Origin of the sequence: Microtetraspora malaysiensis, assembly GCF_001528665.1 — a bacterium.
In the GTDB taxonomy this organism is placed as follows: Bacteria; Actinomycetota; Actinomycetes; order Streptosporangiales; family Streptosporangiaceae; genus Microtetraspora_A; species Microtetraspora_A malaysiensis.
The window spans coordinates 1-93,176 of the sequence record NZ_BBYJ01000033.1; the positions used below are offsets into that span (position 1 = coordinate 1).

Annotated in this window: 83 protein-coding genes, 2 tRNA genes and 3 pseudogenes; 40 read left to right on the forward strand and 48 right to left on the reverse strand. The window is 68.2% G+C overall.

Annotation, left to right across the window (positions count from 1 at the left end):
- The 3 genes from AWQ71_RS43460 to AWQ71_RS34030 form a co-directional block, all read right to left on the reverse strand.
- The coding region (locus AWQ71_RS43460; RefSeq protein WP_218002075.1) for a hypothetical protein at window positions 1-274 on the reverse strand (274 nt) is incomplete at its 3' end.
- A 721-nt stretch (window positions 275-995) separates the two neighbouring features.
- Window positions 996-1,685, reverse strand: a complete 690-nt coding sequence (locus AWQ71_RS34025) for a hypothetical protein (RefSeq protein WP_067141498.1) — start codon at window positions 1,683-1,685, stop codon at window positions 996-998.
- Between the two features lie 179 nt (window positions 1,686-1,864).
- Entirely contained in the window at window positions 1,865-2,437 is a 573-nt protein-coding gene (locus AWQ71_RS34030; RefSeq protein ID WP_067141501.1) for a TetR/AcrR family transcriptional regulator, read from the reverse strand.
- Window positions 2,438-2,539: 102 nt separating this feature from the next.
- On the opposite strand from AWQ71_RS34030, the gene AWQ71_RS34035 reads away from it, so the two are divergent.
- Window positions 2,540-3,244: an alpha/beta fold hydrolase gene (locus tag AWQ71_RS34035; protein ID WP_067141503.1), complete on the forward strand. Its 705-nt coding sequence runs from the start codon at window positions 2,540-2,542 to the stop codon at window positions 3,242-3,244.
- On the opposite strand, the gene AWQ71_RS34040 is transcribed toward AWQ71_RS34035, so the two are convergent.
- Together AWQ71_RS34040 and AWQ71_RS34045 are read right to left on the reverse strand one after the other, a co-directional pair.
- Complete coding sequence (locus tag AWQ71_RS34040) at window positions 3,241-3,792, reverse strand: hypothetical protein (RefSeq protein WP_084259600.1); 552 nt, start codon at window positions 3,790-3,792, stop codon at window positions 3,241-3,243. The genes AWQ71_RS34035 and AWQ71_RS34040 overlap by 4 nt on opposite strands.
- Window positions 3,793-3,794: 2 nt before the next feature.
- Window positions 3,795-4,184, reverse strand: coding sequence for a response regulator transcription factor (locus AWQ71_RS34045; RefSeq protein ID WP_245656588.1), 390 nt, complete (start codon window positions 4,182-4,184; stop codon window positions 3,795-3,797).
- Window positions 4,185-4,316: 132 nt separating this feature from the next.
- On the opposite strand from AWQ71_RS34045, the gene AWQ71_RS34050 reads away from it, so the two are divergent.
- From AWQ71_RS34050 to AWQ71_RS34060, 3 genes are all read left to right on the forward strand, one after another.
- Window positions 4,317-4,388 (forward strand) — tRNA-Arg (locus AWQ71_RS34050).
- A 361-nt stretch (window positions 4,389-4,749) separates the two neighbouring features.
- On the forward strand, window positions 4,750-5,568 hold the full coding sequence (locus AWQ71_RS34055; protein WP_067141506.1) for a helix-turn-helix transcriptional regulator: 819 nt from the start codon (window positions 4,750-4,752) through the stop codon (window positions 5,566-5,568).
- Window positions 5,568-8,300, forward strand: coding sequence for an AAA family ATPase (locus tag AWQ71_RS34060; protein WP_067141509.1), 2,733 nt, complete (start codon window positions 5,568-5,570; stop codon window positions 8,298-8,300). The genes AWQ71_RS34055 and AWQ71_RS34060 overlap by 1 nt, the downstream gene beginning before the upstream one ends.
- Here the strand turns inward: AWQ71_RS34060 and AWQ71_RS34065 are convergent.
- The 4 genes from AWQ71_RS34065 to AWQ71_RS34080 all read right to left on the reverse strand — a co-directional run bounded on the left by AWQ71_RS34065 (window position 8,260) and on the right by AWQ71_RS34080 (window position 11,616).
- Window positions 8,260-8,919 (reverse strand): isochorismatase family protein, encoded by a 660-nt coding sequence (locus AWQ71_RS34065; RefSeq protein WP_067141512.1) that lies wholly within the window; start codon window positions 8,917-8,919, stop codon window positions 8,260-8,262. The two genes, AWQ71_RS34060 and AWQ71_RS34065, sit on opposite strands and share 41 nt — an antisense overlap.
- A 136-nt stretch (window positions 8,920-9,055) precedes the next feature.
- Window positions 9,056-9,916, reverse strand: coding sequence for a nuclear transport factor 2 family protein (locus AWQ71_RS34070; protein ID WP_067141515.1), 861 nt, complete (start codon window positions 9,914-9,916; stop codon window positions 9,056-9,058).
- 21 nt (window positions 9,917-9,937) lie between these two features.
- Window positions 9,938-10,579, reverse strand: coding sequence for an NADPH-dependent F420 reductase (locus AWQ71_RS34075; protein ID WP_067141518.1), 642 nt, complete (start codon window positions 10,577-10,579; stop codon window positions 9,938-9,940).
- On the reverse strand, window positions 10,576-11,616 hold the full coding sequence (locus tag AWQ71_RS34080) for an LLM class flavin-dependent oxidoreductase (protein ID WP_067141521.1): 1,041 nt from the start codon (window positions 11,614-11,616) through the stop codon (window positions 10,576-10,578). Before AWQ71_RS34080 ends, AWQ71_RS34075 begins: the two co-directional genes overlap by 4 nt.
- A 77-nt stretch (window positions 11,617-11,693) precedes the next feature.
- Here AWQ71_RS34080 and AWQ71_RS34085 point away from each other — a divergent pair, with 77 nt between their 5' ends.
- Window positions 11,694-12,170: a MarR family winged helix-turn-helix transcriptional regulator gene (locus AWQ71_RS34085; protein ID WP_067141525.1), complete on the forward strand. Its 477-nt coding sequence runs from the start codon at window positions 11,694-11,696 to the stop codon at window positions 12,168-12,170.
- A gap of 91 nt (window positions 12,171-12,261) precedes the next feature.
- Here the strand turns inward: AWQ71_RS34085 and AWQ71_RS34090 are convergent, their stop codons facing one another.
- On the reverse strand, window positions 12,262-13,314 hold the full coding sequence (locus tag AWQ71_RS34090; RefSeq protein ID WP_067141528.1) for a hypothetical protein: 1,053 nt from the start codon (window positions 13,312-13,314) through the stop codon (window positions 12,262-12,264).
- Window positions 13,315-13,423: 109 nt separating this feature from the next.
- Complete coding sequence (locus tag AWQ71_RS34095) at window positions 13,424-13,948, reverse strand: MauE/DoxX family redox-associated membrane protein (protein WP_067141531.1); 525 nt, start codon at window positions 13,946-13,948, stop codon at window positions 13,424-13,426.
- 53 nt (window positions 13,949-14,001) lie between these two features.
- Between AWQ71_RS34095 and AWQ71_RS34100 the strand changes: the two genes are divergently transcribed.
- The 5 genes from AWQ71_RS34100 to AWQ71_RS34120 all read left to right on the forward strand — a co-directional run bounded on the left by AWQ71_RS34100 (window position 14,002) and on the right by AWQ71_RS34120 (window position 19,888).
- Complete coding sequence (locus tag AWQ71_RS34100) at window positions 14,002-16,722, forward strand: AfsR/SARP family transcriptional regulator (protein ID WP_067141534.1); 2,721 nt, start codon at window positions 14,002-14,004, stop codon at window positions 16,720-16,722.
- Between the two features lie 95 nt (window positions 16,723-16,817).
- Window positions 16,818-17,003, forward strand: coding sequence for a hypothetical protein (locus AWQ71_RS34105; RefSeq protein ID WP_067141537.1), 186 nt, complete (start codon window positions 16,818-16,820; stop codon window positions 17,001-17,003).
- A 61-nt stretch (window positions 17,004-17,064) separates the two neighbouring features.
- The gene (locus AWQ71_RS34110) at window positions 17,065-17,619 is read left to right on the forward strand and encodes a TlpA family protein disulfide reductase (protein ID WP_067141540.1); all 555 of its coding nucleotides are present in this window, start codon (window positions 17,065-17,067) and stop codon (window positions 17,617-17,619) included.
- A complete protein-coding gene (locus AWQ71_RS34115) occupies window positions 17,616-19,454 on the forward strand; it encodes an ABC transporter ATP-binding protein (protein ID WP_067141543.1) in 1,839 nt (612 codons plus the stop codon). Before AWQ71_RS34110 ends, AWQ71_RS34115 begins: the two co-directional genes overlap by 4 nt.
- Window positions 19,451-19,888, forward strand: a complete 438-nt coding sequence (locus AWQ71_RS34120; RefSeq protein WP_067141546.1) for a S26 family signal peptidase — start codon at window positions 19,451-19,453, stop codon at window positions 19,886-19,888. Before AWQ71_RS34115 ends, AWQ71_RS34120 begins: the two co-directional genes overlap by 4 nt.
- A gap of 75 nt (window positions 19,889-19,963) precedes the next feature.
- Here AWQ71_RS34120 and AWQ71_RS34125 read toward each other — a convergent pair whose 3' ends face one another.
- On the reverse strand, window positions 19,964-21,475 hold the full coding sequence (locus tag AWQ71_RS34125; RefSeq protein ID WP_169806696.1) for an alpha/beta hydrolase: 1,512 nt from the start codon (window positions 21,473-21,475) through the stop codon (window positions 19,964-19,966).
- 301 nt (window positions 21,476-21,776) lie between these two features.
- Between AWQ71_RS34125 and AWQ71_RS34130 the strand changes: the two genes are divergently transcribed.
- Window positions 21,777-22,595, forward strand: a complete 819-nt coding sequence (locus tag AWQ71_RS34130; protein WP_218002077.1) for an endo alpha-1,4 polygalactosaminidase — start codon at window positions 21,777-21,779, stop codon at window positions 22,593-22,595.
- A gap of 142 nt (window positions 22,596-22,737) precedes the next feature.
- Here the strand turns inward: AWQ71_RS34130 and AWQ71_RS34135 are convergent, their stop codons facing one another.
- The 5 genes from AWQ71_RS34135 to AWQ71_RS34155 all read right to left on the reverse strand — a co-directional run bounded on the left by AWQ71_RS34135 (window position 22,738) and on the right by AWQ71_RS34155 (window position 28,436).
- Window positions 22,738-24,543, reverse strand: a complete 1,806-nt coding sequence (locus AWQ71_RS34135) for a CotH kinase family protein (RefSeq protein WP_067141556.1) — start codon at window positions 24,541-24,543, stop codon at window positions 22,738-22,740.
- A 6-nt stretch (window positions 24,544-24,549) separates the two neighbouring features.
- Window positions 24,550-25,227, reverse strand: a complete 678-nt coding sequence (locus tag AWQ71_RS34140) for a DUF4956 domain-containing protein (protein ID WP_067141559.1) — start codon at window positions 25,225-25,227, stop codon at window positions 24,550-24,552.
- Between the two features lie 6 nt (window positions 25,228-25,233).
- Window positions 25,234-26,121 carry a polyphosphate polymerase domain-containing protein gene (locus AWQ71_RS34145; RefSeq protein ID WP_067141562.1) on the reverse strand — a complete coding sequence of 296 codons (888 nt, stop codon included), beginning with the start codon at window positions 26,119-26,121 and terminating at the stop codon, window positions 25,234-25,236.
- 114 nt (window positions 26,122-26,235) lie between these two features.
- Window positions 26,236-27,729, reverse strand: a complete 1,494-nt coding sequence (locus AWQ71_RS34150; protein WP_218002078.1) for a HAMP domain-containing sensor histidine kinase — start codon at window positions 27,727-27,729, stop codon at window positions 26,236-26,238.
- Between the two features lie 5 nt (window positions 27,730-27,734).
- The gene (locus tag AWQ71_RS34155) at window positions 27,735-28,436 is read right to left on the reverse strand and encodes a response regulator transcription factor (RefSeq protein ID WP_067141569.1); all 702 of its coding nucleotides are present in this window, start codon (window positions 28,434-28,436) and stop codon (window positions 27,735-27,737) included.
- Between the two features lie 214 nt (window positions 28,437-28,650).
- On the opposite strand from AWQ71_RS34155, the gene AWQ71_RS34160 reads away from it, so the two are divergent.
- Window positions 28,651-29,298, forward strand: a complete 648-nt coding sequence (locus AWQ71_RS34160) for a hypothetical protein (RefSeq protein ID WP_157570743.1) — start codon at window positions 28,651-28,653, stop codon at window positions 29,296-29,298.
- Window positions 29,299-29,416: 118 nt separating this feature from the next.
- The gene (locus AWQ71_RS34165) at window positions 29,417-29,773 is read left to right on the forward strand and encodes a nucleotide pyrophosphohydrolase (protein WP_084259604.1); all 357 of its coding nucleotides are present in this window, start codon (window positions 29,417-29,419) and stop codon (window positions 29,771-29,773) included.
- 4 nt (window positions 29,774-29,777) lie between these two features.
- Here the strand turns inward: AWQ71_RS34165 and AWQ71_RS34170 are convergent, their stop codons facing one another.
- Complete coding sequence (locus AWQ71_RS34170) at window positions 29,778-30,551, reverse strand: class I SAM-dependent methyltransferase (RefSeq protein WP_067141577.1); 774 nt, start codon at window positions 30,549-30,551, stop codon at window positions 29,778-29,780.
- Window positions 30,552-30,621: 70 nt separating this feature from the next.
- Between AWQ71_RS34170 and AWQ71_RS34175 the strand changes: the two genes are divergently transcribed.
- Window positions 30,622-31,191, forward strand: a complete 570-nt coding sequence (locus AWQ71_RS34175) for a CGNR zinc finger domain-containing protein (RefSeq protein ID WP_067141580.1) — start codon at window positions 30,622-30,624, stop codon at window positions 31,189-31,191.
- 71 nt (window positions 31,192-31,262) lie between these two features.
- Here the strand turns inward: AWQ71_RS34175 and AWQ71_RS34180 are convergent, their stop codons facing one another.
- On the reverse strand, window positions 31,263-31,910 hold the full coding sequence (locus AWQ71_RS34180) for a TetR/AcrR family transcriptional regulator (protein ID WP_084259617.1): 648 nt from the start codon (window positions 31,908-31,910) through the stop codon (window positions 31,263-31,265).
- Window positions 31,911-31,987: 77 nt separating this feature from the next.
- Here AWQ71_RS34180 and AWQ71_RS34185 point away from each other — a divergent pair, with 77 nt between their 5' ends.
- Window positions 31,988-33,049: an ATP-binding cassette domain-containing protein gene (locus tag AWQ71_RS34185; RefSeq protein WP_067141584.1), complete on the forward strand. Its 1,062-nt coding sequence runs from the start codon at window positions 31,988-31,990 to the stop codon at window positions 33,047-33,049.
- A complete protein-coding gene (locus tag AWQ71_RS34190) occupies window positions 33,046-33,873 on the forward strand; it encodes an ABC transporter permease (protein WP_084259606.1) in 828 nt (275 codons plus the stop codon). The genes AWQ71_RS34185 and AWQ71_RS34190 overlap by 4 nt, the downstream gene beginning before the upstream one ends.
- On the opposite strand, the gene AWQ71_RS34195 is transcribed toward AWQ71_RS34190, so the two are convergent.
- Complete coding sequence (locus tag AWQ71_RS34195; RefSeq protein WP_084259607.1) at window positions 33,852-34,304, reverse strand: ribosomal maturation YjgA family protein; 453 nt, start codon at window positions 34,302-34,304, stop codon at window positions 33,852-33,854. The two genes, AWQ71_RS34190 and AWQ71_RS34195, sit on opposite strands and share 22 nt — an antisense overlap.
- A gap of 67 nt (window positions 34,305-34,371) precedes the next feature.
- Complete coding sequence (locus AWQ71_RS34200; protein WP_245658755.1) at window positions 34,372-34,821, reverse strand: SRPBCC family protein; 450 nt, start codon at window positions 34,819-34,821, stop codon at window positions 34,372-34,374.
- A gap of 166 nt (window positions 34,822-34,987) precedes the next feature.
- Between AWQ71_RS34200 and AWQ71_RS44075 the strand changes: the two are divergent.
- Window positions 34,988-35,356: pseudogene (locus AWQ71_RS44075) on the forward strand (trehalase-like domain-containing protein); the annotation flags it as partial.
- Between the two features lie 83 nt (window positions 35,357-35,439).
- Window positions 35,440-36,510 carry a glycoside hydrolase family 15 protein gene (locus tag AWQ71_RS34205; protein WP_218002079.1) on the forward strand — a complete coding sequence of 357 codons (1,071 nt, stop codon included), beginning with the start codon at window positions 35,440-35,442 and terminating at the stop codon, window positions 36,508-36,510.
- A 20-nt stretch (window positions 36,511-36,530) separates the two neighbouring features.
- Here AWQ71_RS34205 and AWQ71_RS34210 read toward each other — a convergent pair whose 3' ends face one another.
- Together AWQ71_RS34210 and AWQ71_RS34215 are read right to left on the reverse strand one after the other, a co-directional pair.
- Window positions 36,531-37,241, reverse strand: coding sequence for a maleylpyruvate isomerase family mycothiol-dependent enzyme (locus AWQ71_RS34210; RefSeq protein WP_067141586.1), 711 nt, complete (start codon window positions 37,239-37,241; stop codon window positions 36,531-36,533).
- 151 nt (window positions 37,242-37,392) lie between these two features.
- The gene (locus AWQ71_RS34215) at window positions 37,393-37,860 is read right to left on the reverse strand and encodes an SPW repeat protein (protein WP_067141705.1); all 468 of its coding nucleotides are present in this window, start codon (window positions 37,858-37,860) and stop codon (window positions 37,393-37,395) included.
- Window positions 37,861-38,036: 176 nt separating this feature from the next.
- On the opposite strand from AWQ71_RS34215, the gene AWQ71_RS34220 reads away from it, so the two are divergent.
- Both AWQ71_RS34220 and AWQ71_RS44080 read left to right on the forward strand, forming a co-directional pair.
- Window positions 38,037-38,492, forward strand: coding sequence for an ROK family protein (locus AWQ71_RS34220; RefSeq protein WP_067141588.1), 456 nt, complete (start codon window positions 38,037-38,039; stop codon window positions 38,490-38,492).
- 95 nt (window positions 38,493-38,587) lie between these two features.
- Window positions 38,588-39,109: pseudogene (locus tag AWQ71_RS44080) on the forward strand (ATP-binding protein); the annotation flags it as partial.
- Window positions 39,110-39,192: 83 nt separating this feature from the next.
- Here the strand turns inward: AWQ71_RS44080 and AWQ71_RS44085 are convergent.
- Complete coding sequence (locus AWQ71_RS44085; RefSeq protein ID WP_245658757.1) at window positions 39,193-39,735, reverse strand: shikimate kinase; 543 nt, start codon at window positions 39,733-39,735, stop codon at window positions 39,193-39,195.
- Window positions 39,736-39,842: 107 nt separating this feature from the next.
- Between AWQ71_RS44085 and AWQ71_RS34230 the strand changes: the two genes are divergently transcribed.
- Window positions 39,843-40,241: a ChaB family protein gene (locus tag AWQ71_RS34230; RefSeq protein ID WP_067141589.1), complete on the forward strand. Its 399-nt coding sequence runs from the start codon at window positions 39,843-39,845 to the stop codon at window positions 40,239-40,241.
- Between the two features lie 86 nt (window positions 40,242-40,327).
- Here the strand turns inward: AWQ71_RS34230 and AWQ71_RS34235 are convergent, their stop codons facing one another.
- Window positions 40,328-40,615 carry a hypothetical protein gene (locus AWQ71_RS34235; RefSeq protein ID WP_157570745.1) on the reverse strand — a complete coding sequence of 96 codons (288 nt, stop codon included), beginning with the start codon at window positions 40,613-40,615 and terminating at the stop codon, window positions 40,328-40,330.
- A gap of 146 nt (window positions 40,616-40,761) precedes the next feature.
- On the opposite strand from AWQ71_RS34235, the gene AWQ71_RS34240 reads away from it, so the two are divergent.
- The 5 genes from AWQ71_RS34240 to AWQ71_RS34260 all read left to right on the forward strand — a co-directional run bounded on the left by AWQ71_RS34240 (window position 40,762) and on the right by AWQ71_RS34260 (window position 43,840).
- Entirely contained in the window at window positions 40,762-41,826 is a 1,065-nt protein-coding gene (locus tag AWQ71_RS34240) for a glycosyltransferase family 9 protein (protein ID WP_067141591.1), read from the forward strand.
- A 112-nt stretch (window positions 41,827-41,938) separates the two neighbouring features.
- Window positions 41,939-42,184, forward strand: a complete 246-nt coding sequence (locus tag AWQ71_RS34245; RefSeq protein ID WP_067141592.1) for a BON domain-containing protein — start codon at window positions 41,939-41,941, stop codon at window positions 42,182-42,184.
- Window positions 42,181-42,933, forward strand: a complete 753-nt coding sequence (locus tag AWQ71_RS34250; protein WP_084259609.1) for a metallophosphoesterase family protein — start codon at window positions 42,181-42,183, stop codon at window positions 42,931-42,933. The genes AWQ71_RS34245 and AWQ71_RS34250 overlap by 4 nt, the downstream gene beginning before the upstream one ends.
- A 122-nt stretch (window positions 42,934-43,055) precedes the next feature.
- Complete coding sequence (locus AWQ71_RS34255; protein WP_067141598.1) at window positions 43,056-43,652, forward strand: nucleotidyltransferase family protein; 597 nt, start codon at window positions 43,056-43,058, stop codon at window positions 43,650-43,652.
- Window positions 43,653-43,766: 114 nt separating this feature from the next.
- Window positions 43,767-43,840 (forward strand) — tRNA-Lys (locus AWQ71_RS34260).
- A 308-nt stretch (window positions 43,841-44,148) separates the two neighbouring features.
- On the opposite strand, the gene AWQ71_RS42210 is transcribed toward AWQ71_RS34260, so the two are convergent.
- The 6 genes from AWQ71_RS42210 to AWQ71_RS40950 form a co-directional block, all read right to left on the reverse strand.
- The gene (locus tag AWQ71_RS42210) at window positions 44,149-44,577 is read right to left on the reverse strand and encodes a hypothetical protein (protein ID WP_157570746.1); all 429 of its coding nucleotides are present in this window, start codon (window positions 44,575-44,577) and stop codon (window positions 44,149-44,151) included.
- 430 nt (window positions 44,578-45,007) lie between these two features.
- Window positions 45,008-46,525: a tyrosine-type recombinase/integrase gene (locus AWQ71_RS34270; RefSeq protein WP_067141604.1), complete on the reverse strand. Its 1,518-nt coding sequence runs from the start codon at window positions 46,523-46,525 to the stop codon at window positions 45,008-45,010.
- A complete protein-coding gene (locus AWQ71_RS34275; RefSeq protein ID WP_067141607.1) occupies window positions 46,512-46,748 on the reverse strand; it encodes a helix-turn-helix domain-containing protein in 237 nt (78 codons plus the stop codon). Before AWQ71_RS34275 ends, AWQ71_RS34270 begins: the two co-directional genes overlap by 14 nt.
- 172 nt (window positions 46,749-46,920) lie before the next feature.
- A complete protein-coding gene (locus tag AWQ71_RS34280) occupies window positions 46,921-47,787 on the reverse strand; it encodes a TRM11 family SAM-dependent methyltransferase (RefSeq protein ID WP_067141610.1) in 867 nt (288 codons plus the stop codon).
- Window positions 47,784-48,581: a hypothetical protein gene (locus tag AWQ71_RS42885; protein ID WP_067141613.1), complete on the reverse strand. Its 798-nt coding sequence runs from the start codon at window positions 48,579-48,581 to the stop codon at window positions 47,784-47,786. The genes AWQ71_RS34280 and AWQ71_RS42885 overlap by 4 nt, the downstream gene beginning before the upstream one ends.
- Before the next feature lie 113 nt (window positions 48,582-48,694).
- Window positions 48,695-50,377: a serine/threonine-protein kinase gene (locus AWQ71_RS40950; RefSeq protein WP_084259619.1), complete on the reverse strand. Its 1,683-nt coding sequence runs from the start codon at window positions 50,375-50,377 to the stop codon at window positions 48,695-48,697.
- 495 nt (window positions 50,378-50,872) lie between these two features.
- Between AWQ71_RS40950 and AWQ71_RS34290 the strand changes: the two genes are divergently transcribed.
- The 5 genes from AWQ71_RS34290 (at window position 50,873) to AWQ71_RS34310 (ending at window position 56,471) form a co-directional block, all read left to right on the forward strand.
- Entirely contained in the window at window positions 50,873-51,676 is an 804-nt protein-coding gene (locus tag AWQ71_RS34290; protein ID WP_084259611.1) for a sigma-70 RNA polymerase sigma factor region 4 domain-containing protein, read from the forward strand.
- A gap of 172 nt (window positions 51,677-51,848) precedes the next feature.
- Window positions 51,849-52,214: a pilin gene (locus AWQ71_RS34295; RefSeq protein WP_245658759.1), complete on the forward strand. Its 366-nt coding sequence runs from the start codon at window positions 51,849-51,851 to the stop codon at window positions 52,212-52,214.
- Between the two features lie 197 nt (window positions 52,215-52,411).
- Window positions 52,412-53,785, forward strand: a complete 1,374-nt coding sequence (locus AWQ71_RS34300; protein WP_067141618.1) for a TrbL/VirB6 family protein — start codon at window positions 52,412-52,414, stop codon at window positions 53,783-53,785.
- A complete protein-coding gene (locus AWQ71_RS34305) occupies window positions 53,782-54,723 on the forward strand; it encodes a PrgI family protein (RefSeq protein ID WP_067141622.1) in 942 nt (313 codons plus the stop codon). The genes AWQ71_RS34300 and AWQ71_RS34305 overlap by 4 nt, the downstream gene beginning before the upstream one ends.
- Window positions 54,720-56,471, forward strand: coding sequence for a VirB4 family type IV secretion system protein (locus AWQ71_RS34310; protein WP_218002081.1), 1,752 nt, complete (start codon window positions 54,720-54,722; stop codon window positions 56,469-56,471). The genes AWQ71_RS34305 and AWQ71_RS34310 overlap by 4 nt, the downstream gene beginning before the upstream one ends.
- Window positions 56,472-56,481: 10 nt before the next feature.
- On the opposite strand, the gene AWQ71_RS34315 is transcribed toward AWQ71_RS34310, so the two are convergent.
- On the reverse strand, window positions 56,482-56,994 hold the full coding sequence (locus AWQ71_RS34315) for an NUDIX hydrolase (RefSeq protein WP_067141625.1): 513 nt from the start codon (window positions 56,992-56,994) through the stop codon (window positions 56,482-56,484).
- Between the two features lie 39 nt (window positions 56,995-57,033).
- Here AWQ71_RS34315 and AWQ71_RS34320 point away from each other — a divergent pair, with 39 nt between their 5' ends.
- The 3 genes from AWQ71_RS34320 to AWQ71_RS34330 are packed head-to-tail and all read left to right on the forward strand — an operon-like array spanning window position 57,034 to window position 61,180.
- On the forward strand, window positions 57,034-59,445 hold the full coding sequence (locus AWQ71_RS34320; protein ID WP_067141628.1) for a type IV secretory system conjugative DNA transfer family protein: 2,412 nt from the start codon (window positions 57,034-57,036) through the stop codon (window positions 59,443-59,445).
- Window positions 59,442-60,305 (forward strand): replication-relaxation family protein, encoded by an 864-nt coding sequence (locus AWQ71_RS34325; RefSeq protein WP_067141632.1) that lies wholly within the window; start codon window positions 59,442-59,444, stop codon window positions 60,303-60,305. Before AWQ71_RS34320 ends, AWQ71_RS34325 begins: the two co-directional genes overlap by 4 nt.
- On the forward strand, window positions 60,293-61,180 hold the full coding sequence (locus AWQ71_RS34330; RefSeq protein WP_157570748.1) for a C40 family peptidase: 888 nt from the start codon (window positions 60,293-60,295) through the stop codon (window positions 61,178-61,180). The genes AWQ71_RS34325 and AWQ71_RS34330 overlap by 13 nt, the downstream gene beginning before the upstream one ends.
- Before the next feature lie 181 nt (window positions 61,181-61,361).
- Here AWQ71_RS34330 and AWQ71_RS42215 read toward each other — a convergent pair whose 3' ends face one another.
- The 5 genes from AWQ71_RS42215 to AWQ71_RS34350 all read right to left on the reverse strand — a co-directional run bounded on the left by AWQ71_RS42215 (window position 61,362) and on the right by AWQ71_RS34350 (window position 69,910).
- Complete coding sequence (locus tag AWQ71_RS42215) at window positions 61,362-62,129, reverse strand: hypothetical protein (protein WP_157570749.1); 768 nt, start codon at window positions 62,127-62,129, stop codon at window positions 61,362-61,364.
- 131 nt (window positions 62,130-62,260) lie between these two features.
- On the reverse strand, window positions 62,261-67,381 hold the full coding sequence (locus AWQ71_RS34335; RefSeq protein ID WP_157570750.1) for a LamG-like jellyroll fold domain-containing protein: 5,121 nt from the start codon (window positions 67,379-67,381) through the stop codon (window positions 62,261-62,263).
- Window positions 67,382-67,901: 520 nt separating this feature from the next.
- Window positions 67,902-68,249, reverse strand: coding sequence for a hypothetical protein (locus AWQ71_RS34340; RefSeq protein ID WP_067141638.1), 348 nt, complete (start codon window positions 68,247-68,249; stop codon window positions 67,902-67,904).
- Entirely contained in the window at window positions 68,246-68,638 is a 393-nt protein-coding gene (locus AWQ71_RS34345) for a hypothetical protein (RefSeq protein WP_067141641.1), read from the reverse strand. Before AWQ71_RS34345 ends, AWQ71_RS34340 begins: the two co-directional genes overlap by 4 nt.
- A gap of 60 nt (window positions 68,639-68,698) precedes the next feature.
- Complete coding sequence (locus AWQ71_RS34350; RefSeq protein WP_157570751.1) at window positions 68,699-69,910, reverse strand: MarR family transcriptional regulator; 1,212 nt, start codon at window positions 69,908-69,910, stop codon at window positions 68,699-68,701.
- A 355-nt stretch (window positions 69,911-70,265) separates the two neighbouring features.
- On the opposite strand from AWQ71_RS34350, the gene AWQ71_RS34355 reads away from it, so the two are divergent.
- Window positions 70,266-70,838 carry a hypothetical protein gene (locus AWQ71_RS34355; protein WP_067141647.1) on the forward strand — a complete coding sequence of 191 codons (573 nt, stop codon included), beginning with the start codon at window positions 70,266-70,268 and terminating at the stop codon, window positions 70,836-70,838.
- A gap of 906 nt (window positions 70,839-71,744) precedes the next feature.
- Window positions 71,745-72,593: a DUF5655 domain-containing protein gene (locus AWQ71_RS34360; RefSeq protein ID WP_218002082.1), complete on the forward strand. Its 849-nt coding sequence runs from the start codon at window positions 71,745-71,747 to the stop codon at window positions 72,591-72,593.
- A gap of 13 nt (window positions 72,594-72,606) precedes the next feature.
- Here AWQ71_RS34360 and AWQ71_RS34365 read toward each other — a convergent pair whose 3' ends face one another.
- A complete protein-coding gene (locus AWQ71_RS34365) occupies window positions 72,607-72,966 on the reverse strand; it encodes a hypothetical protein (RefSeq protein ID WP_067141653.1) in 360 nt (119 codons plus the stop codon).
- A gap of 98 nt (window positions 72,967-73,064) precedes the next feature.
- Here AWQ71_RS34365 and AWQ71_RS34370 point away from each other — a divergent pair, with 98 nt between their 5' ends.
- Window positions 73,065-73,436 carry a hypothetical protein gene (locus AWQ71_RS34370; RefSeq protein WP_067141656.1) on the forward strand — a complete coding sequence of 124 codons (372 nt, stop codon included), beginning with the start codon at window positions 73,065-73,067 and terminating at the stop codon, window positions 73,434-73,436.
- 90 nt (window positions 73,437-73,526) lie between these two features.
- Here the strand turns inward: AWQ71_RS34370 and AWQ71_RS34375 are convergent, their stop codons facing one another.
- The gene (locus tag AWQ71_RS34375) at window positions 73,527-74,021 is read right to left on the reverse strand and encodes an ATP-binding protein (protein ID WP_084259613.1); all 495 of its coding nucleotides are present in this window, start codon (window positions 74,019-74,021) and stop codon (window positions 73,527-73,529) included.
- 261 nt (window positions 74,022-74,282) lie between these two features.
- Here AWQ71_RS34375 and AWQ71_RS34380 point away from each other — a divergent pair, with 261 nt between their 5' ends.
- The gene (locus AWQ71_RS34380; RefSeq protein WP_067141659.1) at window positions 74,283-74,618 is read left to right on the forward strand and encodes a hypothetical protein; all 336 of its coding nucleotides are present in this window, start codon (window positions 74,283-74,285) and stop codon (window positions 74,616-74,618) included.
- Window positions 74,619-74,622: 4 nt separating this feature from the next.
- Here the strand turns inward: AWQ71_RS34380 and AWQ71_RS42890 are convergent, their stop codons facing one another.
- The 8 genes from AWQ71_RS42890 to AWQ71_RS34425 all read right to left on the reverse strand — a co-directional run bounded on the left by AWQ71_RS42890 (window position 74,623) and on the right by AWQ71_RS34425 (window position 87,774).
- The gene (locus AWQ71_RS42890; protein ID WP_067141662.1) at window positions 74,623-75,573 is read right to left on the reverse strand and encodes an AfsR/SARP family transcriptional regulator; all 951 of its coding nucleotides are present in this window, start codon (window positions 75,571-75,573) and stop codon (window positions 74,623-74,625) included.
- Between the two features lie 858 nt (window positions 75,574-76,431).
- Window positions 76,432-77,646 carry a hypothetical protein gene (locus tag AWQ71_RS34395; protein ID WP_157570752.1) on the reverse strand — a complete coding sequence of 405 codons (1,215 nt, stop codon included), beginning with the start codon at window positions 77,644-77,646 and terminating at the stop codon, window positions 76,432-76,434.
- Entirely contained in the window at window positions 77,643-77,927 is a 285-nt protein-coding gene (locus AWQ71_RS34400; RefSeq protein ID WP_067141671.1) for a hypothetical protein, read from the reverse strand. The genes AWQ71_RS34395 and AWQ71_RS34400 overlap by 4 nt, the downstream gene beginning before the upstream one ends.
- Window positions 77,927-80,578, reverse strand: coding sequence for an SUMF1/EgtB/PvdO family nonheme iron enzyme (locus AWQ71_RS34405; RefSeq protein ID WP_067141674.1), 2,652 nt, complete (start codon window positions 80,576-80,578; stop codon window positions 77,927-77,929). Before AWQ71_RS34405 ends, AWQ71_RS34400 begins: the two co-directional genes overlap by 1 nt.
- Window positions 80,575-81,324: a class I SAM-dependent methyltransferase gene (locus AWQ71_RS34410; RefSeq protein WP_067141678.1), complete on the reverse strand. Its 750-nt coding sequence runs from the start codon at window positions 81,322-81,324 to the stop codon at window positions 80,575-80,577. Before AWQ71_RS34410 ends, AWQ71_RS34405 begins: the two co-directional genes overlap by 4 nt.
- A gap of 392 nt (window positions 81,325-81,716) precedes the next feature.
- Window positions 81,717-82,823 (reverse strand): AAA family ATPase, encoded by a 1,107-nt coding sequence (locus AWQ71_RS34415; protein WP_084259615.1) that lies wholly within the window; start codon window positions 82,821-82,823, stop codon window positions 81,717-81,719.
- Window positions 82,817-84,670, reverse strand: coding sequence for a DUF1998 domain-containing protein (gene drmB / locus AWQ71_RS34420; protein WP_067141681.1), 1,854 nt, complete (start codon window positions 84,668-84,670; stop codon window positions 82,817-82,819). Before drmB ends, AWQ71_RS34415 begins: the two co-directional genes overlap by 7 nt.
- Window positions 84,667-87,774 carry a helicase-related protein gene (locus tag AWQ71_RS34425; RefSeq protein WP_067141684.1) on the reverse strand — a complete coding sequence of 1,036 codons (3,108 nt, stop codon included), beginning with the start codon at window positions 87,772-87,774 and terminating at the stop codon, window positions 84,667-84,669. The genes drmB and AWQ71_RS34425 overlap by 4 nt, the downstream gene beginning before the upstream one ends.
- A gap of 114 nt (window positions 87,775-87,888) precedes the next feature.
- Here AWQ71_RS34425 and AWQ71_RS34430 point away from each other — a divergent pair, with 114 nt between their 5' ends.
- The gene (locus AWQ71_RS34430; RefSeq protein ID WP_169806697.1) at window positions 87,889-89,352 is read left to right on the forward strand and encodes a sigma-70 family RNA polymerase sigma factor; all 1,464 of its coding nucleotides are present in this window, start codon (window positions 87,889-87,891) and stop codon (window positions 89,350-89,352) included.
- 84 nt (window positions 89,353-89,436) lie between these two features.
- Here AWQ71_RS34430 and AWQ71_RS40960 read toward each other — a convergent pair whose 3' ends face one another.
- Window positions 89,437-92,442, reverse strand: coding sequence for an AAA domain-containing protein (locus AWQ71_RS40960; RefSeq protein WP_245658761.1), 3,006 nt, complete (start codon window positions 92,440-92,442; stop codon window positions 89,437-89,439).
- A 295-nt stretch (window positions 92,443-92,737) separates the two neighbouring features.
- On the opposite strand from AWQ71_RS40960, the pseudogene AWQ71_RS34440 reads away from it, so the two are divergent.
- Window positions 92,738-93,176: pseudogene (locus AWQ71_RS34440) on the forward strand (transposase); the annotation flags it as partial.

Here is a 93,176-nt window from a genome sequence, read left to right on the forward strand (position 1 = left end):
GTTCTACCGAAGCCGCGCCCGGACCCAGGTAGCCGAAGAAAGGAGGCGCCGTTTTTGTCGAGGTCGCGCTATTCGCCGTTGAATTGCTTCCTTTCGCCGCATCGGGGAGAAAGTCGTCAATCGTAAATATGGCGGCACTACGGGGCGTTTCGCCCGTTTGGGCTGACCCGGGGGTTGTGGCGCGCTCCCACCAGTCGGCATCACAAGGACGGGACTCGTCGCGACCCGGTAGTTCATCAGGAAAGAACCCGGCGGGCTCGAACAGCTGAGTCATGCCCACCCCCGATCGCGATTAGAACGCCTGTATGAATAATGCCAAAGGCGGCGGCGCTAATCAAGTCGAATTCGCAAAGAATTTCGAGGCGAATATCGATATCAAATTTCAGGAAATATCGGACGCTCATATCGCGAGGGCTGTGGCGATGCCCGATCTCACCCGGGATCACGCGAGTACCCGCGCAGGTGGAAGGCCGGCCCCTCGCCGCCGTCCCTCGCGGCCGTCCCTCAACGGCCCCTATGGCGGATCTGCGCAGGCGCGCGGCCGGTTCCCGGCGCAGGCGCACAGCCGAGTTCCCGGCGGCGCACGGTGGGACCGACGTCCGGTTCGGTGCCGCGGCAGGTGTCCGACCGTTGAGGCCCCGCGAGCTCTCAAAGGGGAGCAGGCCAGGGGGAGGCCGGCGCGGGACCCGCCCCTACGTAGCTATCAGCGGAAACTCTGACAACCCTCCCGTGCGCAACCCCGCCTGTCGTTGTCGCGCGCCTGGGTTGTGAATCCGCCGGCGGTCGCGGCGTCCCGGACGAAGCCGTCGGGAAACCCGTCGGGAACTTCGTCGGCTCGGGTCGGTGAGGCGTCACGGTGCGGGTCGGCGACGGTCCCCGTTATCTGGATTCGGTGTCGACGCTTCTGAGCGTGTTCCCTCGAAACGGGGCACGGCCGGTCTCCGGGAACGTTTCCCGGAGACCGGCCGCGTCTCACGTGGCCGCCACGGGGCCGGTCACGACGGCGACTCCAACGGCGTCGGGACGCCCGGGGATCCGGCTCCCTCGTGCCCGGTCGGCCACTGCGGACGGCTGAGGTTCACGAGCAGGGCGGCGGGCGCATTGTTCTCCTTGCCGGGGCTGATCACCCAGACCGTGTCGCCGGAGGCGATGTCCGCCAGCCCCCTGCGGTCGGCGCAGACGCGGGTCGAGTCGTTGATCGTGTACGTACGGGCGTAGCCGTCGGTGCTCTGGACGGAGACGGAGTTCTGGCTGATCGAGGTCACCGTCCCGGTCTGGGTGGTGACGGTCTGGTAGCCGCCGCCGCGCTTCGGGACGACCAGCTCGCCGTGGACGGCGCCGAACGGACCTTCCATCCCGTGCCCGGGAGGCCCGGTGGGCACGGGAGGCCCGGTGGGCCCGGTCGGAGATGGGGTCGGCTGGGCGAGGACGGCGGCCGGGCCGAGCGCGTCGGCCGGGCCGGGAACCGGATATCCGCGGGAGGCGCCCTGGGCGGCCGCGTCGCCGTACGAGGGCCGGGTGGGGGCGCTCGCCTGCGCCCCCTGATGGTCGCAGCCCGTACCGGCTGCGCCCGTACCGGCTGCGACCATCAGGGTGGTGGCTCCGAGGAGCAGTCCGCGGCGGATCAGGCGCCGCGGCGGCGTCTCGCGCGGGAGCCGGGCTGGGGTGAACTCGCGATCGACCATCGGGATTTCGGGGCGGGCGTTCCCCAGCCGGTGCGGGGCGGGGAAGATCGCCCCTCCCTCCTCTCGGGAGCGTGCTGCGCTCAGGGTGTCCTTCCGCCGCGCTCGCTCCGTCCGGCGACGCGATCTGCGCGGCACGGACCGGCCGCGGGCACGGTCAGGCGCCCTCGGCCCGCGATCTGTCACCCGCGGTGGGCGCCTGGCACCGCCGCTACCCCGCCCAGCACGGCCCTGACGGCCTCGCCGGTAAAGCTCTTGTCCAGCGGCAGCCCGCGGAACGCCACGCGCAGCCAGACGGCTCCGGCCAGCAGGTCCACGATCAGCATCGGATCGATGTCCTCGGCGATCTCGCCGCGCGCGCGGGCGCGCTCGAAGATGGGCGCCTCCCGGGCGTACCGGTCGGCGAAGAAGGCACGGGTCGCCTCGGCCAGCTCGGGGTTGCCCACGGCGGCGCCGAGTGCGGCGACCGCGACGTCGCACGCGGGGGGAGCGGTGAGGAGCCGCGCCATCTCCTCGGTCAGGGCCCGGAGGTCGCCGCCCAGCGAACCGGTGTCGGGCGACTCGAGGTCGAGCGCCCGCCCCTCGATCAGCGCGGAGCCGAGGAGGGCCGCCTTCGACGGCCACCACCGGTAGATGGTGGTCTTGTTGACCCCCGACCGCTCGGCCACGCCCTCGACGGTCAGGCCCTCGTACCCCTTCTCGGCGAGCAGCTCCAGGGTGGCGTTGAGGATGTCGTCCTTCTTACGCGGTGCCATGTCCGTCACCCTACCGCGATCGCAACGCACCGTTGCGTTGTGGTTGGATAAAAACGCTACGCGACGTTGCGTTGCGTTCCTCGCGTTGAAGGAGGTCGTGTCATGGCGGATCTGCCCGTCGTCCTCGTCCATGGGACCCGAGTCTCCGGCTCGATGTGGTCGCCGGTGCGGTCGCTGCTGCGGAGCCCGTCGGCCGCGCCCGACCTGCCGGGCCACGGTTCCCGGCGCGGACAGCCGTTCGATCTGGACGCGGCCTGCGACGCGGTCGCGGAGTGCATCGCCGGGCTCGGCGGGCGGGCGCTCGTCGGCGGGCTGTCGCTCGGCGGCTACGTCGGCATCGCCACCGCCGCCCGCCATCCGTCAATGGTGGCCGGGCTGGTCGCCATGGGGTGTACGGCCCGGCCCGCCGGCGCCTTGGTCCACGCCTACCGGCTCGCCGGGCGGCTGGCCGTCGCGAACGCGGCGCGGGCCGACCGGGTCAGCGCGTACGTGATCCGCCGGTCGCTGCCGGGATCAGCGGGGGAGGCGATGCTCGCCGGCGGCCTGTCCTGCGAGGTCGTCCCGTCGGTGGTCGCCGCCGTGGCGTCCGAGGACCCGGTGGCGTCGCTGGCGGGATATCCGGGGCGGGTGTGGCTGGTCAACGGGGCGCGCGACCACTTTCGCGCGGACGAGCGCGCCTTCCTGCGGGCCTGCCGGAACGGCAGCCTCATCACGATCTCAGGACGCGGCCACCTGGGCGTGCTGGCCGCTCCCGACCGGCTGGCCGTGTTCCTCGACCGCGCGGCCGCCGAGGTGGCGGCCGGTTAGACCGCCGTCCATTCGTGGCGCTGGAGGAACGACCGGTCTCCCGTGGCGTACTCCAGCATCGCGCGGCGCACCTCGGCGAGGTCGGCGGTCACGGTGGCGCGGATCTCCCCGTTCTCCTTGAACTCCAGCTCGTAGCCGGGGGACACCTGCATGAAGTGCTCCCCGAAGCAGACGAGCGCGACGAACGGGTTCTGCGGCGAGAGCGTCTCCAGCACGTCGGAGATCAGCTTCAGGTCCGGGTCTCCGACGATCATCCCGTCGCCGGTGTGCATCTGCATCTGGGGATACACGCCGCGCGGCTCAAGGTTGTGCACGAGATCGCGCTGGGGGTCATAGCAGACGAGGCCATGCTCCCGGGCCAGTGCGAACACGGCGTTCGAGATTTCGTCCACGCGCTCCAGGGGGATGTCGTCGATCCGCTCCCCGGGGAAGAGCGCGGCGAACGCGTCGGCGAAGCCGTCGCCGGGCTCCGGTGGGCCGTCGAGAAAACGTTCCCGGGCCTGGTCACGTGAAATAGGTTCAGATTCGCGCCATACCGCCAGCTTCATGGCTATGACGATAGGGCGCCGTCGGCGAGGTCGCGGACCACGTCGATCAGCTCGGCCGGGTCGAACGGTTTGGTCAGGTAGGCGTCCACACCGATGCCGAGCCCCCGCCGCTTGTCGTCCTCCTGCGCGCGGGCCGTGATGAGCACGACCTTGATGTGGCTGGTGCTCTGATCGGTGCGCAGCCGGGTGGCGGTCTCCCACCCGTCCAGGCGCGGCATCATCACGTCCAGGGTGATGATGTCCGGATCGACCTCGTGGACGCGGTCGAGGCAGTCCTGCCCGTCGTACGCCGTCTCGACCTCGAACCCCTCCAGGGTGAGGTTGACCGCGATGAGCTGCCTGATGACCTCGTCGTCGTCCACCACGAGTACACGGCCCAGAACGTCGTTCACGGGCGCAAAGCTAACCCCTCGCCGGGGGTCCACGCGTGGCTTTCACCGGATCGTCGCGGGATCGTCGCAAAGACGGCCCAGAACGATGTGCGCGAGGAGTCCATGGGAACTGGTAGCCTTATCTCTCGTTGAGCCCCCTTAGCTCAGGGGATAGAGCACCGGCCTCCGGAGCCGGGAGCGCAAGTTCGAATCTTGCAGGGGGCACTCACAATCTAGCTAGTCGAAACGCCTCGTGGCCTGCGGAAACGCAGGCCATTCGCGTATCCGGGGTATGCCACAGGATGTCACCGATGGCAACCGGATGCCCATGATCACGTACGAGGAGCGTACGGATCTTGAGATCACTCCAGCAGCCTGATCGGAGTGGTCCATCGCGGCGACATCCTGATGCCAACCTGAGCGGGACAGCATGACCGCGAGGCCGAGCGGGAGAGCCGCCCCCATCTCACCGTCCGGCGATCTCGTCATCTCGATGCTTGTACCCGACCAGATGAGTCCGCTGGAAGGCGCTGGGTACCCATGCCAGGGGCTGGCAGTGCCCGCGATCGGGCGTGACAATCGCGGTATGGGTGATCAGCTGGGGGAGTTCCTGAGGGCTCACCGTGCCGCGCTGGATCCCGGCGAGAGCGACGTGCCGTCCCACGGCCTACGCCGGGTGCCGGGTTTGCGCAGGGACGAGGTGGCCCAACTGGCGGGCATCAGCGTGAACTACTACACACGGCTTGAACAAGGTGAGAGTCACCAGATGTCCGACTCCGTATTGCACGCGCTGGGCAACGCGCTGCGGCTGAGCGTGGACGAGCGGGCGCACCTGGTCCGGCTCGCGAGGCCCGCCCAGGCGGAGCAGATCCGCCGGCCGTACGGGCCGGAGCGGGTGCGGACGTCGGTGCTGACGCTGGTGGACAGCACCGCCGACCAAGCGGCGATCATCGTCGGCCGGTACTTCGACCTGCTCGGCGCGAACCGGCTCGGCTATGCCCTCTACGGGCTCAATCCCGGCCAGTACGTCAACCTGGCCAAGATGCTCTTCCTCGACCCGGCCATGCTCGACCTGTTCCCGCACTGGCACGAGGAGGCCGCAAGGACCGCCGCCTACCTGCGGATGGCGACCGGTGACATGCCCGACGACCCGGCGCTGTCCGACCTCATCGGGGAGCTCAGCATCAAGAGCCCGGAGTTCGCCCGGCTGTGGGCCGCGCAGTCGGTGGCCGAGTGCACGCATTCGACGCGCCACTACCGCCACCCCCTGGTCGGCCCGCTGGAGCTCAACGAGGAGAGCCTGCGGTTCGCCGACGATCCCGGGCAGCGCGTCATCTTCCTGGGCGCGACACCGGGCTCGGATTCTGCGCAGCGCCTGCGCCTGCTGGACTCCCTCGTTCCCTGATGATCGGCCGCGCCGCTGACGTGCGGCACGTGATCGAATTTTTCGGCGGCGAGTACGGCCGGAGCCTGCACGTGGTCGGCGAGGCGGGGGTCGGCAAGACCGCCCTGCTCGACGCGGTGGCGGGCATGCTCGCGGCGGAAGGGACGCGGGTGCTGCGTGCCGACGGCGTGGAGTTCGAGGCCGGCGTCACCTATGCGGGGCTGCACCAGATCCTGACGCCGGTGCTGGACCAGGCCGAACACCTCCCGCCCAGGCTCCGCGAGGCACTCCAGGTCGCGCTCGGCTCAGACACCGGCCCCGTGCCTGACCGATTGCTCCTGGTCAACGCCACGCTGGCGCTCCTACGACACATGGCGGGCGGTAAGCCGCTGCTGCTGGTCGTGGACGACCTGCCCTGGCTCGACCTGGCCAGCGCCGCGGTGCTGGGGTTCGTGGCGCGACGGCTGGCGGGGACGGGGATCGGGTTCCTCGGGGCATCCAGGAGCGGGGTGAGCAGCCTGTTCGATCATGGCGGGCTGGCGGAGATGGAGCTGTCGCCGCTGGACGATTCCTCGGCTCACGAGCTGCTGTCCGAGCGTTTCCCCGCGCTCGCGGGCCGGGTGCGGGCTCGGGTGGTCGCCGAGTCCGGTGGCATTCCGCTGGCGCTGCTGGAACTGCCTGCCGAGCTGAGCGGGGCGCAGCGGGCGGCGGCGGAGGGGCTGCCTGCCGTACTGCCGTTGGGGGAGCGGTTGCGGTCGCTGTTCGCGGCACGCGTCACCGTCCTGCCCGAGGCCACGCGCGGGCTCCTGCTGCTCGCGGCCCTGGACGGCACCGGCGACCTCGGTATCCTGCGCGCGGCGGCCAGGGCGGGGGAGGGGCTGGCCGCTCTCGCCCCGGCCGAGCGGGAGCGCCTGGTGCGGGTGGACGCCGCCACGCCGCGCCTGACCTTCCGCCACCCCCTGATCCGGTCGGCCGTGGTCACGGACTCCACCCTCGCCGAACGCAGAGTCGCCCACCTCGCGCTGGCTGAGGCCCTGGCGGGACGGCCGGAACGCCAGGTGTGGCACCTGGCCGAAGCCGCGATCGAGCCCGACGAGCAGGTCGCCCGGCAACTGCAGGACACCGGGCACGCGGCGCTGCGCCGGGGTGATGCGGTCGGCGCGGTCACCGCGCTGACCCGGGCGGCCGACCTGAGCCCCGCCTCCGGGGATCGCTGCCGCAGGCTGGCGGAGGCGGCCTACATCGGCGCGGAGTCGACCGGCGACCTGGCCAATGCCACCGAACTGCTGCGCAGGGCCCGCGGCGCGGACCCCGGTGGGAGCGGCGCACTGTACGCGGCAGCGGCGGCCGTATACGTGCTGGTCGACGCCGAGGCCGACCTGGTGACCGCGCACCGGCTGCTGACCGGCGCGATCGAGGCCTCGGGCCCCGTCTACGACACGGGCGACCCAGCGCTCGTCGACGCCCTGCACACCCTCCAGCTGGTCTGCTGGTGGAGCGGCCGCGAAGAGCTGTGGGCCCCATTCGTGGACACGGTGCGGAAGCTGAAACCCGCTCCGCCGCCGATCCTGGCCCTGGCCGCCCGAACGTTCCCCGATCCCGCGCGTACCGCCGCCGACGGGCTCGACGCGCTGGAGGCCGCGCGCCACGTGCTCGGCCGTACGGCGGATCCGACCGTGCTGGTGCGGGGCGCGACGGCGACCGTCTACCTCGACCGGGTCGGCGAGCTGACCGGTCGCCTGGCGGACCTGGCCACCGACGCCGAAGGCCCCGCGCGGCGGCGGGTCGGCGCGCTGATGCACCTGTGCATGGAGAAGTTCCTGACCGGTGAGTGGGAGGAAGCCCGGCGGCTGGCGGCCGACGGGGTGGCGCTGTGCGAGGACGGCTACCCGTTCTTCGCCTGGTACTTCCACTACAACCAGGTCCTGCTGCACGCCGTGCACGGCGAGAGCGAGGCCGGTGACGCGCTGGCCGAACGGATGCTGCGCTGGGCCGCCCGCCGCGGCGTCGGCGCGGCGGCCGCCTTCGCCCACCAGGCGCGGACGCTGGTGAGCCTGGGCGCGGGCGACTACGAGGCGGCCTACCGCCACGCGAGCGCGCTCACCCCGCCGGGCACGCTGGCGCCCTACGTCGCGCACGCGCTGTGGGGCGCCTTCGACCTGGTCGAGGCCGCCGTGCGCACCGGCAGGGACGGCGAGGCCGCCGCGCATGTGAGGGTGCTGCGCGAGCTCGGCATCGCCCGGCTGTCCGGCCGGTACGCGATGCTGGTCGCCGCCGCGGCCGGCCTCGCCGCCCCCGCTGACGAGGAGGCGATCACGCTGCTGCGCCAGGCACTGGCCGTCCCCGGCGCGGACCGCTGGGCTTTCGAGCACGCCCGCGTACGGCTGGCCCTCGGCGAGCGGCTGCGCCGTACCGGGGACAAGGCGCAGGCACGCGAGACGCTCACGGCCGCGGTGGACGCCTTCACCGGGCTCGGCGCCAGGCCGTGGACCGAGCGCGCCCGCAGGGAACTGCGGGCGGCCGGACCCGGCGGCACGGACTCGCTGCTGACGCCGCAGGAGCTGGAGATCGCCCAGCTGGCCGCCTCCGGGCTCACCAACAAGCAGATCGGCGAACGCCTCCACCTGTCGCACCGCACTGTCAGCTCCCACCTGTACCAGATCTATCCCAAGCTCGGGATCACCACCCGCGCCGCCCTGCGCGACGCCCTGACTAGGACAGGAAGTCGGGCGCCTTCACCAGGCCCGCATTGACCTGGTCGAAGACGAAGTCCATGTACATCGCCGAGGCGCCGCCGCGCCGGGACAGGATCGCGGTGGTCGCCGCCCGCTCCGGCGAGGTGTAGTCCGGGGCCCACTCGGCGACCACGGCCACCCAGTTGATCGGCTTGGCGCCCGCCATCACCAGGCGGGTCTTGGCCAGCTCGTGCGCCTCCGGCGTGACGCCCGCCGAGCAGTCGGGCACGAAGTACACCTCGTAGCCGTCCTTGAGCGCGCCGAGCACGGTCTGAGCCAGGCACACGTCGGTGGACAGGCCCGCCATCACCAGCTTGCGCCGGCCGGTGGCCTCGACCGCCGCCCGCACGCCCGGGTGCGACCAGGCTGCGGTGGTCACCCGGTCGATCGGTGCGACGTCGGGGAAGACGGCGCTGATCTCCTTGAAGATCGGATCTACCAGCGGGCCGCCGGAGGCCCCGACCGTCGTGAGCACGGTCGGCACGTTAAGCGCCTTGGCAGACTCCGCCAGCCCCGCCACGTTGTTGATCAGGTCGTTGTGCGAGAGCGGGGTGGTCATCAGCGCGACCCCCGGCTGGTGGTCGATCAGGACGACGACGCAGTTGTCGGTGGTGAGCTCGTTCGGGTTCTCAGACACGGTTCCTCCACTGGTCGGCGTGGGCGGCGGCTCCGCCCTACATCCACTGTGGTGAGCGGGGACCCGTGCCACATCGGTCAAGTGACGGTTGTTCGCGTCAGCGCGAATGCCCCGTCATTTGACTGGGTTCCGCTGTTCACCGTTCGACGGTCGCCCCAAGCAGCGCGGTCTGCGCCGAGTCGTCGATCAGCGAACCGTCCCAGACGGTGGTGAGGCGGCTGATGCGTGACTCGCCGTCGAGTTCGAGCGCGACCACCCCGCCGGGTACGGCGGCGCCCGTGTTCCGCCACTCGTAGGCGCCGCCCTGCCCACTGCCGACCACATGCCGTACCGAGGTGCCGAGCCCGTAGGGCAGCAGGTCCCGCGCCCGGTCCAGGAACCCGCCGATGGCCTGGCGGCCGACCATGGCGGTGTGCAGTGTCAGATCCTCGAACCTGGCATCGTCGGTGAACAGGGCCGCCGCCGCTGCGGCATCACCGGTGGAGAGGGCGCCGGCCAGGGTGTCCGCCACCTGCCGCAGTACGGCGGGCGCGCGCTCACCGATCCGGCTCTCCCCGAACTCGGCGGGGTACTGGTCCGGGGGCACCCGCATCTGACTGGTGGCCGCGGTTCCGAAATGCCTGCCGTCCCAGTAGTCCACCTGGCGCTCGATCTTCCCGTCGCGGAGGTCCAGCGGCGCGATGACGCGCAGTTCGTGCCCGAACAACTGGGCCGAGTTGACGAAGAGGACCACGGCACCGCTCGTGTCACCGATGATCTTCACCGGGTACGTCGCGACGGGCGGCCGCCACGTTGCCATCAGGCCCCCCAAGGCCGCTGCGAGCGCCTGATGGCTCGTCCACTGGCCGCCGAACGTGGCGTCGGTGTAGGTCAGCCTGTCACGCGCGAAGTGGGACATGAACCCGGCGGCGGACGCGGCCGCCTTCTGCTCGAACAGGGAGAGCACCAGCTCGGTCAGCTCGGGAGTGGCATGGCCGGCATCGACGGGGTGAGACATCCTGCCTCCTTTGAATTGTTCTCAGCGTTGAGAGAAGCTCTTCAGCCTGGCCCGGACCTCCGCGGCGTCGACGTCGGCCCCGAACAGGGCCGTCCCCGGCTGGAACCGCACGCCCTCGGCGAGCGGCCCGGCCACGACCGGGTCGAAGCCGAGCGCGTCGACCAGCGCGGCGACGGCGTCGAGACCGGCCGGGTCGTCGCCGGCGATCGCGATGGCCTTGCGTCCCGGGCTGCCCGCGGGCCGGGCCTCGTCCTCCAGGTCGTGGTAACCCAGATGGTTGAAGGCCTTCACGACGCGGGACCCAGCCAGGAAAGCCTGCACGATCTCGCTGGAGGACGTCGCCGGGTCGGTGAGGTCGTCGCGGACGCCGTCCACCTCCCACCAGTAGTTCATCGCGTCGACCACGAGCTTGCCGCGCAGCTCCGCCGCGGGCACCGTGCGGTACCTGCCGAGCGGCAGCGCCAGGATGACGAGATCGGCGCGCGCCGCGGCGTCGGCCGCCGTGGTCGCGACCGCGCCGGGAGTGAGCACGCCGACGGTGAGCGCGATCTTCGCCGGATCACCCGACCCGGCGATGAGCACCTTGTAACCCGCGGCCAGCGCGAGCCTGGCCAGCACGGTGCCGACCTTGCCCGCGCCGAGCACGCCGATGGTCTCGTTCATCGGTCACTTCTTCCGAGCAGGTCGCGGACCATCGGGATGACGGCCTTGCCGTACAGTTCGACGGCCCGCAGGCGGGCGCTCGCCGGTTGTGAGCCCGCGGTGTAGATGAGGTCGAAGCGGCCGACGCCGAGGGTGCCGACCGCGTCGGCGATCTTGCGGGCGACGGTCTCCGGCGAGCCGATGTAGAGAGAGCCGTGCTCCACCTCGGCGTCGTACTCCTCGCGGCGGATCGGCTGCCAGCCGCGCAGCGCGCCGATCCGGTCGCGCAGCACCCGATAGCGCGGCCAGAACAGCTCCCTGGCCTCCTCGTCTGTGTCGGCCACGAATCCGGGCGAGTGCATGCCGACCGGGTGCGCGGTGGTGCCGAACTGCTCGGCGGCACGCCGGTACAGCTCGAGGTAGGGGGCGAACCGCTTGGCCGGGCCGCCGATGATGGCCAGCATGAGTGGCAGGCCGTACGTGGCGGTGCGGACGACCGACTGCGGCGAGCCGCCGACGCCGACCCAGGTGGGCAGGCTGCCCGAGGCGGTCTTCGGGAAGACGTCGGCGTCCTCGAGTGCGGGCCGCAGCCTGCCCTTCCAGGTGAGGGGCCGCTCGTCCCGCAGCTTGGCGAACAGGTCGAGCTTCTCCTCGAACAGCTCGTCGTAGTCGGCCAGGTCGTAGCCGAACAGCGGGAACGACTCGGTGAACGAGCCGCGGCCGAGGATGATCTCGGCGCGGCCGTTGGAGAGCGCGTCGACGGTGGCGAAGCGCTGGAACACCCGGACCGGGTCGTCCGAGCTCAGCACGGTGACGCCCGAGGACAGGCGGATCCGCTCGGTGCGCGTGGCGATGCCGGCCAGCACGGTCTCGGGGGTGGAGATCGCGAACTCCGGGCGGTGGTGCTCGCCCAGCGCGATGACGTCGACGCCGAGCTCGTCGGCCAGCACCGCCTCCTTCACCACCTGCCGGATCGCCTCGGGGTGGGTCATCAGCTCGCCGTGGTCGTCCTCCGGCAGGTCGCCGAAGGTGTCCAGGCCGAACACGAGATCAGACATGACAGGCCTCCTTCGCTCAATGTGATTGACACGTCAATTATGTATGATGTGATTGACATGTCAACTAGGAGGCGGGGATGACGCGGAAGCGCAGCCTGCCCACGGCGGACGAGCTGCGGGTATGGCGGGACTACATCGAGACGGCCGAGGCGCTCAGGGCGGTGATCTCGGCGCGGCTGCAGAGCGACTCCGCGCTCTCGCCGGGCGACTACGCGGTGCTGTTGGCGTTGAGCGAGGCGCAGGGCCACCGGATGCGGTCCTCGGACCTGGCGGTACACATCAACTGGGAGCGCAGCCGCCTGTCGCACCACCTGGGGCGGATGGAGCGGCGCGGGCTGATCGGGCGGGAGGACTGCGTCACCGACAGCCGAGGGGCGGAGGTCGTCCTGGCCGCCGCTGGGGCCGAGGCGTTCCAGGCGGCGACGGTGCCGCATCTGCGGGCCGTACGGGAGCTGTTCGTCGACGCGCTGACGCCCGAGCAGCTCGGTGCGGCCGGGGAGGTGGCCACGGCGCTCCGCGCGCACGCCGGGCGCGAGGACCACGCGTCCCGCTGATCAACCCGTCCTCATCGATGACGGATCAGGCGTCCGCTCGTGGAGTCGGGGCGGTGCGTGAGGTTGCCGCCGAGAATGGTCGTGAAATCGTCTACGAGAACGGGTGTTGGTATCGGCGGTCTCTCACCTGGTCATAGATGGCGCGTAACCACGGCTGACGAACCTCCGGCAGGCGCGCCAATGTACTGAGGAACACCTTCCAATCGGGCCGGAACGGCCTCCACGGCAACAGTGGCGGCGGATCGTCGCGGCGGACACTGTCAGGCATCCCATTCGCCGCTGGAACAAGTCGCCGATCGTCGTGGAAGGCCATGTACATCCACACGTCAGCAGCCAGCGGCACCGCCCCCCGTGCACTGGTCGGCCACACCTCATCAGTCTGCGGATGCCGCGGTACCAGGGCTAGGTCCGTGACCGTGGCGGGCAGGCCCGGACCGGCCAAGACAAGGTCCCGTGTCGGTGGTCCCGGCGGGAGAAAGGTGTCGATCGCCCTGCGAAACACCTCGGCGACCGGTCCGTCGGGGACGGCCACTCGCTTGCCGCCCGACGCCGCCAGCAGGTGGGCCAGCGCCACCGCGACCGCCGCGGTCCACACCGGGCTCCACCATCCGGGCTGCTCGATAGGTGGCGTGCCCGGATGTCCCTCCCGTAGCGCCTCCCAGCCGACCACCCGACGAGCGGGGCCCTCGACGCTGACTGGGCGCACGGCGCGCGGGTCCAGCCACACCACCTGCCAGAGCGTGCAGTCGTCAATGCGGGTCGCAACCGCCTGCCCGCACTCCTCGCACGCCAGGTTCGGACCGTCTCGCCCGTCCAGCCCCAAACAGTAACCGTCGCACCGCTCAGGTATCAGAACGGTTCCGCGAACATCGCCGGGCGCAACCCCTACCGTTCCGGGCGGCCCGTACGACAGGGAGTAGACCGGCGCGTATACGCCGCGGGCCTCCGCTTCGTCCGCCCCCACCTCCTCCCATCGCCGCCTCGGCGGTCCGAAAGGTTCTGGGTTCACCGCGTACGTCCCAGGCTCCAGGAGCGCAGGCAGCAGTTCATGGCCGTAATGCTGACCGGCGTGGACGGGGAGCGCGACCCGTGACACCCGCGCCGTCAGCACGACACCGCATCCCGCGCACGCGAACACGACCATCCGCCCTCCAACACCTCGACGACTGGATCATGCTGGCCCAAATTCGGCCTTGGAGGAACCGCTCGTCACCGATTGGCTGAGATACGCCCGCACGGTGATCACATTCTGATCAGGTAGTACTCAGCAGCGAGACGAGATCGTCCCACCGGGTCAGCAGCAGCCCGAGCAGGGCTCCGAAGATGGCGACGATCACCGTGAAGACCGGGTCGAAGGAGCCGCTCACCGCGGACGCCGCCAGGCCGAGCAGGGCCGCCGCGGCGAGGATCAGGTTGCGGACCACGTGCGCCACGCTCAGGGGCGTTTCCGAGGCGCCGAAACAGCGGCAGGGGACGGCGGCGCCCCGCCGGATCACCATGACCACGGCGACGGTGAGGCCGCCGAGGAGCAGGGCCGCGAGCGTGAAGGCCGCCGTCCCCGCCTGGCGCAAGGGAATCGCCGCCAGTACGACCACGCCCGCCTCTGCCAGGACGGCCACCACCGCTGCCGGGGTGACCAGCGCGCCTCCAACGACCGCCATCGACCTGACGGACTCGACGAACCGGATCCAGGCTCCGCGACTGGCGACCTTGCTCGCCAGCGCGAGCGCGAACACCGTGAATAAGAGCAGCCGGCTCGCCACCTCGACGTATTGCATATCGCAACTTAGTCATAGCCGGACGAATCCGACAAGCACTACCCTCCACGATCATGCTAATACGGCTGATCGGGCCAGTTGAGGTCGAGCGTTCCGGAGAGTTTCGGCCGGTACGGCCGCCGCAAGTCGCGCTGGTGCTGGCCGCTCTGGCCTGGGACGTCGGCAGGGTCGTGCCGGTCGAATCGATCTTCTACCGGGTCTGGGGAAAGGAAATCTCCTCCGGCGCGCGAGGCTCACTGCACACCGTCATCACCCGCCTCAGGCGCGAGGTTCTCGCGGACGAGGGCGCCGTCATCCGCCGCCTCGGTGGCTACCTGCTGGACGTGGAGGAGTCGGCGGTGGACGTGGTGCGCTTCCGCACGCTCACCGAACAGGCGATGACGGCGCCGGACCCGGCTCCGCTGCTCGATGAGGCCCTGGGGCTGTGGCGCGGCGACCCCCTGACGGGAGTGTCCGGCGAGTGGGCCGAACGCGTCCGCCACCGCCTGCGTGACGAACGCAAGGAGGCGATGCTGGGCTGGGCCCGGTCGGTGACCGGACGGGACGCCGTGACCGCGGTGGCCGGCCTGTCATCGCTGGTCGAGGAGTATCCCCTGGACGAGCTGGTGGCGGCGGCGCTCATCGAGGCGCTGCACTCGTCGGGGCGTAGCGCCGAGGCGCTGGCACACTTCGCCCGCGTGCGCCGCACGCTCGCCGAAGAACTGGGCGTCGAGCCCGGCGCCGCGCTCCAGCGTCTTCATCGGTCGCTCCTGCGGTCCGGCGAGGTGGGCGAGCGCTCCAGCCGGGTGCCGGCGCAGTTGCCCGTCGGCCTGCGGCACTTCGTCGGGCGGGCGGCGGAACTGGGGCGGCTGACCGAGGCCTGCGAGCAGCCGGCGACCGCGGCGGTCTGCGCGATCTCCGGCCCACCGGGGGTGGGCAAGTCGTCCTTGGCGCTGCACTGGGCCCACCTGCATCGCGGCCGCTTCCCCGGTGGCCAGCTGTACGCGGACCTCGGGACGGTCTATCCGGAGGCCGTCATCCACCGCTTCCTCGGCGCGCTCGGCGTCAAGGAATCGGAGATGCCCTCGGACGTCGACGCGCAGATCGGGCTCTACCGCAGCATGCTGGCCGATCGCCGGGTTCTCGTCGTCCTCGACGACGCTCGCGACTCCGCCCAGGTGCGCCCGCTCCTGGCCGCAGGCCCCGGCTCGGCGACACTGATCACCAGCCGGTCGGAGCTGCCCGGCCTCGCGGTCGCCGAGGGCGCTCTTCTGGTGCGCCTGGACGACTTACCCGGTGAGGACGCCCATCACCTCCTGGTGGCGCGGCTTGGCGAAGCACGGCTGGCGGCCGAGCCCGAAGCCGCCGCGCAGATCATCGAGCAGTGCGAACGGCTGCCGCTGGCGTTGGCGATCGTCGCGGCGCGACTCGCGCAGCGCACCGACCTGCCGCTGGCCGAGGTCGCCGCCGACCTCGCCCGAGTCGGCGCGGACCTGGAGCCGTTCGCCCACAGCGACCCGGCCATCGACCTGCGCAGGGTGTTCGGGCGCTCGTACCAGGATCTGTCCGCGCCCGCGCAGCGCCTGTTCCGGCTCATGAGCCTGCACCCGGGGCCGAATCTGCCACTGCCCGCCGCAGCCGGCCTGGCCGCGCTGCCCGCGGACCAGACGCGGCGGCTCACCGCGGAGCTCGACCGCGCCAACCTGGTCACCATCCGCACGCCCGGCCGCCTGAGCCTGCACAACCTGCTACGGGCCTACGCCTCAGAACAGGCCCGCGCCACCGACCCTCACAGGGAACGGCGGGCCGCAGCGACCCGGCTGCTCGACTACTACGTGCACTCGGCGTGCGCCGCCAGCGCGCTGTGCTACCCGCACCGCGAGGACCTGGAGCTGGAGCCGCCGGCGCCCGGCGTCGTCGTCGAACGATTCGGCGGGCCCACGGACGCCCTGCGCTGGTTCGCCGAGGAGTCCGTGGCGCTGCCCGCGCTGCAATCGGCGGCGGCCGAGTCCGGGCACGACCGGCACGTGTGGCGGCTGGCGTGGGCGTACGCGGAGTTCATGCAGCGCCGCGGCCCATGGGCGATGATGCCGCACGTCCAGGCGGCGGCGCTGGAGGCGGCAGGACGGCTCGGTGACGACCTGGCCGCTGCCCGATGCCACAACAGCATCGCCCGCGTTCACAGCAGACTCGGCCGCCACCACGAGGCGCTCGAACACTTCGGCCACGCGCTCGACCTGCACGAGAACCTGGCGGAACCCGGCCTGGAGGCCCACGTCCACCTGGGCATGAGCGTTTCGGTGAGCAGGCTGCGCCCCGGCGAGGAACTGGGTCACGCGCTGCGCGCGCTGGAGCTGTTCCGGCAGGCAGGCGACGCGGTCGGCGAGGCGCGGGCGCTGAACAACGCCGGCTGGTCGCGTACCCGGCTGGGCGAGTACGACGAGGCACTGGACGACTGCCGCCGGGCCCAGCGCATTCTGGCCGAGCTCGGATTCGCCCACGGCGAGGGCCACGCCTGGGACAGCGTCGCCTACGTGCTGCATCTCAAGGGCGATTACGCGGGGGCGGTGGCCGCCTTCGAGAGGGCGGCGGACCTGCTGCGCGGCCACGACGACCCGCAGGCGGCCGCCGAGACGCTGGTCCGCATGGGCGAGAGCCACCTGCTCGCGGGCGAGGACGCGAGCGCGCTCGACGCCTGGAGGCGGGCGGCCGAATCGTACGACGCCGTCGGCGACGCCCTCGGCGACACGCAGGCGGAGAAGGTACGCGAGCGCATCGCGGCGCACCACCGTTAGGCCGTTGAGAATCCGCTGAGAAATCGATCAGCCTCCGGGTGCAGGCTTCTGCCGCACCAGGCGGGTGAACGGCCCGCTGTACCGAAGGAGGTTCGATGCGAGTCGTGACCAGAGTGGCCGACCGGCTCCTGGCGATGATCGCGCCGCACACTGTGGCCAGAGCGACGGACTGCGGCTACGAGTGCTGCAGTTTCCCGGCATTCACCGCGAAGTACTGCTGCTACTACCCCGGCGGTAAGAAGTCCTGCGGCAGCTGCGCCAAGTACATCTACTGCAGTTGATCGACCAGTGCCCGGCCGCGGCTCAGCCGTGGCCGGGCACGCCCTTCCCCGGAGGTGTCCCATGGAGCCCTATCTGATCGCCATCGTGATCCTGGTCGGGATCGTGTCTCTGCTGAGCCTGCTGCTGTGCCTGGCCGTCATCCGGCGGCTGCGCGAGCACACGAAGCTCATCGACGCCCTCTACGAAGTCGTCGGCAACGGTCTGCCCAGCGCGCACGCCGGGCCCTCGCTCGGCGACGTCGTCGGCGAATTCGACGCCACGACCGTGGACGGAGACCGCGTCGCGCGAGACCTGCTGCCCGACGGAACGGTGGTCGCCTTCCTCTCACCCGAATGCCGAGGCTGCCGGGAACAGCTGCCCGAACTCGCCGCCTGGGCGGCCGGCCAGGACCGGGCCCGCGTGCTGGCGGTGGTCGACGGCCACGCGGCCGACCCCGCTCACCTGGTCACGACGCTGGCGCCGGTGGCGCGGGTGGTCATCGCGGACGCGTCGAACCCGGTGGCCAGAGCCTTCGGCGTGGAGTCGTACCCGACCTTCTTCGAGGTGGCCGCGGGCGGCAGGCTGCTCGCGATGGAGGCCAAGATCTCCCGGCTGCCGGCCGGAACAGCCGCATGAGCGAACCGGGCTGGCAAGCGCCCGCTCCGCGCGCTCTGGCAGGATGCGCGGCGCGGGCCGCCGGACTGGCCTGGCGGGCCGCGGCGGTCCACCTGCTCGGGTATCTGGCGGTCACGCTCGTGGGCTCCGCCGTACCGGTCGCGCTGGCCTGGCTGACGAAGGCCGTACTCGACGGGGTGTCCGCCGGGCAGGTCGGCGCCTTGCCCGGCCTGGCGGTGACGATCGCCGCGGTCACCACGGCCGCCGCCGCGGCCACACACGCCGGGGACTACCTGCGCGCCGAAGTGGACCGCCGGGCGGCGATGCGTGCCAAGGACGAGCTGTTCGCGGCGGTCTCCCGGTTCACGGGACTGGCCCCGTTCGAGAACCCGGCCTTCCTCGACCGGCTGCGCCTGGCCGGGCAGAGCGCGGGCAACCCCGGCAGGCTGGTCGACACCACGCTCACCACCGTGCGGAGTGTGGTGACCGTCGTCGGATTCGTGGCCTCGCTGGCGCTCGTCAACGCCGCTTTCACCGTTCTGGTCGTGCTGTCGGCGATCCCCGCGTTGCTCATCGAGCTGCGAACATCGCGGCAGCGGGCCGCCATGATGTGGCGGATCGGACCGGCCGAGCGCAAGGAGCTGTTCTACGCGAGCCTGATGTCCACCGCGAACGCCGCCAAGGAGATCCGCCTGTTCGACCTCAGCGCCTTTCTGCGCCTGCGGATGCTGGCCGAGTTGCGGACCGCGAACACCGCCCGCCGAAAGCTGGATCGCCGGGAGTTCTTCGTCCAGGCGAGCCTCGCGGGCGCCTCGGCGATCGTGGCCGGCGCGGGATTGATCTGGGCGGTCCTCGCGGCGGGCCAGGGCCGGCTCAGCGTCGGCGACGTCTCGATGCTCGTCGCGGCCGTCGCCGGTGTGCAGGCCGCGCTGAACGTCACGGTGTCGGCCGGGGTCATGGCCTACGAACACCTGCTGGGCTTCCATCACCACGTCACGATCGTGCGGGCGGAGCCCGATCCGCCCACGACCGGCCGCCGGGCGCTGCCGTCCCTGCGCCGGGGCATCGAGCTGCGCGACGTCTGGTTTCGCTACGGCGAGGAGGATCCGTGGGTGTTGCGCGGCGTCGACCTGTTCATCCCTCACGGGCAGACGCTCGCGCTGATCGGCCGCAACGGCGCGGGCAAGAGCACGCTGGTGAAACTGCTCTGCCGCTTCTACGACCCGACTCGGGGGGCGGTCCTGTGGGACGGCGTCGACCTCCGCGATGTGCCACCTGAGGCCCTGCGCGCCCGGATCGGCGCCGTCTTCCAGGACTTCGTGACCTATGAGATGACCGCGGCGGAGAACATCGCGGTGGGCGACCTCTCGGCCGGCGAGGACCCCTCCAGGATCGAGCGGGCTGCGCGGGAGGCCGGTGTCCACGACGCCGTCGCCGCCCTGCCGTCCGGGTATCGCACGCTTCTGAGCCGGGTGTTCGACCCGGAGGAGGAGGGCTCGACGGCGCTGCTGTCCGGCGGGCAATGGCAGCGGGTGGCGCTCGCCAGGGCGTTCCTCCGCAGTGACCGCGACCTGATGATCCTCGACGAGCCAAGCTCGGGCCTGGATCCGGACGCCGAGTACGAGGTGCACAGCAGCCTCGCGCGGCTGCGCTCCACCCGCACCAGCGTGCTCGTCTCCCACCGCCTCGGCACGGTCCGCGACGCCGACCGGATCGTGGTGCTGGCCGACGGCGCCGTGATCGAGGAAGGCACACACGACTCGCTGATGGCCGATGGAGGCACGTACGCGCACCTGTTCCTCCGCCAAGCCTCCGGTTACCGCGAGGACGCCGAGCACACGGGCGCCTCCCGATGACGGCCGGGCTCATCGTGCTGATCGTCCTCGTCCTCGTCGTCGCCATCGCCGTGCTGTGGCTGCGCCGGCGCTACCTGGTGGTGACCGTCGACGGAGAGAGCATGACGCCGGCCTACCAGCCGGGCGAGCGCGTGCTCGTCCAGCGGGCGGCGCCCGGTTCGCTGGTCGCCGGCCAGGTCGTCGTGCTCTCCGGACGCCCCGACCCCGAGACGGGCGTGGGCGCCCGCTGGATCATCAAGCGGGTCGCGGCCCTGCCGGGCGACGCGATCCCGCGCGACACCGTGCCCGCGCTGCGGACCGCGCCGGGAACACGGGTGCCGGCCGGCCACCTGGTCGTGCTCGGCGACAACCCGGATCGCTCGCACGACTCACGTCACACCGGCTACCTGACAACCGACCGCCTGCGCGGTGTGGTGCTCCGCAAGATCGGCTGATGCTCGCCGCCGCCGTCGCGACCGCCGTGTCGATCGCCGAGAGTGACGGCGTGGGGGTGACGGAGACGCCGGCGATCAGGTGGCGGGACAGGACGTTCCCTTGGCGGGGACCTTGCCGGTCACCACGTAGTCCTCGACGATGCCGCTGACGCAGGGGCCACCGGCCGGGTACGCGCCGTGCAGGTCACCTCCGTAGGTGACCAGCACGCCGTTGGTGAGCTGCCTGCTCAGGCTCGCCGCCTCTTTGGCCGGTGCGGCCGTGTCCTTCTCCGAGCTGATCACCAGGATCGGGGCCGGGCCGGTGTGCCCGACCGTGCGCCCTTCGGGGTCGACGGGCACCGGCCACTGCGCGCAGGTGGGGATCAGGAAGGCGGTCATCGGGCTGAGCTGACCGAAGATCGGGGAGATGCGGGTCAACTCGGCCTCGACCCGGGGCAGGTCCCGTACGGCGGGCCGGTCGCGGTCACGGCAGTAGACCGCGCTGCTGTACGGGGCCGAGCCGAAGACCCCGAAGAGCGGGTAGGTGCCGTCCTGGCGTCCGGTGATCGCGTCGGCCAGCTTCAGCAGGGGATCGCCATCACCCTTGATCGCCTGGGCGAGCCTGGCCTCCAATTCCTGCCAGTACGGCTCTCCGCCAACCACGGCCTGCAGTGCGGCGATCGCCAGACTGGCGCCGACAGGACGGTCGCCACCCTTGAGCGGCTTGCTCTTGAGCCGCTCGACCAGTCCCTCGATGGCGCCGTTGACCTCCTTGGCGTCCTTGCCGAGGTCGCAGCCCTTCTTGACGCACCAGGCCAGGAATCTCTCGTAGCCGAGCTGGGAGGTGCGGGTGAGCTGCTTCACCACCTCGACCACCGACTGCCGGGGGTTCAGCCCGGCGTCCAGAACCATCCGGCCGACCCGCTGGGGATGCAACGTGGCGTAGACGCCGCCAAGGACGCTGCCGAGGGACATGCCGTAGTAGTTGAGCTTGTTCTCGCCCAGCGCCGCGCGCAGCCGGTCCATGTCCCTGGCCGTGTCGCCCATGCCCGCGTGCGGCAGGATCCCGCCGCCTTCCTTCTCGCAGGTGCGGATGAAGTCGGCGGTCGCCCGCAGGAACGCCTTGCGGTCGGCCGGGTTCCGGACGCCCGGGTTGACGGTGAACAGGCGGTCGGCTACGGCACCCGAGGCGCAGGTCAGCGGGGAGGTGCCGCCCGAGCCGCGTGGGTCGAAGCTCACCAGATCGTAGTGTTCGCGCAGGGCCGCGTAATTCTGGTGGCCCGCCGCCAGTTTGATGACGCCGTTGCCGCCGCCGCCGAAATTCATCACCAGCGAGCCGGTCCGGGTGCCGGTGGCCTTCGCTCTGATCACCGCGACGTCGACGGTCCTGGCTCTCGAGTTGCCGTAGTCGAGCGGCACGGTCAGCTTGCCGCAGTCCAGGCCCGCGGTGGGCACGGGCAGTCCGGTACACGCCTCCCAGGAGATCGCGGGTGCTACGGCGGCCGTACCGGCGGTCGTGCCCGCGACGGCGGCGGTGGCCGGCAGGAGTCCCAGCGCGGCCACCACCGACAGCACCAGGGACGACCTGGGTGACTGGAGAATCAACATAACCGCCTTCGGAGTCGAGGGACTTCTCCGTCGACCCTCCCAGCGGTTCCTCCGCGAATCTTCCTCAATCAGGGCAAAACCATCGAACCAAAGTCGACGTGAGGGCGATACCAAAGGTTGAAGACCACGGGCAACGTACAGGCTTGTGTCCAACTTTCTCGTTGGCGCTCGTTGGCCGTGGACCATGAGGGAGATCTCCTGAGAAGGGGCACATCGTGCTCCGGGATTCTCGCCTTCATCCAGCGGGCCGATCTTCCCGATGGCGCCCCCTCACGGCGACCCGCAGAGCTATAGTCCCGTCGTGATCATCAAACCCCCTCGGATCATGGCCCTCGCCCTGGCCGCGATCGGCGTCGTCGGCCTCCAGACCTCCGCGCACGCCGCCTCCGCCTCCGCCTCCGCCGCGTCCGGCGACTGGTGGCGCCCCAAGGCCGGGGTGACCTGGCAGTGGCAGCTCTCCGGCAAGATCGACACTTCGGTGCAGGCCGACGTGTACGACGTCGACCTGTTCGACACGCCCGCCTCGACGGTGTCCACCCTGCACGGCATGGGCCGCAAGGTCGTCTGCTACATCGACATCGGGGCGGCCGAGCAGGGGCGTCCCGATTTCAAGGACTTCCCGAAGTCGATCCTCGGGAACCAGGTCGACGGCTGGCCGCAGGAGCGGTGGGTCGACATCCGGCAGATCGACGTACTCAAGCGCATCTGGTCGGCCCGGCTCGACCAGTGCAAGGCGAAGGGTTTCGACGGCGTCGAGGCCGACCTGGTGGACGCCTACCAGCAGGACTCCGGCTTCCCGGTCACCGCCAAGCATCAGCTCGCCTTCAACCGCATGCTCGCCCAGGTCGCGCACCAGCACGGCCTCGCGATCGGGTTGAAGAACGACCTCGACCAGATCCCGCAGTTGGTCGGCGACTTCGACTTCGCGGTGAACGAGCAGTGCGCCCAGTACCGCGAGTGCTCCTCGCTGACCCCGTTCATCAAGGCGGGCAAGCCCGTCTTCCACGCCGAGTACTCCCTGGCACTCAGCAAGTTCTGCCCGGAATCGAAGCGACTCGGCCTGAGCTCGATCAAGAAGACCCTCGACCTCACCGCCAAACGCGAAACCTGCCCCGTCTGACCCCTGACCGGGCGTCAGCGGTGACCGACGACGAACGTGTCCCGGCGCTCACCGTTTCCATCGCCGCATCGCCCGCACCGCTCGACCGCCGGATGGAGATCCGGCGGTCTCGGCCTGCGGCCGACGGTTGCGGTCGTCGCCGTCAGGCGCCGCTGATCGCCTTGTCGGAGCGGAGGGTCTCGGTGCGGGTCTGGAGCATCGTACGCAGGGACGCGGCCTCCGACTCGATCTTGGCGGTGTCGGCGCCGGCGTTGAGCTTGTAGGAGCTCACGATGCCGTCGAGGAGCGTGGTGGCGGTTCCGCCAGCGAGGAGTTTCCGGTAGAGGGTGCGGTATTGCTCCTCGTAGACCGCCTTGAAGGCGGCCGTCTTCAGGAATCGCTCCTTCAGCGCGTGTCCCATGCGGGGACCACCGGCCCCGTCGGGACCGCCGGGGCCGACACCGTTACGGCCGCCCCCACCCGGGCCACCCGGACCGGCTTGGTCGGCGTTCGCCGGGGGTTGGAAGCCCTCGGGCAGTTGGAAGTCCTCAGGTGGTCGGAAGCCGTCGGGCGGTTGGAATCCCTGCGGCGGTTGTCCCTGCTGCCGGCCCTGTCCGCCTGGTTGCTGCGCGCCGGGGCGCATGCCGCCACCACCGAACCCCATCCCCACCGTGTCGTTCACGCCCGTGGTGGCGTCGCCGCCGAAAGCCAGGTTGAGGTCCCAGGAGATCACGCGGAACTTCTTCGTGCCCAGGTCGTACCACATGTAGTAGTTGCGGCCCGGGCCGCTCATGTCGTCGAAGTTCAGCATGATGTTCTGCAGCGCCAGGTAGCGGCCGAACGATTCGACGTCCAGCCGCTCGGCCAGCCCGGAGGCGAACTCTTCGTCGGAGGACCCTTCCACCCACTTGACCAGGTCGATGAGCGGCTGGAGGTCACGCTCGCCGCGCTTGTTGATCTGCTTGAAGTCGGTGGTGTACTCCGTCTGGTCCTCACCCTTGTAGGCGAAGGTGCTGCTGGCCAGCGACTTGTACAGCACGCCGTCGCCCAGGGCCTCGGCGTACCCCTCGTCGAGGTACTCCACGAGGAGGCGCGGCGTGGACGCGCGGCCGTTGACCGTGAAGGAACTGTAGGCGGATCGCTGCGTGGGCTCGTCCGCAGCGCCGACCAGCGCGATGGCCAGTGCCTCGTTGAGCAGCGTCGCCGACTGCATGGCCGCGGGTCGTACGGCCACCTGGCTGTGGCCCTGGTAGCGACGCCCCTCCACGAACTCGTCGAAGCGGATCAGCCACGGCAGGTTCTCCGGCTCCTCTGCTTTCAGCGTGGCGCCGAACATGCCGCCTCCGGGACGCTGCCCGGTCGTCTGGCCGTCCGGCGTCGTCCCGCCTGCCCGGCTCGGGCTCACAGACGGAGACGGAGACGAGGACGGGGACGGAGACGGGGACGGCTGCCCCGCCTGCGCGCCCGGCGCCGGTTCGTTCGCGGGCGGCTGGAAACCGTCCGGGAACGTGGCGCCGTCCGGGAGCTTCACGCCGTCCGGGAGCCTGCCGCCGCCGGGGACGCCGCGGCGGTCCGTGCGCGACTTGTCCTTCCAGGTCAGCCCCGACAGCGTGGAGTTGCCCTTGAGCCGGATGCCGACGCTGGGGATCGTGGTCCCGTCGATGGTCACGTCCGCCTCGACGTACTTCTTCTCCCCGTCCGTGAAGTACTCGCTCAGCATGTCCCGGTACGCCTCGTCCCTGAAGGTGAGCTTCACCTCGTGCGGGACCGAGGTGTCGAACAGCTCTTTGGTCCCGGTCAGGTTCTGCGTCACGGTCGTAGCCGAGGCGGTCCGTACGGTGGTCACGTATGGGCGGATCGTCCCGCTGCCGAAGACGCCCGCGCAGATCGCGAGGAAGGCCGCGCAGGTGGCGACCAGCTTCCAGTTGTGCCGGAGCCTGACGGGGATCCGGTGCTTGAGATGCGCCATGGTGGCCTACAGGTCGGTCTGGTCGTATCCGGTCAGCACGGTGACCGACTGGCCGTGGTTGCGCTCGCGCAGGGCGGCGATCACGTCGGCGGGTTCGCTGCCCTTCTTGATCTTGATCGTGTACATCAGCTCCGTCAGCGCGCCCGCCCTGATCGACTCCATGCTGACCAGCTCGAACTCGTCGGTGTGCCGGATCAGCACGTCCTGGATGGCGGGGGTGTAGTCCTCGTCGGAGGGCACCTGCACCTTGACGACCTGGCGCCGGACGTTCAGTGCGAACCAGTTGAACCGGTGCATGACCATGATGATCAGCGAGATCGCCACCGCCGCCACGACGCCCAGCAGGTAGAAGCGAGTGCCGACGGCCATGCCGATGCCCATGACCAGGAAGATGAACCCGACGTCGCGGGTCTCCTTGATCGCGTTGCGGAAGCGCACCACCGACAGTGCGCCGACCAGGGCGAAGGCGCGGGCGATGTTCGAGCCGACCACCAGCATGATCAGCGAGATCAGCATGCCGAGGATGACCAGTGTCTGCACGTACGACTGGCTGTAGGAGACGTTGCGGTGCGTCGCCCGGTAGACCCAGCCGATCATCGCGCTGAGCACGAACGACAACGCCATGGCGATCGCGATGTCGGCCACGCTGAACGTGCCGGACAGGTCCTGGAAGGTGAAGTCCATGGGGGGTCAGGCCTCCGAGAGAACGGTCGATCGGTCAAGGTCGTGGTCGGGAACGTGGAAGATCGAGCGCGGCGCCAGCCCGTAGGCCTCCACGCTCTGGCAGTACTTGGAGACCCGCACCACCTGCAGGTTGCGCCTGGCGGTCAGGTCCGTGAGCCAGTACGGCACCCGCTCGTTGGCCTTGACCTCCACGATGGTCTTGCCGGCGGGGATGATGAGCCGGTTCTCGGTGTCCGCGCCGAGGTGGAAGTCCCGGTCGCGGCCGCGGATCCGCTGGTCGAAGGTGACGCGCAGGCCCACGTCGGCGTCCCTGCCGACGTACGCGTGGCGCTGGTAGCCCGTCATCGCGGTCGGCCGCAGGTCGAGCCGGAGGATCAGGTCCAGTACCTCTTCGAGGAACGCCCGCTGCGAGGGTTCGTGCTCGACCATCTCGCGCCGGTCGCACAACTGCAGCGCGTCCCGATACGGCAGGCGAACCCGGCGTTTCTGGGTGACGCGGTTGATTCGCTGCTTGATCTCCACGAACACCGGCGTGTCCGCGCCCACGGTGAAGCGGTCGCCGTAGTGCCGCACTCGCAGCTTCCTGCGGAACTTCAGCCCCTCGATCTTCTCCCAGTAGAACCGCAGATGTCTGGTGTCGTAGTAGACGCTCCAGATGCCGTAGCCGGTGTCGCCGCTGTGGCTGTCGCGGTCGAGCCTCCCCTCGATCTCCTGTCGCAGTTCGGCCGCCGCCGCCGTGTCGACGAGGTACTTGATCTCGTACCTGTTGAAGGCGTGCAGCCTGCTCGGGGCGCGCAGCCGGTGGCCCGCGTCGTCGTCCCCGTCGCCGGCGGATCTCGCCTGTTCACCGCTCTGAGCTGCGGGGACGGCACGCTTGCGGAATCTTTGCAGCATGTGCCTCCTTCCGGGTCAGAGCACATCTGACAGGACAAAGCTGGGAATAATGTGTGAACGACATCGAAACGGAGAGTGAACGGCACCGCCTCCCGGCCGTCCCCCGAGGGGCTCTCAGCAGTCCGCGTCCCGGGGCACATGCAGCGGCAGCAGGACGCGGAAGGCGGTTCCGTGCCCGGCGGAGCTGGTCACCTCGATCCGGCCGCCGTGCGCCTCGACGAGCGCCGCGGCGATGGCCAGACCCAGGCCGGTGCCGCCCTGGTGGCGCGAGCGGCTCGTGTCGGTCCGGTAGAACCGGTCGAACACGTACGGCAGGTGCTCGGGGGCGATGCCCGGCCCGTCGTCGCGCACCTCGATCAGCGCCGCCTCGGCGTGGGCGGCGGGACCGGGACCGGCGCACACGGCGCCGTCAGGGGGAGGCCCGGCGGCGGCCCGGCGGCCGACCTCGACCCGCACCGGCGTGTCGCTCGTCGTGTGCGTGACGGCGTTGCCGACGAGATTGGTGATGATCTGGTGCAGGCGGCGTTCGTCGCCGAGTACGAAGACCGGGTCGTCGCAGACGGCCAGGTGGATCGGTCGCTCGCGGTCGCGCGCCTGGGCGGCGTGGACGACGTCTCCCGCCAGCACGTGCAGGTCCACCGCGGTCTGGTCCAGAGAGGGCTCCTGGTCGAGACGGGCGAGCAGCAGCATGTCCTCCACCAGCACGCTCATGCGGGCCGCCTCGCCCTCGATGCGGCGGATGACACGCTCCGCGGCGGGGTCGCGCGGCGCGTGCCCGTGGTGATACAGCTCGGCGAACCCGCGGATGGAGGTGAGCGGGGTGCGCAACTCGTGCGAGGCGTCCGCGACGAAGTGGCGCAGCCGCCGCTCGGAGCGCTCGCGCTCGCGCAGCGCGCGGGCCAGGCGCTCCAGCATGACGTTGAGCGCCCCGCCCAGCCGCCCGATCTCGGTGCGGGGATCGGCGTCGCCGACCCTGCGGTCGATCTCCCCGGCCGCGATCGCCTGTGCCGTGCCCTCCATGCGAGTGAGCGGGCGCAGCCCCAGCCGCACCACCACGAGCGCGACCGCGCCGAGCAGCGACAGCACGAGCGCGCCCGCCGCCACCTCGATGACCAGCAGCTGGTGCACCGTGGACGCGTTGGACTCCAGCGACATCGACACCGCCATCCGCTCGGCGTACGGCGTGCGCACCACCAGGACGCGCCATCCGCCCGACCCGGTCGTGCCGGGCACGGTGATCGGGCCGCCCGGCACCCTGGTGATCGCCTCGGTGGGGATCGCGGGGCGTTCGGGAGATCCGCTCGGCACCTCCCGGAGCAGGGTTCCCGACGAGTCGTAGAAGGCGACCTGGAAGCGCGTCGGCAGCTCCATGTCCACGGCCAGCGCGGGTGTCATGGGTGGTCCGGCGTCCGCCAGGCTTGGGGGCGGGCCGGTCGGCGGGCGCTTGCCGAAAGAGGTGGCGATCTCGGCGAGCTGGGAGTCCACCCGTGACAGCAGCGACCGGTCCAGCAGCAGCACGCCGGCCGCGGCGAAGACCGTGAGACCCGCCGCGCACAGGCCGAGCAGGGCCGCCAGCAGCCGGTGCCGCAACGGCCACGGACGTCCCACCGCTCTCATGACGGGCCCGACAGGCGGTAGCCCACGCCGCGCAGGGTGTGGATCAGGGGCGGTCGGTCCACGTCGATCTTGCGCCGCAGGTAGCTGATGTAGGACTCGACGATCCTGCTGTCGCCGTCGAACGTGTACTCCCACACCCGGTCGAGGATCTGCGCCTTGCTGACCACGCGTTCGGCGTTGATCATCAGGTAGCGCAGCAGGCTGAACTCGGTCGGGGACAGGTGGATCGCCCGTCCGGCGCGGCGTACGGTGTGGGTCTCCGCGTCCAGCTCCAGGTCCGCGTACCGCAGCACCCCGTCGTCGGCCCGTTCCTCGGGCGGCCGGATGCGACGCAGGATGGCGCGGATCCGCAGGACGACCTCGTCGAGGCTGAACGGCTTCGTGACGTAGTCGTCTCCGCCCGCGGTCAGACCGGCGATCCGGTCGGCCACCGCGTCCTTGGCGGTCAGGAAGAGCACGAGCGGGCTGTCGGCGCTGTCGCGCAGCCTGCGGGCGATCGCATACCCGTCGAGGTCGGGCAGCATCACGTCGAGCACGACGAGGTCGGGCCGCTCCCGCGCCACCGCGTCGAGCGCTCGCCGCCCGTTCGACGCGGTCCGTACGGCGAAGCCGTTGAGCTGGAGCGCCTCCGACAGGAACTCGCGGATGTTCGGCTCGTCGTCGACGACCAACACCTTCGGGGGGACAGCTTCGTTCATGGCCTCGTTCTACGTGTGCCATGTGAGAGCGGACTGAGAGACCGCAGGCCGCTCGTCACTCCATTCTTTACTGCGTCTCTTGCCGTTGATTTGCCGGATTTGTCTGGCTGCTGTCCGGGTGGCGATCAAGGGCTCTGAACCGACGTGGCCGCCTCGTCGTATTTCAGGTTGCGGGATGGCCGTGCCATCTCGCCCAGAGATTCGGAGTCGACGCATGCCCTTCCCCCGACCACGCCGTGGAACACGCGGCGGCCGCCTCTCCCGGCGGCTCGCCGTGACGCTCGCGCTCGTCGCGTCCGCGGCCACGATGGCCGCCTGCTCCGGAACGTCGGCGTCCGGCGAGGGGCGCACGATCACCTATCACGCCGACTATCCGGCCTACGACTCGGCGAACAACCTCTTCCAGAAGGCCGACGTCGTGATCGAGGCCACGGTGAGCGCCGCGCCGGCCCGTGTCCAGGAGCTCAAGCCGGACACGACGAGCGACGATCCCAAGCTCAACCCGGCGGCCGGAGCGCCGGCGGAGCAGACGGCCGAGGCCGACCCGGTGGTGATCTCCGTCTACCGGGCCGAGGTGAAGAAGGTGTACAAGGGGGCCGTCCAGCCCGGCCAGACGATCGAGATCCAGCAGTTGGGCGGGCAGCTCGACGGCATCACCTACCAGGAGGCGGAGGCGCACCCCCTCAAGCAGGAGACGGGCTACGTCCTCTTCCTTCAGACGTATCCGGACGCTCCCGCCGCACTGCTCAACCCGGTCCAGGGGCAGTACCCCCTCGACGCGGCGGGCAAGCCGTCCAATCTGCCCGAGAACCCGGTCGCGCTCACGGCCGACGACCTGAAGCGGATCAGCGGCGCGAACTGATCGCCTTCCCCGGTTTCCCCGGTGCCCGGGACCGCCGTCCCGGGCACCGTTCCCTGTCTACGTCGTTGCGATCCGCGGGTGAATCCCGGGCCCCCGGGCCGGAGTAGGGTCGCGAGACGTGACGAACGAGCTGGAGCGACTGGCGGTACGGCTGCGCGAGTTCGCCCGCGCCCGTGACTGGGAGCAGTTTCACACCCCGAAGAACCTCGCGATGGCGCTCGCGGGCGAGGTGGGCGAGCTGGTGGCGGAGTTCCAGTGGCTGACGCCGGCCGAGTCCGCGGACCTGGATCCGCGGACCCTCGCCCGGGTGCGCTCGGAGCTCGGCGACGTGACCGCCTACCTCGTCCGCCTGGCCGACGTCATCGGCGTCGACCTGGTGGAGGCGGCGCACACCAAGTTGGACGAGAGTGACCGCCGCTACGATCCCGAGCTCTATCGGGGTTCGGCCAGGAAGGCTCCTCCGGCGGCCCCGTGACGGCTCACGACCGTACGGCGCACAGGAGGCGGTCGTTCCCGCGCTGCCAAAGCGTGCCGATCTCGCCGAAGCCCGCGTCGCGGAGGGCGTTCACGTGCTGGGACAGGAGGCCGGACTCCGACCCCTCGTGCGCGGCGGCCGCCGCGCTGCGACGCCGTGCCTCGCCCGCCTCGGCGAGCGCCGGGTCGGCGAGTACGGCGTCCCACCACTGGCGCCAGTCTTCCGGGCGTTCGTCGCCGAAGACCCGGCGCTCCTCGTTCTGGTGGACGGCGCGTTCGAGCCTGGCCAGGGTCGGGGTCGTCTCGTCGGAGTCGAGGTGATCGCCGTTGAGGAGGAGCGCGCCCGGCCGCAGGACGCCCGCCAGCTCCGCGTACATCGCCCTGAGGTGCTCCTCGGGCAGCCAGTGCAGCGCGGTGGTGCTGACGGCGGCGTCGGCCGGGCGGTCGAGGCCGAGCCGCTCGCTCCAGCCGGGGGTGCGCAGGTCGGCGGAGACGAAGCGCAGCCCGGTGGTCTGGCCGTACCCCGCCTCGGCCAGCGACAGCAGCAGGGAGTCGGTGTCCACCGCGACGACCGTGGCCCACGGAAGCCGGCGCAGCAGGCGGGCCGACAACGAGCCGGGGCCGCAGCCGAGGTCGATCACGAGGGGATCGGGCCGTCCCACCCCCGCCTCGACCGCGTCGATCAGCGCCTTGAACCGGTCCTCACGGCCGGGGAGGTATCCCTCCTGCTGGCGGTCCCACCGGTCGATCCACTTCCGCGCGGTGTCGTACGTGAGCATGAACCCTCCTTGTGACCGTCACATATGCTTTTGCCAGTCACAAACTAGAACAGAAGGCGTAACTGGTCAAGTGAACTTCAACAGTCACACCGATGCCGTGGTGGCGGTCGCCGTCGCCCTCGTCAACACGCTGACCGCCGGGGAGTCGCGCGGCCGGCCGTACGCGCCGCCTTCGGGCGAGGAGCGCACCGCCGCCGTCAGCGGGGCCGTCGCCCCCGGCGCCTCCCGGTCGTACGAGGTGAGCGCGGAGCAGGCGGACGAGCTGGCCGGTGTCGCGGAGGCGCTGCGGACGGTCTTCGAGTCGGTGGCGGCCGGCGACATCGACGCGGCGGCGCACCACACCAACCGGCTCCTGGCCGAGACCGACGCGCGGCCGCACCTCGACCGGCACGACGGGGAGCCGTGGCATGTCCACTTCCACGGGCGCGGCGGCACGCTCGCCGGTGACTGGGCGGCGAGCTGCGCGACCGGCCTCGCCGTCGTGCTGGGTAGCGAGCTGTACGACCGGCTGGGTGTGTGCACCGCGCCGCACTGCGACCGCGTCTACGTGGACACCTCGCGCAACGGCACCCGTCGCTTCTGCTCCACGCCCTGCCAGAACCGGGTCAAGACCGCCGCCTTCCGCGCCCGGCAGGCGTGACGGCGCCACGGGCGGATCAGGGCCGGATCAGGGGCGGATCAGGGCCGGATCAGGGGCGGATCAGGGCCGGATCAGGGGCGGATGGCCAGGCCGTTCTCGAACGTGCGGATGACGGTCGAGGTGACGCCGTGGCGGGGGAGCAGGCCCCTCTCCGCCGCCTCCCAGCCCGTGTAGGTGATCGCGTACAGCATCTCCTGGATCCACTCGGCGCTTACCTGAGGGTCGAAGACGCCCTCGGCCTGGCCGCGCTCGATGAGGCTGAGCGCGGTCGGCACCGACGCGTCCGGCTCGAAGCAGGCGCTGTTCTCCTCCAGCACGCGCGGATCGCCGAACAGGAACGCCAGTCGGTCGCCGACGTCCACCATGGCGGTGATCAGGCGGCGCATCGCCTCGCGCGGCGGCCCCTGGTCGACGGCCGCCGCCGCGATCGACTGCTCAACCACTCGGAACGAGTCGACGATGGTCGCGTTGAGCAGGTCATGGCGGTCGGGGAAGTAGCGGTGCAGCGTGCTCCGGCCCACCTGCGCCGCCTCCGCGATGTCCGCCAGCGTGGCGCCGCGGTCGCGGGCGAGCGCCGAGGCGGCGGCGGCGAGGATGGCGCGCCGGGTGCGCCCCCGCACGCCGGTTTCCGGCACCTCCGGTTTCCGCTCTCCGGGCTCGCCCGCCTCGGGTGTGCCTGAGACGGGTGTGCGGGAGGGGGGCTGCCGGGTCGCGCTCACGGCCAAAGGCTAACAGCGTCACCACAACGAGACTGTCGCGCTTGTTTTTGGGACATCGATGTCCCATAATGAGGCGCATGGATTCCTTTGCAGTCGTCGCGGAAGGCGTGCGTAAACGCTTCGGCGCCACGCAGGCCCTCGACGGGTTCGACCTGACCGTCCCTGAGGCGACGGTGTGCGGCCTGCTCGGGCCGAACGGCGCGGGCAAGACCACGGCGGTGCGCGTCCTGACCACGTTGCTCCGCGCCGACGCCGGGCGGGCGCTGGTCGCGGGCTTCGACGTGGCCGACCGGCCCGCCGAGGTGCGCTACCGGATCGGTCTGGCCGGGCAGAACCCCGCCGTCGACGAGATCCTCACCGGCCGGGAGAACCTGGAGATGTGGGGCCGCCTCTACCACCTGGACCGGGCCACTGCCCGCCGTCGCGCGGGGGAGCTCCTCGACCGGTTCGGCCTCGCCGGCGACGCGGACAAGCGGGTCAAGCACTACTCCGGCGGCATGCGGCGCCGGCTCGACCTGGCCGCGGCCTTCGTCCTCGCCCCGCGCGTGTTGTTCCTGGACGAGCCCACCACCGGGCTCGACCCGCGCAACCGCAACGAGGTATGGCAGGCGGTCCGCGACCTGGCCGCTTCGGGCAGCACCGTGCTGATGACGACCCAGTACCTGTTCGAGGCCGACCAGCTCGCCCACCAGATCGCGGTCATCGACTCCGGACGGGTGATCGCGGACGGCTCGCCGGACGAACTCAAGTCGATGATCGGCGGTGACCAGATCGACCTGGTCGTCCGCGATGCCGCCGACCTCGCCGAGGCCGCCCGGGTCCTGGCCGCCGCGGCGGGCGCCGAACCGGTCGCCGACCCCGACGCCCGCCGCCTGATCGCCCCCGTACGCGACCGGATCGGGGCGCTGACCGAGGTGGTGGGCGAGCTGGGCGAGCGCGGCGTCGCGGTCGAGGACGTCGCCCTGCGCCGGCCGACCCTGGACGAGGTGTTCCTCAGTCTCACCGGCGGGAAGCCCGCGCCCGGCGCAGGCAAGCAGGGAGCCGGGAAGCAGGGAGCCAGGGAGCAGGCAGCCGGAAAGCAGGGAGCGGGAAAGCAGGCGGACGGGGAGCAGGCGGACGGGAAGCGGGTGGCCGCGTGACGACCGCCATCGCCCCCGTGATCCCCCGCTCCCGCGTGCAGCGGCTGTACTGGACGTTCGCGGACGGGTGTGTGATCGCCCGCGGCAACCTCGTCCACCTGGCGCGGAACCCGGCCGCGATCCTCAACCTGCTGCTGTATCCGATCGTGATGGTGCTGCTGTTCGGCTTCGTCTTCGGCAGCGCCATGAACGTCGCCGGGGGCGGCGACTACCGCGAGTTCCTGATGCCCGGGATGTTCGGGCAGACGATGACGCTCGGCGTGATGACCACGATGATCATCGTCACCAACGACGCGGCGCGAGGGGTCACCGACCGGTTCCGCTCGATGCCGATCTCCCGGACGGGGGTGGTGCTCGGCCGCGCCGTCGCCGACATGGTCAACTCGGTGCTCGAACTGGCCGTGCTGCTCCTGTGCGGCCTCGCGGTCGGCTGGAGCTGGCACCGGGGCCTCGCGAACGCGCTGACCGCCCTCGGGCTGCTGCTGCTCCTGCGCTTCGCGCTCATCTGGGTCGGCATCTATCTCGGGCTCATCCTCACCCCGGAGTCGGCGGGCGCGGCATGGATGCCGCTCATGCCGCTCACCATGCTGGCCAACACGTTCGTCTCCCCGGAGCTGATGCCCGGCTGGATGGGGGCGCTATCGGAGTGGAACCCGCTGTCGGCGACCGTCGCCGCCTGCCGCGAGCTGTTCGGCAACCCCGGCTGGGGCGGCGACTCCTGGGCCGCCGCGCACGCGCTGCCGCTCGCGGTCGCCTGGCCGGTGGCGCTCACGCTGGTCTTCCTGCCGCTGTCCGCCCGGCGCTACCGGCGGCTCGCCCGCTGAGCCTCGGCCGCCCGACCCCGCCGCGTACGGCCGGCCAGGGTGTGGAGCAGCCAGCCCGCCCCGGCTCCGGCGGCGTACCAGAACAGGTCGGTCGGGTTGAAGGTCGTGCCGAGGACCAGGCGGGCGAGCACGCTGCGCGCCGCGAGCTCCTCGGGTATGCCGGTGAGCTGGAAGAACTCCACCGCCCAGCTCGCGGCGAGCGCCACGGACGCGGCGACCGCGGGGCGGGTCCTTGGGGCGGCCACCAGGACCAGGGCGTACAGCAGGAGCGTGTAGAGCGCGTCCCCGCCGTACTTGGCGACCGGCCCGTCCGCCACGGCCCGGATCCCGAGCCCGGCGGCGACGGTGAGCAGGGCGGCCAGCAGCGCGACCGTCCGGCCGCTCGTGAGGGCGCTCGCCCGGGAACGCTCGTGGGTCTCTGACGGGTTCATCAACGGCACCTCGGCGGCTTCCTGTGGTGGGCCGCTCCAGCGTCCCAGACGCCGCCGGGTGCCGAAGTCACTCTCCGTCCTGGCTCAGCTCGGCCAGGCGCCGCAGCGAGTGGCGCAGCACGGCCGCGCTGATCGGCTTGGCCGCCAGCCAGCCGAGCCGTCCGGCCAGGCCGAGGGGGAGGTCGAGCTCCTCCCGCCACACGATCGTGCTGCCGCCCCCGGCGCGCGGCAGCACGTGGAAGGCGCCGGTTCCCCGGACGAGCCACCCGGTGTGCCGCACCTCGACCGTGTGCGGAGGGTTCCACCGGGTGATCTCCATGGTGTCCAGGAAGCCGAGCGGCCCGACCCCGGTGAACGCGGCCAGGCCGCTGCCGGTGCTGTGGCCGTCCCCCGCGGTGACCAGCGCGCGGGTCAGGAACATCCACTCCTCGTGCCTCGGCCAGTCGGTCAGCACGGCGAACACCCGCTCCGGGCTCGCGTCGGAATGGGCGGTCACGGTGAGCTGAGACTTGTCCACGGTCTCCTTCTGCCCGCTTCCGCGCGGCGCGCGCACCGGACGGCGGCGACTCAGCGAGAGGGGCGAGCGGCCGGGTCCTTCCGCCTTGGTCCACAGTGGAGGGAGGGCGGGCACCCCGAGTGCACCCGGAGGGATCATGACGACGACTCCGATCGCCGACTACGCCATGTTGTCCGACCGGCATTCCGCGGCGCTGGTGGCCAGGGACGGCACGATCGAGTGGCTGTGCATGCCGCGTTTCGACAGTCCCTCGGTGTTCGCCGCGATGCTCGACGACGACGCGGGGTCGTGGTCGATCCGACCGACCGCGCCGTACAGGGTCTCGCGGCACTACATGGACGCCACACTGGTGCTGCAGACGATCTTCGAGACCGGGACCGGCGCGGTGGTTCTCACCGACGCGATGGCGACCGGGGCGGACCCGGACCCGCACCGGCTGGGCGCCGCCGCCCCGCACACGCTGCTCCGCTCCGTCATGTGCGTGCGCGGCTCGGCCGAGGTGGAGATCCGCTACCGGCCGCGACCGGAGTATGGCCTGGTCACGCCGCTGCTGTCCCGGATGGGCGGCGGGATCAGGGCGCGCGGCGGGGCCTCAGCTACCAGCCGACGGGCGCGATCGTGGCGGCGCCCACCACGTCGCTGCCGGAGGAGGCCGGCGGGATGCGCAACTGGGACTACCGGTATGCCTGGGTACGCGACGCGAGCTTCACCATGGACGCGCTGTGGGTCGCCGCCTGCCCGGACGAGGCCGGGGAGTTCTTCTCGTTCATGACGACGGCCGCCGCGACGTACGAGCCGGGGCGGGCGTTGCAGATCATGTTCGGCGTGGGCGGCGAGCACGACCTCACCGAGCGCGAGCTGCCGCACCTGCGCGGCTGGCGGGACAGCCGGCCGGTCCGCACGGGCAACGGCGCCTGGCGCCAGGCCCAGATCGACGTGTACGGCGCGCTGCTCGGCGCGGCCGGGCGGCTGGCCGACCAGCTCACCTGGATCGACCCGGACGAGCGGGGCTTCCTGGCCGCGCTGGCCGACGCGGCGGCCTGCCAGTGGAGCCGCCCCGACCACGGCATCTGGGAGATCCGCGGCGATCCCCGACACTACGTGTACTCGAAGGTCATGTGCTGGGTCGCGCTGGACCGGGCGATCGAGCTCGCCGACCGGCTGGACGCCGCCGAGCGTGTGCCACGCTGGCGCCAGGCCAGGGACGAGATCCGCCGGGCCGTGCTCCGCGACGGATGGAGCACGGAGGCGGGCGCCTTCACCCAGGCGTTCCACTCGGCCGACCTGGACGCGTCCGTGCTGATGATGCCGATCGTCGGCTTCCTGTCCGCCGACGACCCGCGGATGCTGGCGACCATCGACGCGATCGCCAAGCGGCTCACCGGGGAGAACGGCCTCGTCTACCGGTACCGTGCCGACGACGGCCTGGAGGGCGGGGAGGGCACGTTCGTGCTCTGCACGTTCTGGCTGGCGCAGGCACTCGCGCTGGCCGGCCGGGTCGGGCAGGCGCGCGAGGTGTTCGAGAGCGCCGTTTCCCTCGCCAACGACGTCGGCCTGCTGGCCGAGGAGATCGACCCGGTCACCGGCGAGCAGCTGGGCAACTTCCCGCAGGCGTTCAGCCACATCGGCCTCGTCAACGCCGCCTGGGCGATCGACGGCGCGCTGTCCGAGGGCCAGATCCTCTGCTGAGCCGCCGGGCCGTCCGCGTACTACGCGAGGCAGCGCAGAGCGGAGACGATCTCGGGGTCCAGCGGATGCCCGGCGGGTAGCCGGCCGACCGTCGCGTCGACGAACTCCGCGTACGGCAGGCGCGCGGCGGCCTCGCCCACCCGGACGTCCACGTGGCCGTCGGAGAGCTCGGCCCGCGCCCCGGACCCCTGCTCGTCGAGCACGAAGAGCCCGAACCGGACCCGCCACAGCGTGCGCGCCCCGGCCTCCTCGTCGGAGACCGGGGCGCCCACGTCGTCGCCGTGTGTGGCGTACTCGGAGTCGTAGTGGAAGGTCTGCAGGCCCACGGGGTACGGCCCCGCGCCCGTGGTCAGCGTCGCGTCGCGGCCGAGCGCCCGCATCCGCTCGCGCGTCTCGGCGTTCTTACCGCGCCACTCCGCCAGCACGTCCGCGACCGGCCGGTCACGACGCTGCTCCACAGTCCACTCGTTGAAGCCGTTGTAGCCCCCGCCGACGCCTTCGCGTTCCAGCATCGCGAAGAGCCCGTCGAGGTCCCCGTCCAGGCAGGCGTGGTTGTACAGCTCCTCCCCGGCGAGATGGCCGAGGACGTCCCGTACGGACCAGCCCGCGCACCGGGACGGTCTGCGCCATCCCTCGTCGTCGAGCGAAGAGAAGAAGCGGTCCAGCCGGGCGGCCTCGGCGTCGAAGATGTCGAACGGGTCGAGATCCCGCAGCGGGTCGGTGGTGGTCATGCGACACGACCTACCCGCCGGCCCGCCGGATCTCACCGCTGTCCCGGCGCCGGGGCGCTCCCCGTGCCCGCGTTTCCCGGCCGGTGGTCGTCGGACGACCGATGGGTTTTCCGGGCGGGCAGTACGGGCGAGCGCCCGCGGGCCTCATCCGTCAGCGGGTGTGGGTGGTCTCGCTGCCGAACCGCGGCGGCGTGCGCCGCTTGGCGGCGGTCATGCCGGTCGACATGTTCGCGAGCCCCAGCAGCAGGATGATCGCACCCACCACGACGTTGCTGATGATGATTCCGAGAGTGTTGTTCGGGCCGCTGATCACCCACGGAGCGATGATCGTCCACACCCCGATGACAGGGGCGACCCAGGCCAGGCCATAGGTCCGGCCGTAGGCCGAGCTGTAGCCCAGCGCCAGGAGCGCGACCAGGATCCCCGTGATCAGGTTGTTGACCGTGATGTTGGGGTGGGTCCTGAAGCCGACGATCCACGGCGACACCGCCAGGTATATCCCGGCGAGCAGCGTGAGCCCGTCCGTCAGCTGGGCCGTGGGATTCGCGGCCGCTTCCTCGTACCGGGCGCGCATCTGCATGATGTCAGGATGCTGCCCGATGTCCGTGCTGTGCGACATGTGCGACATGTTGCGCACCCCCTCCGGGGATGAGACGAACACCTTCCATTCTATGTCCGCTACTTCCCCTCAATTCGGGTTTATGCATTTACGTCCGAGTGAGGTTGGCGAGCGCCCGCACCCCGCCGCCCTGTACCCGCCGCCCCGGAGTCTCTGATTCCGGGGACGCCGAGCCGGTGCCCGAAGCGCTTCTCGCCGACGCCATCGGCCTCGACGTCACGCTGGAGAACGGGGTCAGGGCGCCGACCGTGGCCGAGCACTGGTTCGGGGAGGGCGTCGGCGCGTCGCCGTTCGTGCGGACGGGCCGGGCCGTCGGGCTCGCCCTGGCCTCCGTCGTCCAACCTGGTCGGCCCTGGATCGTGGTGGCCGGGGAGGAGGCGGTCGTCTGCGACTTGCTGGAGCACCAGGTCAGGGAGGCGCTGGCCGCCCGGGCGTACGGCGGGGCATACGGAGGGGCGTCCCGGTGCCGGCTCGTCCTGCGTCCGCTGCGGCCGGAGGGTTGGGAGCGCGGCGCCGCCGTCGTGGCCCTGCGCGGGCTGTTCCCCGACGGCCGTGTCGACGGTCGCTGGAACGGCCGACGGCCGTCGTTTCCTTTCGTTCGTCAATTAATTCGGTCGTGGTGTTTCAGCTAAATTCAGGCGGCGACGCCGTCATCGAGAGGCGGTGGTCCGGTGTTCGCCGCGTCGGCGGTCGGCGTTCTCGACGCTCCGATCAGCGGAAACAGCCGATGTGCCCGATCCGGCGCGGCATTCCCGGCCTTTCGTGTGGTGATCCACCCGCGGCGATCACGTGGTTGTCGATTCACGGCGCGGGGAGGCCGCCGTATCGTGATTGTGGGAGCGCTCCCGCAACTAAGGAGGCGCAAGTGGTTCTTCCCTTCGCGAAGGAGCCGCCGGAGGCGTCGACGCGCGCGGCGGAGTGCCTGCTGCCCGCGACGGGCGCCGGCGTGGCCGCCGCCCGCGCGCTCGTCCGCCGAGAGCTCCCCTCGTGGGGCGCGGAGGCGCTGGTCGACGACTGCGTGCTCGTCGTCGGCGAGCTGGCCGCCAACGTCGTACGGCACGGCGGGGCCGCGTTCACCCTCCGCCTGGCCGGCGACGGCGCCGGGATCCGCGGCGAGATCTTCGATCCGGGGGAGGGCGTGCCCCGGGCCCGGCTTTCCGGTCCCGGCGCGACCGACGGCCGGGGGCTGCTCATCGTCGGCGCGCTCACCGACGAGTGGGGCGTACGGCCGGGCCGCTATGGCAAGACGGTGTGGTTCGTCGTCGGCGGCGCCCGACGGGGCGCGGGCCATCCGGACTACCCGGACTACTCGGGCCGTTCGGACTACCCGGACTACTCGGACTGTCCGGCTCGGCCGGATCGCTTCGCGTTCGCGAACCGGGCCAGCGCCCGCGCCGCGATCTCCTCCGGCGCCTGCCGCGAGCTGTCCGCGGTCAGGTCGGCCACCTCGCTGAAGTAGGCCAGCCGCCGTTCCCGCTGCTCGGCCAGCATCTCCGCCGTATCGGGGGCGAAACGCGGCCGGTGCGTCCCCGAGAGCGTCCGCTCCGCGAGGACCGCGGGCGGAGCGTCCAGGAACACCACGAAGGCCCGGCCCAGCGCCCGTCTCGACGCCGGGTCCTCGACGGCGCTCGCCGCCGCCGCGATCACCACGAACGGGTCCCCGGCGAGCGCCTCCCGCAGCAGGGACGCCTCACGGGCGTGCAGCTCCGCCGCCCCGAGATCGGTCGCGATGTCCGCCGCCGTCGTGCCGTACCGCTCCAGCAGCTCCTCGTCGTTGTCGCGCAGCGGCCGGTCGAGCGCGTCGGCCATCAGCCGGGCGACCGTGGTCTTCCCGGCTCCCATGAGGCCGGTCACGACGATCGGGATGTCCGTCACGGGGATCCTCCCTCCGCCTCGCGGCCGATGTTTGGGAGCCGTCGGGTGGATAGGGCTGATTCGTAGGAAGGCGATCCGCGAGAGTCCGAGAAAGGGGAGCCGCACGCATGCCAGGCCGCGAGGAACTCCCGTCCACCCTGGAGCGCTCGCCCAAGGAGGCGCAGAAGACGTGGATCAAGGCCCATGACTCCGCCGTCGAGACGTACGGCGAGGGGGAGCGGGCGCACCGGACCGCGTACTCCGCGCTGAAGCACTCCTTCGAGAAGGTGGGTGACCACTGGGAGAAGAAGGAGAAGCGGGGGCCGTCGGACGCGCAGGCGCGCAAGAGCACGCCCAAGCGTGGCAAGACCGCCGAGGGAGTGAACGCCTCCGCTTCCAAGCACCACCTCTACGAGACCGCCGCCCGCCTGGAGGTCAGGGGCCGGTCCAAGATGTCCAAGGATGAGCTGGTCGGCGCGATCCAGAAGGCCAACCGCCGCGCGACCGCGAGGGCGCGGGGACGCTGAACGTGCCGGCCGGGGCACGCGGGAGCCCGAACGGAGCACTCCGCCCGGGCTCCCACCCGGCCGTGCCCGACCCCGGGCACAGCCGGTCACCCTCTCGACCGCGGGCCCACGCCGAGCCGGCGCTGGCGGCGCAGGGCGAAGAAGATGTCGGCGATCACGATGGCGGCGACGACGCCCGCCGCGGCGAGCACCCACCACACCCGGGTCAGCGCGCCGGTGAGGGCGACGCCGAAGCACACCGCCAGGAGGAGAGCGCCGAGCAGGATGTGGATGACGTCACGTGGCGTCGCGGGCACGCGGGCGATCCCCTTCTCGGACTCCTGTTCGGGCGTGATGCGGGGTTCCTGCGGATAGCTACGGGGTTCCTCGGACATGCGGCCCACCTACCCTCGGATCCGGTCGACTATCGCGTCGTTGTAGCGGGTTTGCCGGCACGCGCTCCGGGTAGCCGCGCCCAGGTGTCCCAGCCTCTACCGGTAACAAGCGCGGCCGGCGTCGGGTCCCGCGATCGCGTGGCGCCATGAGGAACCTCCTCGTCGAAGGCGTCGAACAGATCGCCGTGCTCCGGGCCAACGCTCTCGGTGACTTCCTGCTCGCGCTGCCCGCCCTGGAGGCGGTGAAGCGGGCCTATCCGGCGGCGCGGCTGACGCTGCTCGCCCGCGAGTGGCATGCCCGCTTCCTGCGCGGCCGACCGGGACCGGTGGACGACGTCGTCGCGCTGCCGCCGATCCGCGGTGTTTCCGCGCCGTCCGACCAGGCCAGTACGGAAACACCGCGGATCGGCCGCCTCTACGACGCGCTGCGCGGTCGCTTCGACCTCGCGCTCCAGATGCACGGCGGAGGCCGCAACTCCAATCCGTTCCTGCGGCGGCTCGGCGCCCGCGTTACCGCGGGGCTGCGTACGCCGGACGCCGCGCCGCTCGACCGCTGGGTGCCGTACGTCCCCTACCAGCACGAGACGCTGCGCTATCTGGAGGTGGCCCGGCTGGTCGGCGCGCACAGCGGCTGCTCCCTGGAGCCCCGGGTGGTGGTCACCCGGGCCGACTGGGCCGAGCTGAGCAGAGTGGTCGGCTCGCTGCCGCGCGGCGTGGTCGCCGTCCATCCCGGCGCGAACGACGCGCGCCGCCGATGGCCTCCCGAGCGCTTCGCCGCCGTGGCCGACCGGCTCGGCCGTCCCGTCGTCGTGACCGGCACCGAGCCGGAACGCGAGATCGTGGAGCGGGTCGTGCGCGCGATGCGCGGCCCCGCCGTGCCCGTGGTCGGCGAGTTGTCGATCGGCGGACTCGCCGCGCTCTACGCCGCCTGCGACCTGCTGATCGCCAACGACACGGGGCCGCGGCACCTGGCCGCCGCCACCGGCACGCCCACCGTCGGCGTCTTCCTGTGCGTGAACCTCGTCAACGCGGGGCCGCTCTCCCGCAGCCACCACCGGCCGCTGATCTCGTGGACCACCGCCTGCCCCGTCTGCGGCGCCGACGGGACCGACCCGTACGGCGAGCCGTGCGAGCACCGCGTGTCGTGGGTGGGCGACGTGACCGTGGAGGAGGCGGTGGGACAGGCCCGGGACCTGCTGGGATGGCGCTGACATGACGGCGCCGAGATGACGGAGGGGGCCGACCTCGGCCGGCCGCGCGACGACCCGTTTTATCCCTGATTGGGCGGGCAGGCGCTGGAGAGGCTGATCTGAGGGGGAGTCCATGGACGCGCCGCACTATGTCGCGGCCCGGGTGCAGCGGGCGCTGGCGGAGGACGAGCGGACCGTCGAGCTGGGGATCAGGGTCGACGTGCGAGGAGACAAGATCTTTCTCCGGGGCCGGGTCAGCGCGCCGGAGCGCCGTCTCCTGATCGAGGACGTCGCCCGTGAAGCCGCTCCGGGCCTTTCCGTGCACAACGAGATCACGCTGGTGGAGGTCCGTGAGCCGGGAGAGGAGGAGCTTCTGTGACACAGACGAGAGTCGCTGCCGTGGCGGACATTCACATGGGGGAGGACCTGCGCGGGCGCTTGCGGCCCAAGCTCCACGGCATCGAGGATCGGGCCGACGTCCTCCTGGTGGGTGGTGATCTGACCAGGCACGGGACCGTCGCCGAGGGCCGGGTGGTCGCCGACGAACTGCGCGACCTGCCGATCCCCGTGATCGCCGTGCTCGGCAACCACGACTACCACTCGGACTCGGAGCAGGCGATCACCGCGATCCTGCGGGACGCCGGAGTGATCGTGCTCGACGACGAGGCGACGATTCTCTCGATGAACGGCGCGACGCTGGGCGTGGTAGGCGGCAAGGGGTTCGGCGGCGGGTTCGCCGGCAAGTGCGCGAGCGAGTTCGGCGAGCCGGAGACCAAGGCGTTCGTCCGGCACACCCGGCACATCGCCGACCGCTGGCGGAACGCGCTGAGCGGCCTGGACAGCGACCACCGGGTCGTGCTGAGCCACTACTCGCCCGTCAAAGACACCCTCATGGGCGAGCCCACGGAGATCTATCCGTTCCTCGGGAGTTACCTGCTCGCGGAGGCGGCCGACGAGGAGGGCGCCGATCTGATCATCCACGGTCACGCGCACCTCGGCACGGAGAAGGGGCTCACCCCCGGCGGCATCCAGGTGCGCAACGTCGCCGTGCCGGTGATCGGCATGGCGTACGCGGTCTACCGCCTCAACGCGCATGACACCGCGCCGCCGTCGGGGCCGGACCGGTGACCGCGGCCGTCAAATCCGACATACTTTGTAAAGGGGGCGCAGAGGGGCGTTCCTTGCGGTTTGCCATCGAAGCCGCCTACCCCGGATTGTTTGCGTCGAATTCGGAGGGGCAGACGAGCCAAGTGGGCAGTCACACGCACGCCGTCACCGACGCCATCCTGGACACCCTCAAGCGCGCGGGCGCGGGCCTGCGCGACGCGGGGGTGCGCTTCGCTCTGGCCGGTGGCTGCGCCGGCTACGCGCGAGGGGCCGCTCCCTCGCTGCACGACGTCGACTTCGCGCTCGTCGAGGAGGACGTCGGGCTCGCGCTCAAGACCCTGGAGGATCTCGGGTTCCGCACGGTCAAGCCGCCGGAGGACTGGCTCGTCAAGGCGTACGACGAGAGCGGCGTTCTGGTGGACCTCATCTTCTCGCTGGCCAACCGGCCGGTCACCGACGAGATGATCGCCCGCGCCGATCTGATCAATGTCGCCGCGCTCAACCTGAAGGTCCTGGAGGCGACCGACCTCGTCATCTCGTGGATCATGCCGATGTCGGAGCACAGTTGCGACTACGGGGCGATGCTCCCCATGGTCCGGGCGATGCGCGAGCAGGTCGACTGGAGCAGGGTGGCCGCCGTCGCCGCGCCCTCGCCGTACGCCTCGACCTTCGTGACGCTGCTCGAACGGTTGGGCGTCATCGCCCCGGTCACGCCCTCGGCGGGGGTGACCTGGCCCTGACCGCCTCCCTTGATCGACGCCGCGTACGCGACGAGAGCCGGGCTTTCGGGGCGCGTGCGCCTTCACGCGCATGGACGAAGTACCTCAAATCTTCGCTACTCTTATGGGTGTCAGGCGCCGCTAGCTCAGTTGGTTAGAGCAGCTGACTCTTAATCAGCGGGTCCGGGGTTCGAGTCCCTGGCGGCGCACTTGCAAGAAGCCCAGGTCGGTATCAATGACCTGGGCTTTCTTCATTTGGGAACCATCCTGACGACGGCCCGTGCCTCGCTGTGATCATGATGGTTGCTCGATGGCTGCTCGTCTGTCGTGATCTTGTTTCCGTCATGATCCATACGCCATTCGCGGGTTCCCTGTTAGGGCCACGTATCGCCCGAGGACGTTTGTCCGGGGCAGGGCAGGTGCAGGACGGGGGCATCGGCGGCCGTGTCCGGTGGCGGGCGTGGTGGCCCCGCCCGCGACAGAGCAATGATGATCCACATTCGAGTGGGACAAAGGATCAATGTTTGGATGGTGTGGAGGCTTTCTCTGTCCACTCGTTCAGGCCTGCGGCAAGGGCCTCTTCGATCCTTCCCTTCCCGGCGGCCTCTGCAAGGTCGGCAAGGCAGTAGCAGCTGCTCAGATTCGCAGCGAGGATGCAGATGCAGATGCCCATGATGCGGAGCGCGTGGGCAGACGACTCCACGATTTCCTCGCCCGGGATCGGGATCTTCTTGGCGTGCTCTCGAAGGATGTCGACGAGGGCACGCCCGGCCCGATCTGTGGGCGACTGGCCGACGAGAATGTCGGCTACGAATTCGTGTGCATGATCCTTCGCATCGAGGAGACGGCGCGCTGCTTGTGCTAACGGGAGACAGCCTGAGTTCTGGCTGGACTCCACCTGGCCCCAGAGGTTCTCACCGAGCACGGCGACCCCCTGCTTGGCCACTACCGCCGCCCAGCCGTCCGTGCATGTAGCTGCGACGGTTGCGATGACGGTCTCTTCGGCGGTGCTGAACGGCGGCGCAGCGGCATGACTGGTAGATCTTCGACTCCTACGTCCGCCATACGAGGGCGCGCGGCCCCGATGGTCGCCGCAGGGAGATCTTCTACGACGCCTGCAAGGCCTTCCGGTGCGCGTCTCCGTGGAACCGCAGATCTTGGCCATGAAACGACCATCCGATAGTCCTGGTAATCCGGATACTGTCCAGATGGTCATGCTTCTTGGACGAAGGGGTGGGAGGAGAAACCCTTGCGTATTTCGACTCATACGCGTGTCCCGTGAGAAAGCCGAATCAGGCTGAACCGTTGTTCCTTGCGGGAATTGGGAAGATCCTCGTCGTCATACGAAGGGGCTCAGGCTGCTGACGTTCGCCGCGTCACCGGCGGAGGGGAATCAAGGCTGCCGCGTCTTCGGCGGCCTGGCGGGCGAGGTCGGGGAGGACCGAGGTGTAGGTGTCGGCGGCGATGGTGATGGAGGACAGGCCGAGGGTCTCCTGAACGACCTTGAGGTCGTGCCCGGCGGCGAGGATGAGGGTCGCGGCCCCGTGGCGCAGGTCGTGCAGCCGTACGGGTGGTAGGTCGGCCTGGTGGGCGAGTCGCTCGAACTGGTCGGTCACGTGGGCAGGGTGGAGCGTCGCGCCGTTGCCCTGGGTGAACACGAAGTCGTTCTCCACCCAGTCGCCTCCCAGCGCAAGACGCTTCCGCCGCTGCTCTTTCCGGTGGGCGCGGAGGACCTTGATGGTCTCGCTGTCGAGGGCGACGTGGCGTTCGCCTGCTTCCGATTTCGGCTGTCCTTGATCCGTGGCCCAACCGAGCTGAGTGATCTGCCAGCGCACGGTGACGATCCCGGCTTTGAGGTCGACGTCGCTCCACCGGAGTCCGCATGCTTCACCGCGTCGCAGCCCTCTGAGGGCGATCAGGTGATAGAGGGCGTATAGGTCGTGGGTGCGGGCGGCGGAGAGGAAAGCTCCCGTCTGCTCCGGCGTCCACACCATGACGGCCGAGGGACGGGGCGTGGAGATGTAGACGTCGAGCGGACGCTTGCCGTACGGCCGCTGATGCTCGGTGGCGAACCGTTGCACGTAGTCGGCGCGCCAGGCTCGTACACGCTCGGGTGTCCAGATCAGTGCCTTTGGCCGCTTTCCGGACGGGAGTTCCACGAGGGCGGCGACGTTGATGTCGATGAGCCGCTGCTTGATCGCGGCGTTGAGCGCGGCCCGCAGCGTGGCGCGGATCCGCTGTTTGGAGGCTGCTCCCACCGGTCGGCGTCCCTTGACCAAGGCTCGGGTGGCCGTGTCGCCGGTCCTTCGGGCCTGTTCGATGGTGTCGTTGAGCTCGTCGATGGCGTCGAAGACGCTTGCCACATCGGAGACCTGGAGGCGATCAAGACGGATCCTGCCGATGTGGGGAAGGTAGTAGAGCCGGATGTGGCTCTGGTAGCTGCGGTAGGTGTTCTTCCGGAGTCCGATCCGGCTGGTCAGCCATTCGTCCAGCCAGTCGCCCACGGTGAGACGCCGGGTGAGGTCGCGGCCGCTGCGGACCTGGCGGCGAAGCCCGTCGGCATCCGGTAGCTGATGCGTCTCCTTCAGGCTGGTCAGGATGGCTTCGGTGATCTGGTTCAGGGTGTGGATGTCGTCAGGGTCGGCGAGAGCCAGGAGTTTCCGGGCGTGATCCATCTCTTGTTGGGCCGTGCCTTGGCTGTCGAAGCCGCCGCGTCGTAGCGGACTACGTCGCTTTCCGTCCAGGTTCAGTGGTAGCTCCAGCTGGTAGTGCCAGGTCCCATGGATGGCGCTCCAGGCTCCGCCGGTGCGGCGGAGCTTGGAGCACTTCTGGCCCAGTCGTCGGCCGGATTCGTCGCGGCAGCCGCACTGCTTGTAGGTCTTACCGGTCGCCATCGGTGCCCGCCTTCTTGTCCGATCCGTCGGTCTGCTGGAGGCCGAGCAGGGCGAGCAGGTCGGCGGTGGGCACCAGGTAGGTCTTGCCGATGCGGATGATCCGGCAGGGAAACTGGCCGGTCTTGGCCAGTTGATAGGTCTTGGTGCGTCCCAGTCCGAGGGCTCGCCCGGCGGTGACCAGGTCGATCACAGCCGGGAGCTTGGCCAGCTCCGTCAGGGACATCCCGTGCCTCATGCCGACACCCGAAAGTCGGTGGCGCGGGCGGACCCTGCCGGGGTGGTTGATCGACGCTCGGCTCCATGCCGGTGGTCAAGTGAAATCCGCTGGACCACCAGGGAAAATCCGCTGGCGCGGGCGGCGGGGTTCCCCCTGATCGGCGCGCTGAGAGCGGTGGTCATCGCGCATCACCATCCGTCGCGGTGTCGCCGGTCGGGGTGGTGAAGATGAGCAGGTCCTCGTGGGCGATGGCGTGGACGGGGATACCGCGGGCCTGGGCCCGGCGTGCCTCCTGGAGCTGGAAGAACGACGCACGAGACACGATCCGGTCATCGCGAACCCCGCACAGCAGGGCCGCGATCCGGTCGATCAGAATGAGCCCGGCGTGCTCGGCGATGTCGAGCACTTGGCCGGGCAGGTCGATCAACTCGCCTCGTACGCGGATCGGCCGGATAGTGATCGCCACGATCCCGCCGGGACGCAGTAGATGCCGGCAGCCGGTGAGGATCTCACCGAACCCCTCCATCAGTCTGACCAGATCACGGTGGGCGAGATTGCCCGGGTCGTGGCTGTAGCGGTGGTTCCACTTCTTGATCCCCGGCTCGCCGGAGTCCCGGGTGGAGCGGATATGCCCGTGGGTGGAGGAGCCGTACGGGGGTGAGGTCAGCACCAGCGCCACACGGCCCGCGCTGCCTCCGAGAAGGACCCGGATACGGCGCGAGTCTCCGACGATCACGCGGCTGGTGCCGGTCGCACCCTGGCGGTGGGCGTGCAGCAGGTTCGCGACGGCGAGGTTCGCCCAGCGGGCCTCGTACTCCACGCCTACCGCCTCCCGCCCGAGGTGGATGGCCTCCACGAGGGTGGTCCCGATGCCGCACATGGGGTCGAGGACCAGGTCGCCGGGCTGGGTGTAGGTAGCGATGACCTGGGACGCGATCGCGGGCAGCATCTTTGCCGGGTGGTCCATCGACGCCGGCAGGTAGCGGCCCATCCGCTGAGCGCGAGAGGTCAGGTTGCCCGTGGCCCACACCGAGGGCATCGTCATCGCGCGCCTCCCTTGTTTTCGATCTTCGTGAACAGCAGGACGTCGGCGTGTACGCCGACCGTCACGGGGGGTGCGGGTGCGCGGACGTCGTAGAGGTGGCCGAGGCCTTCGGGGGTGGCCTGGACGACCAGCTCGCCCTCGCGTACGGGAACCCGCAGCGCGATGACGTGCTGGGTGTAGGCGAACCCGGCGGCGCGGGCGGCTCGGATCAGAACAGGCGCCTGATCGCGCAGCCGTTCGCCCTCTCGGCGGGGAGCGGTGACGATGGCGAGGTGCCCGCCGTCGCCGAGGACCTGCCATGCGCCCCGCATCACGGCGGGCCGTTCGTCCGCGGAATCTCCGCTACTTGGACAGGCGGGGCACTGCTGTACGGAGTGGCATGGCGGTGCGTAGATGACCAACCGGGCTGTTCCAGCCTGCTTGGCCAGTGCGGCGTCCATCTGCTGAGGCGACCATGGCCGCAGGTATATGTCGGCCAGCTCTTTGGCAGAAAAGATCTCTTGAAGCTGGGCGCGGATGGCCTGGGCGTGCGCGACCTTGGGTACAAGGGCGATCGCTTTCCTCGCCTGCAGTACGGCGCAGGCGAGCGTGGCCGCGTTGATCGGGTGTGTCTCAACGATCAGCTCGCCGGGCTCGGTGCATGTGGAGATGAGGTGGCGGGCGAGCTCGATGCCGACCAGCGTGTTACGGCGCGGACACCTGACGGTGGCCTGTTCGTGTTCGGGCTGCTCGTCGGCGCAGAGCCAGACCGACAGCGGCAGGAGCTGCCGACCAGAGGTGGACGGTTTCGTCATTGCGTGGTGACCCGAGGCGGTCACCGATCCCCAGCTACACCAGGGAATACCTCATGCCGCTCACCAGATCGGACAACCGATCAGCAGGTTTTGCATTCCGACAGGTTAGTAGATCATGGTTGCATTGGGGTAAGTGTCGCCACCTGACTACCAGAAGGAAGAACCTTGAGCAGGGCGTTGCGTAGTTCGTTGATGTTAGCGTCAGGTGCGCTGATGACTAGTGCGTTGCCCCTAGGGATACCGAGAGTGCGTGCGGTTTCCCGAGATACCAGCGCATCGATTGAGCCGAGGCTTATTGGAGCAGAAGCTCCTATGCGCAAATTGCGCCCACTCCCTGCTACCGTTTCACCAGGAGCAATCCCGGTCTTACCGCTAAAGGTAAAAGAAACTAGGAGCTCGCCATTCGCGAGATTTTCCCATAGCGCGTCAGACTTTGCGGTCGTCCTGGGTGTGTAAGAGCGAAATGTGGACGGATCGACGCCAAGTGTCTGCGTCTGCGTGCCATCCAGTTCGACGCTGGCAGCATCTACTACTTCTAAATTCAAAACCCCTCTAAGGTGCTCTATCTTCGTAATGGATTTCCGGGGAATAGCAGAAGGTGCTATGGCGAATAGATGTGGTGTCTTTAGTGTTTTGAGTGGAGTAACGCTCATCGGGCTTTTTGGCGAGTCTGGCTGCTTGTTCGGAGTTGCTCCAGTATCCCCGCTTTGGGGAGGTGATGCATAAAGGCTTTGTATGGTATCGCTAATTCGCTCTTTGTTTACTATGACGAAAGCGGCGACGAGGATTGCAGCGATCAATCCTATGCTCAGGAGAAGATTCCGAGGTGATCTGCTTCGGTCGCGATGGTCACTGGAAGACGTGTGCGTGCCAAATGCTGAGGGCTCAGTTTCACCGCTGAGTGTTCGGTCCTCCGATTCCCCCCCAGCTTCCTCTTCAAGAGGAAGCTCATTGGTTTGCCCGATAGATGGATCAGCGAGATTGGCCAAGGTATTGAGAACCTGCTTGGCGGATGGGCGGTCCTCGGGATTCTTGGCGAACGCTGATGTTACGAGAGACCGAAGAGGTTCGCCTAGCTGTTCTGGCGTTCCGAGATTGGGGGTGCCGGTCAAAATTCGATTTATGATTGCGGGAATGCTGTTGCCGCTGAATGCGGGACGTCCCGTTGCGGCGAATACCATAGTTGCGGCCCAAGCGAACATGTCGACGGCGGTGCCAAGAGGGGCATCGGAGAACTGCTCGGGAGCCATGTAGGCAGGAGTCCCAATTGCGTGGCTTGTTATTGGGGCCGATGCATCTAGTGCTCTAGCGACCCCAAAATCGATCACCCTTGCACCGTCTGCACCAAGAAGGACATTGGATGGCTTGAAGTCGCGATGCACAATTCCAGCGCCATGGATAGCCGCAAGTGCAATTGCGGTGTTTATGGCTAGCCGCTCCAGGTCGGCCCCATTTCGAGGCCCGTTCCGAGATACGTCCTCATGCAACGAGGTCCCTGTGACGTACTCACTTACGATATAAGGGCGATCTCCAACGTTCTCTATTCCGATCTCAATGACTGCCGCAGTGCAAAAACGGGCGACGCGCTTTGCTGCCGCAGCCTCCCTCATGAATCTGTCGCGCGTCGGGACGTCGGTCGCGAACCGGGCATGTAGCAACTTAACTGCAACTTGCTGCCCGTCTCCTCCTTTAGCTAGATAGACGGTGCCCTGGCCGCCCTCGCCGAGTCGTCCCGTGAGGACGTAGTCGCCCAGAGTGGAGGGATCACCGGGCCTGAGTGGGCTGACCTCCGACATCACAGCTCTCCATCTACTGAGGTGGTACCCGAGGATATTCGGGATGTTTCTTGCATTGGCAACTTGTGGACAATATGCCCCGCTATGGTCGTCTATGTCATATTTCGGTGTAATTTTGGCAAAATGGGCGGATTGGCAATTGTCCTAATATGCCCTTTTTAGGGCATTTTGTCGACATCTGCACTTTTCTCCGATTTGAGCGCTCGGGCTCCGTTGTGATCTAAGTCGCCTCGAGACTTTACCTACTCGTTGATCATCCATTCGGAGGGAGGTATCTCTGCAGGTCAATGCAAGTTTTGGGATACCGGTCCGATTTCCTTCGATTTGGGTGATCGGAAGTTGTTCTCGCAGGTCAGCGCGATTCGGTACACATCCGGGACAGCCTTCGGATGCCGCCCTCGAAGCGCTGGTCCCAAACTGGCTCCGAATTCTTCCCAAACCAGATGAGTGGCTGGACGTGTCCTGATCCATTCGGGCACGTCAACGGGGGTTCACATGCCACGAATCTCGTACGACCGGCCAGAAGCGCACCCGGCCACCGCGCGGACGATCACCTGGGACCCGAGCCTGCTCGACACCGTCGAGCGGACTCTCCGGCAGCTCTGCGAGGGCCCCGCTCCGCTCGCCATCGACGGCAAGGCAATCGGGAACGGTCTGCCCGCCCGGCTCATCCCGCTCACCGAACTCCGCGCGATCCTGCTACACCCCTCGGCCGACCGCACCACCCGCGATGCGGCCTGGCGTGAGCTCATTACCCAGGCCAGGACGTACGGCGATGCCTGGACGATCGGCTGTGTCGGGGTGGCCCTGCCTGGCCTGCGGCACGTGATTTCCACCCTGTCCCGCGCAACCTCGGCAACCGACAGGGCGGACATCACCGCCGAGGTCGTCATCGGCTTCGTCCACGCCCTCGACGACATCGACCTGGACCGGCCCCGCATCATGCTCCGGCTGTGCCGTATCGCGCGAAAGGCGGGGCAGCGAGCGCGCCGGGCCGACGTGGTTCCGGTCTCGCCGGACACGATCCTGCGGCCGATGTCGGCACCGCCCAGTGGCCACCCCGATCTGCTGCTCGCTGACGCCGTTGAGCAGGGGATCATCACGAGGTTCGAGGCCCAGCTGATCGGAACCACCCGCCTCGAAGACGTGAACCTGACCGACGTCGCGGAGGCGCTCGGCCTCGGCTATGACGCGCTGCGCAAGCGCAGGAGCCGCGCCGAAGCCCGCCTGCGGGACGCGATCCTCGACGGCCGGGTCAGCACCAAGATTCACGACTCGATGTCCGATCCGGCCTTCTGACCGGCGTATTTCCCGAGTGTCAGAGGTCCGCACCGGCCGGCGAAGGCCAGGCGGTCCACCGGTCCCCAGCCGCACCCGCCACCCGCATCCCGCGAAGGAGGAAACCCGGCGGCCCCACCGGTCGAGTGCGGACCTCTGGCACCAGCACCCAGCTGTCATCGAGGAGGCTCTCATGCCCACGCCATCGCGCTCGGGACACCGCCGGATGGGCATCACCTGGACCCGCTGCTGGACCTTCGCGCTGATCGCTGTCGCCATCGTGCTCTGCACGTCGCCGGCCTGGGCCGCGGATCTGCTCGCCGCCCCGTCCTCGCTGAACCAGGTGATCGACAACCTGCGCAACGTCATCATCGGCCTGCTCGTCGGGCTGGCCACGCTGTTCCTGACCATCGGGGGCGTCCGCTACATGCTGGCCGGAGGCGACCCCGGTGAGGTCGAGGCCGCCAAGAAGACGCTCCGTTACGCCGCCTTCGGGTACGGCATCGCCGTCCTGGCGCCGCTTCTGGTCAACATCCTCAAAGGGATCGTGGGGGCGTAGCGATGCTTCGTCGTCGTTCCCCTACTGCCCGACGCGGAGATCCGCGGCTCGCGCTCAGCGTCGGCGTCCTCCTGGCGGTGCTCACGGCCGGCCTGCTGGTTCTTGCGACTTCGCCGGTCGCCGCCGCAGCTCCTCGTCCCACACCATCACCGCAGGTCGGTCGGACAACGCCGTCCACAGGCTGTGGGTGGCTGGACATGGGCTGCAAGGTGAACGAGGCGGTCAACGGCTGGTTCACCAGCCTGGTGCGGGACGCGGTCAACCCGGCGTTCCGGCTGGTCGGGCAGAGCCTGCTGTCGTCTCCTCCGCCGTCGATGCTCGCCCGCGTCCAGGAGCTGGCCGGTCACGTCGCCCTGGTCGCGAACGCCCTGCTGGTGCTGTTCGTGCTCGCGGGCGGGCTGATCGTCATGTCGTACGGCAGCGTGCAGACCTCTACCACGGTCAAAGAGGTTGCCCCTCGCCTGGTGGTCGCGGCCATCCTCATCAACGGCTCGCTACTTGTCTGCGAGCAGGCGATCGAGCTGGTCAACGCGTTAGTGGAGGGCCTGCTCGGTGACGGCGTGAACCCGCAGCGCGCCGGCGATCTGCTGGCGGGCAAGGTCCTCGCCCTGGTCACCAACTCGACGGGCGCGGTGATCTATCTCGTCCTCATGGCCGGTACGGCGGTGCTGATGGGCACGATCCTCGCGTTCATCGCCGTCATCCGGATCACCCTGCTGCTGTTCCTGATGATTGCCGCGCCGCTCGCGCTGCTGTTCCACGCGCTGCCGCAGACCGAAGGCATCGCCCGGCTGTGGTGGCGCTGCTTCTTCGGGGTGCTGGCGATCCAGATCCTGCAAGCGCTGGTGCTCATCTTGGCGTTCAAAGTGCAGCTCACCCAGCCCGAGGCCCACTCCCACGAGGCCGTTCTCACCAGCGGCGACTCGCCGGTCGCGCAGGCCGCCGACGTGCTGATCCTGATCGGCCTGCTGTACGTGCTGATCCGGATCCCCGGCTGGGTGGCCCGCACCATCTGGCAGCAGGCACAGCCCCGCCTGGTGATGCGCCTGGCCCGTACGTTCCTTCTCTACAAGACACTCGGCGTCGTCGGTGGCCTGTTCCGCGGCTCCCGGAGTGCAGGGGCCGCCGCACGGCTGGGGTCGGCTCAAAAGGCCACTACAAGTGTGAGCCACATGGGTGGGCGAACCAGGCATGGGCTCGCGCTGGCCACCGGTCCAAGTCCCAGCGGTGCAGGGGGAACGACGCAACCCACCTCCGCCTCCGGCGCGGCTCCGGCCAACCGCAGTCCGGCCTCAACTGCTTCGCCCTCGGGTCAGCAACTCGCATTGCCGATCCCGCTCCCCGCGAACCGGGGCAAACAGGGGACACAGCTCGCCCTGCCGTTCCCGGTCCAGCGCGTACCGCGGCCGCAGGCCCCACCCATACCGCGCCCACGGCCCACGACCTGGGTCCGGCCCAAGCCGCCATGGGTGCAGGACCGGCTGCCCGGTATGCCAACCCGCCGCCCACGCCCGGTCCAGCTCCGGCTTCGTCTGGACCCTCCACCCGACCGCAAGGGAGGTAGGCGATGACCGATAGCGAACCCCTGATCGCGCGGATACCCGCAGATGTGGACCGGCCCGACAAGGTCGTCTCCGGGCTCACCGCACGGCAGCTCCTGATCCTGACCCTCACCGGCGGAATCGCCGCCGTCATCTACTGGACGGCAGGGAAGCTTCTGCCGATCGTCGTACTCGCCGCCATGCTGCTGCCTCTCGTTGCGGTCGGTATCGCGGTCGCGCTCGGCCGCCGCGACGGGCTCACCCTGGACCGGTACGGCCTTGCCGCGCTCCTCCATTGGCGTTCGGCCAAGGAACTGGTCGCCGCCCCCGAGGGAGTGCCCGTGCCGCCGCGCTGGTGCCGCGTGCGTGGACGCCTGCCCGAGCCGTTGAAGCTTCCCGTTCGTGCCGTCCGCACCGACGGAGTTCTGGAGCTGACCGATGGCGGCATCGCCGTACTGGTCGAGGCGTCCACGCTCTCCTTCCACCTGCGTACGGCGGACGAGCAGGCGGCGCTGGTCGGAGCGTTCGGGCGATGGCTCAACAGCCTCGACGCCCCAGTGCAGATCCTCGTCCGCGCCCGCCGCATCGACCTTGGCGGCCAGATCGACGCCGTCGAACGGCACGCTGCGACGTTGCCGCATCCGGCATTGGAGGAGGCCGCGCGCGAACACGCCGCCTTCCTGGCACAGCTCAACGCCTCACGCGACCTGCTGACGCGGCAGGTGCTCATCGTCATCCGCGACAACTCGCCCACGACGGGGCGACGCAGAGCCGTACGGGACGCGGGGGCGGCCGTGGTGCTCCGCCGGGCCGCTGAGGCCGGAAGATCCCTGGCAGCGCTCGGCCTCACCGCACACGTGCTCGACGCCGAAGCCGCACACCAAGCGCTGGCCGAATGCCTCGACCCCGGCGGCGACCTCGTCAGCGAAACCTTCGCGGAGCCCATCACCGGCAGGGAGGAACGATGAAACTTCGGCACGGCACATTCACCCACCCGGGCGCGCTGCGGATCGGTGCCCGCAGCCTCGGCCTGCCTCACGGGGTTACCGCGTCATTCGCCGTGACCGGGTACCCGCGCGAGGTCGGGGCAGGGTGGCTGGAGCCGCTGGTGACCTACCCCGGACGGCTGGACGTCTCGCTGCACATCGAGCCGATCCCGAAGGCGGTGGCCGCGATGCGGCTGCGCCGTCAGCTCGCCCGCCTGGAATCCACCAGCCGTGCCGACGCCGAACACGGCCGTCTGCAGGACTTCGAAGCCGAAGCCGCCGCCGACGACGCCACCGACCTGGCCGCCAGCCTCGCGCGCGGACACGGTCGCCTCTTCCGGCTCGGCCTCTACCTCACCGTCCACGCCGCCGACGAGGACGAGCTGGAGGTCGAGGTCGAACGCGTCCGCACGCTCGCCGCCTCCCTCCTGCTTGAGGCGCAGCCGACGACCTTCCGCGCACTGCAGGGCTGGGTGACAACGCTGCCGTTGGCCATCGACGCGATCCGGCTGCGCCGCAGCTTCGACACCACCGCGCTCGCCGCCGCCTTCCCGTTCACCTCACCCGACCTGGCGGGCACTGCCAGCGACACGGCCGTGCTGTACGGGGTGAACGCGAGCAGCTCCGGGGCGGTGCTGTGGGACCGCTTCGCGCAGGACAACCACAACTCGGTCGTCCTCGCCCGCAGCGGAGCCGGCAAGAGCTTCTTCACCAAGCTGGAGATCCTCCGGCTGCTCTACCACGGAGTCGAACTCGCGGTCGTCGACCCCGAGGACGAGTACGCGCGCCTCGCCTACGCGGTCGGCGGGACCCACCTTCGCCTCGGCGCGAGCGGCGTGCGCTGGAACCCCCTCGATCTTCCGGCAAGCCATGGCCCAGAGGATGACGTCCTCGCCCGCCGCGCGCTGTTCCTGCAGACGCTGATCACGACGATGCTCGGTGAACCCCTCGACGCGCAGACCCGCGCAGTGCTCGACCCGGCGATCCTCAGCACCTACACCAAGGCAGGAATCACCCGCGACAGCCGTACCTGGCATCGACCCGCGCCGCTCCTCGCCGACCTCGTCGCCAGCTTGCAGGGTGAGGAGCTCGCGAGCAGACTCGCGCCGTACGTGACCGGCTCCTACCGGGGACTGTTCGACGGGCCGACCACCACCCACCCCTCCGGTCACCTGATCGTGTTCTCGCTGCGCGACCTGCCCGAGGAGCTGAAAGCGGTCGGCACTCTCCTCGCGTTGGACGCCATCTGGCGCAGGGTCGCCAACCCCCGCGATCGGCGCAGACGCCTCGTCGTCGTGGACGAGGCGTGGCTGCTCATGCGCGAAGCCGAAGGCGCCCGATTCCTGTTCCGGATGGCCAAAGCAGCACGCAAGCACTGGGCTGGACTCGCCGTCATCACCCAGGACGCCGCCGACCTGCTCGGCTCCGACCTCGGCCAAGCGATCGTCGCCAACGCCGCCAGCCAGATCCTGCTCCGCCAGGCTCCGCAGGCGATCGACGCCGTCGGTGACGCATTCGACCTCTCCGACGGCGAACGGCAGTTCCTGCTCACCGCGGAGCGGGGCGAGGCGCTCATGGTCGCCGGCCCTGCCAACCGGGTCGCCTTCCAGGTCGTCGCCTCACCCGCCGAAGCGATGCTGGCCACCAGCGACCCCGCCCAACTCGCCGCTCTCGACACCGCCGAGCCACCTCCGCTCCGGAGCTTGGACGAGGAGGGCGACCCGCTGTGACCAGGTCTGCTCAACCCAGCACAGGGACTTTCGGGAAGACCAGAGGGTCCTGCGCCAAGCCGTTGGGCCATGTCCAGTACGTCGGCGCTGAGTCCCCGTCGAGGAGACACCGGATCTCTGGATCCCGTAGCTGCGGATGCTTGAGCAGGGACAGCCGATCCACCGCCTCGGCCAGGGGCACCCACACCGCCTCCGTCACCTCGCCATCGGGATCTCGCGGGGCAAGAGTGCCCTCCAGCGCGTCGAACGCAAACAGGAATGCCGTCCACAGTCCCGCATACGGTCCATCCGGGATCGGGTACTGCATCGTGCACGCCAACCGGTCCGGAGCTGTGGCGATGAGGCCGGTCTCCTCTCGTAGTTCGCGGACGACGGCCTGCTCGGCAAACTCGCCGGGCTCGACGGCCCCGCCGGGAATCTGCCACCGCGGAATGCCCTCTTCGTCGTCCTGCTGGCAGACCATCAACACATCATCGCCTCGGCGGACGATCGCCCCGACCGCGAGATGCAACAGCGTTCGCATACGCCGATTCTGTCGCAGTTCTCGGCGAGGTGATCTCTGATGAACGATCTGCCGACGGTCCTCGACGAGCTGCCGCAGCGGTTGCCCGAGCTCATGTGGACGTACGGCTGGCGCGTCGCAGTCGGGTCCTTCGCATTCGCGAGCCTACTGACGGTTGTACGCCGGTTGATCTGGCGTCTTCGCCACGTACGGCTGGCGCGGGAGGCACGGCTCGTTGAGATCTCCTGCCCGCCGCAGGTCGACCTCGCCGGCGCTGCCGCGCTCTGGGCGCATTTGGTCGGGCTGCTGCGGCCCGCCTGGAAGCGGTTCCTGCTCGGCCAGCCGCACATCGCCTTCGAGTACGTCGGCGACGCCTCCGGAGTGCGGATCCAGGTGTGGGTGCCCGGATGTATCCCGAACGGGGTCATCGAGAAGGCCGTGCAGTCCGCCTGGCCAGGGGCCACGGCCACGACCAGGCCAGCCGTACCGCCGTTGCCACGTGACGCCGATGCGACGGGCGGTCGTCTGGTTCTTGGGCAGGCCGAGCATCTGCCGCTGAAACACGACCATGATGCCGATCCGCTCCGGGCGTTGCTCGGCGCGATGTCCGGGCTGGCTCATGGTCAGCACGTGACGGTGCAGGTCTTGGCCCGCCCGGTTACTGGAGAGCGGCTTGGACGCGCACACCGCGCGGCGGCCTTCCTCCGTGGCGGACGATCGGCACACCCACTGGGAGAGCTGTTCGACCTCATCACTCCCGGCCACGGGACGATGTCCGGCGACGGGCACCCGGCCGAACTGGCCCGCATGTTTCCGGAACGGGCCGAGCAGGTCAGGGCAATCCTCGCCAAGGCGAGCCAGCCCCGCTACGAAGTCGCCATCCGGTACGGCGTGGCCACCACCGCATCCGGTGCCGACGGCCGGCTGCGAGGCCGCGCCCACAGCGTGGCGTCGGTCTTCGCGCTGTTCACCTCCGGCCACCAGTACCTGCGGCGACGCCGCCTCCGGAGACCGGCCCACGCGCTGGCCTCGCGACGACTCGACCGGGGTTACCTGCTGTCGGTCGCCGAGCTGGCCGCCCTCGCCCATCTGCCCCTGGACGTCGACGCCCCCGGCATCACCCGGGCCGGAACGCGGCCCGTCGCCCCGTCACCGGCCGTGCCGTACGACGGGCCAGTCCGGATGCTGGGGGACGCCGACAGCGGTCCACAGCGGCCCGTGGCCCTGTCGATCGCCGATGCCCGGCATCACATCCACGTGGTCGGGGAAACCGGCGTCGGGAAATCGACCCTGCTCGCGAACATGATCCTCACAGACGCCGTGGAAGGGCGCGGCGTGCTGGTCATCGATCCCAAGGGCGACCTCGTCGGCGACGTGCTCGCCCGGCTGCCCAAGTCGGCCATCGGCCGTACTGTCGTCTTCGACCCCGCCGACCCCGGCAAGCCGCCGAGCGTGAACGTGCTCGCCGGACCCGATCCCGCCTTCGCCGTCGATTCGGTCGTCACCATCTTCCACCGCTGCTTCTCCTCAGCCTGGGGACCGCGCGTGGACGACCTGCTGCGCTCGGCCTGCCTGACGCTCACCACGGTGAACGGCCCGCGCGCCACCCTCGCCCAGGTGCCGCGTCTGCTCACCGAGACCGGCTACCGAGCCCGTGTCGTACGCCAGCTCAGCGACGAGCTGCTGACCGGGTTCTGGCAGGCGTACGAGGACCTGACCCCAGCTGGTCGTTCGGCCGTGATCGGGCCGGTGATGAACAAGCTCCGCGCGGTCTTGTTGCGCCCATTCATCCGGGACGCCCTCGCGAGCCCTGTCTCGTCGGTTGACCTCGGCCGGCACCTCGATGGGGGAGGCATCTGCCTGGTCCGCGCCCCCAAGGGCGTACTCGGTGACGACGCTACCCGGCTCCTCGGCTCGGTCCTGCTCGCCCACACGTGGCAAGCGGTCACCCGTCGCTCCCGCCAGGCGCAAGCCGTACGGCACGACACCGCGATCTACGTCGACGAGTGCCACAACTTCCTCAACCTGCCGGGCAGCATCGCCGACGTCCTGGCCGAGGCTCGCGCGTACCGCTTGTCGCTTGTTCTCGCCCACCAGCATCTCGCCCAGCTTCCCAAGGACCTCCGCGAGGCGATCTCCGCCGACGCCCGCAACAAGCTGTTCTTCGCCGTCTCTCCGGAGGACGCCGCCGACCTGAAAGCGCACGTCGGGCCCGTGCTGTCCGCGCACGACCTCACTCATTTGGGCGCGTTTCAAGCCGTCGGGCGCCTGGTCGTCGACGGAGCCGCGACCCCAGCCTTCACCTTCCGCACCCGCCCGCTGCCCGCCGCCATCCCCGAGCGAGAGACCCAGGTACGGCAGGCCTCCCGCGCCACCTTCGCGACCACAGGAGGACCGGTGAAACCACGTATCTCGGCCAGAGCGAACGACGAACGCCTGTCCGCAAGGGCTCCCAGCAGGGAGCCGGCATGACCCGCCCAAGCATCCGGCAGCGCGCCAGCCGTACCGTGCCACCCCGGGCATCCCGCGCGGTCATCGCCGAGCTCGCGGCCCGGCTCACCCCACGTGACTGGCAGATTCTGGAGCTCGCCCACGAGCACCGCGTACTGACCACCCACCAACTCGCCCGGGCGTACTTCACCTGTTCCGACAAGGCCCGCCACCGGCTGCTGGACCTCTACCGGCTGGCCGCCCTCGACCGCGCCCGCCCCTGGACGCCGGTGGGGTCCGCTCCCTGGCACTGGGTGCTCGGCCCGGCGGGGGCCGCCGTCCTGGCCGCACATCGCGGCATCACGGTGCGGGAAATGGGCTACCGGCACGACCAGATGCTGGCTGCCTGCCATTCCGCCACGCTCGACCATCTGATCGGCGTCAACGACTTCTTCACCCGGCTGAAGGCCGAGCAGGAGGGTGAGCTGACGGCCTGGTGGGGCGAACGCCGCTGCACGCAGCTTTGGGGCGACATCGTCCGCCCGGACGGGTACGGCCGGTGGGCCGAAGGCGGTGTCGAGGTCGACTTCTTCCTCGAACACGACACCGGCAGCGAAACCCTGGCACGGGTGGTCGCCAAGCTCACCGCGTACGCCGAACTGGTCGAGGTCACCGGCATCAGCACACCGGTGCTGTTCTGGCTCCCGAGCACTCGCCGGGAGCAGCACCTCCGCGCTGAGATCGGCACGCCTGAGGCACCGGCCGCCACCGCGGTCCAGACGACCTCCGGGCCACGTGAGGCGGTGTGGCTTCCGATCGGCTCCGCCAGACGCCGGCTGCGGCTGGTCGAACTCGCGGACCTTTGGCCTTCTGCACGAGGAGGGGACTCGTGCGTGGAGTGATGGCGGCGGTGGCCGGAATGGTGCTGGTCGTCGTTCTGCTCACCGGCGTCACGTCCGCCCTGCTCGACGGGTCTCTACCGGGTGCACCGACCGGTCGGCCGAGGGACATCCCGCCCCGCTATCTGGCGTTGTACGTCAAGGCGGCGGAGACCTGCCGAGGCCTGGACTGGGCGCTCCTGGCCGCGATCGGGAAGGTCGAATCCGGTCACGGGACCAAGACAGGCCCCTCCTCGGCGGGAGCACTCGGGCCGATGCAGTTCATGCCCGCGCCCTGGAAGGCGTACGGCATCGATGGGGACGGCGACGGCCGGGCCGACATCATGAACCCTGCCGACGCTGTCTTCTCGGCGGCCCGCTATCTGTGCGCCTCTGGCGTTGATCGCGATGTCCGCCGGGCTCTCTTCGCCTACAACCACTCCTGGGCCTATGTGGATCGGGTGCTCGCGGCGGCGGAGCGGCACCGGCGTGCAGTGGTGGTTGCGCTTCCGCAGACGGAGGTCGCCGCTCGGGTGATCGCTTACGCCCGCGCCCAGCTCGGCAAGCCGTACCGGTGGGGAGCTGACGGCCCCGACGCCTTCGACTGCTCGGGGCTTACGATGCGCGCCTACCAGGCGGCCGGGATCACCATCCCGCGCGTCACGTATGACCAGTGGCGTCATGGTGTACACGCCCCTGCCGGGCAGGAGCAGCCCGGCGATCTGGCCTTCTTCCGGATGGAGCCCAACGGCCCTGGCCACGTCGGCATCGTCATCGGCGGCGGCCAGATGATCCATGCCCCCCAAACCGGCGATGTTGTAAAGGTTGGATCCTATGCTGAGCGGTCCGACTTTATAGGATTCACAAGAATGGCAGAGAGCGCTGCTAGGTTCGATTGAGGTATACGCTGGCTATCGAGATCAGAAATGTTTCGCTACGGGATGCATCTCTCATTTTCATTGCTGGCGAGTAGTTCGCGAGTGGCCATTGTATTGAGTCTGGCGGCTTTGTCTATAAAGCAGGATTTGTCTAAAAATTTTGCGAACTCGCAAATGTTGACAGCTTGAGAAGTGGTATAATTTATAGTATTATAATATTGCGAATGAGGGGATTTTGGATGAAATAAGAGAGTTGGCCCCTGTCGCTCCAATTGAGGATAAATCCATATATCCGGCCGTCTTTGGCGGCATTTTTTAAGATACTCAAAGTCAGCCCGGTTGAGTTTAGGCTCCTTTCGTCGCCCTTGTTTAGTAGCGAAACCCATTGGCGAAATTGCGATATGGGTGCGTGATCGTTGCACTTAGGTAGTCCGCGCGCTTTGCAGCCATCGAAGCCCGGCCACCAGAATAGCGGTTTCTTTGATATCGACGAAGGCTTGGAAATGAGTAGTAGAGCCTTTGCTCCAATGAGACCACTGCTTATCTTCTTGGCTATCTCTTCCTCGGTGAGAGGTGTTGTTAGTTCAACTATTGCAGTACGCTTTTCGTTCGCGCCTAGTTTCTCTATTGCTGTGTTGGCTGCTGTTTTTTCGCTGTAATCCGGACCGGTTCCCCCCTTGAATTCTTTTAAGGCTTCATCGACTGTCGATGCCGGTAGGTTGGGGCGTACTGTTGCCTCGCCCCATATATTCTCGGTCAGCTCATGGCGACTCCATGGTCCTTCTGGTCCATATTGGCGGAGAGACATTTCGATTGTCGCCGAAAATAGAGAGTGCTCTATTTCTTTAGGGCTGGCCGGTGTGATTAGGTATTCAGGCGATGCGACTTGGATGGCATTGCTTGAAACTAGAAATAGCCGATCGAATCGGTGTTGTGACTGCTGGACTATCGCTATTGTGAGAGCTGTCAAGATGACAGTGCATAAGCCAGCGGACACTTTGATAACTGTTGATAGCTTCATGGAGCCTCGAATGGTTGAGCATCAATTAATGGCGAGATGGGTTGAGGGTTGCCCCTCAACCCATCTCCTAGGTGAGTTAGCTACGACGTCAGTGCACTCCGCCATGCGGAGGAGATGGAGAGGGGGTCGGGGCCGTAAGGTTCGCTGGGGTCCCTGGAGGGCGGGAGCTGCAGCTCGCCCCTGACCTCATGTTTGATTGACTGATAATAGCAAATCAGCGTGGTGCACTGGACATCGTAATCCGTTGTGCCTGAGCGTGGATATCTGACACTCCATTGGCCTGCCGGCCCCTGGACTGACCAGGTCTTAGCATCGCGACCTATATCTGGGGTTATTCCAGGAGGCCAGCTGATGGAAATGCTGCCCCCGATAATCTTGAATGCGTTTCCGCTGTCCAGTTTGATGGTCAGATTCTTGAGGATCGCCGGATACTTCCTTTGAAATGCCTTAGTTGGGGTGACGCGCGCCCAGCTCGCGTGATTACGAATCTTGATAGACGTGGGCATGCCTGGCCAGGGGCTGGCAGGTCTATGCCCCTCATATCGAGAGCCTCCTCCCACTTCGAAGAGCAGGCCAGGCTTGACGTTCTTTTTATTGGATACATTAATCTGACATACGTCGTCGTAGCAGTTCCAGCTTGAGACCGCGTTGGGGTTCGGCGCAGAAGCGGGGGATCCAGCAGAACCGCCTCCGGCACCCGCGCCACCAGAACTACCGCCACCTGTTCCAGTGCACACGCCCTGGTAGTTACATCCGCCATCGAGAATCATTTCGCCAGGGTTCGTGTCGACCTCGGGTACGATTGAGATGAGTTTTACGTCACCGCATGAACCCTGAATGTATTCGTAGTCTCCCCCTATACTCATCTCCTGCTTGTCTACATTGTTGTTGGCGTCGGTTACGGCGTTAGTCCAGTTGTGCTGAACATTTGCTCGCAGGTGAATCATGCCGTCCGATGAGTTGTATGCGACAGCATCACTGACTACTACAGTGTAATTTTCTCGGCGGACGCCTTGGGTGTCCATCGCCGCGTTCTCCAAGACCAAGCTCTGGTTGGTCAAGGAGAGCTTCGCTGTGAGGGGATTGTTCTGGCTTGCTCCGGCAGACCAGACGTCGGATTTCTTGCCTTCGAGCACCTCATTCTGAATGTTGTAGTAAGACTTCACAGTATCCGCTAGCGTCTGGCTGGATGCGGAACAATCTCCTCCCGCTCGTACCAGCGCCTTGGGGGTGACAGTCCCGCTCTCCCAGCCGCCTTCCCCGACATGAGTTCGTGCCCGGACGCGAACCGTGTAGGTAGTTCCGTTATCGAGCCCTGTAATGGTTTCGGACTGATTTTCGGTTTCGAAGCCATCCACAACGGACCCGTCGGGATCGATGACCTCGATGTCGTACCCGTTGATGAAGGCCAGCGAGCCGGATTCTTCGGGAATGCCCCATGTAGCGATTGCGCCGCCATCACCAGCTTGCAGACTTAAGTGCTGCACCTTGCTCGGTGGCCCTGGCGGCAGGTATTTCATCGTGAGCGTGAGCTGCTCCGCGCCCCCAAAAGTAAGGATCTGGGTGCTGTCGGACTCCAACAAGAGCCACATGTGCTCGTCGCCGACTATGTTGGCACTGGGAGAAGTGACGCCTACGCTGTAGATCGACTCGGAGTTGGCGGTCTTCGTGACATTGGTCGTGGTAGTGTCAGCGGCTATCGGGTTTTCAAGGCGGGTGACCTTCACGACCGCATCCGGCGGACATTCACCACTTGCACATGTGGCGGCACCCAGACCAAGCATCGACTCGATGGGGATCGCGGCATTCGGGATTTCGTCAAGGTTGACCTTGATGACGCTGGCAACGTTTTCGCCAGCGCTGCCGCCTACCTGGATATTGGCGGTGTCAGTCCAAGTGCAAGGACCTCCGCCACAGGCATCTGGAGCACTCTTCGCAGTCTTGATCGTGAAGTGATCCTGTTGCAGTGTGATCGGGACGGTGGTGGAGGGGTCCGTCGATGCTTCACCGGGTGCCGTGAAAGTGACTGGATCCGTCTTGGCCGTGCAAACGGGCGCTGTGCTGTCGTCGCCCACACAGGACTGCATCTGCCAGGTGTAGGTGTGCCCCGCCTCTACCACGCCATCAGCAAGCCTGATCGATGCCCTGGTACCGCCCTCAACGGTGGTCTTGCCGATTGGACTGGCTCCGCGAGGATTACCGTTCTCGTACAGGTAGAACTTCGCGGTGACCAGGCCGCCCGAGGGACGGGACACCATCCCAGTCAAGATGGGGTTGAGCGGATCCGCCAACCCCGTCGCAGCATCGGTAGGCGTGTACGGTGCGTCGGTGGTGATGCGGTAGTACGGGGTCTCGTTGCACATCCGCGGGGTGATGCCGGTCAAGCAGGCCTTGACCTTGAACTTGAAGCTGTCCGGGCTGCCCAGGTTGAACTCGTTGTTGATTACCTGGCCGGAGTTGGCTCCGGTTACCGGCGGGAACAGCTGTGCGGAGGTGAGGGCCGAGACCTCGTTGGAGGCGGGCCCTGCCTGGCCGGCGCTGTCGATGGCGACCACGCGGTAGTAGTACTGCCCCTGCACCATGCCGCTGTCGGCATAGGTGAGGCTGCTGACGGTGGCGACCCGGGTTGTGGTGGACGGGGTGAACCCGGCGGTCTTGGACCGGTGCACCTGGTAGGTGACCGCGCCGCGGTCGTCGAGCGCCGCGTCCCAGGACAGGTTGACGGTGTCGGGCCCGGCGACAGCGGTCACAGTGCCCGGCGCCGACGGCGGGTTGTCCGGTCCGGGGTCTGCTCCGACGGGGGTGTTCATGTCGGCTTGGATCTGCCCCTGAGTGAGGGCGGTTTTGTAGATCCTTACCTCGTCGATCAGGCCGCTGAAGTACTCACCGAAGGGGTTGTTGCCGCCGATGCGCAGTGGCGCCGCGCCGGTTGCGACGTCGCCGCTGAGCGTGGTTTCCCCGGCGAAGGACCCGTTGACATAGATCTTGGTGCTGGTGCCGTCGTAGGTGCCTGCGACATGGCTCCAGGTGTTGGTGGGCAGTTTCGTCAGCGATTCGCTGCCGTCGTAGTAGCCGCCGATTTGGAGGTCCGTGCCCGGACCGATCGGAACGCCCCCGTTGGCGGTGATGCTGGCGTAGAGGGCATACGAGCCGTCATCGGGGCTGACTTCCTTCATCAGGATGGTGTGCCAGCCGCTGATGCTGGTGGGTTTGACCCACGCCTCCATCGTGATCTTGTTGGTCAGCCTGAGGGAGGGGGAGTCGTTGACGGTCACCCAACTGGATGTGCCGTTGAACGACAGTGCCTGGCCGTACTTGCCGGCGGCCCAGCTTGTGGCGCTTGCCGTTCCGGTGTTGCCGGAGCCGGACGCGTCCGCCACTGTCGTACCCGAGCCTTCGTTCATCCCATAGGCCGCGACGAGACCCGGGATGGCCGTGCTCGTCGGTGACGGCGACGGTGAGGAGGTCGGGCTGGGCGACGGCGACGGGACCGGCGGCAGGGGGATCGGTCGCGTGGGGTCGGAGATCGACACCAGGTAGTCGATCTTCTTCCCGTCGATCGAGGTGGACTTGTAGCTCACCTTGACGTCGCTGGACCGCGAGATCGCGTCGTTGCCGGCGATCGAGTCGATGGATTCGCCCGTAACGGTGGGAATCTCAGGCGGGAGCAGGTAGTTGACGGTCAGCTTGGGAGGCGACTGCCCGGATTCCACCGAGTTGAACGACCAGTACTGTGCCGTGACCGGGTTGGGGTCGTCCGGCCAGCTGGAGCGTGAGTCCTCGGTCGACTTCAGTTCCACACCGTAGCTGGGCGAGCCCGCCGCCCAGTTCTTGGCCATCTGCGTCACGTTGAAGCTGGTGACCGTGCTGGAACCGCAGCTCGGCGTGATCGTGACCGCACCGGTGCTCGTCGTGGGCGGAAGGCCGCTCCACGACAGCGAGCTCGTCGACCATGAAGAGGTGATCGGCAAGGCGGTGAGCGTACGCGAACCGCATGGCCCGGCGTAGGAGCCGAGCAGCTGGATGGTGGCCGAGTCGACGTACTTCCCGGAGAAGCCGCTGATGCTGCCGAAGCCGATGTAGCCGCGCAGGAAGTTCGGGTAGATCTTGTTCGTGTAGGTGCAGACGCTGCCCGTGCACCTGCGCTCGGACTGGTAGTAGGTGCCGGTGCCGATGTTCAGCTCGGAACCTGTCGCGTCAGCGGCACCTGTCTTGGACTGGACCCAGGCGTCCGTCGTCGCGGTGAGGGAGACCGTGGGGTCGACGGTGACCGGGTAGGTGGTCTTCTCGTCCGCGAGGAATGCGGGGTCCGGCTTGATCACCAGAACCTGGCCGCCATCCTTCGCGGTGACCACGGAGGCGTCGATCTCGCCTCGCTGGTGCGGCAGCGTCTTGGCGTCGCTACTGGGCGCCTCCGTCATGAACGGTTCTGCTGCCGAGGCGACGGTCTTGCCCTTGGAGTCGGTCAGCTTCAGCCCGCCGATCTTCGTCTCGGAGAGCTTCAACCCCTTGGTTCGCACGGGCAGCCGGAACTCGACCGGTACGGTCGGGCGCTCGCGCAGTACCACGTCGTGACGGAAGCCTGTGGCGAGGGCGGTCACGACGAGGTCGGCCGTCGGACCGGCCGCGCCCACGTAGATAGCCTTGTTGCCCTCGATCCGAGGCTTGGGCAGAGGCGTGGGCCACTCCAGCGCGAACAGCTGGGCCTTGTCTGCGTTCTCCAGAGAGGCGAGCTTGGTGTCCCCGCCCGGACTGAATCGGACGTCCGCCTTCGCTGTTTTCGGCTGGAACGTTCCATCCCGTTCGATCAGGGTGGTGTCGATCCACTGGAAGGAACCGTCCGCCTGCTTGACACGGGCAGGTCCGGCGTAGGTGTCGGTGGTGATGTGGCCGTCCGGATAGGCCCAGGACCGGCTGGACTCGGTGCCCTTGCTGAGCACCTCGACCGGCTTGTTCTGTTTGCGGGCTTCGGCGATCGCAGCCCGCAGGTCCGCGTCCGGATCGTCCGGCTTAGGGAACGTCGTCGTGCTCGGGGCCGTCGTCGGTTCAGGGCTTGGGGTGGGCTGGGTGTCGTCCGCTGCTGCCGGTACAGGGCCAGCTGTCAGTAGCGATGCCGCGACTACTGCTACCAGCAGGCTGGATAGCTTGTGGAGGCTGACGCCACCCAGTGGGGAGGGGGGAGGTGATCCTGACTCGTTCACGTTCTCCTCGTTCGGAGTTCACAGGAATTACTCAGCTTCAGATGATCTTTTACAGGCGATCTTCAGGAATCAACAAGAATGGACATCTGCCGCTCGATCGGGTATAAGGCCCGCATAAAGAACAGAGATGTTGAAATCTGGTAAGGCTGCGATGTCAATACGCGGCGCCCTCACCTGGGAGAACCGGCCATACGTGTGTCAGCAGTCAGTAGTCGAAGGCTCGGTCGACGATCGCCGTACATGTGAACACCAGCCCGCTATGTGACAAAGATCACAATCTTCTCGGGTTGTAAGGAGGCCTTGTATTCCACCCGGAAGGCGCGGGACGAAGTTGTCTCAAGTCCGCAGATCCAGCCACCGGTCGCTGCCATGAGTTGAGCTACGACGAGGCCCGTCCTGCCGGATGGCAGAACGGGTATTGCTTACGTAGGTGCGAGCTGGCTGATCAGTTGGGCTTTGTTGGCATCGTGTCGCTCGCGTACCCGGCGGCCTGGTTACGAAGGGGCCGCCGGGCAGTGGGTCAGCGGATCCGGACGGCGGGGACCTTGTCATAGCCGTGGATGCGGCAGGTGTACTCCTCTTCGGCGGTCAGCAGGACCACCTGGAGCTTGGGGACTCCGTTGCGGAGGGCTCGGGCGATGCGGTGCCAGCCGTCGATGATGAACGGCCCGGCGTTGGGGATCGGTACGGCGATCAGCGGGAGGGACAGGCCGACGGCTTCGATGCGGGCGTCTTCGATCAGGATCGCGCTCAGGTAGCCGCGCCACACCTCTGGGGCGAGCCGCCCGATGGGCTTCCGGCCCGTCGCGTACGACTTGGCCGCCGTGACATTCCAGGACCAGGCGAGGAAGTGGAAGGCCTCGTTCATGCCTGGGCCTCCGCAGCGGCGGCCAGCTTCTCTGTCGTCTTCAGGAACCGCTGCGCGGCCTCGCGCCGGACCTCGGCCATGGCCTGCTCGAACAGTCCGCCGTGCCGTACGGGTGGCATGTCGATCAGGTGGTGTTCGGCCTGCTGGCGGACCTGGAGGATGGCGTCGGCCCCGTCGACGCCCTCGTTCTCGATCAGGGCGGTGGCCCAGCGCCACCAGCCGTGCAGGTGCTGGTGGAGCGCGATCTCGGCCAGGTCGGACGCGGTAAGGTCCTCGCCCTCATCGATCCGTCCCGTGACTCGGGCGGCGGCCTTGGCCCATGCCTCGCCGGCGTCATCGCGACGCTCAGCGGCGTAGCGGTCGAAGTGGCGGGTCAGGGACTCCGTCATTGGATTCTCCTTGGTTCGTTGGAAGAAGGCGGGCCGGACTGACCCGTCCCGAGGTGCGGGTCAGCGGGTAGCGGCGGTGGTCTGGTCGGCGGCGGTGAACTTCCGGGGCTGCTCGGAGGTCAGCTCGGCCTGCCCGAGAGACACGAGGCGGTCGAGCGCGTTGGACACCGCGCCGGAGGAGTTGCCCAGCACCCGCCCGATCTCGTACGGGGTGAACTCCTGTCCGGGGTGCGCGGTCAGATGGGCGAGCACGCGGTCGCGGAGCTGGCCCGGGCGCATCACCTCGGTCCCCGTGGTCTTGGTCCGGCGGCCAGTGCCGGTGAGCGCGGTCTTGGCGTCTCGCCGGGCGGGCCCGGCGTTGCCGTACATCAGCTCCAGGCGACCCAGCGCCGTTGCGAGGTCGCCGCTCTCCGCCGCCTCAACCGTGCCGAGGGCCAGCTCGGCGAGTTGGATCAGAGCGCAGCGGGCCTCCGCCCATGCCTCGCTGACGACCGGCTCTGACCCCGCCTCGGAAATTTGTGCGTCAGAGTCGTCCTTCTTGGCGCCGAAGTCGTCCTCGTCACGGGGGCGTGGCACCTCGCGCGACTCGCTCGGCCTGCCAGGACCCGGCCTCTCCGAAGCGTCAGGGAATGCCGCCTCGTTCGACGTTGCGGGCTGAGAGACGTCGCCCAGCGCGGCGGGGGCGTCATCAGACGCCTTCTCATCGGGCTCGCTGGGGGAAGAGTCGTCGGCTTCCGCTTCACCGGGTACGGCTTCCGCCGACTTGTGCCCGGTGTCGGCATCGCCTTCCGTAGGCTGATCGATGACGGTCAGGGGAACGCCCGCCCTCTGATTCTCGGCGGTGACGCCCTCACATTCCGGGGCGTTCGGCACATCCGTGGGCGGGGTGCCGGCGACGTCGTTGGACGGTTCGTCGGTGATCTCATCAGTGAGGGTCACCGCGTACCAGGCGTCGGGGATGCGCTTGCCGCCCTCATAGCCGCCCAGTGTCCGGGTCGCACGTCCGTCGGCTTCGAGGGACGTGAGGATCTTGGAGGCAGCGGCGCGGCTCATTCCGGTGACCGCCCCGATCTTCACGGGGGACATGCCGGGGTTGGCCATCAACGCGGCCCACACGGTGTCCGTCGGGCCGTTGACCGCCTGGGCGGTGTCCTGATCCGGCGTGACGCCGTCGGGCACGTCAGCGGTGGCCGTGGGCGCGTTCTCGGTAATGCCGAGTGGCGTGTCGGACGAAATTGCAGCGGATTCCTCGAGAGTGGTATTCGAGGGCATTTTGTGTGCTCCTTTCAGTTCCCGTTTCGGGGAGTGGTGGCTGGCGGAGCACGACCATCACTCTGCTCGCGGCGGCCTCGCAAGCGATGGTGGGTAAAAACATTTATTACCGAGTCGGCCGGTCCTTCGACCCTCCTCTGGAAGGCTGCCTGACGTCGTTGAACTGGGGATTCGGCTTGACGGTGTGCGCGTGGTTCGTTATCGCACCCGCGTCGTCCACTGCTGTTTGTCCGCCACCAAAAGAGTCATGGAAGTGGGCCGCTGATTCGCTTGACATTCCATGAATTCGAGGTTCCATGGAGTCGGGACGGAAACGGGACCCCGGATAGTCGGGGAAACATCGAAGGGAAACGGAATGTTCGACCGCGTATTCATCGACGTGACCGCCGACGACGTGGCAGCCCTGCGCGACCACGGGCCGGGGTGGGCGCTGATGTGGGACGGCGCCGATGTGATCATCCGGCCGATCGCCGACTCGGACGACGGGTCACTGATGCAGATCGGCGACTACGACTCCATCGCGCAAATCAGCGAGTTCAACGCCGAAGACGGCCGGGGATCCGACGACGAGGACCTCGCCGACGACTACACGGACATTGCCAACGACTACCTCGCCAGTTGGGGCGACGAGAGGCGGCTCATGCCGCTGATCGCGCCGATCAGCCGCGCGCTGAGGGATCACGGGATCACCCGCATAGGCGGCGGCCTGGTGGGTTGGCGCGCGGGCGGCCCGTGCCAGGTGACCCAGCTCTACCGGACGCCGAACACCGACACGCGCGCCGAGATCACCGTGACGGGCTGCCCCGGCGACCCCATCGAGTTGGCCGTCAGCGGTCACGGACGCACGTACACCGCGTTCCTGAACCCGGGCACCCCCGCTCGTACGGTCGCCGCGCGGTTCGTGGCGGCGGCTCGCGCGGCCCGGTAGCCGGACCAGGGCCCGCCCCGTGCGGGCCCCATCCCTCCTCCGGGGTCCCGCCGGCCGTTCCCGACCGTCAGGCCCGCCGCATTCAACGCGGCGGGCCTGACGCGTTTACGGCGGGGAGGGAACCGTACGGCGAGCAGCACCGCCGGGCGACACGAACCGTCATCTGTACGGCGCGCACAAATGAATACGACGCCTATGGGCGGTCGGCCTCGCCAGCGGACCACCCCAAAGGGCGTGGAGCTGCGAAGACTCGCATTCTTGGCCGTACCAGTCATAGCCGGTACCCCGATCGGTCCCCAGACTGGAACCCCGGTTGGTACCCCCGTCAGATGCTGAGAGCTGTACCGCCTGCGAAACGGATGACGTCGTGTACAGAGACGCAGTCGAACGGCGGGGACAGTGTGGCGAGTCGTCGCGGTAGAACGGCCCACATCGCACCGATCACCCTGCGCGGCACCATCCCCCCGGGCGGGTTCTGTTCGGCCGCCAGCGCGTACGACGGCCGCCCGTGCGGCGGGATGACCGAGGGTGAGGTGACCGGCTCATCGACCGGGCGGCATCGGTTCGGCTCGCGTGACAAAGCCGAATGACGTCCGGGCTCGAGAAGATCTCGCTGTGGTCGTTCATCGGCATCACCTTCCGTACGTCACTCGACCGCGTCGGCATGCCACGGTGAATCGACTCGTTGACGGGGATCAAGTCGCGTCAACGCGTCGATTGGATCGGTCACCGTTCCCGCACCGTTCCCGCAGGAAGGGGAACAGAAGAGTGTCCCCGACAGTCGGAGTCATTTGAAGATCAACTGTCTATAGCTGCATGTACTCTTGGCCCGTGAGCGATCTCAAGTTGTTCCGAATTGACAACGGGAAAGCCGCTGAGCTGCGCGGAAGCACCTTCGCTGTCGAAGTGTCCGTTCAACGACTGATCGAGAACAACATGGAGACGCTGTTCGGTGTGCGCTTCCTGGCGTCGGAGTACTCGACCGGGAACAAGCACAGGGGACGGATCGACTCACTTGGGATAGACGAGAACGGCTCGCCCGTCATCTTCGAGTACAAGCGGGCTGCCAACGAGAACGTCATCAGTCAGGGCCTGTTCTACCTGGACTGGCTGCTCGATCACCGGGAGGCGTTCGAGCTCCTGGCTATTCGAACCCTCGGCGCGGAGACCGCACAGGAGATCGACTGGCGTAATCCGCGGCTGGTGTGCGTCGCTGGCGACTTCAACCGCTACGACACGCATGCCATCGAACAGATCAACCGCTCCATCGAACTGGTCCGCTACCGGGACTTCGAAGGCGAACTGCTGGCGCTTGAGCTGGTCGCCTCTCGCGAGGGGGGAGGCGAGACAGGCTCGGACAAGCAGGCTCAGAACGGCGGTGCCAAAGCGCCCGCCCAGGCGAAGACCGTCACTGAGTTGCTCGCTCAGGCCCCGCCATCCCTGGCGGACCTGTACGGCGAGTTGGAAGCGTACATCGAGGGCATCGGTGACGACGTCACCAAGAAGGTGCTGAAGCTCTACTTCGCGTTCCGGCGGATCAAGAACTTCGTCTGCGTCGAGGTCCATCCCAAGAATCACACGCTGCTGGTCTATCTCAAGGTGGACCCGGACGAGGTGGAGTTGGAGGACGGCTTCAGCCGTGACGTACGGAAGATCGGCCACTTCGGCACGGGTGACCTGGAACTGAGGATCCGAAATCGGGCCGACCTGGAGAAGGCGCTTCCCTTCGTCCAGGCAAGCTACGACGCGAGTTGACCTACGTTCGCCGTCAGGATGGTGTCGGCCGCTTGACACCGAGACAGGCGATCAGCTGATCGAGGCCCGGTGACAGGAAGAGCTGGAAGTGGTACGGCGGATCTGCCGCCTGGACCAGCCCGAGACAGACGACCTCGAGTCCGCAGGCTTCGAGCCGGGCGATGGTTTCGTCGGAATCCAAGGTCGGCGTGCCCAGCCGTCGGAGAAGCCCGACCCGCCTTCGGAAAGTGGTAAGCAGTGGCCGCAGGTGTACGGGATTTTCCCAGATCGTGTAGCTCGCCATGGAGTGGAGAGCGGCCCGGCATGCCCGATCGGCGGCGCTCTCCCTGATGAGCAGCCGCATGAGTTCCTGACGGTCCATGACGGCGGTCACCTCATTGAGGATCGCATGATTTCCACGGAAATCGGATCGCTTCCGTCGCGCGCATTTCAGGATGATGGCACCTCGACGTACGACGGAGGGACAGGGCCATGGCGACGGAGTCGACGAAACTCACTACGCTTTGGCGGCCGACCGGGTCGGAGGAGTTGGAACTGGTCCGGCGGTCGGGCTGGCGGGAGTGGCCTCCACGCCTGCCCGAGCAGCCCATCTTCTATCCGGTCCTCAACGAGGAGTACGCCATCAAGATCGCGCGTGACTGGAACGTCCCGCATTCCGGAGTCGGCTACGTCACGCGCTTTCAGGTCGAGAGCGACTTCCTTGCCCGCTATCCGGTACGGCAGGCTGGCGGACGCGACATCCTCGAGCTGTGGGTCCCCGCCGAGGAGCTGGGGGAGTTCAACAGCAACATCGTCGGCTTGATCGAGGTCGTCCACGAGTTCCGGCCGCCCGCCGGCGGATGACCGTCGGGCGTCCGACGGTCATGTCCGCCCGGAGTGCGGTGCCGCCGGGCCATCATGGGGAGCGGCTTCGAACCCTGCCATCGCGTCTGATCAAGATGCGGCCCGTGCGGGGTCGGGAACGGTCAGGACGAGTTGCGCCCAGACGACGTGACCCGTGATGGGATCGCCTTCCAGCCCGACGCGGTTGGCGAGCGCCGCGACGCCGCGAAGGCCGTGCCCGTGCTCGCTCGGCGTGAATCCCTGGCCGAAGACGGGCACGCCTCCGCCGCCGAGGTCGTACACCAGGATCTTCGCGACGCAGATGTTGCGCGCGACCTCGACCACGAAGTAGCCGCCCTGCGCGCCTGAGCGGGTGTGGAGGAGGGCGTTGCTGATCAGCTCGGCCGCCACCCACTCCGCGTCGTCGGCACGCTGGGTGTCCTCCAGCAGAGAACGGACTATCTTGCGGGCGGGTGCGACCTGGTCGCCTCTACCAGGGAAAACCCGCCACCACAGCATCTCGCCCGCTCCGCGCCGCAGCCGGACGGTCGTCCAGATCACGCCGGGCCGAGCCTCGTCGAACTCCTGAAGCTCTTGATCGTTCATGCTGGTCACCTCCGTGACGTCCCGGGAAATCCGGGAGGGACCAGCACGATGGATCGACTCACCATCCGATTCGAATCCCCGGATCACGTCACTTGCCGATCCGCAGGACAGCCCAATGACCAGCGGAAACGTTGGTCGAATGCCGTGACCCGATCGGTGTGCTGCTGGCGGACCACCCCGCCGGACTCGATCACTCACCAGAAGTCGGCCTATGGTCCGCCCGTCACTGACCAGCGCGAATGCCGAAAAGGCGGGTTCACCATGTCAGGTACGGGTTACCAGACGTTGCTCGAATGCCGGCGGCGTGGCCGTGCCCTGCGGGCGCGTGGCTTCACGGTCGACCAGATCGCCGTGGTGCTCGCCCTCGACCACGCGGTGAGCCCGTTGAAGCTCTACCGCTACGCCAACGGGCTCACCGCGACTCAGGTTGTAACCGCCTTCAACGATCTTGACCCTTCTGGCGCTGCCACCCTGCGGGAGGGCAGGCTGTACGACTACGAAGCCTGGCCCGCCGGAGGCAGGCGCCCTTCGATCTGGGCTCTCACCCTCCTGGCGCAGATCTACGGGACAGCCCCGACTCGGTTGGAACCGCGGTGACGGGCTACGAGGCGTGGTCGGTGAGCCTGCCGTACAGCTCGCGAGTCTTGGCCGACGGCGAGAGCCCGTCCAGTTCCGCGAGCGCCTGGCAGAGGTCCCGGTATGTCACGTAGACCGCGTCGTTCCGGCCGAGGGCGCTGAAGTGGCGCATCATCCGGCACGACACCTGCTCGTTGACGGGGTCCAGCCGGTGGGCCCGTTCGAGTACGGCGGTCACACGGTCGGCGTCGGGTTCGAGTTCGCCGAGCCGCAGCAGCGCCTGGATGACATCGTGACGCAGGTCCTCGGCGGCTTCCGTGGCCCACGGATGAGTGCCGGCGGGGAGAAACGGCCCCGCGTACAGGTCGGCGGCCCTGCGCAGGGACGCGATCATCTGCGCGGGGCTGTCGGCCTGCTTCGCCTCGGCCAGTGCGTCGCGGAGCTGCCACAGGTCGGTGGTGACAAGTAGCGGGTTGAGCCGGTAGCGGCCCCCGACGTATTGGAGCAGGTTCTTGCCCTGGTGCGGGCGATCGAGGACCCGCACCAGCTTGTCGCGTAGTTCGCTCTTCGGCCCGTGGAAGCAGTCGTAGTGGTCCAGCGTGATGTCGGGCCACAGCACTTGGTACGCCCGCTCCCGCGTCAGGCCCTCCCTGTGAACGACCAGTAGGCCGAGGAGATCGGCGACGTCCTTTCCCCGGCTGCAGTCAGCGCTCCCGGCCGGGCCGTACATCGTCACCTGGTCCAGCACTCGAATCGTGATGAGCGCCGTGCTGATGCCGAGCTGGCTGTGCTCCGCTCTCGGAGCGATCTCCGGCTCAGGAGGGCTCATCGTGATCGGGACAGTGTGAACGCTCGGCTCCGTCTCGTCCTGCCGCTCGGCCGGGCCGGTCTTTGTGTCCTGCCTCCTCTGCGTGCGGGCCGGCATCGGGCGAAGCCGGATCCTGAGCAGCAGCGCGGTCGCGCCTGCTACCGCCATGCCGTACAGCAGGGCCTTCCCGATAGGGGCGATGAAGGACTCTCGGTCAGCGGTTGTCGCGCCGGAAACGCGGGGACTTGGGACGAGGTGCCCGACAGAGACGGTTGGCGTTATCGCCGGCCGTGGCGATATGGCCTCGGAGGCCACTGGCGACGGCGTCGGAGTTGGCGTTGAGCGAGGCTTGTCTTGCCTGGCTCGGACGGTCTTGCCGCGTGACGGTCTCTCAGCCGCGTGTTCGACGGGCTTCCCGTGGTGCCGCCCGCTGCTGTGCACCTCCTCGGCACGAGACGGTGGTGTAGCCGGCCGCTCGAGGTGAGTCTTCTGTACGTTCCGGCTGGGTGTGGCGCGGTCCTTCTTGGCGGGAGTCACGTTCGGTGGCTTCCTCGGCTGCGGCGGCCTGGAGACCGTTGGCAGCGGTCGCGGGATACGGCGCGACTCCTCCAGCCGCGCCAAGAGGTCAGGCATCCGGCCTTGGGCGAGGTCCTTGTTGATCAGGTCGCAGAACTTCGCGACGTCGTAGACCTGCCAGGCTTCCTGGGACACCTGGCAGTAAGGATCCCTGGTGGTCATCGCATAGCCGGCAGTTGGACTGAGGCCGACCATCGCGACGCTGAGGAGGGCCCCTCGAACGAGGTAGCGAGTCCCCGGCCTGCGGGACGGGCATGGCTTGATCACAACGCATCACCCCCGGACAGTCCCTGAAAGGGCTGGATGGCGCACGATTCGTGACATTCGAAGATCTACCCCGTACGCGATCAAGACTGATGGCCGGAAGATCAAGTCTTGGCAATGGATCTCGAGGGCGCGAGCCGGAAATTTGCTCAGAAAAGCCGACAACGCCTCCGGCAGGAGGCAGTCCTACAGGGTGAACCGGCGGCGGAGCGCCTGCAGAGCCGTACGGGCGGACCTGGTGAGCAACAGAAGTCCGGTGAGGATGACGCAGACCACCGCCACGGCGGCGTACAACCAGGGGTTGTCCGTCTCCATTACCTGCAGCAGCGCCAAAGCGATCCCGGCGGGCACGGTGACAAGGGTGAACACGACGATGGCGCTGTTGACGTAGCGGCTCTCCTCATCTCGTGTGAGCCGGTTGAAGTCGCTGATGTCCGAAAGGATCTGCTCGTAGCGCCCCGGGAGCATGTGCTGGCGCTGGTAAGCGGACAGCAGCCGATTAGGCACCCCGTGCGGGGTCAGGTGCTGCGCCCACAGATGCCGCCGGAAGGAGCTGACCCGCCGTTCGAGCTCTGCCATTGCCGTCTTCAAAGAGGAGTCGAGCGCGGCGACCGCGCGCTCTTCCAGGCGGGTGATCTCCTGTTGTTGCAGCAGGCCGAGCAGGATGGCGTCGAGGTAGATGGACCGCAGATACACCTCGGCGTAGCCGAAGAACGGGTCCTCCGGCCCCTGATCTGGGCGGATACCGACGGCTCCCATGCCATCGCGGAGCACGACCGCGTGCCAATCGCTGGACAGCCGGATGACCTCGTCGTCACGCGGTTCCAGGTTTCTGGGATCGGGTGGATAGTCGGCGAACGTACTGCGCGAGCCCAGTGCCCACAGCCATTGGTTGGCGGCGGACCAGCGCCAATACCGCGGCTGAAGATACAGACGGGGGAGCCCCTGCCTGGTAGCGGTCACGAACGAGACTGTGAAGGGACGTGCATCCGGTTCGATCACGGCTTGCCCGTTGAGCATCGCCTGCGGATCGAAGCCGATCGGCGGCGCGCCCCTGCGCCCGGCGAGTCCTCGTACGATCGGGACGAGCGTTCCTCTCCGGGGGCGCAGATGTATCGCGACCAGCCCTCCGGCGTCCGAGAACCTCGCCTGGAGGGCTTCCACGCCGATGACTTCGACATTTCCGACGGTCCGGTGGGTGGCGTCGTGCCAGCGCTGCGGATGCTCGGCATCGCCGTACAGCACGCGCGCTGCCTTGGCGCTGTAGTACTGGCCGCGCGCCTCGGCGGTGGAACGGACATGCCCATGCTGGAGGATCAACGGCCCGGACTCCCACGCTGGACTGGCGGGGAAGCGAGCTGGATAGACCGCGATCAGGATTTGCCGTTCCAGTCGGCTCACCGGTAATAGTCCTCAACCTCGGGTAGATCGAGACGGATGATGTAGCGCGCCCGTTCGGGTTCGTCCGGATCGACCAGGAACCTGACCCGTTCCCCGACGTGGAGGGTACGGAATCCCTCGGTCACGATGTCGGCGTACATGAAGGTGTGGTCGGCGCCGGATTCCGCGTCACGGACGACGTAGATGCTCAGCCGCCCGGTATAGCCACTGCCGTGCGGCATGCGTTCGGCGATGTACCCGAAGCGCTGACCGCCGGGCGCGGAGGTCGCCTCGCCGTTCATCACACCTCCTCGACACAACGGAAGCCGATCACGTTGCTGCGGCCGTACCGCCGGGCGAGCCCCTTGGAGGAGGCTTGCACGGCCCGGTAGGGGTTGTCATAGGAACCACCGCAGATGACGACCTCGTCGCGATGGTCGAGTGTGGTTCCGGTGATCTCCCAGACGTTGCCGGCCATCTCGCGCAAGCCGTACGGGGAGACGTTGCCGGGGTGTGCGTCGACTAGGCCGGGCATCGCCTGGGCCAGACGGCCGCGGTCGAGCTCCTCCCGCCAGGCCTCGTATGTGATCAATGTCCGGCCACTCCAGGAGTCCGCGCAGCTCACGATGTCCAGGTCGATGTCGTCGCCCCAGGGGAACAGCCGCCCGTCCGTTCCTCGAGCTGCGGCTTCCCATTCCAGCGAAGTGGGCAGGCGCTTGCCCTCATAGCGTGCGAAGGCGTACGCGCTCCAGTAGCTGACGCAGACAGCGGGATAGTTCTCGTAGGCCGGGTTGGTGAAGTAGTCCTGGATCCGCAGCCGTTCCTGCCACGGCTCGTGGGAGACTTCGGCCGGCTGGTCCGGATGATCCCACTGGCGCGAGCCGTCCTGGCGGATTGCCTCCAGGAAACGGTTGTAGCGAGCGACCGTGACAGGGAAGCGGTCGAAGCGGAGCGGGTGCTCGATGCGGCGCAGCATCAGATGATGACTTGGCCCGACCAGATAGACCCCCGCCGGAAGGACGTGCTCCTCATCGGGAGGAGGCGGGGCCTCCCGAGAGCGCCGGTGCAGGAACTCGCGTACCTGCTCGGTGAGCCGCGGGGGAGTGCCCGACTCCAACGCGGCCTCCCGATTGCCGGGGTCACGAAGGTATTCGGCGGCCAGCAGCTCTTGATACGCCGAGTGGATGAAGGCGACTGCGGACGGACCGACCAGCCGGAACAGCCCGCGGAGCCGCAGCGCCTCGTAGGTCAGCCGCCCGCCTTCGAAGAGGTCGATCCCCTGGTGGTTGACCAGGTCGATGAACGTGAAGGTCGTGTGACCCCGGAGGAAGGCCGAGCCGAAGTACGCGATGAGGGAGGGGAGCGTGCGCTCGAGCCCGGCAGCCGCAGTGGCCTGAGTGATGTGGGTCCAGGCCAGTTCGGTCAGGTGGGGAAGCTCGTGGTGGGCGTGTCCGACCTCGCCGGCCAGGCGCATCTCAAGCGGCGAGGCGACGGCGACCGCGTCGTGCAGACGCAATGCGGAGAAACGCGGGACCTGGAGCGGGTTCACGCCTTGGGCGTGGAGCTGCTGGACCAGCTTCTCCGATACCAGGGCGGTGCCGTCCAGCAGTCGCCGTACTTGAGGGGAGTCCTCCAGGAAGGACACTCGCGAGGAGGTGATGACCGCCGACTCAGCCGTGAGCACCTGAGCGAGCTCGGCGAACAGTTCCAGGAAACCGGCCTGGGTCGTCAACGGCACTGCCTCGTCGACTGCGTCGAGCGCGACGAGTACGGAACCCGAGCGAGCGAAGTAGTGGAACACCTCGAAGACGTGGCTGTTCTCCACCTCCATGTACGGCGCCAGCATGCGGGTGACGAACTCGCGGAACTCCTCGTCGCGCCGTTTCAGGCTCATGTCGAAGTAGAAGCGGTAGCGGCGCTGCTCGGTGGTGGCAGACCGTGCGACCAACTGCTTGAGCAGCGTCGTCTTGCCGCTACCGGAGCGGCCCACGATCAGCAGGTTCCCGCCTGCGGCTGCGACCTCGTCCAGGAGTTCGTCGGCTGCGCCGACCTGAGAAACGCGTTGTTCCCCGGTGTGTTCGTCGGTGGTGAGGAGATCCCCGGACAACGTCAGCCGGTCGGTGGCGACCAGCTCCGGATACGTCCCGATGGCGTCGGCCAGGTATCGCTCGAGATCGATGAACGCATCCATGAACCGGTCGTATGTGAGGATCCGACAGTCATCGCCCAGCGGTCCTGGCGCCTCCTGGATGCCGTTCTCCTCCAGGATCAGGAACCGGGTGAGTTTCGGGAGCCTGGTCTGCAGCAGTTGTCCGCCGGTCGTGTTCAGCACCTGGACCACGTCGTCGACGTTCTTGCTCAGCAGCAGTTCGACGTACTCGCTGCGTAGGCCGCGCTCTCGGAAGAACAGCTGATAGACCGTGTTGCGGGACAGCTCGAACCGCTTCACCGGCTTGAAGCTGAGGGTGACGTACAGCCCGGCGAGGAACTCGGCCTTCGCCGCCACGTCGGGAGCGAGCTTGGGGATGTCGCCGCTCAGGATGCCGCTGCCGGTGCTGCTGAACCATGCCAGCACATCCAGCAGTCGCCGGACCGCGGTGAGGCCGTCCTCGTCGGCGACCTCGTATCCATCGTGTGTGGACCGATTGCGTAGCCGCTGGATGTCGCGCAGGGCGTCCAAGACGGCACCGCTGCGGATGTGCGGCTGCGCGCCCTTGATCAGCTCGTTGAGCGATTTCCCGCCCGGATCGCCTGGGACGTTGTAGTGGCGCCACAGCTGCTTGAGGATCCGCTCCGTGATTTTGCCGACCAGCGCGATCGCGTTCTCGGGGTAACCGTCGCCGAGAGATTTGATTGGGCGTTCGAAGTCCAGCCCGAGATGGCGAGCGACTCGGGAGTGGTCGTCCAGTTCGTTGCGTAGCTGGCGTAAGCGGGTATCGAGCTCGAAGCTCACGCCTTCACTCCGAGGACGAAAGCGAATCGGTCGGGGAAACGGAGCTCGGGGTCGGCGTGGCTGCGGCGGATCTCGTCGATCCCCGCTTCGATGGCGGCGTCGTCGAAGTTCGACAGCAGCGACATGTAGCGGCTGCGCACCATACGCATGTAGCGCTCGGCGGTGAAGACGAGCGGGAACTCGTCGTAGGTGAGTTCGGCGGCTAAGCCGCTGTCGCGCATCGCGGCGACGACGTCCTCGGGGTCTGGTTGCAGCTCTCGGAAGAGCTTCAGAGCTGCGTCGAACAGCGGGTATTCGATGCTTGTCGGCAACATGGCCACGAGGATCCGTCCGCCCGGTCGCAGGAGCCGGGTCAGGCCGACGAGGACAGCCGACGGATCCGCGACATGATGAATCACCTCTTTGAGGAGGATCGCGTCATAGCCATCATGCGGGAGTTGTACTCGGCCTTCGGCGAGATCTTCGGCCCCTGCATGCAGCGGGATCAGTCGGTCGTCAGCGGGAAGCTGGTCCAGCATCGCCTGGGAAGGATCAACACAGAGCACCGTGCTCGCGTGTTCAGCCAGGCCATGGGCGTACAGGCCAGTTCCGGATCCCACGTCGATCACTCGATCGTCTGGGCCGAGACGCAGACGCTGCTGAATGCTGCCGGTCATCCACTGGATGAACTCGGAGCTGTGCGCCCAGTTCTCGTCGTACTTGTCGGCCAAACGATCGTAGTGCGCCCGTGTTGCATCGTTTCGCACGAGATGCCCCCTCCCTGCCTAATCAGGACAAGCCACAAGCATCCTGTAGGGGGCAAGAGTAGTCAAGAAACCGCTAACTCCGAGTAATGCAATATAGCCAGTCGGTCGAAGGTGGCAATGCCGCCAAGAATTGGACTTACGTCACGAGTTGTGGGTGCAAGGGGAATTTGGGAAAACTAATTTGAAGGCGTTCTTCGCACAGGCCGGATGTTGGCGAGGTAGCCGGGGACGATCGCAGGCGGCTCGACGGCAATGGCAGCCAGCTCCTGGGTGTCATGGGCTCCCCGGTCAAGTGCGGATGGTCGTTGGTCGCCGTTGCCCGCAGCGGGCGGGAATGACGCCGGCGAGGCACCCTTTATTTCGGAGCCGACCGGTCGTGTTCTTGCTTCGGCCTAACCAGGCAGAATCTGCCGGACGAAGGTCCGCTGCGGTATCCCGCCGAACATCCGCGGTTCCTGGTCACCGGAATAGCAGATGTAGAGTTCCCCGCGCGTCCTCGTGACGAGCACGTAGTACAACATCTTCAGATCGACGCTGGACGGATCGCCCGCGTCCAGATGCGCATCCGGGACGATCACGCTGTCGAATTCCAGGCCCTTGACGCTCGCCCGGTTCACCAGTCGTAGACCGGGACGGTCTGGGTCGACCTTCTGGTACCGCGTGTCTCCCGCGGCGCCGACATAGATCTGCGGTCGCAGGCCGGGGCGCACCCGCTCGATCTCCGCCAGCAACTCTCCCTGCTCGCGGCTGCGCTTGACCACCACTCCGATCTTGAGTGTGCGATGGTTCTCGGCATAGCGGGCGAGCCAGCGCACGAATGGACGGCGCGCTTCCGGGCGCCGCAGCAGCACCGGAACCGGCCCGTCCCGGTGCGGCAGCGGCGGCTGGTGCAGCCCCGGGTAGAAGTGGCAGGCGAGTTCCGCGACCGGGCGCGGGTTTCTCAGGTTGGTGCTGATCTCGAGCCGACCGCACCCGCCGAGGGCCTTCTCGATCTCATCGAGCGTGGATTGGGTACTGGTGATCCGCTGGTACTCATCGGCGAACGCGATCACGTCCATTCCGAGGACCCTGCACAGGCCGAAGAACTCCTGCGGGAGGTCCTGCGCTTCGTCGATGACGAGAACATGCCCCCGCCGTCCGGTGTCGTGCAGGGCCGCGGACATCAACCGGGGCCAGTCGAAGGAGCCGATCCTCGTTCCGCCGAGCGGCGAGCCGATGGTTTCCCGGTACCAGGCGTGCACCCAGCCGTGAAAGGTCATGATCGGCAACGACGCGCCGAGCCGCACGCCATCGGCATCCAGATGCTGTCCGAGCAGCTTCGAATGCGCGATCAGCGTCACGGGACGGCCGACGATCTCCAGCGCGGCGGCATGGTGGATCGCGAGCAGGCTCTTGCCGGACCCAGGCGGTCCGCTGACCAGGTGGTGGCCGGGCTCGGTGAGCCGGTCCAGCACGGCCCGCTGCCCGGGGAGCAGGTCGAGATAGCCGATGGTCACCACGCACCAACCCGATGCGCCGCCTCTTCCCGAGCCGCCTGGACGACGAGTTCGAAGAACCCCGGAACCCCTGAGCCGCCGACCACCATCACCCGGTCGAGCAGGATGTTGCCCACCTCGCAGCTGGTCTCGGGGATGAGCGCGCAGGCGTGGCACGCTGCCCGGTTCAGGTTGCTGTATCCCTGGCCGCCGTGCTCCGAGCACAGCGGGTCGGCCGAGCACCAGGCGGCCTGTTCCAGAAGCCGTAGGAGAAGCTCGGGAAGCAGGTCGGGTTCGCCCTGGCGCGCGAGACCGCCCAGTGTGCCCTCCGCATCGCCGGAGGCGGTGTATATGAGCAGTCCGTACTGGTGGTCACCGCCCTCCGCGGAACGCGCGTACACCCGCTCGCGCAGCGACGCGGCGCTGTACCCGGACTCGAAGGACAGCTGCCGGACGAGAAGATGCCCCAGTGTGTGCAGCAAAGGCAGCCGGGGCAACAGCCGGGGACCGGCGAAGGCTTCGATTCGGTCCCGCTGAAACGACTTCGCCAGGTCCGCCTTCATTCCCGCGGTGCGCGCACGAACCTCACGACGGGCCTCCCACTGCCCCAGCAGTTCCTCGTCCAGCGTTAGGAGGATCCCTTCGCCGAACACCTCAACAGCGGGCAGCCAGCGCCGGCGTCCTAAGGGGTCCACCGGAATCATCCGGCCCTCCGGGGAGACCCTGCTGAAGCCCTGAAGCGCACGGACCTCACGGATCCGTTCGGCCACAACGACCCGCGAGATCCTCGCCTCCAGCTCGGTCCACGGGGGCCCTTGTGACGAGCCCAAGCCGACCTCGTGGGTGACGAAATGGGCGCTGCGCTCGGGCCTGGTCGCAGTAAAGGCGGCCCACTCGCCCCTGCTCAGATCGGGCCCCTCCCCGGTGGGTGCGGGCCCGGGCCCGGCGACCTGCCCGGTTTCCTCCTCCACTAGCCGTCTGACGAGCGATGGGTCGGCCTCGGCCACCTCCGCGATGATCACGATCAGGCTGTCCGCTCCCGGCGCGTCGGGCGACTGGCACAGCGTGCCGAAGAATGGGTGCTCCCGGACCCGCCGCGCGACCTCGTCATCGGCCACCGCGGGCGCGGGAGGGGCCGGAATGTCGAGCGCCGAATGGACGACGGGGTAGTAAACGTTGCCCGCGGTCCGCTGCACGATCTGGATCCGCTCCCCACAGTCCTTCCGCTCGCTGAACCGCTCCCACGGATTGCGCCCGCAGCAGCGCATCTTCTGCGTCCCAAGAATGTCGAGCAGGTCCCTCCGGGCCGCCTCGCACTCCTCGTGCCGGCATCGCACCGTCAGAGCCTCAAGCCCGGTGGCGTTCTCCCCGGCCTCAAAGCTCAGCGCCGTGGGCCCCGGGCAATTGTCGCGTTCCTCCGGCGTGAGCTCGGAGTGCGCCCAGTACCACCAATCGACGTCCCCCAGGTGCCCAGCCTCGCAGATCTGGACGAACCGCATCGGGGTGAGTTTGTGCCGCGGGCTGCAAAGAGCGCAGTAAGGCGGATGCCCGAACTTCTCGTCCTGGATCCGCCAGTGCGTCATCCGACGGCACGATCCGCAGAAGAGCCAGGCCGGGAAGCGGATGAACGTCGGCCCCGACGCGTCGGGGACGTCGTAGTCGGCGACCGGCGCTTGCAACGGCGCCCACAGGCCCGTGACCTTCAGCTTCCGTTCCAGCCGGGGCGCGTGGATCCGTTCCAGGTCCCGTGGCGACGGCCAGTCGGCGATCCCGGCCGCGACGAACGATTCGCCTTGGACGTCGAATACCGCGCCCACTCCGAAAGGCACGACCGTCTGCGCCTGCCGGACGCGTAGCTTGCGGGTGCTCATTCCCCGGCCCCCTTCACAATGACCTGGCATTCACGGTCGACGCTCCGCATGGAATGCTGCGCCTCCCACATGCCGCCGGGCCGGTCGAAGTTCTTGAGCAGGCTCGCCTGCGCCTTCCCCGCGGGCTTGTAGTACAGGCGTTTGCCCGCCTGCCTCGCCTGCTCGGCCGCGTCCAGCCAGGCCCGGCGGAGTCCGTCGAGGTCGGTTCGCACCTCGCTGGCGGCGGATGGGTCCGCTTTGGCCGCCCAGCGGACCAGCCGGGACGCGGCCTCGGTCAGTTCGCCGACGTGGTGGAGGACGTCACCGGCCTGATCGTCCGCCGACAGCCCAAGGCCGTGCCGGACAAGGATCACCAACGCGGCATGCAGTGCCCGGCGGCGGGACGGGACCGACCACGGAGTCACGCTGGTCGGCTCGACATGCTGATAGAGCGCCTGATGGAAGGTGCCAAACGTCTCGTAGTGCGATCGGTCACGCGACCGGGTCGCGTTGAGGAAGGTGACCACGAGCCCGGGGATGCCGTGCCGCCCGACGCGGCTGCTCGCCTGGATGTACTCCGCGTTCGCCTTGGGCTGGCCGAGCATGAGCATCAGCGCCAGCCGCTTCACGTCCACTCCGACCGACAGCATGTTGGTGCAGACGACCATGGAAACGCTGTCAGGGTCCTCGAAACTCAGCTCAAGACGGTCCAGCAGTTTGGGCTGCTCGGATCTGTCGAGGTTGCTGGACAGTTCCTCCACCTGGCGTTCCGCCAATTCACGACGGCGTCCCGGCGAGCCGAGGCCGCGCAGATGCGCAGGGATCTCGTCACCGGCGGCAGTACGGGTCCGGCCAAGCTCCCGCATGCTGTGGTGGTAGGCGACGAGCGTCCAGTAGTCGTCGCGGTGCTCCTCGGGCAACTCCATGGGGGCGTGCAACATGGCGGCCGCGGTCACCGCCGTCGCGCGGCCCGCGGTGTGGCCCTGCGCCATGACGCCGACGTACCTGCGCCCCGGGACAGTGTGGTCCGGTTCGGCGAAGTAGGAGTAGCGGGCGTCCAGGCCCGCAGAAGGGAACAGCTGGACGCTGCGGCCGTACAGCCCGCGGATCTGCTCGCTCGCACGCCGGATAGTGGCGGTGGACGCGACGACCTTCGGCCGGCCGGCTCCATTCCACGAGCACAGTTCGAGCACGGCCGCCTCGTACAGACTCACGGTGGTGCCGAGCGGGCCGGTGAGCAGGTGCAGCTCGTCCTGGATCACCAAGGACGGGGGCAGGTACTCACCGCCGAACAGCCGTCCCGCGTCGGGCTCCCAGGCCAGCCGGGCGAACTTGTCCACCGTGCCGAGGACGAATGTCGGCGGATCCGAGTAGAGGTGCTCGTCGACCACCGCCACCGGCAGCCGTTCGTGGAAGTGGCACTCATTCCTGGGGCACAGGAACCGGAAGGACGTCTCGGTCGTCCGCACTCCGTAGTCACCGATGTCGGGGGACTTGGCGGTGGGCATCACCTGCGTGCCGCACCAAGGGCAGCGGTCGAGGATGAAGACGTCCTTCGGCTTGGCGGCCTCACGCTGCTGCCGGAACATCTCGTGCGCCTCGGCGTACTTGTTGGGGGTGGTGCCGCCACCGACCCACAGCCCGATGCTGAACGGGCCGCCCGGAATCACCGGGTCCACCTTCAGCCGGAGGTACTCCAAGGCACAGACGGTCGTGGCGGCGCGCTGGAACTGCTGCGTCGTCAGCAGGCTCAGCGTGTACCGGCTGAGCACAGCGGTTCCGCCGCCGTCGTCTCCATGCCGCAGCCTGCGCAGGATCATCTCGAAGGCGGCCAGAAAGAGGTACGCCTCCGTCTTGCCGCCGCCTGTGGGGAACCAGAGCAGGTCCACCACTTCGCGGTCAGGGTGGGACTCATCGATCAGCCCGCAGACCGACAGCAGGAAGAACCCGAGCTGGAACGGGTGCCATGCCGCGTCGGGCGAGGGATCCGGATCCAGTGTGACGGGCTCGGAACGCGGACGGCGCCGTCCCCCTAGGTCCCGCGCTGAGTGCCGCATCTGGAGCGCCATCGCCCGGTTGGCCAACCGGAAGGCACGAAGTGCGTGGCCGGAGGAGCCAGCGAACAGCGCATCGGCCCCGAGTTCCATCCTGCGAACGGCGGTGTCCAGCCTGTCGAGGATACGCTCGGCCGCTTCCTGCGCTCCCGGGGGCACGTCGGCCGTGCGCTGCGCGTGGCACCAATTTCGATAGCCGCCGATGAAGTCCATGATTTCCGTGTGCAGCTGGGACTCCGCCACGTTCGGATCGGACAGGTGTGCGAGCTTCAGCACGGGTAGCCCGGACGGCCCGGCGGGCCTGATCGCCGGCACCTCGGCCTCCGGCATCATCTGGGTCCGGAGCCCAACCACCCGGTCGTCCTCGGCGATCTCGTCCACCGCGCAGCTGTGGCCGACGGCGTGTGTCACAACGTGCCGGTACTGCAGGCGCAGCTCCTGCTCTTCCAGGTCGCGGCTGGTCAGCCGGATGCTCGGGTACTGCAGCAACTTGCCGCCGACTGGCCTGACCTCCAGTGAGACCTGAAAGAGCATGTCGTCCCATTGGGACCCGTGGTCCCCCATGGCCTTCTTAGTGTTGACCAGCGCGACGGTCACCAGCCGCTTACCCGCGAACGATCGCCACCGTAAGCGTATCTGCGCCCGGTTGCCCCAGATGTCCCTCTCGACCTCCCCGGCCTTGAAGGTCTCCTCGAAGTCCTCCAGCGGGACGCGCTGCCACTTCCTGACCTTGCCCCGCCGCGTCTCGTAGCGGGCGCCTTGGCAGATCAGCGTCAGCTCTTCAGCGTCGGTGTAGAGGGAGATCCCCATCGAGGACGGCAGCCAGGCGTTGGCGTCCGGGACGGTGTCGTCCGCGAAGCGCGTCTCCTCGGACGGATCCTCAGGAGCGGCGCCCGGCTCGGTGACCTCGGCACCCTTGGTCAAGCTCTGCTGCCGGTCGGTGTCCTGTGGATAGAGCGTGCCCATGAGGTAACGCCGGTTGGGTGGTTCCTCGATTAGCTCTGTGACTCCCCCGACCGGCCCGATCAGTTGCTGACGGAGGTACCCCAGTAGCTCCTCGCGTGGCGACATCCGCCCTCCCGCTCCATCCGGACACCCGGATGCTAACAACGCTCAAGGACACAGACGCTTGCCGTGGAAATTTGGTTGTCTTGAATGTCGGTGGCTTATGGGAACGTCCTAATCATGACCGTTGACACGCCATTGGCACGTCCGGGCGAGCCGGGCCTCCACCGAGTCGTGGCACGCGTCCTGCGGCAGCTCAGAAGCAGCGCCGTGAACGGCGCCGTGCCCGCCAGGGTCTTCGAGGATGCCGCCGAGCAGATGAGGCTGACCCCGGAAGCGCGCGAGCGCGTCGTGGCGGCGCTGGCCGATATCGGCCTTCGGGTCGTCATCACCAGGCCCACTGCGACAGTCGCGCCGTCCGAGCGGTCGGAGCGCGCGCTGGCGCTGGTACGCCAGCACATCTCCACAGGCCATGTCACGCGAGAGCAGCTGAGTCGTTTCGGCAGACTGGCCGGGCTGGATACCGAAGAGATCGCGTCACTCCCCGAGCGCGCAAAGATGGCCGGCATCGTCGTCCTGCATGACGAACCGGTTTCCACATGGCCAGAACCAGCGTCCCCTCCAGGACGTGAGCCCGAGCCCGCCCCCGAGCCCAACGGCAGGACGTACGACTTCCCGCGTGCCGTCGCTGCGGCCCGGCGCCTCATCAGCGACGATCGGCTCCGCACCGACCCCGGTAGGCACCTCCTCAGCGCGACCGAGGAGATGGGGCTGAGCATCCTGCTGCGCGGCGGCGTCGACCGCGCGGGGGTCGAACCGACCGACGAGGAACTCTCGGCATTGCCCGCCGACGACATCCGCAGGGTCGCTCGCAACGCCTTCGTCCTGCACAACACACGGCTGGTGTACAGCATCATCCTGGGCTACCTGGGGCAGGGGCTCGAGGAAGAAGACCTTGTCCAGCACGGAATACTCGGTCTCATCCACGCCGCCCGGAAGTTCGACCCACGGAAGGGCCACAAGTTCTCCACCTACGCCACGTGGTGGATCAGGCAGTCGGTCACCCGGGCGATCGCCGACGAGGGCGCGGTCATCCGCATCCCCGTTCACATGCACGAGAAGATGCGCAAGGTTGCGGGCGCGGAGTCAGCCCTGCGCCGGGCCGGTAGGTCCGCCACCGCGATCGATGTGGCGCTGGCCACCGGCCTGGACGTCCGAGCGGTGGAGGAGGTGCGCGCACTGAGCAAGGTCACCGACTCACTGGACCGAATTGTCGGGGATGGGGTCCACCTGGGCGATCTCCTGTCCCTTCCCGACCCCACGCCGGGGCCGGAGGAAAGGCTGCAAGAGATGCTCTCCGAGCAGGCCGTCGAGGAGTGGCTGGCCTCTCTCTCGGAAAAAGAAGCCGACATCCTCCGCAGGCGCCTGGGTCTCAACGGTGACGAACCCCAGACCCTTGAGCAGATCGGCCGCCACTATGGCGTGACCCGTGAGCGCATCCGGCAAATTGAGGTAAAGGCCCTGAAGCGGATCCGCGAGCAACTTCCCAAGGAACTCCGCAAGCAACTCTCCGCGCAGCTTCGCAAGCGTCCCAAGAAAAAGGCCCATAAGAAGGCCCACAAACACGCGGGTAAATACGAGTAACCGCCAGGTCAGGGGTGAAGCGGCGGAGCGCCTGCAGAGCCGTACGGGCGGACCTGGTGATCAGCAGAAGTCCGACCCGGCGGCTCATGTGTCCGAAGGGGGAAGCCACTGCTGAACGATGTGGAGCGGGATGCCAGCGTCAACATGCCACAGCCTGCCGTCCCATTTCGCCGACATTCCTTGGGTTCGCGCCAAACGCTTCAGCTCCTCCTTGTCATTGAAATGAACGTCGAGGTAGAGGCGGCCGTCGATCACCATGCCAGGGCGGGGCTGGTCATTGATCGACTGATTCTGTACGGACGTGCGCTGCGGCCAGGAGCGTGCGGGGCGTTCCATCCGGGCCCGCTCGACGATATGACGGACGCGCCGGCATGAGCCGGGATCTGTGATCCGCATCATGAGATCGGTGGGGCCTATGTTGGCCAGGAGGTTGAGCGAGCCATGCCACAGCACAGTGTCATCGAGGATGAGAACTTTCTCGTGCATGCGTTCCCGCGTCGTAACTTGGCATCCGGCCGCCCGCAGCTCTTCGACAAGTCCGCTCCGACGCGTGTCGTCCGATTGATCGCGCGTGTGGACGATGACCTGCGCTCCCGCACGAATTCGTGGCATGAGGTGACGAAGCCAGCTGCGGACAGGGTTCGGGTCCAGGAAGGCACAGTAGATCTCGATGCTGCGCTGGGCGCGGGCGATGTCCCAGGCGATGGCTCGTGGCACCTCGTCGGCCGGGAAGAACGCCGGTCGGGCCAGTTCCTCCTCGGGCAGCCCAGCTAGGTCGGCGGCGGAGCGGAAGGGGACGAGATCGTCCACCGAGAGCTTGTGCGCGTGGCGTTCCAGGTGCGCGAGCATGCGCGCTGCCTCACTGGCCGGGTTGAGCTTGGCGCGCAGGAACTGGGTGTCGGCCACGACGACGAGGTGGTCCTGGGCACGGCTGAGGGCCACGTTGAGCAGACGGCAGGTGGATGAGGACAGGCCGGTGCCTTCGTAGAAGTAGCCGAGCTTGTCCCCGGCCCCTGCCACAGTATCGATGATCACGAGCGGACGCTGGCTTCCTTGGAAGCGATGGACGGTGTCGACCAGTCCGTCGTAGTTCTCGCCAAACCTGTAGGTCAGGCTCTCGCGTAGCGCCCTGACCTGTGCTTTGAACGGGGTGATAACCGCCATCCGGTCGGTGGGACGTTCCCCAGCGACAAGCTCGGTCCACTTGCGTGCAGGCAGGATTTCGTCGTATTGCAGGCCGCGGATGAGCTCGTGAATGACCGCCTCGTGTACGGAGTTCGTCGTGTGTCCGCCGTACCGGGACGCTGGATTGGGCAGGCGACGGGAGGTGGTGTCGATGAGGATCAGTGGGCCGTCGAGCAGCGGGGAGGCGGGAAGTCGACAGTGGTCGCCACGGCCTGTGCGCAGGGGCGCGTCCGGGTAGGCGACCACGTTGACGATGTCGCAGATAGCTGGACGCATTCGGTACTGCGTGTCCAGACAGACCATCCGCCGATCGCCACGGCGGGCCGTGCCGCTGGTATCGACAAGCCCAGCCGTGGTGAAGGGGTCGCGGTCCATCCAGAGTAGGGAGTGTTCTCTCTCGACAGGCGTGGCCCGCCGGTCACCGGAGGCTTTGGTAACTGCTGGTAGCTGGCGGAAGTCGCCGGCGATGACAAGGCGGCGAGTAGCGAGCCCGGCCGCGCACCAGGCGGAGGGAGCGTTCACCATGCCGGCCTCGTCGATGATGACGACGTCGATCGAGTCCATCAGCTTGCGTGACTGCACCGCCTTCGCGACCGTGGTGCCCATCACGCGACAGTTCCCGCGTACCACCTCCGCGATTTTCTGCAGTTCCTGCTCCAGGCTGGACAAGTGCTGCCGTAGCTGGTCGGCGGCCTCCCGGAGCGGGCCGGGCGCCGGGACGGTGCGAAGAGCGTTCCGCTGCGCGGTCAACGTTCGCTCCATCTCCGCGGCCTCGGCCGCATACCGTTGCTGGGCCGTATAAGTAAGCGGGAGCTCCTGGTTGAGGGTCGCCAGGTCGCGGTGACGTTCCCATCGCGTCCGGCTCAGGTGGTTGAGCTTGGCCTGCTTCCTCTTCGCGAGCAGTCCGGATGGCACGCCGATGCGCTGGATCTCGCTGTCGATCTCGCCGATCGCCCTCTGCAGCAGCTGGGTCTGCTGCTTGAGGAAGCTGATGCGCTTGTTGGCCCCGTTGAGATCGCTGTGCACCTTCGCCAGCCGAGCCGCGGTCTCCGCGGCCTCGGTGTGCAATGCAAGGTCTCGGAGAGCCGCCTCCATTCGGCTGCGGGTATCGGTGATCTGCGCCGTGAGGGAGGCGGACAGTCTCTCGCTAATCTTGGCGCGGTCGATCTGCTCGCCGAACTTGGCCGCCAGCGAGGGCAGCTCGATTTCTCCTGCTCGTTGCACCAGACCCGTGGCGAAGCCATCCTCCCCTGATAGCAGGTCGCAGATCCGTTCCAGTGCCTGATCGACGGCCACCTTGGTCGGCGCCACGAAAAGCACGCGCAGCCCCTGCCGGTGACATCCCTCGGTGATGGCGGCCACGACATCGGTCTTACCTGTTCCCGGCGGTCCCCAGATGAAGGTCAACTCGCTGCCCAGGGCCTGTTCGATCGCCTCGCGCTGCCTATCGTTGAGCGTACGCTCGCGGTATCCCTGGACGAAGCGTTCAGGCGTCGCACAGCGTTCGATACGAGGCTGTCCCTGGCCCACCAGCCAGCCTGCGGCGGTCGCGTTGACTAGGCTGCCGTTTCCGCTCGCTGACTCCAGCCGCTCCACGACAGCCTCCCACCCCGTCGTGTCGTCCACGCGAACCTGTGCGTTGGCGGGCTGGGTGCCGAGATCGGCCGGAGTGCGGACTCTGATCTTCCCGTCGGGCATGCGATGTACTTCGGCACTCGACCAGGCATCACGTGAACGGGACAGGCGGATCAACAATCTTTCGCCGGAGAAGGCTTCCTTCCACGTCTTGCATGAGAACAGATATTCGTGCTTCTCCCCGTTGCGGCCGACTCGACGGCCTACCGCCAGGGAAAGCTTCTCCCCGTCTCCATCGCTCCGCAGCTCTGCAGCGATCTCGAGATGCACTGCACGCAGAAGCTGATCGACGGGAAAGGGGGTGTGCCGCGGACCTGACATCTAGCTCCCAAGGACAAGGAGATTGGCATGGTCATGGTGCGGATTAATAACTTACCGTCTCCAGTCCCTTTCGAGGGCCGCTCCTGGTCCGCTCCTGTGTTCGTCATCGCGTCCCATGCAGGACGGCATTTACGAGGGCCCTAGCGGACGATTGCGGCGCAGGCAGGCAGTCTGTTGACTCCGGTCTGCGACAATGAAGCGCTCCGGCTTCGGTGGAGGCTCGTTCCCTTGAGAGGATCGAGTCATGGCAGCCAAGTCCCCCTATCCCGCAGAGCTGCGTAAGCGCGCGGTGCGTATGGTCGCCGAGGTCCGCCCGGACTACCCGACCGAGTGGGCCGCGATCAACGCCGTCGCCGCCAAGCTCGGCATCGGCACCGCCGAGACGCTGCGCAAGTGGATCCGCCAATCCCAGATCGACGAAGGCACCCGACCAGGCACAACCAGCGATGAGTCGGCGGAGCTGAAGCGGCTGCGGCGGGAGAACGCCGAGCTGCGCCGGGCGAATGAGATCCTGAAGGCCGCCTCGGCTTTCTTCGCGGCCGAGCTCGACCGGCCACAGACGCACTCGTGACCTTCATCGACGAACATCGTGAGCTGTTCGGTGTCGAGCCGATCTGTCGTGTGCTGAGCGAGCACGGCCTGTCGATCTCTCCCAGCACCTACTACGCCGCCAAGACCCGGCC

Coding starts and splice junctions, on each gene's coding strand:
- AWQ71_RS34025 (WP_067141498.1), bottom strand. CDS start 1,685: ATGGTCGATCGCGAGTTCACCCCAGCCCGGCTCCCGCGCGAGACGCCG.
- AWQ71_RS34030 (WP_067141501.1), bottom strand. CDS start 2,437: ATGGCACCGCGTAAGAAGGACGACATCCTCAACGCCACCCTGGAGCTG.
- AWQ71_RS34035 (WP_067141503.1), top strand. CDS start 2,540: ATGGCGGATCTGCCCGTCGTCCTCGTCCATGGGACCCGAGTCTCCGGC.
- AWQ71_RS34040 (WP_084259600.1), bottom strand. CDS start 3,792: ATGAAGCTGGCGGTATGGCGCGAATCTGAACCTATTTCACGTGACCAG.
- AWQ71_RS34055 (WP_067141506.1), top strand. CDS start 4,750: ATGGGTGATCAGCTGGGGGAGTTCCTGAGGGCTCACCGTGCCGCGCTG.
- AWQ71_RS34060 (WP_067141509.1), top strand. CDS start 5,568: ATGATCGGCCGCGCCGCTGACGTGCGGCACGTGATCGAATTTTTCGGC.
- AWQ71_RS34070 (WP_067141515.1), bottom strand. CDS start 9,916: ATGTCTCACCCCGTCGATGCCGGCCATGCCACTCCCGAGCTGACCGAG.
- AWQ71_RS34075 (WP_067141518.1), bottom strand. CDS start 10,579: ATGAACGAGACCATCGGCGTGCTCGGCGCGGGCAAGGTCGGCACCGTG.
- AWQ71_RS34080 (WP_067141521.1), bottom strand. CDS start 11,616: ATGTCTGATCTCGTGTTCGGCCTGGACACCTTCGGCGACCTGCCGGAG.
- AWQ71_RS34085 (WP_067141525.1), top strand. CDS start 11,694: ATGACGCGGAAGCGCAGCCTGCCCACGGCGGACGAGCTGCGGGTATGG.
- AWQ71_RS34090 (WP_067141528.1), bottom strand. CDS start 13,314: ATGGTCGTGTTCGCGTGCGCGGGATGCGGTGTCGTGCTGACGGCGCGG.
- AWQ71_RS34095 (WP_067141531.1), bottom strand. CDS start 13,948: ATGCAATACGTCGAGGTGGCGAGCCGGCTGCTCTTATTCACGGTGTTC.
- AWQ71_RS34100 (WP_067141534.1), top strand. CDS start 14,002: ATGCTAATACGGCTGATCGGGCCAGTTGAGGTCGAGCGTTCCGGAGAG.
- AWQ71_RS34105 (WP_067141537.1), top strand. CDS start 16,818: ATGCGAGTCGTGACCAGAGTGGCCGACCGGCTCCTGGCGATGATCGCG.
- AWQ71_RS34110 (WP_067141540.1), top strand. CDS start 17,065: ATGGAGCCCTATCTGATCGCCATCGTGATCCTGGTCGGGATCGTGTCT.
- AWQ71_RS34115 (WP_067141543.1), top strand. CDS start 17,616: ATGAGCGAACCGGGCTGGCAAGCGCCCGCTCCGCGCGCTCTGGCAGGA.
- AWQ71_RS34120 (WP_067141546.1), top strand. CDS start 19,451: ATGACGGCCGGGCTCATCGTGCTGATCGTCCTCGTCCTCGTCGTCGCC.
- AWQ71_RS34125 (WP_169806696.1), bottom strand. CDS start 21,475: ATGTTGATTCTCCAGTCACCCAGGTCGTCCCTGGTGCTGTCGGTGGTG.
- AWQ71_RS34135 (WP_067141556.1), bottom strand. CDS start 24,543: ATGGCGCATCTCAAGCACCGGATCCCCGTCAGGCTCCGGCACAACTGG.
- AWQ71_RS34140 (WP_067141559.1), bottom strand. CDS start 25,227: ATGGACTTCACCTTCCAGGACCTGTCCGGCACGTTCAGCGTGGCCGAC.
- AWQ71_RS34145 (WP_067141562.1), bottom strand. CDS start 26,121: ATGCTGCAAAGATTCCGCAAGCGTGCCGTCCCCGCAGCTCAGAGCGGT.
- AWQ71_RS34155 (WP_067141569.1), bottom strand. CDS start 28,436: ATGAACGAAGCTGTCCCCCCGAAGGTGTTGGTCGTCGACGACGAGCCG.
- AWQ71_RS34160 (WP_157570743.1), top strand. CDS start 28,651: ATGCCCTTCCCCCGACCACGCCGTGGAACACGCGGCGGCCGCCTCTCC.
- AWQ71_RS34170 (WP_067141577.1), bottom strand. CDS start 30,551: ATGCTCACGTACGACACCGCGCGGAAGTGGATCGACCGGTGGGACCGC.
- AWQ71_RS34185 (WP_067141584.1), top strand. CDS start 31,988: ATGGATTCCTTTGCAGTCGTCGCGGAAGGCGTGCGTAAACGCTTCGGC.
- AWQ71_RS34195 (WP_084259607.1), bottom strand. CDS start 34,304: ATGAACCCGTCAGAGACCCACGAGCGTTCCCGGGCGAGCGCCCTCACG.
- AWQ71_RS34210 (WP_067141586.1), bottom strand. CDS start 37,241: ATGACCACCACCGACCCGCTGCGGGATCTCGACCCGTTCGACATCTTC.
- AWQ71_RS34215 (WP_067141705.1), bottom strand. CDS start 37,860: ATGTCGCACAGCACGGACATCGGGCAGCATCCTGACATCATGCAGATG.
- AWQ71_RS34230 (WP_067141589.1), top strand. CDS start 39,843: ATGCCAGGCCGCGAGGAACTCCCGTCCACCCTGGAGCGCTCGCCCAAG.
- AWQ71_RS34235 (WP_157570745.1), bottom strand. CDS start 40,615: ATGTCCGAGGAACCCCGTAGCTATCCGCAGGAACCCCGCATCACGCCC.
- AWQ71_RS34240 (WP_067141591.1), top strand. CDS start 40,762: ATGAGGAACCTCCTCGTCGAAGGCGTCGAACAGATCGCCGTGCTCCGG.
- AWQ71_RS34245 (WP_067141592.1), top strand. CDS start 41,939: ATGGACGCGCCGCACTATGTCGCGGCCCGGGTGCAGCGGGCGCTGGCG.
- AWQ71_RS34270 (WP_067141604.1), bottom strand. CDS start 46,525: ATGGCGACCGGTAAGACCTACAAGCAGTGCGGCTGCCGCGACGAATCC.
- AWQ71_RS34275 (WP_067141607.1), bottom strand. CDS start 46,748: ATGTCCCTGACGGAGCTGGCCAAGCTCCCGGCTGTGATCGACCTGGTC.
- AWQ71_RS34280 (WP_067141610.1), bottom strand. CDS start 47,787: ATGACGATGCCCTCGGTGTGGGCCACGGGCAACCTGACCTCTCGCGCT.
- AWQ71_RS42885 (WP_067141613.1), bottom strand. CDS start 48,581: ATGACGAAACCGTCCACCTCTGGTCGGCAGCTCCTGCCGCTGTCGGTC.
- AWQ71_RS40950 (WP_084259619.1), bottom strand. CDS start 50,377: ATGTCGGAGGTCAGCCCACTCAGGCCCGGTGATCCCTCCACTCTGGGC.
- AWQ71_RS34290 (WP_084259611.1), top strand. CDS start 50,873: ATGCCACGAATCTCGTACGACCGGCCAGAAGCGCACCCGGCCACCGCG.
- AWQ71_RS34295 (WP_245658759.1), top strand. CDS start 51,849: ATGCCCACGCCATCGCGCTCGGGACACCGCCGGATGGGCATCACCTGG.
- AWQ71_RS34300 (WP_067141618.1), top strand. CDS start 52,412: ATGGGCTGCAAGGTGAACGAGGCGGTCAACGGCTGGTTCACCAGCCTG.
- AWQ71_RS34305 (WP_067141622.1), top strand. CDS start 53,782: ATGACCGATAGCGAACCCCTGATCGCGCGGATACCCGCAGATGTGGAC.
- AWQ71_RS34310 (WP_218002081.1), top strand. CDS start 54,720: ATGAAACTTCGGCACGGCACATTCACCCACCCGGGCGCGCTGCGGATC.
- AWQ71_RS34315 (WP_067141625.1), bottom strand. CDS start 56,994: ATGCGAACGCTGTTGCATCTCGCGGTCGGGGCGATCGTCCGCCGAGGC.
- AWQ71_RS34320 (WP_067141628.1), top strand. CDS start 57,034: ATGAACGATCTGCCGACGGTCCTCGACGAGCTGCCGCAGCGGTTGCCC.
- AWQ71_RS34325 (WP_067141632.1), top strand. CDS start 59,442: ATGACCCGCCCAAGCATCCGGCAGCGCGCCAGCCGTACCGTGCCACCC.
- AWQ71_RS34340 (WP_067141638.1), bottom strand. CDS start 68,249: ATGAACGAGGCCTTCCACTTCCTCGCCTGGTCCTGGAATGTCACGGCG.
- AWQ71_RS34345 (WP_067141641.1), bottom strand. CDS start 68,638: ATGACGGAGTCCCTGACCCGCCACTTCGACCGCTACGCCGCTGAGCGT.
- AWQ71_RS34350 (WP_157570751.1), bottom strand. CDS start 69,910: ATGCCCTCGAATACCACTCTCGAGGAATCCGCTGCAATTTCGTCCGAC.
- AWQ71_RS34355 (WP_067141647.1), top strand. CDS start 70,266: ATGTTCGACCGCGTATTCATCGACGTGACCGCCGACGACGTGGCAGCC.
- AWQ71_RS34370 (WP_067141656.1), top strand. CDS start 73,065: ATGGCGACGGAGTCGACGAAACTCACTACGCTTTGGCGGCCGACCGGG.
- AWQ71_RS34375 (WP_084259613.1), bottom strand. CDS start 74,021: ATGAACGATCAAGAGCTTCAGGAGTTCGACGAGGCTCGGCCCGGCGTG.
- AWQ71_RS34380 (WP_067141659.1), top strand. CDS start 74,283: ATGTCAGGTACGGGTTACCAGACGTTGCTCGAATGCCGGCGGCGTGGC.
- AWQ71_RS42890 (WP_067141662.1), bottom strand. CDS start 75,573: ATGGCGGTAGCAGGCGCGACCGCGCTGCTGCTCAGGATCCGGCTTCGC.
- AWQ71_RS34400 (WP_067141671.1), bottom strand. CDS start 77,927: ATGAACGGCGAGGCGACCTCCGCGCCCGGCGGTCAGCGCTTCGGGTAC.
- drmB (WP_067141681.1), bottom strand. CDS start 84,670: ATGAGCACCCGCAAGCTACGCGTCCGGCAGGCGCAGACGGTCGTGCCT.
- AWQ71_RS34425 (WP_067141684.1), bottom strand. CDS start 87,774: ATGTCGCCACGCGAGGAGCTACTGGGGTACCTCCGTCAGCAACTGATC.
- AWQ71_RS34430 (WP_169806697.1), top strand. CDS start 87,889: ATGACCGTTGACACGCCATTGGCACGTCCGGGCGAGCCGGGCCTCCAC.